Source organism: Cohnella panacarvi Gsoil 349 (assembly GCF_000515335.1).
GTDB lineage: Bacteria > Bacillota > Bacilli > Paenibacillales > Paenibacillaceae > Cohnella > Cohnella panacarvi.
Genome location: NZ_KI911563.1, coordinates 1,974,085 through 2,089,427, shown reverse-complemented (window position 1 = coordinate 2,089,427; position 115,343 = coordinate 1,974,085). Strand labels below are relative to the sequence as shown.

99 protein-coding genes and 1 pseudogene (2 of these 100 only partly in view) are annotated in these 115,343 nt (G+C 56.6%); 60 read left to right on the top strand and 40 right to left on the bottom strand.

Annotated elements, in window-relative coordinates; translation table 11 throughout:
• On the top strand, nt 1-537 hold the 3' portion of the coding sequence (locus tag COHPA_RS24360; protein WP_027086039.1) for a hypothetical protein. 129 nt of this gene lie to the left of the window's left edge; 537 of the gene's 666 nt are visible here — the last part of the coding sequence; its start codon lies off the left edge, out of view; it ends in the stop codon at nt 535-537.
• Between the two features lie 46 nt (nt 538-583).
• Here the strand turns inward: COHPA_RS24360 and COHPA_RS0109990 are convergent, their stop codons facing one another.
• From COHPA_RS0109990 to ilvA, 6 genes are all read right to left on the bottom strand, one after another.
• Nucleotides 584-1,798, bottom strand: coding sequence for a WD40/YVTN/BNR-like repeat-containing protein (locus COHPA_RS0109990; RefSeq protein WP_027086038.1), 1,215 nt, complete (start codon nt 1,796-1,798; stop codon nt 584-586).
• Nucleotides 1,799-1,951: 153 nt separating this feature from the next.
• Nucleotides 1,952-2,230 (bottom strand): hypothetical protein, encoded by a 279-nt coding sequence (locus COHPA_RS0109985; protein ID WP_027086037.1) that lies wholly within the window; start codon nt 2,228-2,230, stop codon nt 1,952-1,954.
• 14 nt (nt 2,231-2,244) lie between these two features.
• Entirely contained in the window at nt 2,245-2,388 is a 144-nt protein-coding gene (locus COHPA_RS25820; RefSeq protein ID WP_169733259.1) for a hypothetical protein, read from the bottom strand.
• 71 nt (nt 2,389-2,459) lie between these two features.
• On the bottom strand, nt 2,460-3,083 hold the full coding sequence (locus tag COHPA_RS0109975; RefSeq protein WP_027086036.1) for a TVP38/TMEM64 family protein: 624 nt from the start codon (nt 3,081-3,083) through the stop codon (nt 2,460-2,462).
• A gap of 30 nt (nt 3,084-3,113) precedes the next feature.
• Entirely contained in the window at nt 3,114-4,310 is a 1,197-nt protein-coding gene (locus COHPA_RS0109970; protein WP_027086035.1) for an MFS transporter, read from the bottom strand.
• 162 nt (nt 4,311-4,472) lie between these two features.
• Complete coding sequence (gene ilvA / locus COHPA_RS0109965) at nt 4,473-5,741, bottom strand: threonine ammonia-lyase IlvA (RefSeq protein WP_027086034.1); 1,269 nt, start codon at nt 5,739-5,741, stop codon at nt 4,473-4,475.
• 813 nt (nt 5,742-6,554) lie between these two features.
• Here ilvA and COHPA_RS23310 point away from each other — a divergent pair.
• From COHPA_RS23310 to COHPA_RS0109940, 5 genes are all read left to right on the top strand, one after another.
• Complete coding sequence (locus COHPA_RS23310; RefSeq protein ID WP_027086033.1) at nt 6,555-7,115, top strand: hypothetical protein; 561 nt, start codon at nt 6,555-6,557, stop codon at nt 7,113-7,115.
• Between the two features lie 192 nt (nt 7,116-7,307).
• Nucleotides 7,308-8,312, top strand: coding sequence for a LacI family DNA-binding transcriptional regulator (locus tag COHPA_RS0109955; RefSeq protein WP_027086032.1), 1,005 nt, complete (start codon nt 7,308-7,310; stop codon nt 8,310-8,312).
• Nucleotides 8,313-8,492: 180 nt separating this feature from the next.
• Complete coding sequence (locus COHPA_RS0109950) at nt 8,493-9,893, top strand: ABC transporter substrate-binding protein (RefSeq protein ID WP_027086031.1); 1,401 nt, start codon at nt 8,493-8,495, stop codon at nt 9,891-9,893.
• Between the two features lie 98 nt (nt 9,894-9,991).
• Nucleotides 9,992-11,077, top strand: a complete 1,086-nt coding sequence (locus COHPA_RS0109945) for a carbohydrate ABC transporter permease (RefSeq protein ID WP_027086030.1) — start codon at nt 9,992-9,994, stop codon at nt 11,075-11,077.
• A gap of 1 nt (nt 11,078) precedes the next feature.
• A complete protein-coding gene (locus tag COHPA_RS0109940; RefSeq protein WP_027086029.1) occupies nt 11,079-12,176 on the top strand; it encodes a carbohydrate ABC transporter permease in 1,098 nt (365 codons plus the stop codon).
• A gap of 61 nt (nt 12,177-12,237) precedes the next feature.
• On the opposite strand, the gene COHPA_RS0109935 is transcribed toward COHPA_RS0109940, so the two are convergent.
• Nucleotides 12,238-13,233, bottom strand: coding sequence for an electron transfer flavoprotein subunit alpha/FixB family protein (locus tag COHPA_RS0109935; RefSeq protein ID WP_027086028.1), 996 nt, complete (start codon nt 13,231-13,233; stop codon nt 12,238-12,240).
• Between the two features lie 726 nt (nt 13,234-13,959).
• A complete protein-coding gene (locus COHPA_RS0109930) occupies nt 13,960-14,736 on the bottom strand; it encodes an electron transfer flavoprotein subunit beta (protein ID WP_027086027.1) in 777 nt (258 codons plus the stop codon).
• Between the two features lie 188 nt (nt 14,737-14,924).
• Between COHPA_RS0109930 and COHPA_RS0109925 the strand changes: the two genes are divergently transcribed.
• The 9 genes from COHPA_RS0109925 (at nt 14,925) to map (ending at nt 27,901) form a co-directional block, all read left to right on the top strand.
• Entirely contained in the window at nt 14,925-16,985 is a 2,061-nt protein-coding gene (locus tag COHPA_RS0109925) for a heterodisulfide reductase-related iron-sulfur binding cluster (RefSeq protein ID WP_027086026.1), read from the top strand.
• Between the two features lie 7 nt (nt 16,986-16,992).
• Nucleotides 16,993-19,338, top strand: coding sequence for a 3-hydroxyacyl-CoA dehydrogenase/enoyl-CoA hydratase family protein (locus COHPA_RS0109920; protein ID WP_027086025.1), 2,346 nt, complete (start codon nt 16,993-16,995; stop codon nt 19,336-19,338).
• Nucleotides 19,339-20,796: 1,458 nt separating this feature from the next.
• Nucleotides 20,797-21,924, top strand: coding sequence for a thiolase family protein (locus COHPA_RS0109905; RefSeq protein ID WP_027086022.1), 1,128 nt, complete (start codon nt 20,797-20,799; stop codon nt 21,922-21,924).
• A gap of 35 nt (nt 21,925-21,959) precedes the next feature.
• Nucleotides 21,960-23,738, top strand: coding sequence for an acyl-CoA dehydrogenase family protein (locus COHPA_RS0109900; RefSeq protein ID WP_027086021.1), 1,779 nt, complete (start codon nt 21,960-21,962; stop codon nt 23,736-23,738).
• A 12-nt stretch (nt 23,739-23,750) separates the two neighbouring features.
• The gene (locus tag COHPA_RS0109895) at nt 23,751-25,418 is read left to right on the top strand and encodes a long-chain-fatty-acid--CoA ligase (RefSeq protein ID WP_027086020.1); all 1,668 of its coding nucleotides are present in this window, start codon (nt 23,751-23,753) and stop codon (nt 25,416-25,418) included.
• Complete coding sequence (locus COHPA_RS0109890; protein ID WP_027086019.1) at nt 25,411-25,647, top strand: hypothetical protein; 237 nt, start codon at nt 25,411-25,413, stop codon at nt 25,645-25,647. The genes COHPA_RS0109895 and COHPA_RS0109890 overlap by 8 nt, the downstream gene beginning before the upstream one ends.
• Nucleotides 25,648-25,787: 140 nt before the next feature.
• Nucleotides 25,788-26,576, top strand: a complete 789-nt coding sequence (locus COHPA_RS0109885) for an FHA domain-containing protein (protein WP_169733258.1) — start codon at nt 25,788-25,790, stop codon at nt 26,574-26,576.
• Between the two features lie 226 nt (nt 26,577-26,802).
• On the top strand, nt 26,803-26,991 hold the full coding sequence (locus COHPA_RS0109880; protein ID WP_027086017.1) for a hypothetical protein: 189 nt from the start codon (nt 26,803-26,805) through the stop codon (nt 26,989-26,991).
• A gap of 148 nt (nt 26,992-27,139) precedes the next feature.
• Nucleotides 27,140-27,901, top strand: a complete 762-nt coding sequence (gene map, locus COHPA_RS0109875; protein ID WP_027086016.1) for a type I methionyl aminopeptidase — start codon at nt 27,140-27,142, stop codon at nt 27,899-27,901.
• A gap of 9 nt (nt 27,902-27,910) precedes the next feature.
• Here the strand turns inward: map and COHPA_RS0109870 are convergent, their stop codons facing one another.
• Complete coding sequence (locus tag COHPA_RS0109870) at nt 27,911-28,636, bottom strand: YhcN/YlaJ family sporulation lipoprotein (protein WP_027086015.1); 726 nt, start codon at nt 28,634-28,636, stop codon at nt 27,911-27,913.
• Nucleotides 28,637-29,067: 431 nt separating this feature from the next.
• Between COHPA_RS0109870 and coxB the strand changes: the two genes are divergently transcribed.
• From coxB to COHPA_RS0109830, 7 genes are all read left to right on the top strand, one after another.
• Nucleotides 29,068-30,114: a cytochrome c oxidase subunit II gene (gene coxB / locus COHPA_RS0109860; protein WP_035119413.1), complete on the top strand. Its 1,047-nt coding sequence runs from the start codon at nt 29,068-29,070 to the stop codon at nt 30,112-30,114.
• Between the two features lie 85 nt (nt 30,115-30,199).
• Nucleotides 30,200-32,005 carry a cytochrome c oxidase subunit I gene (ctaD, locus tag COHPA_RS0109855; protein ID WP_051421828.1) on the top strand — a complete coding sequence of 602 codons (1,806 nt, stop codon included), beginning with the start codon at nt 30,200-30,202 and terminating at the stop codon, nt 32,003-32,005.
• Nucleotides 32,002-32,616, top strand: a complete 615-nt coding sequence (locus COHPA_RS0109850) for a cytochrome (ubi)quinol oxidase subunit III (protein WP_027086011.1) — start codon at nt 32,002-32,004, stop codon at nt 32,614-32,616. The genes ctaD and COHPA_RS0109850 overlap by 4 nt, the downstream gene beginning before the upstream one ends.
• 4 nt (nt 32,617-32,620) lie before the next feature.
• Complete coding sequence (locus tag COHPA_RS0109845; RefSeq protein ID WP_027086010.1) at nt 32,621-32,938, top strand: cytochrome C oxidase subunit IV family protein; 318 nt, start codon at nt 32,621-32,623, stop codon at nt 32,936-32,938.
• Nucleotides 32,939-33,024: 86 nt separating this feature from the next.
• Nucleotides 33,025-33,918 (top strand): cytochrome c oxidase assembly factor CtaG, encoded by an 894-nt coding sequence (gene ctaG / locus COHPA_RS0109840; protein ID WP_027086009.1) that lies wholly within the window; start codon nt 33,025-33,027, stop codon nt 33,916-33,918.
• 147 nt (nt 33,919-34,065) lie between these two features.
• A complete protein-coding gene (locus COHPA_RS0109835; protein WP_027086008.1) occupies nt 34,066-34,527 on the top strand; it encodes a DUF420 domain-containing protein in 462 nt (153 codons plus the stop codon).
• A gap of 247 nt (nt 34,528-34,774) precedes the next feature.
• Nucleotides 34,775-40,507 carry an RCC1 domain-containing protein gene (locus COHPA_RS0109830; protein WP_027086007.1) on the top strand — a complete coding sequence of 1,911 codons (5,733 nt, stop codon included), beginning with the start codon at nt 34,775-34,777 and terminating at the stop codon, nt 40,505-40,507.
• 147 nt (nt 40,508-40,654) lie between these two features.
• Here the strand turns inward: COHPA_RS0109830 and COHPA_RS0109825 are convergent, their stop codons facing one another.
• Together COHPA_RS0109825 and COHPA_RS0109820 are read right to left on the bottom strand one after the other, a co-directional pair.
• The gene (locus COHPA_RS0109825) at nt 40,655-41,344 is read right to left on the bottom strand and encodes a class I SAM-dependent methyltransferase (RefSeq protein WP_027086006.1); all 690 of its coding nucleotides are present in this window, start codon (nt 41,342-41,344) and stop codon (nt 40,655-40,657) included.
• A gap of 1 nt (nt 41,345) precedes the next feature.
• Entirely contained in the window at nt 41,346-42,170 is an 825-nt protein-coding gene (locus COHPA_RS0109820) for a methyltransferase domain-containing protein (RefSeq protein WP_027086005.1), read from the bottom strand.
• A 218-nt stretch (nt 42,171-42,388) separates the two neighbouring features.
• Between COHPA_RS0109820 and COHPA_RS0109815 the strand changes: the two genes are divergently transcribed.
• Genes COHPA_RS0109815 through COHPA_RS25815 form a run of 5 tightly spaced genes read left to right on the top strand, consistent with a single transcriptional unit; the run spans nt 42,389 to nt 46,031 of the window.
• Nucleotides 42,389-43,234, top strand: a complete 846-nt coding sequence (locus tag COHPA_RS0109815; RefSeq protein ID WP_027086004.1) for an electron transfer flavoprotein subunit beta/FixA family protein — start codon at nt 42,389-42,391, stop codon at nt 43,232-43,234.
• On the top strand, nt 43,235-44,272 hold the full coding sequence (locus COHPA_RS0109810) for an electron transfer flavoprotein subunit alpha/FixB family protein (RefSeq protein ID WP_027086003.1): 1,038 nt from the start codon (nt 43,235-43,237) through the stop codon (nt 44,270-44,272).
• Nucleotides 44,256-45,551, top strand: coding sequence for an FAD-dependent oxidoreductase (locus tag COHPA_RS0109805; protein ID WP_027086002.1), 1,296 nt, complete (start codon nt 44,256-44,258; stop codon nt 45,549-45,551). Before COHPA_RS0109810 ends, COHPA_RS0109805 begins: the two co-directional genes overlap by 17 nt.
• Nucleotides 45,551-45,856, top strand: a complete 306-nt coding sequence (locus tag COHPA_RS0109800; protein WP_027086001.1) for a ferredoxin family protein — start codon at nt 45,551-45,553, stop codon at nt 45,854-45,856. Before COHPA_RS0109805 ends, COHPA_RS0109800 begins: the two co-directional genes overlap by 1 nt.
• 13 nt (nt 45,857-45,869) lie before the next feature.
• Nucleotides 45,870-46,031, top strand: a complete 162-nt coding sequence (locus COHPA_RS25815) for a hypothetical protein (RefSeq protein ID WP_169733257.1) — start codon at nt 45,870-45,872, stop codon at nt 46,029-46,031.
• A 94-nt stretch (nt 46,032-46,125) separates the two neighbouring features.
• Here the strand turns inward: COHPA_RS25815 and COHPA_RS0109790 are convergent, their stop codons facing one another.
• From COHPA_RS0109790 to COHPA_RS0109770, 5 genes are all read right to left on the bottom strand, one after another.
• Entirely contained in the window at nt 46,126-47,349 is a 1,224-nt protein-coding gene (locus COHPA_RS0109790) for an IS256 family transposase (RefSeq protein WP_027086000.1), read from the bottom strand.
• Nucleotides 47,350-47,711: 362 nt separating this feature from the next.
• Entirely contained in the window at nt 47,712-48,350 is a 639-nt protein-coding gene (locus tag COHPA_RS0109785; protein ID WP_027085999.1) for an HAD family hydrolase, read from the bottom strand.
• A 1-nt stretch (nt 48,351) separates the two neighbouring features.
• The gene (locus COHPA_RS0109780) at nt 48,352-49,323 is read right to left on the bottom strand and encodes an ATP-grasp domain-containing protein (protein WP_027085998.1); all 972 of its coding nucleotides are present in this window, start codon (nt 49,321-49,323) and stop codon (nt 48,352-48,354) included.
• Entirely contained in the window at nt 49,313-50,287 is a 975-nt protein-coding gene (locus tag COHPA_RS0109775) for a CgeB family protein (RefSeq protein ID WP_027085997.1), read from the bottom strand. Before COHPA_RS0109775 ends, COHPA_RS0109780 begins: the two co-directional genes overlap by 11 nt.
• Entirely contained in the window at nt 50,284-51,261 is a 978-nt protein-coding gene (locus tag COHPA_RS0109770) for an NAD-dependent epimerase/dehydratase family protein (protein WP_027085996.1), read from the bottom strand. Before COHPA_RS0109770 ends, COHPA_RS0109775 begins: the two co-directional genes overlap by 4 nt.
• Before the next feature lie 160 nt (nt 51,262-51,421).
• On the opposite strand from COHPA_RS0109770, the gene COHPA_RS0109765 reads away from it, so the two are divergent.
• A complete protein-coding gene (locus COHPA_RS0109765) occupies nt 51,422-52,768 on the top strand; it encodes a glycosyltransferase family protein (protein WP_245590336.1) in 1,347 nt (448 codons plus the stop codon).
• Nucleotides 52,769-52,785: 17 nt separating this feature from the next.
• Here the strand turns inward: COHPA_RS0109765 and COHPA_RS0109760 are convergent, their stop codons facing one another.
• The 3 genes from COHPA_RS0109760 to COHPA_RS0109750 are packed head-to-tail and all read right to left on the bottom strand — an operon-like array spanning nt 52,786 to nt 56,246.
• Entirely contained in the window at nt 52,786-53,856 is a 1,071-nt protein-coding gene (locus tag COHPA_RS0109760) for a Gfo/Idh/MocA family protein (RefSeq protein WP_027085994.1), read from the bottom strand.
• Nucleotides 53,857-54,963 carry a DegT/DnrJ/EryC1/StrS family aminotransferase gene (locus tag COHPA_RS0109755; RefSeq protein ID WP_027085993.1) on the bottom strand — a complete coding sequence of 369 codons (1,107 nt, stop codon included), beginning with the start codon at nt 54,961-54,963 and terminating at the stop codon, nt 53,857-53,859.
• Nucleotides 54,964-54,980: 17 nt separating this feature from the next.
• Nucleotides 54,981-56,246, bottom strand: a complete 1,266-nt coding sequence (locus COHPA_RS0109750; RefSeq protein ID WP_027085992.1) for a nucleotide sugar dehydrogenase — start codon at nt 56,244-56,246, stop codon at nt 54,981-54,983.
• Nucleotides 56,247-56,348: 102 nt separating this feature from the next.
• On the opposite strand from COHPA_RS0109750, the gene COHPA_RS0109745 reads away from it, so the two are divergent.
• The 3 genes from COHPA_RS0109745 to rbsK all read left to right on the top strand — a co-directional run bounded on the left by COHPA_RS0109745 (nt 56,349) and on the right by rbsK (nt 59,563).
• Nucleotides 56,349-57,611, top strand: coding sequence for a PQQ-dependent sugar dehydrogenase (locus COHPA_RS0109745; RefSeq protein WP_027085991.1), 1,263 nt, complete (start codon nt 56,349-56,351; stop codon nt 57,609-57,611).
• Between the two features lie 138 nt (nt 57,612-57,749).
• On the top strand, nt 57,750-58,541 hold the full coding sequence (locus tag COHPA_RS0109740) for a zinc ribbon domain-containing protein (RefSeq protein WP_027085990.1): 792 nt from the start codon (nt 57,750-57,752) through the stop codon (nt 58,539-58,541).
• Nucleotides 58,542-58,639: 98 nt separating this feature from the next.
• A complete protein-coding gene (gene rbsK / locus COHPA_RS0109735) occupies nt 58,640-59,563 on the top strand; it encodes a ribokinase (RefSeq protein WP_027085989.1) in 924 nt (307 codons plus the stop codon).
• Between the two features lie 28 nt (nt 59,564-59,591).
• Here the strand turns inward: rbsK and hisC are convergent, their stop codons facing one another.
• Nucleotides 59,592-60,701, bottom strand: a complete 1,110-nt coding sequence (hisC, locus tag COHPA_RS0109730; RefSeq protein ID WP_027085988.1) for a histidinol-phosphate transaminase — start codon at nt 60,699-60,701, stop codon at nt 59,592-59,594.
• A 190-nt stretch (nt 60,702-60,891) separates the two neighbouring features.
• On the opposite strand from hisC, the gene COHPA_RS0109725 reads away from it, so the two are divergent.
• Nucleotides 60,892-61,590 carry a Crp/Fnr family transcriptional regulator gene (locus tag COHPA_RS0109725; RefSeq protein ID WP_027085987.1) on the top strand — a complete coding sequence of 233 codons (699 nt, stop codon included), beginning with the start codon at nt 60,892-60,894 and terminating at the stop codon, nt 61,588-61,590.
• Nucleotides 61,591-61,607: 17 nt separating this feature from the next.
• The gene (locus tag COHPA_RS0109720) at nt 61,608-62,039 is read left to right on the top strand and encodes a DMT family transporter (RefSeq protein ID WP_027085986.1); all 432 of its coding nucleotides are present in this window, start codon (nt 61,608-61,610) and stop codon (nt 62,037-62,039) included.
• Between the two features lie 3 nt (nt 62,040-62,042).
• Here the strand turns inward: COHPA_RS0109720 and COHPA_RS0109715 are convergent, their stop codons facing one another.
• Together COHPA_RS0109715 and COHPA_RS24355 are read right to left on the bottom strand one after the other, a co-directional pair.
• The gene (locus COHPA_RS0109715) at nt 62,043-62,975 is read right to left on the bottom strand and encodes an RluA family pseudouridine synthase (RefSeq protein ID WP_027085985.1); all 933 of its coding nucleotides are present in this window, start codon (nt 62,973-62,975) and stop codon (nt 62,043-62,045) included.
• 9 nt (nt 62,976-62,984) lie between these two features.
• Nucleotides 62,985-64,562, bottom strand: a complete 1,578-nt coding sequence (locus COHPA_RS24355) for a CAP and S-layer homology domain-containing protein (protein WP_027085984.1) — start codon at nt 64,560-64,562, stop codon at nt 62,985-62,987.
• Between the two features lie 181 nt (nt 64,563-64,743).
• On the opposite strand from COHPA_RS24355, the gene COHPA_RS0109705 reads away from it, so the two are divergent.
• The 5 genes from COHPA_RS0109705 to COHPA_RS0109685 are packed head-to-tail and all read left to right on the top strand — an operon-like array spanning nt 64,744 to nt 69,013.
• Nucleotides 64,744-65,478 (top strand): hypothetical protein, encoded by a 735-nt coding sequence (locus tag COHPA_RS0109705; RefSeq protein WP_027085983.1) that lies wholly within the window; start codon nt 64,744-64,746, stop codon nt 65,476-65,478.
• A 30-nt stretch (nt 65,479-65,508) separates the two neighbouring features.
• Entirely contained in the window at nt 65,509-65,919 is a 411-nt protein-coding gene (locus tag COHPA_RS0109700) for a GntR family transcriptional regulator (protein WP_027085982.1), read from the top strand.
• Complete coding sequence (locus COHPA_RS0109695; protein WP_027085981.1) at nt 65,906-66,859, top strand: ATP-binding cassette domain-containing protein; 954 nt, start codon at nt 65,906-65,908, stop codon at nt 66,857-66,859. The genes COHPA_RS0109700 and COHPA_RS0109695 overlap by 14 nt, the downstream gene beginning before the upstream one ends.
• Nucleotides 66,856-67,761: an ABC transporter ATP-binding protein gene (locus COHPA_RS0109690; RefSeq protein ID WP_027085980.1), complete on the top strand. Its 906-nt coding sequence runs from the start codon at nt 66,856-66,858 to the stop codon at nt 67,759-67,761. The genes COHPA_RS0109695 and COHPA_RS0109690 overlap by 4 nt, the downstream gene beginning before the upstream one ends.
• The gene (locus COHPA_RS0109685) at nt 67,754-69,013 is read left to right on the top strand and encodes an ABC transporter permease (protein ID WP_027085979.1); all 1,260 of its coding nucleotides are present in this window, start codon (nt 67,754-67,756) and stop codon (nt 69,011-69,013) included. Before COHPA_RS0109690 ends, COHPA_RS0109685 begins: the two co-directional genes overlap by 8 nt.
• Nucleotides 69,014-69,438: 425 nt before the next feature.
• Here the strand turns inward: COHPA_RS0109685 and COHPA_RS0109680 are convergent, their stop codons facing one another.
• Nucleotides 69,439-70,335 (bottom strand): AraC family transcriptional regulator, encoded by an 897-nt coding sequence (locus COHPA_RS0109680; RefSeq protein ID WP_027085978.1) that lies wholly within the window; start codon nt 70,333-70,335, stop codon nt 69,439-69,441.
• A 94-nt stretch (nt 70,336-70,429) separates the two neighbouring features.
• On the opposite strand from COHPA_RS0109680, the gene COHPA_RS0109675 reads away from it, so the two are divergent.
• From COHPA_RS0109675 to COHPA_RS0109645, 7 genes are all read left to right on the top strand, one after another.
• Entirely contained in the window at nt 70,430-71,602 is a 1,173-nt protein-coding gene (locus COHPA_RS0109675; protein WP_027085977.1) for a Gfo/Idh/MocA family protein, read from the top strand.
• Nucleotides 71,603-71,615: 13 nt separating this feature from the next.
• A complete protein-coding gene (locus COHPA_RS0109670) occupies nt 71,616-72,695 on the top strand; it encodes a Gfo/Idh/MocA family protein (protein ID WP_027085976.1) in 1,080 nt (359 codons plus the stop codon).
• A gap of 62 nt (nt 72,696-72,757) precedes the next feature.
• On the top strand, nt 72,758-73,666 hold the full coding sequence (locus COHPA_RS0109665) for an ABC transporter permease (RefSeq protein ID WP_027085975.1): 909 nt from the start codon (nt 72,758-72,760) through the stop codon (nt 73,664-73,666).
• Nucleotides 73,667-73,679: 13 nt separating this feature from the next.
• Complete coding sequence (locus COHPA_RS0109660) at nt 73,680-74,540, top strand: carbohydrate ABC transporter permease (RefSeq protein ID WP_027085974.1); 861 nt, start codon at nt 73,680-73,682, stop codon at nt 74,538-74,540.
• 107 nt (nt 74,541-74,647) lie between these two features.
• The gene (locus COHPA_RS0109655; protein WP_027085973.1) at nt 74,648-76,252 is read left to right on the top strand and encodes an extracellular solute-binding protein; all 1,605 of its coding nucleotides are present in this window, start codon (nt 74,648-74,650) and stop codon (nt 76,250-76,252) included.
• Nucleotides 76,253-76,497: 245 nt separating this feature from the next.
• Nucleotides 76,498-78,024, top strand: coding sequence for a carboxylesterase/lipase family protein (locus tag COHPA_RS0109650; RefSeq protein ID WP_027085972.1), 1,527 nt, complete (start codon nt 76,498-76,500; stop codon nt 78,022-78,024).
• A gap of 7 nt (nt 78,025-78,031) precedes the next feature.
• Complete coding sequence (locus COHPA_RS0109645; protein ID WP_027085971.1) at nt 78,032-79,261, top strand: MFS transporter; 1,230 nt, start codon at nt 78,032-78,034, stop codon at nt 79,259-79,261.
• Between the two features lie 11 nt (nt 79,262-79,272).
• Here the strand turns inward: COHPA_RS0109645 and COHPA_RS0109640 are convergent, their stop codons facing one another.
• The 8 genes from COHPA_RS0109640 to COHPA_RS0109605 all read right to left on the bottom strand — a co-directional run bounded on the left by COHPA_RS0109640 (nt 79,273) and on the right by COHPA_RS0109605 (nt 87,934).
• Nucleotides 79,273-80,145, bottom strand: coding sequence for a metal ABC transporter permease (locus COHPA_RS0109640; RefSeq protein WP_027085970.1), 873 nt, complete (start codon nt 80,143-80,145; stop codon nt 79,273-79,275).
• A complete protein-coding gene (locus COHPA_RS0109635) occupies nt 80,142-81,083 on the bottom strand; it encodes a metal ABC transporter permease (protein WP_027085969.1) in 942 nt (313 codons plus the stop codon). Before COHPA_RS0109635 ends, COHPA_RS0109640 begins: the two co-directional genes overlap by 4 nt.
• A gap of 5 nt (nt 81,084-81,088) precedes the next feature.
• Nucleotides 81,089-81,853 carry a metal ABC transporter ATP-binding protein gene (locus COHPA_RS0109630; RefSeq protein ID WP_027085968.1) on the bottom strand — a complete coding sequence of 255 codons (765 nt, stop codon included), beginning with the start codon at nt 81,851-81,853 and terminating at the stop codon, nt 81,089-81,091.
• 20 nt (nt 81,854-81,873) lie between these two features.
• Nucleotides 81,874-82,812: a metal ABC transporter solute-binding protein, Zn/Mn family gene (locus COHPA_RS0109625; protein ID WP_027085967.1), complete on the bottom strand. Its 939-nt coding sequence runs from the start codon at nt 82,810-82,812 to the stop codon at nt 81,874-81,876.
• 241 nt (nt 82,813-83,053) lie between these two features.
• On the bottom strand, nt 83,054-83,734 hold the full coding sequence (locus tag COHPA_RS24350; protein ID WP_027085966.1) for a C40 family peptidase: 681 nt from the start codon (nt 83,732-83,734) through the stop codon (nt 83,054-83,056).
• A gap of 122 nt (nt 83,735-83,856) precedes the next feature.
• Complete coding sequence (locus COHPA_RS0109615; RefSeq protein WP_027085965.1) at nt 83,857-85,074, bottom strand: response regulator transcription factor; 1,218 nt, start codon at nt 85,072-85,074, stop codon at nt 83,857-83,859.
• A gap of 3 nt (nt 85,075-85,077) precedes the next feature.
• Nucleotides 85,078-86,892, bottom strand: a complete 1,815-nt coding sequence (locus tag COHPA_RS0109610) for a cache domain-containing sensor histidine kinase (protein ID WP_027085964.1) — start codon at nt 86,890-86,892, stop codon at nt 85,078-85,080.
• 22 nt (nt 86,893-86,914) lie between these two features.
• Nucleotides 86,915-87,934 carry a substrate-binding domain-containing protein gene (locus tag COHPA_RS0109605; protein ID WP_027085963.1) on the bottom strand — a complete coding sequence of 340 codons (1,020 nt, stop codon included), beginning with the start codon at nt 87,932-87,934 and terminating at the stop codon, nt 86,915-86,917.
• A gap of 232 nt (nt 87,935-88,166) precedes the next feature.
• Here COHPA_RS0109605 and chvE point away from each other — a divergent pair, with 232 nt between their 5' ends.
• The 3 genes from chvE (at nt 88,167) to mmsB (ending at nt 92,067) form a co-directional block, all read left to right on the top strand.
• The gene (gene chvE, locus COHPA_RS0109600) at nt 88,167-89,264 is read left to right on the top strand and encodes a multiple monosaccharide ABC transporter substrate-binding protein (protein ID WP_027085962.1); all 1,098 of its coding nucleotides are present in this window, start codon (nt 88,167-88,169) and stop codon (nt 89,262-89,264) included.
• Between the two features lie 100 nt (nt 89,265-89,364).
• Entirely contained in the window at nt 89,365-90,897 is a 1,533-nt protein-coding gene (gene mmsA / locus COHPA_RS0109595; protein ID WP_027085961.1) for a multiple monosaccharide ABC transporter ATP-binding protein, read from the top strand.
• Between the two features lie 3 nt (nt 90,898-90,900).
• The gene (gene mmsB / locus COHPA_RS0109590) at nt 90,901-92,067 is read left to right on the top strand and encodes a multiple monosaccharide ABC transporter permease (protein ID WP_027085960.1); all 1,167 of its coding nucleotides are present in this window, start codon (nt 90,901-90,903) and stop codon (nt 92,065-92,067) included.
• A gap of 50 nt (nt 92,068-92,117) precedes the next feature.
• On the opposite strand, the gene COHPA_RS0109585 is transcribed toward mmsB, so the two are convergent.
• Nucleotides 92,118-92,576 (bottom strand): hypothetical protein, encoded by a 459-nt coding sequence (locus COHPA_RS0109585; protein WP_027085959.1) that lies wholly within the window; start codon nt 92,574-92,576, stop codon nt 92,118-92,120.
• A gap of 1 nt (nt 92,577) precedes the next feature.
• On the bottom strand, nt 92,578-93,360 hold the full coding sequence (locus tag COHPA_RS0109580; protein ID WP_027085958.1) for a hypothetical protein: 783 nt from the start codon (nt 93,358-93,360) through the stop codon (nt 92,578-92,580).
• A gap of 123 nt (nt 93,361-93,483) precedes the next feature.
• Here COHPA_RS0109580 and COHPA_RS0109575 point away from each other — a divergent pair, with 123 nt between their 5' ends.
• Nucleotides 93,484-93,768: a YczF family membrane protein gene (locus COHPA_RS0109575; RefSeq protein WP_027085957.1), complete on the top strand. Its 285-nt coding sequence runs from the start codon at nt 93,484-93,486 to the stop codon at nt 93,766-93,768.
• Here COHPA_RS0109575 and COHPA_RS0109570 read toward each other — a convergent pair.
• The 6 genes from COHPA_RS0109570 to COHPA_RS0109545 all read right to left on the bottom strand — a co-directional run bounded on the left by COHPA_RS0109570 (nt 93,718) and on the right by COHPA_RS0109545 (nt 102,209).
• Nucleotides 93,718-94,830: a GerAB/ArcD/ProY family transporter gene (locus tag COHPA_RS0109570; protein ID WP_027085956.1), complete on the bottom strand. Its 1,113-nt coding sequence runs from the start codon at nt 94,828-94,830 to the stop codon at nt 93,718-93,720. The two genes, COHPA_RS0109575 and COHPA_RS0109570, sit on opposite strands and share 51 nt — an antisense overlap.
• Entirely contained in the window at nt 94,827-96,074 is a 1,248-nt protein-coding gene (locus COHPA_RS0109565) for a Ger(x)C family spore germination protein (RefSeq protein ID WP_027085955.1), read from the bottom strand. The genes COHPA_RS0109570 and COHPA_RS0109565 overlap by 4 nt, the downstream gene beginning before the upstream one ends.
• A complete protein-coding gene (locus tag COHPA_RS0109560; RefSeq protein ID WP_027085954.1) occupies nt 96,071-97,687 on the bottom strand; it encodes a spore germination protein in 1,617 nt (538 codons plus the stop codon). Before COHPA_RS0109560 ends, COHPA_RS0109565 begins: the two co-directional genes overlap by 4 nt.
• Nucleotides 97,688-97,815: 128 nt before the next feature.
• Entirely contained in the window at nt 97,816-98,778 is a 963-nt protein-coding gene (locus COHPA_RS0109555) for a sugar ABC transporter substrate-binding protein (RefSeq protein WP_027085953.1), read from the bottom strand.
• The gene (locus COHPA_RS0109550) at nt 98,768-100,405 is read right to left on the bottom strand and encodes a response regulator transcription factor (protein WP_027085952.1); all 1,638 of its coding nucleotides are present in this window, start codon (nt 100,403-100,405) and stop codon (nt 98,768-98,770) included. Before COHPA_RS0109550 ends, COHPA_RS0109555 begins: the two co-directional genes overlap by 11 nt.
• A 4-nt stretch (nt 100,406-100,409) precedes the next feature.
• Complete coding sequence (locus COHPA_RS0109545; protein WP_027085951.1) at nt 100,410-102,209, bottom strand: cache domain-containing sensor histidine kinase; 1,800 nt, start codon at nt 102,207-102,209, stop codon at nt 100,410-100,412.
• 379 nt (nt 102,210-102,588) lie between these two features.
• On the opposite strand from COHPA_RS0109545, the gene COHPA_RS0109540 reads away from it, so the two are divergent.
• The 10 genes and pseudogenes from COHPA_RS0109540 (at nt 102,589) to COHPA_RS0109495 (ending at nt 113,849) form a co-directional block, all read left to right on the top strand.
• Nucleotides 102,589-103,638: an ABC transporter substrate-binding protein gene (locus COHPA_RS0109540; RefSeq protein ID WP_027085950.1), complete on the top strand. Its 1,050-nt coding sequence runs from the start codon at nt 102,589-102,591 to the stop codon at nt 103,636-103,638.
• A 125-nt stretch (nt 103,639-103,763) separates the two neighbouring features.
• Nucleotides 103,764-105,287, top strand: a complete 1,524-nt coding sequence (locus COHPA_RS0109535; RefSeq protein ID WP_027085949.1) for a sugar ABC transporter ATP-binding protein — start codon at nt 103,764-103,766, stop codon at nt 105,285-105,287.
• Nucleotides 105,288-105,292: 5 nt separating this feature from the next.
• Complete coding sequence (locus tag COHPA_RS0109530) at nt 105,293-106,330, top strand: ABC transporter permease (RefSeq protein WP_027085948.1); 1,038 nt, start codon at nt 105,293-105,295, stop codon at nt 106,328-106,330.
• The gene (gene yjfF / locus COHPA_RS0109525) at nt 106,323-107,288 is read left to right on the top strand and encodes a galactofuranose ABC transporter, permease protein YjfF (RefSeq protein ID WP_027085947.1); all 966 of its coding nucleotides are present in this window, start codon (nt 106,323-106,325) and stop codon (nt 107,286-107,288) included. Before COHPA_RS0109530 ends, yjfF begins: the two co-directional genes overlap by 8 nt.
• 48 nt (nt 107,289-107,336) lie before the next feature.
• Nucleotides 107,337-109,400, top strand: a complete 2,064-nt coding sequence (locus tag COHPA_RS0109520; protein ID WP_027085946.1) for a methyl-accepting chemotaxis protein — start codon at nt 107,337-107,339, stop codon at nt 109,398-109,400.
• Nucleotides 109,401-109,454: 54 nt separating this feature from the next.
• Nucleotides 109,455-110,516 carry an ABC transporter substrate-binding protein gene (locus COHPA_RS0109515; RefSeq protein WP_027085945.1) on the top strand — a complete coding sequence of 354 codons (1,062 nt, stop codon included), beginning with the start codon at nt 109,455-109,457 and terminating at the stop codon, nt 110,514-110,516.
• 661 nt (nt 110,517-111,177) lie between these two features.
• A pseudogene (locus COHPA_RS25085) lies at nt 111,178-111,335 on the top strand (5-dehydro-4-deoxy-D-glucuronate isomerase); the annotation flags it as partial.
• Between the two features lie 36 nt (nt 111,336-111,371).
• Nucleotides 111,372-112,142 (top strand): DeoR/GlpR family DNA-binding transcription regulator, encoded by a 771-nt coding sequence (locus COHPA_RS0109505; RefSeq protein WP_027085944.1) that lies wholly within the window; start codon nt 111,372-111,374, stop codon nt 112,140-112,142.
• Complete coding sequence (gene kduD / locus COHPA_RS0109500) at nt 112,139-112,888, top strand: 2-dehydro-3-deoxy-D-gluconate 5-dehydrogenase KduD (RefSeq protein ID WP_027085943.1); 750 nt, start codon at nt 112,139-112,141, stop codon at nt 112,886-112,888. Before COHPA_RS0109505 ends, kduD begins: the two co-directional genes overlap by 4 nt.
• 157 nt (nt 112,889-113,045) lie before the next feature.
• Nucleotides 113,046-113,849, top strand: a complete 804-nt coding sequence (locus COHPA_RS0109495; protein ID WP_027085942.1) for an alpha/beta hydrolase — start codon at nt 113,046-113,048, stop codon at nt 113,847-113,849.
• Between the two features lie 338 nt (nt 113,850-114,187).
• Here COHPA_RS0109495 and COHPA_RS0109490 read toward each other — a convergent pair whose 3' ends face one another.
• On the bottom strand, nt 114,188-114,937 hold the full coding sequence (locus tag COHPA_RS0109490; RefSeq protein ID WP_027085941.1) for a Crp/Fnr family transcriptional regulator: 750 nt from the start codon (nt 114,935-114,937) through the stop codon (nt 114,188-114,190).
• Nucleotides 114,938-115,180: 243 nt separating this feature from the next.
• On the opposite strand from COHPA_RS0109490, the gene COHPA_RS23295 reads away from it, so the two are divergent.
• Nucleotides 115,181-115,343 carry the beginning of a GAF domain-containing protein gene (locus tag COHPA_RS23295; RefSeq protein ID WP_027085940.1) on the top strand. It continues 293 nt past the right edge of the window, so 163 of the gene's 456 nt are visible here — the first part of the coding sequence; it begins with the start codon at nt 115,181-115,183; its stop codon lies beyond the right edge, outside the window.

Here is a 115,343-nt window from a genome sequence, read left to right as displayed (position 1 = left end):
TGGCCGGTATTGGGCACTCTTGAGCATTTACACCCGGAGTACGAAATCATCGGCAGCGACGGAAATCGTTACTTCATTGACACGGCTTTGATCCGATTACCAAGACCGACCGGAATCGAGTCGGATAGTTTTAGTTCTCATGCTAGAGATATCGACAGGGATCAATTTGCCCGGGGGCTGGACCGTCAGAACGAAATTGTTCTGTCGGACTGGAACATTCTCCGATTTTCCGTCGATAAACTTAAAGATAATCCGATCGGGTGTCAAAATACGATCCGCAGAATGCTTGTTTGTTGGTATGGTGACGAAGAGCCATATATGCGCGGCTTGAACATCTATCAACGGGAAATTGTGCGTGCCTCGATTCGGTCCGCTACACCGATCTCAATTGATGGCGCTTGTCAGTTGCTCGGCAAAAAAGACAGATTTACGCGTACGATATTGCAATCGTTGATCAACATGAATCTACTCGAAGCGGCTTCGGGAACGGAGCGAATTCACCAATACCAATTAGTTTCAAGCAGACGATGGGGATGAAGAAAAAGCGCCGCTAATCGGATTCGAATAGCGGCGCTCTCCACCATCACTCAAACGTAAATGTCTTGCTCCAAGTAACGCCTCCGTCGGAGGACGTGTAGAGGACGGAGGACTGGGAGCCGTCGGTGTTGATCCACCAGATGCGGTCGGCGTCTTCGGCGCCGATGAGCTGAGGACCGTTGCCGGGAAACTCGGCAGGCAGGTTTACCCAAGTTTTCCCGCCGTTCGTCGTCTTACCCATCGTGTTGCCGTTGTCGCAAGCGTTGCATCGGCCGCCCATGAACGCCACCTTCGTGCTGACGACGTTCAGCGTGCCGGGGCTGGTGCCGTTATTACGCGGCACCTTCGTATCTTCATCCATCTTGTAGCCGGGAGCGGGACCGGAGCCGGCTTGGTTGTTGGCGAGTACGGGAGTCCACGTTTTCCCTGCGCTCATCGTAAGGAAGAGCGAATACGAAGTCTGGCTCATGCCGGAATCGCCGATCAACTCGATCCATGCGTCATTGCGTCCGACCGAGCGGATGACCGTCCCCGTAACGGGAGCGACGGTCGAACGGGAATATACGGCGTTCCAGGACTTCCCGCCGTCGATCGTGCGCATGAATTTGAACTTTCCGCCATTGAACGCGACAACCCATCCGTTCTTGGCATCATGGAAATAAGCGTCCCCTACGGTATTCGCCGGAAGCTTATATTTCGCCCACGACAAGCCGCCGTCGATCGTATGCGCGTCTCCGCTGAACGCTTCGTTCGCGGAGACGAAATGAAGAAAGCTATCGTTCGGCACGGTACCGGATTTCGTCCATTGGCGTCCGCCGTCCGTCGTTCGGAGCAGAACGCCGGTGTCGAGCTTCGCCCATGCCTCGTTCTTATTCAGAGCGAATAACTGCTTGACCGTGGAGCCGTCTTCCCATTGCTTCGTCCAGCTCTTGCCGCCGTCGTCGGTACGCGCGATCCAACCTTCGCCGCCGGTCCAGCCGGACATGAAATCGGCGAGCCGCATCGCGGTTGCGTTGCCGAACTTGCCTCCAGGACTCGAATCCGGCGATGATGGGGGCGGACTCTCGGAGGCAACCGGAGAGCTGCTTGGCTGTTCGTAGCTTGGCGGAGCGGATGCGGCCCCGTCGGGAACGGCGCTCGGCGTAACCGCCGGAGTCGTTGACGTGGTTAACGTTTCGTTGCCGCCGCCGAAGCAACCGGATAGCGCGGTTACGATCAAGAGAGAGGCTAGCGTCAAGAGCAGTCTGTTATGGAGTTTCATGTTGTTCCACTTCCTTTCGAATAACGATTAGACGGCGCAGGCTTCGCGAAGGTTACCGGCCGTCTCACCCCATTTTTGCCCATTATCCGAAAAATAAAAGCTGCCCCGAAGCAAAGGAATCGTTGCTTCGCAAGCAGCATTCTGTTCTCGCTCTTATTTCTTGCCGCGGTCCATCTGGCGCCTCGGACTGTCGATCTTGCCTAGCTGGTCCGTATCGTTCGCTTTGGGCACGAGTCTCGGGTCGGTTCGGCCGTCGTGGTGGTTCTCGATATTCAGCTCCGTAAGCGTCCATTCCGTCTGTCCCACCATGAGGTCGGAGGGAAAGGTATCTCCTCGGTTGAGATGGACTTCGGCGCCCCATTCGTTCTCGTAAACGCCGTCGACTTCGACTTTTTCGCCCGTGAAGGGCGGCAATCGCTTATCTTGACCCAATGTATACGCCCCCCTTACAATCCGTGTTTAGGATAGGCGGCGCGATCCGCCTCCGATTGAAGCTTGCGCGCTTGCTCTTGGCCTTGACCGGACCGGTCGGCTTTCGATTGGGCAATGCTAGCCTCCAGTTGCTTGCGGGATGGGTGTTCGCCCGACATGGCTGTGTCCTCCTTCGCGATGAATACTCGCATAGGTTGCCACGGAAGCGGGGGCGTTATGCCGGCACGGATTAAGTGAACCGCGCCTCCAGCTTACGGCCGGCGATCCACATGAGAAGCAGAATCGCGACGGCCATGACGATCCGCCAAGGGTTATCGACCATCGCCCTGAGATCGTGGCCGAGGAACGATAGCGTGAATATCATGACCGCTTTCCCGAGCAGGACGGCGGTGAGGAACGTGTGCAGAGGTATTTTGGACAAGCCTGCGGCAATGTTGACGATGACGGAAGGCGAGAACGGGAAGCAAGCGAGCAGGAAGATCGGCGTGAACCCTTTGCGTTCCACGAAATCGAAGAACTTCCCGGCCTTCGGAAACCGACGCCGGATTCGCTCCCCGTACCGTACGCTAAGCTTGCGAGCGATCATGAACACGAGTAACGAACCGAGGGAAACCCCGACCCAAGAATAGAGGAAGCCCAGCCACATGCCGTACGCGGAGGCGTTGGCCACGACGAACACGACAAGCGGCAAGATCGGCAGGAAAGCTTCAAGCAGCGGCAGCAGAATGCCGGGAAGCGGTCCAAGCTCGGAATAACGATGGAGCAAGCTCTCGATATCATCTAACGTAGTGCCTTTCAGTACGGTAATCCATTCGTTCCAACGTTCGGACAAAAGGGACAACAAAGTAGACATGAGGTCAGGCTCCAATCCTCGGTTCAAAAATTAGCGGACTGCATGAGGCGGCTCTTCGCCCCGAAACAGCCGGAATGGGAAAAAGACGTAGAACGTGCTGATGAAAATGAATAGAATGCCGGTTAACCCGACGACCGACGACTGGCTGAAGCCGGTCGCAATCACCCCGCCGATATACGGACCGATCATGCCGCCGATGCCTTCTACGGTAGATAGCACGCCCCAGCCAAGGCCTTGTTGGCCCGGGGGGATATAGGCGGCAAGCAGGGCGTTCCAAGCAGGCAATACGGCCGCGTATGAAAAGCCGAGCACGAGCGCGCATAACATCGCGAGTCCGACCGGAGGCTTGACGGTTAAGGCGAACATCACCGCTCCGAAGAGCAGAAAGCCGATGATGAGAAACCATTTTTTGCCGAGTGCGTCCGACAGCTTGCCCATCGGGATAAGACCGATTGCCGTGCAGCCGCCGCCGATTAAGAGCAGTAAAGAATATTGATTGGCCGACATGCCGAGATCGTTCACCGCGAAGCTGGGCAAGATCGGCATTAACATCCCCGCCGCGAGCGTCTGGAGCACCATGCCGGGCAGCAGAAGCTTCATCTCCCGCAACCTGCTGCCCAGGATGGACAACTGCCGCCGGAACGGCACGACTTCCACGCGAACGCTGCGGTCTCCGGCAATGCACAATGATAGCAGCGCGGCGACTAGCGTTACGCCAACGAGAACCCAATAGGTCAATTCCCTGTCGTAATCGAGCAACAGGTTCGTCACGACCGGGCCGGTACCGAGACCTACTAGCCAGACCGTGTATAAGAATCCCATCTGCGTAGCCCGGCGATCCTCGCGGACTTTCGTCAGGCAGACGATCCATAACGGCGAAATCCCGACCCCATAGACTGCGGCTGCCGAGATGAACATCCATGGAGCGTCCGCGAATTGAAGCACGGCTATGCCGATCAGAGAGAATAGCGATCCGATGCTGACGATCGCGCGAACCGACAGCTTGTCGAGCAAATAACCGATGGCAAGCTTAACGACGGTATCGGTTACGAATGAAGCGGTAATGGCCGCGCCGATCACGTCGAGATCAAGGCCGAGCTCTTGCTCACCGTAGATCGGCAGAAAGCTGATGAGCGCGGCTCCGCGTACGAATTCGACTAAGAACAGAATGGCGATATGTAGCGGCATGTCCGATAGCAGCAACGATTGCTTTGAGGCAGTTTTCACTCGTGGAGCTCGCTCCTTTGGGAAGATCGGCTTCGTATGAGCGGTACGGAAGCTCCTTCCATTATATGCAATTGGCGAACGATATCCAAGACGATCCGGTCTTACGCCTAGTTTGCGCATATGAGCAACGTTACTATAAGCTCCACCGTCATTCGGTTACAATCAGATCAGCAGGTTGAACAGCAACGGGTCCTTGTTCAGCTCGACGAACTGGAAGCCTTTGCTTACCATTCGTTGGAGCAGAGGGTCATAGTCTTCGGGGCTCTTCAGCTCGATGCCGACAAGCGCCGGACCGTTCTCCTTGTTATGCTTTTTCGTATATTCGAATTGTACGATATCGTCGTTAGGACCGAGCACGTCGTCGAGAAATTCGCGAAGGGCGCCTGCCCGTTGCGGAAAGTTGATCATAAAATAATGCTTCAGCCCTTCGTAGATCAGCGAGCGTTCCTTGATCTCTTGCATCCGGTCGATGTCGTTGTTGCCGCCGCTAATGACGCAGACGACGTTCTTGCCGCGAATTTCCTCCGGATCGAGCGCGGACAGCGCGGCGACGGTGAGCGCGCCGGCCGGCTCGGCGACGATGGCGTGTTCGTTGTACAGTTCGAGAATCGTCGTGCAGACGCGGCCTTCCGGGACGACTACGATGTCGCCCAGCAACTCTCGACAGATGGCGTACGTGAGATCGCCGGCGCGTTTGACCGCCGCGCCGTCCACGAACTTGTCGATCTCGTCCAGCGTGACGACGCCGCCTTGATCGAACGCTTTACGCATAGATGGCGCGCCTTCCGGCTCTACTCCGATGATGTGCGTCGCCGGGCTTGTCGCTTTGACGTAAGAGGCGACGCCGGCAGCCAGTCCGCCGCCGCCGACCGTAAGCAGCAGCACGTCGATATTCTGGATACCGCCTTCGACGATTTCCTTGCCAACGGTTGCGTTGCCTGCGACGATACGAGGATCGTCGAAAGGATGGACGAACGGCATATCGTGTTCGCGGCTCGCGCGGCTCGCTTCCGCGTAAGCATCGTCGAACGTGTCGCCGATGAGACGGATGTCGATCTGGTCTCCTCCGAACAGCTTCACTTGATTAATCTTCTGCCTGGGCGTCGTCGCAGGCATATAGATAATGCCTTTAATGCCGAGCTTGTAGCAGGAGAAGGCCACCCCTTGCGCATGGTTGCCAGCGCTGGCGCAGACGACGCCGCGGGACCTCTCCTCGTCCGTCAGCGAGGAGATGAGGTTGTACGCGCCGCGAATTTTGAACGAACGCACGATCTGCAAATCCTCGCGCTTCAAGTAGACGTTGCAGCCGAATTTATGCGACAGCGCGCGGTTGAGCTGGAGCGGCGTCGGCGCGATCACCTCCTGCAGCACGCGGTGCGCGCTCAGCATGTCGGCCAAAGGTACGGTAACTCCGGAATCGCGTTGCGTCATGAGAACATCATCCTTTCGTTTGCCGGCAAGGGCGTGTAGGGTTAGTATGCTGCAGCAATCGGTCGTGCGGGCGAAATAGAGTCGCATGGTGATCTTATTTAGCCGAGAAACGGTTATGCGGGCGAAATAGAGTCACGTGGTGATCTTATTTATCCGAGAAGCGGTCATGCGAGCGAAATAGAGTCACGTGGTGATCTTAATTAGCCGAGAAACGGTCATGCGGGCGAAATAGAGTCACGTGGTGATCTTAATTAGCCGAGAAACGGTCGTGTGAGCGAAATAGAGTCACGTGGTGATCTTATTTAGCCGAGAAGCGGTCGTGTGAGCGAAATAGAGTCACGAGGTGATCTTATTTAGCCGAGAAGCGGTCGTGTGAGCGAAATAGAGTCACGAGGTGATCTTATTTAGCCGAGAAACGGTCGTGCGGGCGAAATAGAGTCGCATGGTGATCTTAATTGCGGAAAACAAAAAAACCGCCCCCTGAATAGGGACGGAATTCGCTCCGTGGTACCACCCTCGTTCCGAAAGTTTCGCGATCGGCGAAACAAACGGCACTCGTTCGTCGTATCGATATACGACGCTTTCCCGTAACGGGGGATTGCGTCCGCGCTTACGGCGAAGTTTCGGCGCGGCTTCTCGGGGAGGATACCTGTTCCTGGCTTCAACCGCCGGCTCTCAGCCAATCGCCGGCTCTCTGTCGGATGAAACGGAAGGACGGCGCGTTCCCGTCAATGAATTTAATTTCTGTTATACGCTTCCAGTACGAGGTTGTCAATCGGAATATTCAGAGTTACCGAAGGAGTTGCATTATCGTTGAGAAAATGGCTCGTTAGACTCGTCGTCCTCCTCATTGTCGCCGTGATCGCCGCCTTGGCGGGGTTGTTTTATATTAGGCCGACCGAACCGCTGGATTTGAACGCGCGCACGGTGCCGATCAAGGAGCGGGCGCTCGATATGGTGAAGCGCACGTCGCTCGAGTTGATCGTAACCGAAGCCGACGTGAACAATCTGCTGAAGGCCAAGCTGGCGGAAGATCCGATCGTACGGCAAGACATCGAGGTGACGGGGGCGAAATTCACGGTTCTCGGCGATTTGCTTGTCGCGGATTTGAACGTGCTGTGGAAAGACCTTGTTCCATCGACCTTGCGGATCGTCTATCGACTGAGCTGGGACAATCCGAACATCGTCGCCACAGTCGAAGAGGCGCGCATCAAGGGAATCTCCCTGCCGAATTCGGCCGTCGCGGGCTTCGTCGTTCCGCTGGGCGACGAGCTGCCGAAGCCATTAAAGGTCGAGAGAGTCGAGTGGGGCGTCGGCGATCTTAAGGTAAAGCTGAAGAAGCCGTCGTTAATGGATTTGAAAGCGTTGCTGTAAAGAGAAAGCATTCGATGGGGAGCTTAACAGCGGAAAATCGCTCTAGAAGCAGTGTCGGGCATTCCGGCGCTGCTTCTCATCATAAGGCGGACAAGACATCGAAAACAAAGATTGACAGAAAGATAATGTAAGCGGTATCATGATGGCAATAAGATCTTGAAAAGCTTTTCAGAAACTCGAGCGGGGTTCAGAATGAAACCAACCATTAAAGATGTCGCAAAGCTTGCGAGCGTGTCCATCAGCACCGTATCCAGGGTAATGAACGCCCCCGAAACCGTGGTGGACATCAAGAAAGAGCGCGTTCTAGCCGCCATCGAAGAGCTCAAATATAAACCGAACGCGCTGGCAAGAGGTTTGATCTATAAGAAAACCAATACGTTAGGCGTGGTCATTCCGGACATTCGCAACGCCTACTACGCCGATATTATCCGAGGCATGGAGGATGCTTCCAAGAAAGCCGGATACAGCCTCGTCATCTGCAACACGGACACGGACCGCAACCGGCTTTTTTCTTACCTCAACACGTTCTACGAGAAGCAAATCGACGGTCTTCTGTATACGAGCAACCCGATTTTTCCCGATTATTATAAAGAACTGAAAAGGCACCGCATGCCTGTCGTCCTCGTCGCTACCCATTCGATGGAATACGAGCTTCCGTCGGTCAAGATCGACGATGAGCAGGCGGCTTACGACGCGACGCGCTATTTGATCGAATCCGGTCACCGCCGGATCGGAATGATCAGCTTCGACCTCGGAGACAGCATAGCCGGCCAGACTCGGTATCAGGGGTATGTTCGCGCGCTCAGGGAATATAACTTAGAGTTGAAAAGGGACAATATTTTTTTCGTGAGCGAGTATTCACACGATCCCTATGACGCCGCGGAATCCCTTTTCCGGCAAGCCTCCGATTTAACTGCCGTGTTCGCCGTTTCGGATGTGCTGGCGATGGGGGTGCTCAGCTACTTGAACGATAAGGGAGTATCCGTTCCGAACCAAGTTTCGGTCGTCGGCTTCGATAACATTCGTCTGTCCGCTTATACCGTTCCCAAGTTGACGACGGTCGCGCAGCCGATGTACCAAATCGGATATCGGGCGGTGGAGAAGCTGCATGCGAGAATTAACGGACAGACGGATGCGGTGCTCCGGGAAATCGTCCCCCATGAAATCATTGAGCGAGCGTCGACGGCGCGGCTGTAGAGAGTCGGAAGCAAGCGGTCGAATGTTGTTGAATTCTGAAAAGCTTTTCAGACTCTGCGGACGACGCGCAATTCGCGAAGGTAAACTACGCTGGGAGGTGGGGAATCCTACAGATAACGGATACGATGCAGACGATTCTTTGAAGCAAGCAACACCTAAATTCAGAGAGGGGTAACAAGAATGATAAAGACGAAAGCCTGGACGACTTCGCTCGTAGCGGTACTCTCGCTTTCCATGCTGCTATCGGCATGCGGAGGCAATAACAATAATAATACGGAGCCTTCCCCGGCGGGTACGACCCCGGCCGGCACCGAAAGCCCGTCGGCTTCTCCGAGCGAGGCGACCGGCGGAGCGCTGGCCGATGCGCTGGCGGGCAAGTTCAAGGGCACTAAAGTGACGATGTTCGGACCGTTCGTCGACGCAGACCAGGTGCAATTCGAGGAAGCGATCAAAGATTTCGAACAGAAATCGGGCATCGACATCGCCTATGAAGGTTCCAAGGAATTCGAAGCGACGATCAACGTTCGCGTCAACGGCGGCAACGCGCCGGACATCGCGGACTTCCCGCAGCCCGGATTGCTGGCGAATATCGCCAAGTCCGGCAAGGTCATCGACATCTCCACGATTCTCGACCAAGCGACTTTGAAGAAGAAATACAACCAAAGCTGGCTCGACATGGCGACCATGGACGGCAGCAACGGCAAGATCATGGCCGGCATCTGGGCCCGCAGCAGCGTGAAGAGCCTGGTCTGGTACAACAAGAAGGAATTCGAGGCGGCAGGTTACACGGTTCCGAAAACTTGGGATGAGCTGCTCGCGCTTACCGATCAGATCGTCAAGGACGGCGATCCGGCGTGGGCGATCGGCATCGAGTCCGGCGCCGCCACCGGTTGGCCGGCTACCGACTGGGTCGAGGACATTATGCTTCGCACGACCAGCCCGGAAAATTACGATAAATGGGTCAAAGGCGAGCTGCCGTTCACGGACCCGATCGTGAAGAACGCGGTTCAGAAAATGTCCGAGATTTGGCTTAAAGAAGGCGCCGTCTACGGCGGTCAGAAATCGATCGTATCGACGGCGTTCGGCGACTCCCCGAAAGTGTTGTTCGACAATCCGCCGAAAGCATGGCTGCATCGCCAGGCAAGCTTCATTACGAGCTTCTTCCCGGAAGGCTTGAAGACGGGCGAGGACTACGACTGGTTCCCATTGCCTTCGATCGATCCGCAATACGGCACGCCGGCGCTCGTGGCGGGCGACATCTACGCCATGTTCAACGATCGTCCGGAAGTGCGCGCGGTCATGGAATTTTTCACGACCGGCGAATCGATCAAAACTTGGATTCAATCCGGAGGCGTCATCGCTCCGATGAACGACGCCGATCCTTCTTGGTATTCGACGGACGTCGAGCGCCGCATGGCCGAATTCGTGCAGAACGCAACGGCAATCCGCTTCGACGGCTCCGACCTGATGCCTGGCGCGGTTGGCGCAGGCACCTTCTGGAAGGGCATGACCGACTACGTCAGCGGCACGGTTAACCTCGATAAAGCGATGGAAGAGATTCAAGCCGGCTGGCAGAAGTAACGCACCGAAGCAAGCAATAGGGAACGGGGGACACGCGAATAAAGACATGGCGCCGATGTCCTCCGTTTCTTGTTGAATATACGGAAAGGAAGATTACGATGCCGACGGATTCCGCTGTCAAGCGCAGCGTGCCCAAAATCGCCTTGTGGTCGGTACTTGTACCGCTGCTGAATGTAATCGTGCATTCCGCGATCTTCATATTCCTGAGAGACAGCGAACTGAATCCGGTCGTCTATGCGATTCTGGCCATCCTATGGGGAGTCGCGGGCGTATATACGATCTACTGGTCCCTCAACTGGGTGATCGAGCAATACTCGGACACGTGGAAAAGGAGAATTCAGCCGTTCCTCTTCATCGGACCCGCGATCGGGCTGCTCGGCTGGCTGTTGCTTATCCCGACGATCCGGACGCTGATCATGAGCTTTCAGGACGAATCGTCCAGTAAATTCGTCGGCTTCGCCAACTACGCGGCGGTATTCACGAACCGCCTGCTGCTGACGGCGCTTCGCAACAACCTGCTTTGGGTCGTCTTCGGGGCGACGGCATGCATCCTTCTCGGCTTGCTGATCGCGGTGCTCGCCGACCGAAGCAGCTTCGAGAAGCTGGCGAAGGCGATCATCTTCATGCCGATGGCGATTTCCTTTGTCGCCGCGGGCGTGATCTGGAAGTTTATTTATTACTATCAGCCGGGCGACGAGCAGATCGGTCTGCTGAACGCGATCGTCGTCTATTTCGGCGGAGAGCCCCAAGCTTGGACGAGCGCGTACCTACCTTGGAACAACCTTTTCCTGATCTTGATCCTGATCTGGATGCAGACCGGGTTCGCGATGGTCATCTTGTCCGCTGCGCTCAAGAGCGTCCCCGAAGACATTCTCGAGGCCGCTCGGATGGACGGAGCGGGAGAAATCCGCATTTTCTTCCGGATCATCATCCCGTACATCTCGACGACGCTATTGTCCGTGACGACGACGGTCATCGTGTTTACATTGAAAATATTCGACGTGGTCATGGTCATGACGGGTGGACAGTACGATACCGAGGTCGTGGCGACCCAATTCTACCGTCAGTTCTTCATGTACCAAAACTTCGGATACGGCTCGACGCTTGCCATCGTGCTTCTGATCGCCGTCATCCCCGTGATCGTGTTCAACCTGCGGCAGATCCGGAAGCAGGGGGAGATCTAATATGAGAAGGAAACATTCGCGCCGTAACGGTTCCAAGGCGCTCGTTAATACGATATTGGCCGTAATTTGCCTAATCTGGCTTATCCCGACGCTAGGATTGTTCGTGTCTTCGTTCAGGCCGGCCAGCGAAATTCTGGGCTCCGGCTGGTGGACGGTCGCGCCTCATCGCGAGAACGTCACGAAAGACCAAATCCAACTGCCGAAGGATACCGATCTTAGTCAGCCGATCCAAGTCGAGGACCAAACCTTCAGCGACGAACAGTTGCGAAGCGGCGTCAAGGCGTCCGACGGCTCGACGCTGGTCTGGGAGAACCGCCGCGCGCGTTTGATCAATGTTCAAGAACCCGGCTGGGTCGCGAATACGACCTTCACGCTCGACAACTATGAGGGCGTGCTGACAGGGAAAACGTATAAGCTCAAGCAACCCGACGGCAGCGAGCGGACGGAGAAGGGCAGCAACATGTCGAGGGCTTTCCTGAACACGGTCGTCGTCTCGATTCCGGCGACGGTCATCCCGATCCTGATCGCCAGCTTCGCCGCCTACGCGTTTGCGTGGCTGAAGTTTCCGCTCCGCAAGACGCTGTTCGTCGTCGTGATCATGCTGCTCGTCGTGCCGCTGCAAGTCGCGCTTATTCCGGTGTCCAATGATTTCGCCTCGCTAGGCTTGAACGGCAATTTCCTCGGGACCTGGATCGCGCACGCCGGGTTCGGGCTTCCGCTGGCGACTTACTTTATGTATTCGTATATTAGCCAGCTTCCGAAGGATTTGTTCGAATCGGCCTATATGGACGGCGCGACGAACTTCACGATATTCACGAGGCTGATCCTTCCGTTGGCGGTGCCTTCGATCGCTTCGATCAGTATTTTCCAGTTCCTGTGGGTGTGGAACGATTACCTGGTGTCTCTGATTTTCCTTGGCGGGCAGGAGGATGTTCAAGTGCTGTCCATGCGAATCGCCAATATGGTCGGTTCGCGCGGAGACGCCTGGCATCTGTTGACCGCCGCGGCGTTCGTGTCGATGCTCATGCCGCTGGCCGTCTTCTTCGGCTTGCAGCGTTACTTCGTGCGAGGCTTGCTGGGCGGGTCGGTCAAAGGGTAGCAGGGTGTAAGAAAAAGCGGCTTCCGCTCGGTGTTAGTGCCGGGGCGGGAGCCGCTTTTTGTTAGGCGTTGTTGTTGCCGAGTTCGCCGATAATGGCCGGAACGACCTCGAACAGATCCCCGACGATCCCGTAATCGGCGACGCCGAAGATGGGCGCGTCAGGGTCTTTGTTGATGGCGACGATAACTCGCGAACGGCTCATGCCCGCAAGATGCTGTACCGCGCCGCTGATGCCGCAGGCGATGTACAGGTCGGGCGTGACCGTTTTGCCGGTCTGGCCGATCTGCAGCGCGTAGTCGCAGTAGCCGGCATCGCAGGCCCCGCGCGACGCGCCGACGGCTCCGCCGAGCAAGCTCGCCAGCGCGGCAAGCGGTGCGAAGCCTTCCGCGCTTCGGACGCCGCGGCCGCCGGCGACGATGACGCGCGCCTCGGTCAAGTCGACGGCGGCGGAGACGCGCCGCACGACGTCGCGCACGACGATGCGCGTCTGCGGGGGGGTGAAGGCCGCGCTGCGGATCGGCGCGGCAGGGGTAAGCGCGCCCATCTCGGGGGCGGGCGGAAAGTTGTTCGGGCGCACCGTCACGATCCACGGGGCGCCCGGCAGCAAAGCGCGCTGCTCCAGCGCTTTGCCCGCGTGCAGCGCGCGCGTGAACCGGACGCTTCCGCCTTGGCCTGCGGCGGCGGATATCGCGTCCGAGATTTGCCCCGCCTCGAGGCGGGCGGCCAGCCGCGGGGCAAGATCGCGCCCGATCGCGGTGTGGCCGAGCCACCAAGCGTCGGGCGGTTGGTTTAGCGCCGCCGCCCCCGCGACGAGGGCGGCGGCGTACGTCTCCGGCGTGTAGCGGGAGAGGATGGGGTGATCGATGACGATCACCTCATCCGGCCCGCGGCACGCCAGTCGGGTTGCCTCGGCGGCGTCGGTGGCGCCGCCGGCGAGCAGCAGGACGGCGAGCTTGTCGCCGGCCGCCATGCACTGCCGTGCTGCGGCGATCGCCTCGAGCGAGACTCGCCGCAGCTTTCCGTCGCGGCATTCCGCGACGACCACGTGTTGCTTCATCGTCCGCTCACCTCCGGATATATAGGAGATTTACTCTTCCGTGGGTGTTGGTGCTGCTTTTGCGCCGAAGCAACGTTGTGCGGCAACGCTAATCCGGCTCGGTCCCGTAAGTGCGCCGAAGTAATGTTGCGCGGCAATGCTAATCCGGCTCGGTCCCGTGGGTGCGCCGAAGTAACGTTGTGCGGCAACGCTAATCCGGCTCGGTCCCGTGGGTGCGCCGAAGTAACGTTGTGCGGCAACGCTAATCCGGCTCGGTCCCGTAGGTGCGCCGAAGTAACGTTGCGCGGCAACGCTAATCCGGCTCGGTCCCGTGGGTGCGCCGAAGTAACGTTGTGCGGTAACGCAAAACCGGCTTGGTCCCGTGGGTGCGCCGAAGTAACAATGTGCGGCAACGCTAATCCGGCTCGGTCCCGTGGGTGGGCCGAAGTAACGTTGCGCGGCAACGCTAATCCGGCTCGGTCTCGTGGGTGCGCCGAAGTAACGTTGCGCGGCAACGCTAATCCGGCTCGGTCCCGTGGGTGCGCCGAAGTAACGTTGTGCGACAACGCTAATCCGGCTCGGTCCCGTGGGTGCTCCGATGTAACGTTGTGCGGTAACGCAAAACCGGCTTGGTCCCGTGGGTGCGCCGAAGTAACGTTGTGCGGCAATGCTAAATAGGCTCGGTCTCGTAGGTGCGCCGAAGTAACGTTACGCGGCAACGCTAATCCGGCTCGGTCCACTGTCCGCTCATTTTCGCCCCAGCACCTTCGCCTCGCCGCGCAGCAACGCAAGCAGCTCCGCCGCTTGCTCCGCCGGCGTGCCGCTCAGCTTCCGCCCGGGCGGCCGCGCGGGCTGCTCCTCGCACGCCAGCCGCTCGGTGCGCGGAGCGGTGGCGCCGCCTAGGGCCGCGACGGACAGTTCAGCCAACGGCTTGCGCTTCGCCTTCATAATTCCGGCGAGCGCCGGGTAACGCGGCTCGTTCAGCCCTTGCTGCGCGGTGAGCAGCGCGGGAATCGGCAGCTCCCAGCTTTCGCTGTCGCCCTCCGCGTCCCTCGTCACGCGCACGACGCGCCCTTCTACCGAGCACGCGATCACCGCTCCCGCGTGCGGCCATCCGAGCAGCTCCGCGACGCGAATCGCCACTTGGCCGGTTCCGTTATCGATCGAAAGATGCCCCGCGAACACGAGATCGTACGCTTTCGACTCGATCGCGCCGGCGATAAGACGCGATACCGCGTGCTCATCCAGCCCCTCCGCTTCCGAACGAATCCAGACGGCTTCGTCGGCCCCCATCGCAAGCCCCGTGCGAAGCGCCTCCACGGTTTCGTCTCCCCCGAGCGACAGCACCGTGACGGTGCCGCCATGCGTTTCTTTGATCCTCAGCGCTTCCTCCAAAGCAAACTCGTCGTAAGGATTGATCGTGCGTTTGATCGAATGGCCGTCGACTTTTCCTTGAACGACCCGAATCGGTTCGTCCGTCGCGATGACGGATTTGATCAGCACCGCGATGTCAATCGCAACCACCTCTCTTCGGGCGTGACGCCCGTGTTTTCGAAACGCGATGGAACGTGTCCTTTTTTGCCGATATGGGCATAACGGCGGGCGGCAGGCGAATAAATTTACGAGTAACAGACGGTAGCAGCTTCTTCTCAAGCTTATGAAGGGAGGGGCGGGTTCAGAAGGCGGGAGGCTTCGCGAGAGCGGGGAGAGATATGGCGAACGTATGGGTTTTCCTGGGGGTCATGCTGCTGGGCATCGGCGCTTTCGCGTGGATCGTGGCCGGCCGCATTCGGCTTATTATGGCGGGCAAGCAAGACGGCCGCATGGCGCTGTCGCGGGAACAAGCGAAGGCCGCAAGCGTTCAAGTGTTCGGGCATCGGCGTCTTCTGCAGGATCGGCGAAGCGGTGCGATGCATCTCGTATTGTTCTACGGATTCCTCGTGCTTCAGATCGGCGCGTTAGAAATCATCGTCAAAGGGGTGAGCGGCCGTTCGCTTCCTCTTGCGGACCGGCCGTGGTTCGGATTGGTGCAAGAGTTGACGGTGGCGCTTGTGCTGCTGGCCGTCGCTTACGCGGGTTACCGGCGGTACGTGCGGAGATTGAGCCGTCTGCCGAAAGGCCGGAAGCCGGCGCTCGTGTTGATCTGGATTTCGGCGCTCATGATCTCGATAGCGCTTACGCTGGCATTCGACCGGCTCAGGGAAGGGAGAGAAGCGTCGGCGATGGCGCCTTTGTCCTCGCCGCTTGCTTCGGGCCTCGACGCGATCCCGGCGGCAGTCGGTTACGAATCCGCTTGGTGGGCTCATCTCGTCCTGTTGCTCGGGTTTCTCGTCTATGTACCTTTATCGAAACATTTTCATCTCATGACCGCACCCGTCAATTGGTTATTCCGGCCGAAAGGGCCGCCGACGATGACGCCGCTGGATTTAGAAGACGAGTCCGCCGAGAAGTTCGGCATGAACGAGATCGCCGATCTGACGCGAGCGACGCGGCTCGATCTGTTCGCCTGCGTGGAATGCGGACGATGCACCGACGTCTGTCCGGCCGCGAACACGGACAAAGGGCTGTCCCCGATGCACTTGATGACGAAGCTCCGCGACACGATTCTGAACAAGGGCATGACGTTCACCCCGGCATTCGCCACGCCTGCGCAATCAAACACCGATCGCATGGACATTCACGCGACGATGGCCTGGCAATCCGCAGGATGGATACAGAGCCCCGAGGGCGCCGAGCCGTCGCTCATCGGAGAAGTCGTGACGGAGCAGGAGATTTGGTCGTGCACGACTTGCCGCGCTTGCGAGGAGCGCTGCCCGGTCGGCAACCGGCAGCTTACGCCTCTAATCGAGATGCGCAGGTACCTCGTTCTTACCGAAGGACGCATGCCGGCCGAGGCCAAAAGAACGCTGCAGAACATCGACAGGCAGAGTAATCCATGGGGGTTTCCCCGTCAAGAGAGAGCCGCATGGATAGAAGCGTTCGCCGCGCGGGAGGGCTGGCGCATCCCGACGATCCGGGACAATCCGAAGCCGCAATGGCTCTGGTGGGTCGGCAGCATGGGGGCTTACGACTTAAGAGCGAGGGGAGTGACGTTCGCGTTCGCGCGGCTGCTTCGCGAAGCCGGGGTATCGTTCGCCGTGCTCGGCGCGGAGGAGCGCAATTCGGGCGACACGCCGAGGCGGCTGGGCGACGAATATTTGTTTCAGGAGCTGTGCCGCGGCAACGTGGAGACGTTCAAGCGATACGGGATCAAGCGCATCGTCACGACTTGCCCGCATACGTACCATCTTTTCCGCAACGAATACCGGGATTTCGGATTCGAGGGGGAGGTGAGGCACCATACGGAGCTGCTCTCGGAGCTGGTCCAGGCAGGCCGACTAAAGCCGCGTCATGCCGTCGATAAGACGCTGACGTTCCACGACTCTTGTTACCTGGCGCGATATAACGGAATAACCGAGGCACCAAGGGCGATCATGTCCGCGATACCGGGACTGTCGCTGAACGAGATGGAGAAGTCGGGCAAGAACGGGCTGTGCTGCGGCGCCGGCGGCGGACGGATGTGGCTCGAAGAACCGGGGCGCAGAGTGAATGAAGTCAGGACGGCTCAAGCGCTTCATACGGGGGCGGACATCGTCGGTTCGTCTTGTCCCTATTGCCTGACGATGATGGAGGAGGGGCTGCGGAAGCACGGAGCGGAAGAAAGGACGTCGGCGCTGGACGTGGCGGAGCTGCTGGCAATGTCCGTGTTCCCGAGCCGGAATCGGGAGAGGTGAGGTCGGGATGTGGAACGTACGAAAAGCCGCGGTGATCGGAGCCGGCGTTATGGGTTCGGCGATCGCCGCGCATTTGGCGAACGCGGGCGTCCCTTGCTTGCTGCTCGATCTGGAGGGGCTGGCGGCCAAGGGGCTTGCGAAGCTGAAGGATACGAAGCCGGCGGCGCTCTATGATCCGGCATTCGTATCGCGAATAACGCCTGGCGACTTGGATCGGGATTTGGCCGCGCTCGCAAGCTGCGATTGGGTGATCGAAGCCGTGTCGGAGAGGCTCGAGGTTAAACATTCGGTATGGACGAAAATCGCGTCGGTTTGGAAGCCGGGCATCGTCGTCAGCAGCAATACGTCGGGATTATCGATCGAAGCGATCGTGTCGGTATGCGGGACGGAGATGCGCAGACATGCGGTCGTGACGCATTTTTTCAATCCGCCTCGTTATATGAAGCTGGTAGAGGTCGTACCTTGCCGGGAGACGGATCAGACTCTGGTCAAGGAGGTGGCCGCGTTCTGCCGGGACCGGCTCGGCAAAGGGGTCGTCATCGCCAAGGATACGCCCAACTTTATCGCGAACCGGATCGGCACGTTTTCGATTCTGGCTACGTTGAACGCCATGGAGAAACACGGGCTTACGATCGAGGAGGTGGATGCGGTTACCGGTCCGCTCATGGGGCGGCCGAAAAGCGCGACTTTCCGCACGCTCGACATCGTCGGGCTGGATACGTTCCTGCACGTGTGCCGCAACGTGCGCGAGAATACGGACGACGCGATCGAGGCGGAAGCTTTCGCTCCTCCCCGGATCGTCGAAGAGCTTGTCGAGCGAGGTTGGATCGGGGAGAAGAGCGGCAGCGGGTTTTACCGTAAAAACAAAAACGCGAAGGAGGCGGGTGACCGGATTGAGGCGCTAGACCCTGCGACGATGGCTTATGTGCCGAGAGCAGGGGTGAACTCGCCGTTGTTGGACGCGGTAAGAATGGCTAAGGGCACCGCCGGCAAGCTGCAGGCGATTGTGCAAGCGGCGGAAGGCGACCGGCTGGCCGCGTTCGCCCGCGACGTGCTGGAAGCGTCTCTGATCTATGCAGCCGACAAGCTGGGAGAAATCGCGGACACGGTCAGCGAGATCGACCAAGCGATGAAGTGGGGCTTCAATTGGGAGCATGGCCCGTTCGAGACATGGGACGCCCTCGGTTCGGAGACGCTCGCGAACTCGCTGGAGGAACGGGGAAAAGCAGTGCCTGCGCCTGTTGCGGCGTTGCTCGAACGAGGAGCGAAGTCTTTCTACGCAAGGATGGACGGCAAATCTGTTTATTTCGCGAAAGGAGAATATAAGCCGGCGGAAGAACCGCCGGATGAAATATCGCTGCGGCTCTTGAAGGATAGCGGCAAGGTCGTATTCGCGGGCGACGGGGCCAGCTTGTTCGATCTCGGAGACGAAGTGGCTTGCCTGGCGTTCCACTCTCCGAACAATGCGATCGGACCCGGCGTTCTGGCGGCGATTCGCCGATCCGTAGACGAGACGGATCGCAATTGGCGAGGGCTCGTGCTCGCTAACGAAGGGCGCAATTTCTGCGTCGGAGCGAACTTGATGCTGCTGCTGATGGAAGCGGAGAACGAAGAATGGGACGAAATCGATCTCATCATCGGCGATTTTCAGAATAGCATGCGCGCGCTGCGGACTTTGGCCCGGCCGGTCGTCGCCGCGCCGCATCGGATGACGCTGGGGGGAGGCGTGGAAGCATGCATGCCCGCGGACCGGATCGTGTTCTCTGCGGAGACGTATTTCGGTCTCGTGGAGACGGGCGTCGGGCTTATTCCCGCGGGAGGCGGATGCTTGGCCGCGGCCGCGCTCGCGCAGGATCGGGCGGAGGCGGCGAATTTGGACGACGTTCGCCAGCCGCTGACCGCCTTGTTCGAGACGATCGCCATGGCCAAAGTGTCGGACAGCGCTTATGGGGCAAATCGGCTTGGGTACTGGCGTCCCGGCGATAAAGTCGTCGTGCGGGAAGAGTCGCGAATCTCCGAAGCTAAGCGGACGGTGCTTGAGCTGGATCGGCTCGGCTACGCGCCGCAAGGCGGGAATCGGAAGATCGCCGTAGGCGGGCGGGATGCCGCGGCGGTGCTGAAGCTGGGCGTCCAGTCGATGCGAAGAGGAGGTTATATTACCGATTACGACGTGACGATCGCGAATAAGTTGGCGGGCGTGCTGACCGGCGGTGACGTCTCTGCCGGCACGATCGTCGACGAGCAGCGGCTGCTCGACTTGGAGCGCGAGGCGTTCCTCAGCCTGTGCGGCGAACGGCAGACGCGAGACCGCATGCGTCACATGCTGGCGACAGGCAAGCCGCTGCGGAATTAAGGGCCTGTGAAGCTGTTAAATGGGCGCGAGTGTTGGGTTTCCGCGAATTAGGGGCCTGTGAAGCCTCTAAATGGGAGTGATGGTGGGTTTCCTCGAATTAGAGGCCTGAGAAGCCTCTAAATGGCACGAGTGTTGGGTTTCCGCGAATTAGAGGTTTGTGAGGCCTTTAAATGGGAGTGATGGTGGGTTTCCTCGAATTAGAGGCCTGAGAGGCCTCTAAATGGGTACGAGTGTTGGGTTTCCGCGAATTAGAGGTTTGTGAGGCCTTTAAGTGGGAGTGATGGTGGGTTTCCTCGAATTAGGGGCCTGTGAGGCTTTTAAATGGGCCCGAGTGTTGGATTTCCGCAAATTAGAGGTTTGTGAGGCCTCTAAATGGGCACGAGTGTTGGGTTTCCGCGAATTAGAGGTTTGTGAGGCCTCTAAATGGGCACGAGTGTTGGGTTTCCGCGAATTCGAGGTCTGTGAGGCCTTTAAATGGGCACGAGTGTTGGGTTTCCGCGAATTAGAGGTTTGTGAGGCCTTTAAGTGGGAGTGATGGTGGGTTTCCTCGAATTAGGGGCCTGTGAGGCCTTTAAATGGGCCCGAGTGTTGGATTTCCGCAAATTAGAGGTTTGTGAGGCCTCTAAATGGGCACGAGTGTTGGGTTTCCGCGAATTAGAGGTCTGTGAGGCCTTTAAATGGGCACGAGTGTTGGGTTTCCGCAAATTAGAGGCCTGTGAAGCCTCTAAATGGCACGAGTGTTGGGTTTCCGCGAATTAGGAGTCTGTGAGGCCTTTAAATGGGCCCGAGTGTTGGGTTTCCGCAAATTAGAGGTCTGTGAGGCCTTTAAATGGGCACGAGTGTTGGGTTTCCGCGAATTAGAGGTTTGTGAGGCCTCTAAATGGGCCCGAGTGTTGGGTTTCCGCGAATTAGAGGTCTGTGAGGCCTTTAAGTGGGCCCGAGTGTTGGGTTTCCGCGAATTAGGGGCCTGTGAAGCCTCTAAATGGCACGAGTGTTGGGTTTCCGCGAATTAGAGGTCTGTGAGGCCTTTAAATGGGAGTGATGGTGGGTTTCCTCGAATTAGAGGCCTGAGAGGCTTCTAAATGGGTACGAGTGTTGGGTTTCCGCGAATTAGAGGCTTATGAGGCCTTTAATGGGCGCGAGTGTTGGGTTTCCGCAAATTAGAGGCCTGAGAGGCTTCTAAATGGGTACGAGTGTTGGGTTTCCGCGAATTAGAGGTTTGTGAGGCCTTTAAATGGGCACGAGTGTTGGGTTTCCGCAAATTAGAGGTCTGTGAGGCCTTTAAATGGGCACGAGTGTTGGGTTTCCGCAAATTAGAGGCTTATGAGGCCTTTAAATGGGCACGAGTGTTGGGTTTCCGCAAATTAGAGGTTTGTGAGGCCTCTAAATGGGTACGAGTGTTGAGTAACAGAGGCGAAGTCGCCGTCCTGGAAAATACCCCCGAAGGGAGGGAACGCGATGAGAGAAGCGGTGATCGTATCGGCTGTACGTACGGCGGTCGGACGGGGGAAGAAGGGCGGCTTTGCCGATACGCGCCCGGAGGATCTCGGAGCGGCCGTGCTTCGGGAAGCGGTGGCGCGAGTACCGGGGCTGACGCCGGGGGACGTCGACGACGTCGTTCTCGGCTGCGCGATGCCCGAAGGGGAGCAAGGGCTTAACGTCGCTCGGCATATCGTATTACACGCGGGGTTTCCCGTATCGGTTCCCGCGGTTACCGTGAATCGGTTCTGCGCTTCCGGCCTGCAAGCGATCGCCCAAGCGTCGGCGTACATTGCGACAGGTGGCGCGGAAGTTGTCGTAGCCGGCGGGGTGGAAAGCATGAGCCGGGTTCCGATGACCGGTTTCAAGCTGTCTCCTCATCCGGGTCTATTAGAGAATCTACCCGCAGCTTATATGGGGATGGGGCACACGGCGGAACTCGTGGCGCGCAGGTGCAGGGTGACGCGGGAGATGCAAGACCGGTTCGCGGCGGAGAGCCATCGGAAAGCGGCGATCGCCGCTGCCGCCGGAAGGTTCGCGGACGAAATCGTGCCCTTCCGGGGAGTTGCCCAAGACGAGTGCATCCGGGCGGACACTTCGCTGGAGAAACTGGCGGCGTTGAAGCCCTCCTTCGCCCTGAACGGCACCGTAACGGCTGGCAACTCTTCTCCTAATAGCGACGGCGCGGCGGCGCTTGTCCTTATGAGCCGGGAGATGGCGGAGCGGCTGGGCGTGCAGCCGCTCGCGGCTTTCCGCGCTTATGCGGTAGCGGGACTACAACCGGAGGTGATGGGACTCGGTCCGATCGAGGCGGTGCCCAAAGCGTTGCGGCAAGCGGGCATCGGCGCGGAGCAAGTATCGCTGTGGGAGATCAACGAGGCGTTCGCCGCGCAGTGCGTTCCCGTGATCGACCGGCTCGAGATCGATCCGGAGCTCGTCAACGTGAACGGCGGGGCGATCGCGCTCGGCCATCCGCTCGGCTGCACCGGAGCGAAGCTGACGGTCACGTTGCTGCACGAGCTGCATCGGTTAGGCGGCGGATACGGAGTCGTAACGATGTGCATCGGTGGAGGGATGGGCGCGGCCGGCGTATTCGAAACGTTATAGCAATAACACGCATCGGGATAAGGAGGTGGCTCGCGATGGGTGCGCCGATATGGGGAGGCGGAAGGTTTATCGTAGAGGATGCCGATCCGAAGTACGTCGTGACGCCCGAGGACTTCACGGAGGAACAGCGCATGCTGGCGGACGCCGTTCGCGCGTTCGTCGAACGGGATGTCGGGCCGCGAGACGAAGCGATCGAGAAGCTCGATTACGAACTAACCGTCCAGTTGATGCGCAAAGCGGGGGAGATCGGTTTGCTCGGCGCGGACGTGCCCGAAGCGTACGGGGGGCTCGGCCTCGACAAGGTGAGCACGACGCTTCTGTCGGAGACGTTGTCGCCGGCTTCGTCGTTTGCTCTGACGATAGGCGCGCATACCGGGATCGGTACGCTGCCGATCGTATTTTTCGGGACGGATGAGCAGAAGGAACGTTGGTTGCCGGACTTGGCGGCCGGGACGCGCATCGCGGCTTATTGCTTGACGGAGCCGGGTTCGGGCTCGGACGCGCTTGGCGCCCGCACGACGGCGACGCTGTCGGAGGACGGGGCGCACTATGTGCTTAACGGCTCCAAGCAATATATTACGAACGCAGGGTTCGCTGACGTGTTCATCGTCTATGCCAAGGTGGACGGCGCGCATTTCAGCGCTTTTATCGTCGAGCGGGATACGCCGGGCTTCTCCGTCGGACCGGAGGAACGCAAGATGGGCATTAAAGGTTCTTCCACCAGACCGCTGTTTTTCGAGGATGCGCCCGTCCCCGCGAGCCAACTGCTCGGCGAAGTCGGCAAAGGGCATCTCATCGCGTTCAATGTGCTCAACATCGGCCGGTTCAAGTTGGCTGCCGGCTGTCTCGGCGGCATGAAGGAAGCGATCAGGCTCTCTTCGGCCTATGCGAATACGCGCAAACAATTCGGCAAGCCGATATCGGCGTTTCCGCTTGTCGCTGCGAAGCTGGCGGACATGAACACGCTCGCGTTCGCGACGGAAAGCATGGTCTACCGAACGGCCGGGCTAATTGACGACGCGCTGGCGGTCGCCAATCCAAACCATTCTGACGGCGGGATCGAGGTGGCCAAAGCCGTCGCCGAATATACCCTGGAATGCTCCATCAACAAAGTGTTCGCTTCCGAGGCGATGGACCGCATCGTCGATGAAGGCGTTCAAATTCACGGCGGCTGCGGCTACATCCAGGAATATAAAATCGAACGCTTATACCGCGATTCGCGGATTAACCGGATATTCGAAGGGACGAACGAAATCAATCGGCTGCTCATCCCGGCTACGCTCATCAGAAGGGCGCTCAAAGGCGAGCTGCCGTTGATCGCCAAAGCGCAGGAAGTTCAGAAAGAATTGCTCAACCCGACGATCGCCGCCCTGCCGGCAACGGGACCGCTGGCCCAACAGACGGCGATCGTGACGGCGCTCAAGAAAGTATTCCTTATGGTAGGCGGCCTCGCCATTCAGACGCACGGGCTGCGGATGGATCGCGAGCAAGAGATCGTCGCTTCACTCGCGGACGCCATGATCGAGCTGTACGCGCTCGAAAGCGCCTTGCTTCGAGCCCGCAAGCTGCAGGGTAGACATCCTGACGACGCTAGCCTAGCCATCGATATGACGTCTCTGTTCGCCGAAGAGGCGCTGGAGAAGGCGGGACGACGGGCGCGGCAGCTCCTCGCGGGGCTGGTCTCCGGAGAAAACCTCCGCCTGCATTTATCCGTGTTGAAGCGGTTGTTGAAGTTCGATTCCGGAGACGTAACGGCGCTTCGCAGACGCATCGCTGCGCGCGTCATATCGGCCGAGCAATATGTCGGATTCTAAGGGGCGATCCTCATGAGCGAGACGAACGACAAGCCTTGGCTCCGCTATTATCCGTTGGACGTACCGCTGACGGCGACGTATCCGAAGACGAACGTCGCGCGACTGCTGCTGCAGGCGGCTGCCGACTATCCGCGCCATGAGGCGCTGGATTTCATGGGAAAGACGACGACCTACGCCGAGCTGCTGGCACAATGCCGAAGAATGGCCCATTCGCTTCAAACCATGGGGATCGCCAAGGGCGAACGGGTGGCGATCATGCTCCCGAATTGCCCGCAAGCGGTCGTTTCCTATTACGGTGCGTTAATGGCCGGAGCGACGGTCGTGCAGACGAACCCTCTGTACACGGGAAGGGAGCTGCACGCGCAGTTGATGGATTCGGGCGCGCGCGTTATAGTCGTCCTCGATTTGCTCATGCCTCGAGTACAGGAAGCGAGGAAGGGAACGCCATTGGAACGTATCGTCGTCGCTTCGCTGGCGGACGCGCTCCCTTTTCCCAAAAGCTGGCTGTACCCGATCAAGAGACGCCAAGAACATCCGAATCTGCAAGTCGATTACGGCGATTCCGCCGTCGTTCGATGGACCCGTTGGCTGCGTCAAGGCAAAGAAACGCCGGTATGCGCGGAAGTGGACGCGGAACGCGACATCGCGATGCTTCAATATACGGGGGGGACGACCGGAGCGCCGAAAGGCGTTATGCTGTCGCACGCGAACTTGCTGGCTAATACGATGCAAGCAGCGGCATGGTGCACGGGTTTACGGCGAGGCAAGGAGAGGTACTTGGCCGCGCTGCCGCTGTTCCACGTGTTCGGAATGACCGTATTGCTCAATCAAAGCGTCTACCAGGCAAGCTCGCTCGTGCTCGTGCCGAGATTCAATGTGACAATGGTACTGGATACGATTCGCCGGCGGCAGCCGACGGTGTTCCCGGGAGCGCCGACGATGTACATCGCGCTGTTGAACGCTCCGGGATTGGACATAACGGACTTAAGCTCCATCAATCTGTGCGTAAGCGGAGCCGCGCCGCTGCCGCGGGAAGTGCAGGAGCGATTCGAACAGTTGTCCGGCGGCAAGTTAATCGAAGGCTACGGCCTAACGGAAGCGTCTCCCGTGACCCATTGCAATCCGATCAGGGGACGACGCAAGAACGGAACGATCGGGGTGCCTCTCCCCGATACGGACGCGCGCATCGTCGGTCAAGACAGCCTTGATCCGTTGCCAATCGGAGAGTTGGGCGAGCTCGCGGTTAAAGGGCCTCAGGTCATGGCGGGTTATTGGGGCAAACCCGAGGATACCGCGGCGGTTCTGCAGGACGGATGGCTGCGTACCGGCGATCTGGGCACGATGGACGAGGACGGGTTTTTCACGATTATGGACCGAATGAAGGACGTGATCATAGCAGGCGGCTTTAACGTATACCCGAGAGAAGTCGAGGAAGTATTGTTCGAGCATCCCGCGATCAAGGAGGCGGCCGTGTTAGGCGTTCCCGACGAATACCGGGGCGAGACCGTCAAAGCTTATATCGTGCTTAAGGACGGCTGGCAAACGTCGGCCATGCAGCTCGACCGTTGGTGCCGCGACCGTCTGGCCGCCTATAAAGTGCCCAAGGAATACGAGTTTCGGAACAGCCTGCCGCTATCGATCATCGGCAAAGTACTGAGGCGGAAATTAAAAGGTGAGTAAAGTCGAGCCCGACGAAGATTCAATTTTTTCAAGGGTGAGTAAAGTCGAGCCCGACGAAGATTCAATTTTTTCAAGGGTGAGTAAAGTCGAACCCGACGAAGATTCAATTTTTTCAAGGGTGAGTAAAGTCGAGCCCGACGAAGATTCAATTTTTTCAAGGGTGAGTAAAGTCGAGCCCGACGAAGATTCAATTTTTTCAAGGAGGAGGAACAACCTTAAGGATTGCTAAAATTTGGTTGAACTTCGTTGATGGGCCGGCGTTCATTCGCTATACTAAACCCATGTGATGCAAATTTTCTCCGTACGCTGTATAATTAAGAAAGCGTTTACAATCCATTTAGTTGCCGGATCGGGATGGAGGTGTTCAAGGTGACGGTCAGCCGAAATAAACGAATAGAGAGGAGGGGGCGAATCGGTAAGCGAAGGGGGAAGCTTCTTCGCGATTGGAGGACGATCGGCGCGATGTCCTTCGCGTTCATCGGACTTAACGCGGCGCCGGTACATGCCTCGGCGGCAGGGGCGGCTTCCGCTGCCGCGACGCAAGTTACCGTCGGAACGCTGCCGCTGCTCGCGGCGCTTGGTCTCGGTATCGCGGCAGCCGTCGGCGCGGTCATCGCCTTTCTGCAAATGACCGCCAAAGGCAAAGCGATGAGCGGACAACAGCGGGTTTCCGCTAACGACGAAGACGACGATCAGGGCGAAGCCTATGCGGAGACGTTCGAGGAAGAGTCGGCGTCCGCGCCCGAGTACGAAGAGGATGATCCCTTGACGGACTATACGATTCCGATAACGAGGATACTGGATTCGCCCGGTGCGGCGTTGCCCGCTCGCGACAGCGAGCCTCGATTGTGCGGCATCGTGGGAGAGCATGCGGGCGTGAGTTATAAGCTGGATCGCCGGCTTCTGATCGGCAGGGACGCGGGACAATGCGGCGTCGTGTTTCCTTATGAAGCAGGGGAAGTAAGCCGTCGGCATTGCACGGTTAGATACGTTCCGGAGGAGAAGATATTTCTGCTGGAGGATCACGGTTCCTCTAACGGCACGTTCCTCGCGAGCGGCGTCCGACTGGAGCCGGGCAAACAGTACGAGCTTCGAGACGGCGACCGGTTCTCCTTGTCGGGCTCGTCCCATTCATTCGAAGTAAGGGCTGGCGGTTGATCCGAAACCTTGGCTGCATACGGGCAACCCAAATCCCAAGGTTTATCTTTAACACCTGTCCGTTAAATGGTATAATCAGAAAATGCAGGATATTTAAGTCGCAGGCATGCGGCAGCGAATCGACGAAGGTGAAAGTTGAACCCGAATGGGTTCTCCGGGTGGAGCAACACAAGATCCGCTCCGGGAGAATGCTTGCCCGGAATCCATTCCGCTGGGAGGGAATTGCATGGCCAAACGCAGCCACAACGAAGTTCAGGAAAGTTTGCGAGAACTGACTAGAATTTTCCGCCCCAAGGATCCGCGCAAATTCGTTAAGGATTACATCCGCAAGTACAGAATTACCGGAGGATATGAAGACGAGTTGACCGTCATCGTGGAACGCGAGCTGGTCAAGTTAAATACTCCCGCCTCTTAACCAAGAGCGGGCAGCTGAACTGGCAATCCGAGACCGCAAGGTCTTGCGATTGACGGTTCTTTTTTTCGCGCGGGTAGCTCGTCCGGCGCTAGCTCCCGCATACAATAGTGGCGAGAAGCGCATACGCGTGCATGGAGGAGGGGATGCGGTGGGAAAAGTCAAACGAGCGATTCCGATCCGGTCTCGGGACGAAATCGATCAGATGGCTGTCGTCGGCAGATTGGCCGCGGAGCTGCGACACGAGCTAGGGCGAAGGGTGAGGCCGGGAATAACGACGCTGGAGCTTGACGCTTTCGCCGATCGATTCATGAAGGAACGCGGCGCCTACCCGGGGCAAAAAGGGTTTCACGGTTATCCAAACGCGATCTGCGCCGCCGTTAACGATTGCGTATGCCACGGCTTGCCCGATGAGAGGGAGCTGCGCGACGGAGATCTCGTCACGCTCGACTTCGTCGTGGAATTGAACGGATGGATGGCGGATACGGCATGGACCTATGCGGTAGGGACCGTCGCTCCCGAGCATGAACGGCTGCGAGCTGCCGCGTACCGCGCGATGATGAACGGAATCGAGCAAGCAAGACCGAGAATGACGCTCGGGGATATCGCGGAACAGGTGCGATTAGTCGCGGAATCGGGCCGGTACGGCGTGATCAGCCAATTCGGAGGTCATGGAATAGGCAGATCGATGCACGAGCCTCCGGAAGTTCCGTTCGTCGGGGAGCCGGGCCGGGGCGTCCGCCTCAAAGAAGGGATGGTCATCACGATAGAGCCGATGCTGACGATCGGCCCTCCGGAAATTTATATAAAGGAAGACGGGTGGTCGATAATGACGGAAAAGGGCGGCTGGGCCGCCCAATTTGAGCATACGGTCGCGATTACGCCGGAAGGGCCGCTTGTTCTAACGAAATAGGATTCGTTCTTAGCGATTCGGTTGCTTCTGATCTACCGGGGTCAGGGGCAGCGGAATCGCGTTGCCATGTCCGAATACGTATTGAACCAGCGTATTGAATCGCGGAGTAAGCCGGGACAAGTCCTTATGTCCCCATGCCGCCTTGGCATATTCCGCCGACTGGTTTACCCACTCCCGGTTCGCCGAAATATGCACTTCCTGCACGCGCTGGTGCATGTCGCGCACCGTATCGCCGATCACTTGCCGCAGCTCCTTGGACAAATCGTCCTCGTCTTTGTGGGTAAAATACGAATTGTACGGCGTCGCGACCTGGCGACCGTCCCATTTGGAGCTGCCGTTCTGGATATTGTACACGCCCTCGGTCGTGCCGGTATTGTCTTGCTCCTCTCCGCTCTGGCCGCCGCGCGCGCGGGTTCCCGTTGCCGACCAGTCGGTCATGATGGCCACGTAGGCGTTCTTATCCGTCAGGAACACCATGGCCGAATTGATGCCCGGAAGAGAAGCGACCTTATTGGAGATCGCCGAGCTGTATTCGAAATATCGGTTGTCATGCTGTCGCGGATTTCCGGTTTCGTCCCCGTACGAGCGCACGTGAAGCATTTTCGGATCGCCCGAAGATCGGCTTGCGTAATCGTAATTGCTCTTCTGAAAATGGCCTTTGTAGTTGCAAGCGGTGACAGACGTAATCATGATAACGGCGCCTACTAAGGCGAATAAGCGGCGAGATGAAATCATTCGATAAATCCCTCCCAGTAATCGTCCGCGGCGGGTACGCGGTTAAACTCATGAATAGCGTTTACCGCCGGCGGAAAACTATGCGGCATGAGCCATACATAAAACCAGGTTGGAATGGCAAAAAGAGAAGGGACGAAACAATTGCGCGCGTTGTCGAAACGACTCGCATCGGTCAGCGAGGCCGGGATCGGGACGCGCTTTCCGAGACTTTCGCCAAAGTTCAAAAACCCTACAACGGCAACGTTTTTGACAGTTTTGAGAACAATTTGTGAACTGTCCTGTGAACATTGACAACAAGGCGGAACAATCTTTATATTTATTAGAGTGCTTGAAGAGCGTTTGTTGTTTGGTCCAGCATCCGAGTACATATAGATGGCGCGCAAGAGCTACATAATAACGCGATCTATGAAAACGTCAAATTGGGGTTGATAATGATGAATCGGTGGCACGTAATGAAACGACTGCTTCCGCTGACGGCGATATTTATGCTGATTTTGTCGGCGTGCGGAAGAGAAGACCTCTCTACGCTGAACCCGCAAGGGCCGGTGGCTGAGACGCAATACGATTTAATGAAGCTGTCCATTGGCATTATGACTTTGGTCGTCGTCGTTGTATTTGCCATCTGTATTTACGTCTTGATCAAGTTCCGCCGCCGCAAAGGCGACAAGACGATTCCGAAGCAAGTCGAAGGCAATCACACGCTCGAGATTATTTGGACGGTGATTCCGCTCGTATTGCTTCTCATTCTCGGCGTTCCGACCATCCAGCACGTGTTCGGACTCGCGAAGGACTATTCGGACGACAAGAGCGCCGTCCATGTCAAAGTTACGGCGCATCAATATTGGTGGGAATTCGAATATACGGATTACGGCATTACGACAGCTCAGGAATTGATCGTGCCGACAGACAAGAAAATTCAATTCGACCTGACCGCCGCGGACGTCAAACACTCGTTCTGGATTCCGGCAATCGGCGGCAAGATGGACACGAACCCTGGCATGACCAACAATATGTACTTGGAATTCCCGAACGAGGGCGTGTTCCGGGGTAAGTGCGCAGAGCTTTGCGGACCTTCCCACGCGCTGATGGATTTCAAAGCGAAGGCCGTTAGCTCGGATTCCTTCGATCGTTGGGTTTCCGCGATGAAGGCGCCTGCGGTTATGCCGGCGGATCCGGAAATCGCCGAAACGTTCAACGCGCAATGCTTGTCTTGCCACGCGGTTGGCGAGAAAGGCGGCAACTCCGCTCCGAACTTGACCGGCATCGGCGGTCGCCAGACGGTTGCGGGCATCTTGTTCAACTCGGACGTCGTGGCCGATCCTGAGAAGGAAGATAAAACGACGGCTGAAAACCTGCATGATTGGATTGCCGATCCGCAGAAAGTGAAACCGGGCAATACGATGCCTCAAGTCGACCTGACGCCAGAGCAGATCGATGGAATCGCCAAGTACTTGGCGGGATACAAACTCGATTACTAACACTAATCATGCGGGAACTTGAAGGGGGTACGCGGTCTTGTCTGCACATGCACATGAGCATAAGGTCAAGCGTTATACGGGCTTGATGGATTGGCTGACGACCGTCGACCATAAGAAGATCGGCATTCTGTACATGATTGCAGGTTTGTTCTTCTTCCTGATCGGCGGCTTGGAAGCGATTCTTATCCGGGTTCAATTGATGGAACCGAATAATGACTTCGTTTCCGCTGACACATTCAACGAATTGATTACGATGCACGGCACCACGATGATTTTCCTTGCGGCGATGCCGCTCTTGTTCGCCTTGATGAACGCGGTCATTCCGCTTCAGATCGGCGCGCGCGACGTCGCGTTCCCGTTCCTGAACTCCTTGGGCTTCTGGACGTTCTTCTTCGGGGGATTGCTGCTGAACCTAAGCTGGTTCGCCAGCGCGGTTCCGGATGCGGGATGGACATCCTACGTGCCTCTGGCCAGCAACACGTACAGCAGCGGTCACGGCGTAGACTACTACGTCATCGGTCTACAGATCGCGGGTATCGGTACGCTTCTCGGGGGCATTAACTTCATGGCGACGATCATTAACATGCGCGCGCCAGGCATGTCCTTCATGCGCATGCCGATGTTCACTTGGGCGATCTTCATTACGTCCGCGCTGATCGTATTCGCATTCCCTGTCCTTACGGTCGGCCTCGTTGCCTTGATGTTCGACCGGTTGTTCGAAGCCAACTTCTTCGAAGCGGGCAACGGCGGTAACGAAGTATTGTGGGAACACATCTTCTGGGTGTTCGGTCACCCCGAGGTATACATCCTGATCATGCCGGCGTTCGGAATTATCTCCGAAATCGTCAGCACGTTCTCCCGCAAGCGCCTGTTCGGTTATAGCTCGATGGTATTCGCGACCGTATTGATCGCTTTCCTCGGCTTTATGGTGTGGGCTCACCACATGTTCACCGTAGGTCTTGGTCCGGTAGCGAACGCGCTGTTCTCCATCGCGACGATGTTGATCGCCGTACCGACCGGGGTTAAGATCTTCAACTGGCTGTTCACGCTATGGGGCGGTTCGATCCGATTCACCACGGCAAGCTTGTTCGCGATCGGATTTATTCCGACGTTCGTAATGGGCGGCGTAACGGGCGTTATGCTCGCTTCCGCTCCGGCCGACTTCCAATATCACGACAGCTACTTCGTTGTCGCTCACTTCCACTACGTTATCGTAGGCGGCTTGATCTTCGGTATTTTCGCCGGCTTGCACTACTGGTGGCCGAAGATGTTCGGACGGATGCTTAACGAAGGACTCGGCAAAATCACGTTCTGGACGTTCTTTACGGGCTTCCACCTGACGTTCTTCGTACAGCACTTCCTCGGCTTGCTCGGCATGCCGCGCCGCGTGTTCACGTACCTGCCTAACCAAGGCTTCGATACGATGAACATGATCAGTACGATCGGCGCGTTCTTGATGGGCATCGGCACGATCGCGTTCCTGCTCAACGTCTTCATTACGTGGGCTAAACCTCGCAATGCGGCTGCGGACGCATGGGAAGACGGCCGTACGCTGGAGTGGACGATTCCGTCTCCGCCTCCGGAGTACAACTTCAAGCAAACTCCGCTCGTTCGCGGATACGATGCTTGGTGGAAAGAAAAAATGGATGGCAACAAGGAGATGACGCCTGCCGAGCCGGTAGGTCCGATCCATATGCCATCGCCTTCGATCATTCCGCTCGTGATGAGTATCGGGTTGTTCATCGCAGGTTACGGATTCATGTACGACAATCTCATCGTCGGTGGCGTCGGACTGCTGATCACGCTCGGCGGCATGTTCTTCCGTTCCGTATTCGATGATCACGGCTTCCATATCGAGCCGGAAGATCAGGATAAGGGGGTACACGCATGAGCGCGCACGATCACGCGGAAGGACTGCCGCATCAGCCGGAGACGGCAACGCTAGAAGGCCGCAACAAGATTCTGGGCTTCTGGATTTTCCTCGGCGCGGAGACGGTACTGTTCGGTACTTTGTTCTCGGCATACCTAGCTTTGCGCCATAACGTAATGGATGGTCCGCATCCTTCGGAGCTGTTCCAGCTTCCGATGGTATTCGCGGCCACGATGATCTTGCTTACGTCGAGCTTGACGAGCGTATTCGCCGTTCAGGCGCTGCATAGCCACAAGAAGAACGCGATGGTCGGTTGGTTGCTCGTCACGATTCTACTCGGGCTTGGCTTCTTGGGACTTGAAATTTACGAGTTCAGCGAATACGTACATGAGGGACACGGCTTTACGACAAGCGCGTTCAGCTCGGCCTTCTACACGCTCGTCGGCTTCCACGGCGCGCACGTTGCGTTCGGGATATTGTGGATCGGCCTGTTGATCCTGCAAATCTTCAAAAAAGATTTGACCGTCGTAACGGCGCCTAAGATTTACGTCTCGGCGATTTACTGGCACTTTATCGACGTCGTCTGGGTATTCATCTTCACCGTTGTGTACCTGATGGGAAAGGTGGGTTAATCGCATGTCGAGCAACCATTCCGCTACGGGCGAACAAGCGAAACGCCACAGAACGGAAGGGCCGAAAAAGCACGTTGTGGCCTTCGTTATGTCCCTTGCGCTTACGATTATCGCTTTCGCGGCCGTAGCCGCAGGCGAGATCAATACCACGTTCACGTACATCATTCTCGTAAGCATGGCAATCCTTCAAGTATTCGTGCAAATGGCATTCTGGATGCACATGAAGGATCGCGGACATCTATTCCCGATCATCGCGATATTCGCGGGCGTAATCATCGTCTTTACGATGGTTATCATGGCGCTATATTGGGTATGGTGGTAATACGATTCGAATCGAAGAGAGGCGGGCCACAGTCCGACCTCTCTTTTTTTAACGAGTGCATGTTGTTCCGAAAGGAGGCAATCTAAATGTGGGGTTTGGAATACTTCTCGTTCAGCGACTTGTGGAGTCCGGTGTTCATGGCGTTTATGATGGCGGTTATTGTCCTGTATGCGTTTATCGTCGGGCCTTGGAGGAACCGCTTTAAGGGCAATGCACCGGTATCGTTAGGTCGGAAGCTCAGTTTCATCGTCGCAACCGTGCTTTTCTATTTGACGATGGGCGGACCGCTTGATCTGATGGGGCATCTCATGTTTACTTTCCATATGACGAATATGGCGATCGCTTATATGCTCGTTCCGCCGCTGTTGTTATACGGAATTCCGGATTGGCTATGGAGGAGTATGTTCAGCGCGAAGTTCTGGCGGATCTTCGGTTTCGCCATGAACCCCATTGTCAGTCTCGGCCTGTTCGTTCTATTATTCTCGTACTACCATATGCCGGACAACCATGACTGGATCATGACGCACCTTACGGTGCATACCTTGTTCTATATCGCGTTGTTCATATCGTCGGTCACGATGTGGTGGCACGTGTTTCTGCCGGTGCCGGAATGGCGCCGAATGCCTCCTTTGCTGACGCTGCTGTACATCTTCCTCGGAGGATTGTTGCTTACGCCGGCATGCGCCATGATTATATTCGCCGAGGAACCGATGTTCGCGGTATATAACGATCCGGAAGTATGGGTTAAGGCGATGGAATACTGCATGGTCGGCGATCCTGCGGAAGTGCTGAGCCGGGTCGGCGGTCCTGCCTTCTTCAACATGATGAGCGGGCACGACGATCAGCAGCTGGGCGGCATCATTATGAAGCTGTTGCAGGAGTTCATCAATGCTTTCGCGCTTTATATCGTGTTCATGCAATGGTACCGCAAAGAACGCGCGAGCGAAGATGAGACCGGGCTTGAACCGAAGCTCGGGTAACGTGCGGCCTGCGGTATGAACAATGTGTGACGCCTGCACCGAAAAGTTGAATTGGAAGTGAACGGCAGGTACAATAAAATTTAACGATTCTAAATCGTTTATATTTCGCTAGTTCATTGACGATGCGATGGAGCAGGTGACAACCCTATGTCTTTGTATGATGTTTTTCCGATGATCAGCACGAGCTTTATCGCACTAAGCGCGATTCTTGTCGCGATCGGCTGGCGGTTTATTATCCAAGGCAAGCGGCAAGCGCATGAGCGGACGATGCTCGCGGCAGCGGTAGCCGCTACGCTGTTCTTCATCATTTACGTGTCGCGGACGATCTTCGTCGGCAATACGACGTTCAATGGCCCGGAGAGCTTGAAGACGGTCTACTTGATCTTCCTGCTGTTCCACATCGTTCTGGCGACGGTCGCGGCGGTGTTCGGAATTACGACGCTGACGCTCGCGTTCCGCCGAAGCTTCGCCAAGCACCGGCAATGGGGCCGCAAGACGGCGGTCATTTGGTTCGCAACCGCGACGACGGGCATTACGGTATACGTGCTGTTGTACCTGTGCTATCCGGGCGGCCATACGAAACCGGTTATCGATGCGATCTTCGGGTAGTCGTATGAGAAGTAAATAGTTTATAGAATAAAGCCGACTGGCGACGCAGGGACTTATCCTTGCGTCGCCAGTCGGCTTTTTTGGCGTATAGCAACGAAAGTAAAACATGTATTATATTATGTTAAACTTATCCACCTGATAAATTCTAACAAAAAATGTTGAAAAGATGAAAATTTTGTCTAATTTTGTCGATAAATAATGTGCATGAAATTATAAGGGCGATATGCCCGAACAGGAGTGGATAGGATTGAAGAAGGGTTGGAGAAGTAAGGCCGGCCTTGCTGTCAAAGCAGGGTTATGCGCGCTTCTCGGCGCAAGCGTGTGGAGCTGGAGCATCGCTCCGCGCGAGGCTGCGGCGGAAGTTCCGGCAAGCCGCGGGATCGTGGCGGCCGGCAATCATTCCATGTTGTTGATGGAGTCGGGAGGCGTCATCGTATGGGGCAATAACTATCACAAACTGCTTGGTTCGAACAGTGCGTCAATAGCCGTGCCGGCATTGAGCGACTTCGCGGACGTCAAGTCCATCGCTTCGAGCGCCGAGCATACTCTTGTAGTCACGAATGGCGGAGCGCTCTTGGGTTTCGGAAACAATAGCCACGGAGAGCTTGGCGGTACGCCAGGTAATAGCACGAGCGTTACGGCAGAAGTTTACGGCGTCGTCAATGCCGTAGCGGCCGGATCGGATTTTTCGCTGGCGTTGATGGATACCGGCGAAGTCATGGCATGGGGCAGCAACTCCAATGGCCAGCTTGGGCAAGGGAATACCAACAGTTCGGTTGGTGTCAAGAAAGTAGCGGGACTGCCTCCGATTCGATCGGTATTCGCAGGGCAGTCATCCGCCTATGCCGTCGATCTGAACGGCGATTTGTGGGCATGGGGCAGAAGTTATTCCAGTAGTCTTGGCGAAGGAACTTACGAAATGAGGAGTGCGCCGGTCAGAATCAACGGGATTAGCAACGTGAAAGCGGTCGCTTCCTCGAATAGCCATACGATCGCGCTTACGGAAGGCGGAGACGTGTATGCATGGGGCACCAATGCGTCGGGCCAGTTGGGCTACGGCTCGAATTCCCCAAGTACTACGCCGGTTCCGATAGGCTTATCCGGCATAAGGGAGATCGAAGTAGGCGATAACTTTAGTCTTGCGCTCGGCAATGACGGGTTGATTCGCGCTTGGGGCAACAGTTCGTACGGACAGCTTGGGAACTCTTCGTTGACCGGTTCCAACGTGCCGGTTGTTCTCCCGTTGGAGAATGTGGTTTCCATTGCGGCGGGCGCCACTCATGCGCTGGCCATGACGACCGACGGCGTCGTCTGGACATGGGGCTCGAACGCATCCGGACAGCTTGGACGCGGAACGGAAGTTTCGACGGGAGCGCATGATACACCTGTCGAGGTGATGCTTGATCCGGGAACGATTGAAGGTACGGTTACGGCATCCGGTATCGGCTTGGCTGGCGCAACCGTCACGCTCCTCTCTGGCGAAGGAGTACGCATAACGACGACCGACGCGACCGGCTATTACCATTTCGCGAGCGTGCCCGCAGACAAGTATGTCGTAATGGGGCAGGCCGCAGGCTTGAGAGCCGCCTCGTCCGACTTCGCGACGTCGACGGCTGATCCGGATCGAAACGTGGGTTTGATTTTGTCGGATTTGCCGGCTAGCGACGTTGTGCCGGATGTGCAGGAGGGGAACTATTTCACTCTCGCGCTGAAGGCGAACGGTACGCTGCTGGGTTGGGGTAGCAACGGCTTCGGACAGTTAGGGCAAGGAGATCAAAATACGCGCAAGGAGCCGGTGACCCTCATGACGGACATCGAGCGAATCGCAGCAGGCCATTCCACGGCTGCCGCCGTCAAGAAGGACGGCACGTTGTGGATGTGGGGCAATAACGGCGGGGGTCAACTCGGCAATAATTCCGAAAGCACTAGCTATTCGCCGATTCAGGTGTCAGGGATGGCGAACGTGATCTCGGTCGCAATAGGGTCGAGCCATACGATCGCGGCTCGCGCGGACGGTACCGTCTGGGCATGGGGACAGAATAGCCACGGACAACTGGGTGACGGAACGCAAGTCTCCCGCAAGCTTCCCAAGCAGATTACAGGGCTCGACCGCGTGAAACAGGTTGCGGCAGGCGAATACTACTCGCTCGCATTGGACGAAGACGGAGTCGTCTGGACATGGGGACAGAACAGTTCGTACCAGTTGGGCGACGGAACGAACAAGCAATCTCTCGTACCTATACGGTTAAACGGGCTTCCCGTCATTACGTCGATCGATGCCGAAGATAACCGTTCGTTTGCCGTCGATGTCGACGGGAAGCTATACGCCTGGGGCTCGAATACGAATCAATTGCTCGGTACGGGGACAAGCGGAACGGTTACGACGCCTAAGCTTGTCGCAGGCTTATCGGATATCGTCATCAGGGATGTTGCGGCAGGAGTTAGCCATACGCTCGCTGTATCCAACGAGAATCGCGTATATGCATGGGGATTGAACAACTACGGCCAGCTAGGGGACAATACGTCCTTGAACCGTACGACGCCCGTTCTGCTGCCGGAGACGGCTATCTCCGATGTTCTTGCGGTAGCGGCTGGATCGTATCACTCCGCAGCCGTCAGACTGGACGGTACGATATGGACTTGGGGGTATAACGATAACGGAGAGTTAGGCAGAGGGACGAGAGTGGACCGCATGACGCCGGTCCGCGTGAAGGAAGCGCCCGGTTCCGTCGGAGGCGTAGTCAAGCTTAACGGCGCGATCGTACAAGGGGCAACGGTACAGATTGTCTCATTGGACGGATTCTTGGAGACACCGACGGATGCGAATGGTGTATACGAGTTCTCCAATCTAGCACAGGACGACTACACGGTCATGGTTCGGCAAGACGGTCTGAAAGCGACGAGCCGCCAGATCGATGTCGGCACGGGAGCGGTGACGGCAGATTTCAACATGACAGTAGATACGTATGCCGGCTCGGCTCGTGCGGTCGCAGCAGGCGGCTCTTATACCTTATTCTTAAAATCGGACGGCACAGTCTGGTCTTACGGCAACAGCTCCAGCGGCATACTTGGCGGCGACGGCAAGAACGTGCCGAGCGCGACGCCCGTGCGGGTGAGCGATCTAACGAACATCGTGGCGATCGATACGGATAACTATAGTGCGGCTGCGATTCGCAGCGATGGAACGGTATGGACTTGGGGTAACAATTCGAACGGCGAACACGGCATCGGCAATAATGCAGCTAAACTGACTCCGTCGCTTGTGCCGGGTTTGACGGATGTCGTTGAGGTCGCCGTAGGCAACCATCACGTCGCTGCGCGCAAGGCGGACGGCACAGTCTGGGTTTGGGGCAGCAACAGCGGAGGCCAGCAGGGCGACGGAACGACGACGATCCGTTATTGGCCGCATCAAGTTCAAGGGATCGGGCCGGTAACTTCGCTCTCGGCCGCAGTTGATTACATGGCAGCGGTGAGCGGCGGGAAGCTGTATGTTTGGGGTAGAAGCCCCAATACGATGTTCGGGACGAGCGGCGACCTAACGACTCCCGTAGAAGTGAAGATCGCTGGCTTGCCTACGCAGATTAAGAAGGTATATGCGTCTGCGAACCGCATATTCGTTACCAACAACGAAGGCATTCTGTATGGTTGGGGAAACAATAGCTATGGCGGGCTGGGTATCGGCTCCAATTCCGAGGGACTGATCCTGACGCCGACCCCTGTATACTTCGATACGGACGGGAACGGTGTGGCTAACGTCGCCGATCCATACCCGACGCTTGTCGGCCTTGATTCGTTCGCGCATGTTGCAGCCGTCGACGACGTCGGCCGGATATGGATGTGGGGGTACAACTACAACGGTCAATTGGGCGACAATACTACGGTCAATAGAAATGTGCCGAAACAATTAACCAGTCTGACCGGCGTCGTATCCGCGGCGGTCGGCAACTCGCATACCGCGGCGGTTACTGGCGAAGATACGCCATGGGGATGGGGTTTTAACTATAATGGCGAACTGGGTCGCGGTAACACAATTCGAAGGATGACGCCCGTTCAAGCGCAATTCCAGCTCGGATCGGTGACCGTGAACGTGGGAGAAGACGGAGCCAAAGTCGATCTGCTATCGCCGGATGGTTCACCGTCCGCCGTGACTAGCGGAGGGTCGGCTGTCTTCACCGGTCTGAATGCGGACAAGTACAGGGTGTTCATACAGAAGGAAGGCAGGCAAGCGGTTGCGATCAATGTCCATGTGTCGCCGGGCGGCACGATGAACCCGGTCGTCTCCGTCGATCTACAACCCGTGACCGCGACGACTCCGGCCAAAGGAATGGTTGCGGCGTCCGATGCCAAAACCGTGTACTTGAGCAGCAACGGCAACGTATACGTATGGGGTCGAAATACGTACGGGGAGCTCGGCAACGGAACGACGGGCGGCGAGCTGAGAGCTCCTTCCGGTTTGCCGGTGCTGACCGACGCCATTGCGGTAGAGTCGGGCGACAGTCATGTGCTGGCGATCAGGAGGGACGGTACGGTCTGGGCATGGGGCAGCAACAGCAGCGGACAACTTGGCATAAGCTCCGAATCGCCGAGCACCGTGCCGGTGCAAGTGCCGGGATTGGCGGGAGCGATTGCGGTCGCCGCAGGCAACGGTTATTCGCTCGTTCTTACGGATGCCGGAGAAGTGTGGGCGTTCGGCAGGAATAATAGCGGAGAACTCGGAGAAGGAACGACGATGACCCGGAGAGAGCCGATTCGCGTCGCCATATCCGGCGCAACGGCCATCGCCGCGGGAGAATCGCACAGTTTGGCGATCGTCGGCGGCGAAGTATGGGCATGGGGGTTGAACGGCAACAGGCAGCTCGGAGACGACTCCAATACGAACCGGCTGCTGCCGGTCAAAGTGCCGAATCTGACGGATGTGACGAAAATCGCGGCAGGACGACACCATTCCGCTGCGGTGACTTCCTCGGGAGATCTCTATCAATGGGGTTACAACAATAACGGTGTGCTAGGTACGGGCGGCGCGACGCCGGCGTCCATCGGCATACCTACCCGAATAACAACGGTTGCGAACGCGACGGACGTATCGGCGGGGAACTCCTTTACGTTGGTCGAAGCGGGCGGCAAATTGTACGGCATCGGAAACAACGAAAGCGGACAACTTGCCGACGGAACGTACACTCTCCGCAAAGTGCCGACGCTCATTCCTTCCGTAGGCAATCCGGATAGCTTTGCGGCGGGCGGTCAGCATGCCGTCGCATTGAACGGCGATTCGCTATACGTATGGGGTATTAATCAATACGGCCAGCTCGGCGACGGATTGGACGGAACGCGGAACCTTCCGTTCGACATCTTCGACGGAGCGCCGCGAGCGCCGGAAGGGCTCGCGTTCGGCGGCGTCAATGTAGGATTATTCTATACGACGGTGATCTGGACGCCGTCGAGCGAGCTTGATATTAAATACTATAAACTGTATGTGAAAACGGCGGGTGCAGCCAATAGTCGTCTGGAAGCGATAGTCGCAGGCGATACGAATTCGTTCCGGGTAAGATGGCAGCTCAATACGACTTACGAGTATAGGGTAATAGCCGTCGATCAAGCGGGACACCAATCGGAGCTTTCCGAGCCGCTTGTTAAGACGTGGACGCTGTCGAAAACCCCGCTGCCGGATACGGGTACGACACCGTCGCCGATTCAGAATCCGCGTATCGACGCTCCGGAATCCGTCAGCGTTAAGGTGATGGGAAGTACGGCCAATGTAAGCTGGCCGGCGGTAGAGGGAGCCTTAGGCTACAAAGTATTCATGAACGGCGTCGTCGTGGCGGAGACGACTTCGACTTCCTGGCAGTACAACGGTCTTATCGACGGCGCGGTCTATGAGTTCGGCGTTACCGCCGTTAACAACAACGGACAATCGGCGCTGCTCCCTATTTTCGCCAACAAGGTCATTCCTGGATTGTTTAAGGAGATTCATCCTCTGTAACTGTCGTAACGAATGAATGAAGAGTTGCGTTAGCAAAGTGTATACGGACGGCGCGAGTATAACTACCGCGCCGTCCGTATGCATGTATATCAATCCGGCAAAGCAGGAATCATGCCCCCGAACCGCGAATAAAAGTTTCATAGCGCATTAGACGTGTTTCCACCAAATCCCCGCGCATTCAGGCACAATACGCCATTGCTTCTCTTCGATCAGTCTAGCAAGACCCTCACCGAAGAAAAACTCCGTTCTCGCTCTAGCATCCTCTACAGACGCAAATTCGTAGTCCGTCCTGATCCAGCGATGTGAGAAACCGTATCGTTGTTCAAGCAGCGAGTAATATCCATCAAGAAAAGGCGGTGCTTGCGGCGTTTCGCACCCCGTTCCCATCGTCTCCATGATGATGATCGTACCGCCAGGTTTGAGCACGCGCGTAAGCTCGCCCATGATCCGCTCCAGATTGTTCTCCCAATCGGGTTCGTCGCTATTCGTTAAGTAGCTGATCGTCCAACCCGCGATGACGAGATCAACAGAGGAATCGGCAAGAGGCAGCGATCGATGATCGGCACAAGCCGTACGCCAGTTACGCGTGGAATACAGACCGCTAAGCTTCCGATCCAACAACTCCAGCATAGCTTCGGACTTGTCGGTGCAGATTAACGAGTCGGCTTCCGCTGCAAGGAAGCTGGACAGCCTGCCCGAACCTGCACCCAAGTCCAATACGTCAAGACCAGCCCAAGGCCGAATCTCCCGAATACAAGTCGCTAGGTTGGGCTGTCTTGAGATCATATCGTCGTAACCGGATGCTTGCTCCCGATAGATTCGTTCATGCTCCGACACGTTACCGTCCCGCCTTTCGCGCCATCATCGTCGCCATCGCATGTTGATGCGGAATGCCCGAGGAGTCGCAATCGAACACGATCTCCGAGCTGTCCTCGATCAGCCAGTCGTGATAAAGACCGAGAAGTTCCCCGGAGTACCATCGGTGCGCGTTCGGTTCTTTTTCCGGCGGAGGGGCGATGAACGGCTTGTGGACGAAGACGTTAAAGACGTGCAAACCGTCCTCGTTCGTGAATCGCTTATAGTTAGCGAACAGCTCTTCGCGCAACTCAGGCTTCATATAATGCAGCACGCCGCTTGAGAAAATGATGTCGAAGGAGGTGGAGAGCCGGTAATCCTGAATGTCGGCTTTGAACACGTTGACGTGGACGCCGGTTTGGTCCGCCAGTCTTCTAGCCTTGTCTATCCCGGCATCCGACACGTCGAATGCGGTGACATCATAACCGTTCCTAGCGAAGAACACCGCATCTTTGCCTTCTCCGCAACCGATATCGAGCAACCGCAGTCGCTTCGTCGGCGGATATCGCCGCAACACCTTATAGCATGCGCTGTTCGGCACCGTACCCCAATAATAGCGGTCCGTCTTGTATTCTTCCTCGTAAATCGTAATCGGCTTATTTTGCGATACGTATCCTAGCAGCTTGTCGATGCTGACTTGAAGCGTCCTGGATAACTCCGGCAGCAACGAGATGTCCGGCATCGTCTGGGCGTTCTCCCATTTGGACACCGCCTGAAAAGAGAGGCCGAGAGTTTGCGCGAGTTCCTCCTGCGTGAACCCTCTTTCCTTGCGGTAAGTGCTAATGTTCCTTGCGAGCTGTTGCTTCATGGACGATCACGCTCCTTGGTTAACACTCATTCTAGGGGAACTCGCCGATCGGAACAATAACCTCGCAATTGAATTTTGGGAGCATTCAACCAACGGTTGAATAAGCGTTCGTTCTTGCCTTGTCATGTTCGCCTGCCACCGCCAATATATTAGAATTGTTCGCTGTAGTAGGAACAACGCATCGGAATTGCGTAAATGCGGCCGAAAGGGTGAAGAGAATGCTGCATATCGTCGCCTGCATTAAGCAGGTACCGGATACGAAAATCATCAAGATGAACCCGAAGACGAATACGATGGACCGTTCGAGCGCGCCGGCGATCTTGAACCCCTACGACTCGCATGCGGTGGAAGAAGCCGTGAGGTTGCGAGCCCGTTACGGAGGCGTCGTCTCCGTGCTGACGATGGGACCCCCTCCCGCGGTCAAGGCGATCAAGAAATGCATCGAGATCGGCGCGGACGAAGGCTATATGATTACCGATCGGGCGTTCGCCGGGGCGGATACGCTGGCCACGAGCTACGCGCTGACGAAAGCGCTGGAGAAAATCGCCGCGGAGGTGCGGCCGATCGATCTGATTATTTGCGGGAAAATGACGATCGACGGGGATACCGGACAAGTCGGGCCGGGCATCGCCAGAAGGCTCGACATGCCGCCGCTGACCTCCGTCAACAAGGTTGTGGAAGTCAACCGCGAAGAATGCTTTGCGATCGTTCATCGAAAGCTGGAAGACGGTTACGAGGTCGTGCGTTCAACGCTTCCCTGCTTGTTCTCCGTAGAGAAGGAAATCAACGAGGCTCCTTATTCCCCGCTGCCGAATATGCTCAAAGCCGCTCGTTATCAGCCGAAGATATGGTCGGTAGACGACTTGCCCGGCATCGACCGGACGCAGCTCGGACTCAAAGGGTCGCCGACGATCGTAAGCTCTGTCTGGGCGCCGCAGAAGCCGCAAGGCGGGAAGCTTCTCGATGGCGATCCGAACAAGCAAGCCGAGCAGTTGCTCGAAGTGCTGCTCGCCCGAAGAGAGCTGTTCGCGGCCGTTACCGAGACGGCGACGGGAGGTGCTTAAATGAGCGGGTTCGAAGACTATAAGGGCACTTGGGTGTTCATCGAAGCGAAAGACGGCGATATTGCGCCCGTATCGCTGGAGCTTCTCGGCGCCGGCCGCCAATTGGCGGACAAGCGTAACGCGCCGCTCGCGGGCTTGCTGATCGGCGACAACGTGACCAAGCTCGCGAAGAAGGCGTTCGAATACGGAGCGGACGTCGTGTACGTGTACGATGCGCCGATCTATCGCCATTATCGGACGGAGACGTACATGCGGGCCGTGCTGGCTTGCGTGGAGAAGCATAAGCCGGAAATTCTGCTCTACGGAGCGACCTCGACGGGCAAAGACTTGGCTAGCGCGGTCGCGACGGATTTGCCGACGGGATTGACGGCGGATACGACCCAGCTGGACGTCGAAGCGGACACGGGCTTGCTGCTGGCGAGCCGGCCGGCGTTCGGCGGCAACATCATGGCGACGATCCTATGCAAGAAGTATCGTCCGCAGATGGCGACCGTGCGGGCGAAAGTGATGAAGGCGCTTCCTAGGCAGCCGGGCCGAACGGGAGCGATCGTCGCGGAGTCGATCCCGCTGAGGGAAGAGGATATCCGCACGAAGGTGCTCGACATCGTACGCGCGACGACGCATCGGGCGCGGATCGACGAGGCGGATATTATCGTCGCCGGGGGCAAAGGGCTCGGCAGCGCCGCGGGCTTCCAGCTCGTGCACGAGCTGGCTGACGTGCTCGGCGCGGCGGTAGGAGCAAGCCGCGACGTCGTCGAGGCCGGATGGATCGGGCATCACCACCAGGTCGGGCAGACCGGCGTTACCGTCACGCCGAAAATCTACTTCGCCGTCGGAATATCGGGCGCCATCCAGCATATCGTCGGCATGCAGAACTCGGGTCTCATTATCGCGATCAACAAAGATCCGAACGCCGCTATTTTCAATAGCTGCCATTACGGCATCGTCGGCGACGCGTTCGTCATCCTGCCGCTGCTGACCGAAGCGTTCAGAGTCGCATTAGCGAAAGGGGAACTGTCCAATGCCGGAAAAATTTGACGTCATCGTCGTAGGCGCGGGACCTGCGGGCATTGCCTGCGCATACGAGCTGGCGAAACATGGCGTGAACGTGCTGCTGATCGAGCGGGGAGAGTACCCAGGCTCGAAGAACGTCATGGGCGGCGTCCTCTATCGCAAGATGATGGAGGAAATCGTGCCGGACTTCCACAAGGAGGCGCCGGTGGAGCGGCCGATCGTGGAGCAGCGGTTCATGATGATGGATAAGACGTCGGCGGTCACGTTCTCCTATAAAGGGATGGAGTGGGCGCAGGAGCCGTATAACAACTTTACGGTGCTGCGCGCGAAGTTCGACCAATGGTTCGCGCAGAAGGCGGTCGAGAGAGGCGCGCTGCTCGTATGCGAGACGGTCGTGCTCGAATGCGTCGTCGAAGACGGCCGAGTCGTCGGCGTGAAGACGGACCGCCCGGACGGGGAGCTGAGAGCGGACGTCGTCGTGCTGGCGGACGGCGTCAATTCGCTGCTGGCGAAGTCGCTCGGCTTCCATAAGGAGTTCAGGCCCGACGAGGTCGCGCTGGCGACGATGGAAATCTTGAAGCTCGACAAGAAGATCATCGAGGACCGGTTCAACCTGGAGGAAGGCCAAGGCTGCACGATCGAGCTGTTCGGCGACGCGACGAAAGGCATTCTCGGCACCGGCTTCCTGTACACGAATAAAGATACGCTCAGCATCGGCGTCGGCACGTTACTATCCGGACTTATCAAGCATAAGATAAAACCGTACGAATTAATGGAGTACGTGAAGAAGCATCCGATGATTCGTCCGTACATCCAAGGCGGCGAGCCTCAGGAATACCTTGCGCACCTCATTCCTGAAGGCGGTTACAAGTCGATTCCGAAGGTGGCGGGAGCAGGGGTCATCGTCGTCGGAGACGCCGCGCAGCTCGTGAACGCCATCCACCGCGAAGGCTCTAATATGGCGATGACGTCGGGACGGCTGGCAGCGGAGGCGATCATTGCGGCCAAGGAGCGGGACGATTACTCGGAGGCGTCGCTCGACGCGTACCGGCAATCTCTCATGGCAAGCTTCGTCGGGCAGGACATGAAGAAGTACAAGGACGCCACCCATCACTTCGATAAGTTCCCGCAGTACTTCGAGCAGTACATTCCGATGATGAACCGGGCGGCGAGCCAAATGCTGACGGTCGACGGCACGCCGAAGCGGGAGAAGCAGCGGAAAATATGGCGGGACATGGGGAGTTTCGGGCAGAAGGTCAAAATCGCGCGCGACTTTTATCGGGCTTGGAGGGTGATGAAGTGATGAGCGAACCGTCTGCGGCGGCGAAAGCCGCAACGATCGAGGAGAAGCAATATTTGCTGCGCTTCAACGCGGATACGCAGTCTCACCTGCACGTCATGGACGCCAACGTCTGCTTAACGAGCTGCCCGGACAAAATATGCACCGTTTTCTGCCCGGCGGAGGTGTACAAGTGGGAAGAGGTGCGGATGCACGTCGGATACGAAGGCTGTCACGAATGCGGAAGCTGCCGGATCGGGTGTCCGCATCAGAACATTAAGTGGGTGTACCCTAAGGGCGGGCATGGCATCGTCTTTCGACTCGGATGAGAGGGGGAGTGGCATGTTGAAGATCGGGGATAGCGTCGTTTACGTGAAGGACGGCTCCAAAGGGGTCGTGATGGAGGTGCAAGAGAACCTTTACCACGTCATCTGGGAGGACCACTTCAGCAGCTGGGAGTTCGGGGAATCGCTGCGCAAAATGGAAGCCTATCCGTCGATATGACGGTAGGCTTTTTTCAGGCTATACGTGGAAATTACACTGTGCTTATTAACACAGATCAAGTCCAAAATTGTGTGTAAAATCCTCTGCTTAAAAGTTAACCGATACGGATGACGTTACTAGCAGGGTTTGGTGCTGTTTTCTTCCATTCGTAATACTCATCCATGTTGAAATAGCGCCGGCCGCTTGTCCACTTTTCCTCGTACTCCATCAGGACTGCGCCTAGTAGGCGAATAACAGATTCCCGGTTAGGAAAGATCCGTATCACACTCTCCCTCCGCCGGATTTCGGCGTTTAAACGCTCCACGCCATTCGTGGTTCTTAGCCGAATTCGGTACGCTTCAGGATATACAATAATAGCTGTAGCATCGTCAAAACCGCTCTCCAGCGTCTCCATCGCTTTAGCTGCTTTGCTCGAATACGCCTCTAGGGTCTGCTTCAGATACTGTCGAGCAGTCTCTAGATCGGGCGCTTCAAATATCGATCGGACACGGCCTTTAATCTCGGTCTTCAGTGCTTTCGGCGCTGCGTCTAGAACGTTGCGGATGAAGTGCATTTGGCATCTCTGCCACGTTATACCTTGGAAATGTTGCCTTACAGCGCGTACAAGGCCGCCATGGTGATCACTAACCACTAACTCGACACCACGAAGCCCGCGAGCCTTAAGCGAGCTAAAGAACTCGCTCCAGCTTGCCTCGCTTTCGGTGTCACCGAGCATGAGGCCCAAAATCTCACGTTGCCCGTCCTTGTTTACGCCATAGCCAATCATGACGCCACGGGAACGAACCCGCCCATCTTCACGCACTTTAACGAACATGGCGTCGACCGAGATAAACGGGTAGGAAGTTTCATGAAGCGGCCGGTTATTCCAGCTGCTTACGATAGGATCCAGTTGTTTGCAGAGCTCGCTCACTGTCGATTTAGAAAACTCGGCTCCGCACAATTCTTCCGTAATCGTGGTTACTTTGCGTGTGGATACGCCGTTAATCACCATTTCCATAAGAGAGAGCATCAAAGCTTGTTCGCTTCTTTGATACCGGGCGAAAAGCTCCGTAGAGAAGCTGCCGTCCCTAAGCCGAGGTACATGCAGTGTAATGCTTCCTACACGAGTCGTTAGTTTACGAGGATAAGTCCCATTGCGGTATCCCGTCCTTTCGTCGGATCGCTCATACTTATCTGCTCCTGCCTGCTCAGCTACTTGTGCTTGGAGAACCTGGTTTAACACGGATTCCAACAAACCATTCACACCAGAATCTTGTCCTTTTCCTAAAAACAGTTGATGCAACAATGCCGTATCTACGGTAATCTGATACTGAGCCATAAATAAAAATCCTCCTCTAAAATGGGTCTCGACAACTTTCATTTTAAGAGAGGAATTTATTTATGGCTCTCCTTTTTTAGGACAACCATTTTACACAATTATATGGACTTAACTTTAACACAGAACCGTGCCAGGTCGATAACTGTATCGAATACAGTTCTTAACTTGTATAAGCTGTCTATTAGCATATTAGATGCACGAAGTACATTTCGTTCAATGCAAAATAGGTTTTAGAGAATTTATGAGTTATCTACATGTATTCCGTACTGTTAGATCGCTCTAAGCATGTTTTTAAGCTGACTAACTGTACTTCATACAGGCGATGGCTCAATCCATCCTCTCCGGTATTGCCCCATCCCGACTCACAAATAGCCCAGCACGTCGTCATACTGCCCGAGCTCGAGGGCGGGATGATCGCGGCTCGCGTACCCGAAGCTTCGTAAGCCCGTTCGGACGTGGAACGTGCGAAGTCCGAGCATCGATCCGCATGCCAGATCGATCTCGCTGTCGCCGATCATGATATCTTGAGAGCATGCCCTATCGCGAATCGCGTCCAGCTTCGGGTTGCCGGTCCCGGAGGGCGATACGAAGTCGATCCGCTCGAACGGAGCGATCAGGTTTAAACGCCGGAGCTGCCGCATGGCAAGCTCGGGATCCCTTCTTATCGAGACGAGATTCAGCCGATAAGAGGGGCTGACCCGGGCCGCGAACTCGTTCAGCCGGCCGATCGGCCGGTCCAGCCGCAGCATCGGCGCGCTCTCCAGCGATTCGCTTTTCCAGCTTCGATATAACGGGAGCAGTTCGCTTCCCCCGTCCGGGTAGCCGAAGGCCGCGTGCCGAACGATCGCCTCGTCCCGGACCCATTGCAGCTTCTGCCTTTTATATTCGCTCAAGCTTAAGGCGAACAGCCCGTGGCGTTCCAGAAACCGACCCATGACGGCATAGTACCTTGGCCATACGTCGAGCAGCGTTCCGTCGAGATCGATATAGATAACCGGCATATTATAGCTCCTCGGCATAAAACTCGTCGTAGTACCGGTACATCGTCAGCTTGGTCGGCATACGTTCGGGAACTTCGACGTCCAGGCCGAGCATCAGCCGGATCATCAGGTTGGGAATATCGCAGCCGGCGGCGATCGTGAGCGGCAGTCCGCCGGAAGCGAACCGCGTGTTAAAGTCCGTCAGGAAGAGGCGGTTGTCCCGGTCCGCGATGTATTGGAAGTTAACCGGTCCTTCGAGGGCAAGATGTTTCTCGAGCTGCCGAAGGACGAACCGCAACGCCTCCGAAGGTTCCGCCTGCGTCGTGACGACGACGGCGCCTCCGTTCGTCTTAAGTCTCTCGCGGACGTTGAACGCGACGAGCCCGCCCGAGCGGTCGAACAGGCAATCGACCGTGTATTCCGTTCCTTGCACGAAAGCCGTCGCCACGTGCTCCCCGAGCTTCCCCGACCAATAGCGGTAATCCGCGTCGTCATCCAATCTGTAGACGCCTCTGCTTCCGCTGCTTTCGGTCGATTTCAGAATCGCCGGATAAGCCGGAATCTCGCCTTCCTCGTAAACCCGCGGTACCGCAATGCCGATGCTCTTCATCAACGCATACATCTTCTTCTTGTTGTGCAATCGTTCGTGGGTATGGAGATCGCAGACGAGCAGCCTGCACCCGAGCTGTTCGAGCCGAGTTTTCCGCGCGGCGAAGAACGGAATGTCGTACGAGGCAAGCGGGAAAATGATATCGATCCGTTCGTTGGCGATAATCTCGACAATTTCGCTCTCGTATCGCGCGTCGCCGCACATCGGTACCGGGTAGAAAGCGTCGGCGAAATACTTCGCCGCGACCTGCGGATTGCTGTCCGCGGTTACGATCCGGTAGTCGTAACCGTCGACCTTGTTGCGAGACAAGTGGCGAATAAGGAATGTTCCCGAGACGCCTCCGGCGGAAGGAATCAGGATGTTCAGAACCCGGTTATCGCCCATAGTATCGGTTCACTTCGGCTTCGACGAGCGGCCATACCCGCGGAATATTCGTCTGGTAAGAGCCTTCGGAGCGGGCGAACTCAAGCCCTCTGCGGGCGATTTGGATTCTTTGGTCTTCATGCTGCAAATAATAGCGGATTTTCTCAATCGTCTCCTCGGGAGAACCCGAAGTTTCGCAGTTGATCCCCGGTTTAAGCCGTTCGCGGACTTGCGGCGTATCCGAAGTGAGCAGGAACCCGCCGCAGGCTAGAATGTCGTACGTCCGGCTGCTCAGTTGGTCCTCGACGGTCTGCACGCTGATGTTGATTCTGGCGGAGCTATGGACTTTAGGCGTCTCGTAATACGGCAGAATGCCGTACAGCATGCGAGGGTTGGCCGTGATGCCGACAAGCCTGGGCAGCTCGTCATGCCAATGATTTCCGCGAATGCGCGTATCGAACGGAGCATCGAACAGGGGATAGACGAGGTCGGCGAGACTTCGTCTGCGGTAAGCGACATGCTCGAATTGACCGTTCACGACGACGGAAACGTCGCACGCGTAAGCGGCAACGGGCTTTACCGGCCGCTGGAAGGACGGATTGCTTCCGACGTCGAGGAACGCGGCGGGAATGCCCATCTCTTCGTATTTGGGGACGCAAGATGCGCTGCGGGAAAAGACGAAGTGCGTGGGAATAGCTTTCACGTATTCGGACGACCACCAGGAATAATGCAGCCAATCCTCCTCGGCGAAATAGAGATGGAACCGATTGTGCTTCCGCAGCGCTCCCGGCAGAACGTCCCGATTCGTCTGCACCTCGTCCCACCCCATGCCGAACGTCAGATCCGGGTTGAAATGCCGCATGGCCTCGTCGATCCGCCTCTCGTCCGGCACGCTCAAATGGTATACGCGATGGCCGATTTCCTCGAGCGCCCAGGCGAAATTCATGCGGTGATGCTCGCCGCTCATGAGGGCAAGAATGTTCATGGCGTCCGTTCCTCTCCGGAAGATCGTTGTTTCAACCAGGAATGCGTTTCTGCCAAACCTTGGTGCAGCGTGCGCGTCGGAAACCAATTCAATTCTTGGCGGATGCGGTTGGAATCGACGGAGCGGCCCTGGATATGATCGATCGAGCGCTTCGGCGCGCAGACGATCGGATAATCGGGTCGGCCCGCGACGGAACCGATCGTTGCGGCAAGCCGCAGAATCGTCGTCTCGATTCCGGTGCCGATATTGTACAGCTTGCCGACGCTGTTCGGCGAGACGGCGGCCAAGAGTATGGCGTCGAGCGCATCGTCGACATAGGTGAAATCTCGAGTCTGCAGCCCGTCGCCGATGACGGGGAACGGGTCGCCTTTCTCGAGGCATTCGAAAAATTTGGCTACGACGCCGCAATACGGGTTGGACGCGACCTGTCCGGGACCGTATACGTTCGATAGCCTGACGATCGTAGTCGGCATGCCATGCATCCTGGCGTATACGTCGAAGTAGTGTTCGGCCGAAAACTTGCTTGCCGAATAGGGCGTGGTGATCTGGTAGAAAGCTTCCGGGGTCGGGCGCACGTCGGCGTTGCCGTAGACGGACGCGGTCGAGGTATACACGATTCTTTGAAGCAAGGGGCACCGCGCGCGGGCTTTCTCGAGCAGCGCGAAGGCGCCGTACAGGTTCGTTCTGAAATCTTCCAAGCTATCGGTGACGGACAAGCTTAAGCTTCTGCAAGCCAAATGAAAAATCCATTGCACGCGCGGCAATACGTCCTCAAGCACTTCTTCGCGATAATAGCTGTCTTTGATGAACGTTATTTTGTCGGACGAGATGACCGCATTCGGGCTTCCGGCCGAAAGATCGTCTACGACGTAGACATGGCTGGCCAGCGGCCCGATTCTTTTCGCCAATTGGGACCCTACGAAGCCGGCTCCCCCCGTTATCAGCACGTTGCCGAATTCCATATTCGCTATCATTCCCTTCGTTCTCAATGTATGAGAACCCGCGAACGCGGGGTTGTACGCTTGCCCGAACGACAAATAGGTACTAGCCGAATGTGCAAGGAACCAGATGCGACATATACTGGATAGTCGAATGGACGATTTTCACGCTGGGGAGTGGATAGGGTTGAAAATTATGCAAGTCTACGAATCCGGCCATTCGCAAGCGGACATCATCGCGCAAGGTTTACGAGATGCCGGCTGCGAGACGGACGTGTACCGGTGGAATGTACCGGTCGCGGACTACGGCCCATGCGACGTCGTTCATGTACATGGCGCGTCGGCGGTCGCTTCCCGGTTGAACGAATGGTCGTCTTACGTGCAACACTATAGAGCGTTGCCTCTTATTCAGTATGAGACGTTCGAAATTCGCTCGCGCCTTGACGCCGTACGCAACAATTTCTATGCTCACCTGGACGATCGTTACAGCGAACTTCCGGAAGAGCTGCTTAAACAGGTGTCTTCCGTATTCCCGGGCTGCATCGTCGAGAGCGCGGAAGCGGCGGAATACGCCGCGAAGTTCCATCGGAGAGTTTATATCGTGCCCCCCGCGATTCGCCTGCAGGAATGGGACGACCGCAAGAGTCGGGGAGAGAGGCTGTTCGGTAAGAGGACCGTCATCGCTCACATCGCCGCGGACGAGTCGAAAGGAGACGAATATATCGAGAAGGCGGTCGCCCGACTACGGGATGAAGGTTACGATTTCCACTACGAGAGGGTACGGAATGCAGGCGGCGACGAAGCCATCGAACGGATGGCCAAGGCGGATATCGTGATCGACCAACTGTTTCACGGTTCTTATAGCCTGACAGCCATAGAAGCGATGGCATTGGGCAAGCCGGTGCTCTCCCATCTGCGCGAGGATTTAAGGCATAGGCTAGACCCGGAGCTTCCCGTCGTCTCGGCGAATCCCGCGACTCTTTACCGGCAGATGGTTCCTTTGCTCGAGAATGAGGAATTAAGACGGTCGTTGGGAGAAAGAGGACGAACGCAGGTCCTGAAGCATCACGCGATAGAAGCGGTCATTCCGAAACTGCTAGCCGTCTATCGTCACGTAACGGATCCGAACCAAGCCGAGAACGTTACGTTCGTCTTCGATCTTATGACGGGAGAGGCTTATCCCATAGAGAGGGCGGTCTCGGTTAGAGGCGCCGAGCCTCCTCCCCCCGCTGTCGATCAGCCGATCGGGGGAGGGGAGAGCATCAATGGGCCTCCACAAGGCGCTGTCCAGAAAACGCCCGCAGCCCGATCTCGCAGAACGGCCAGACGCGCTTTCCGTAAACGCCGTCGCGCTAATAAGCGTTCAAGGAATTCGAGACGCAGGAAGGCTAGACGCGGACGCAGGATAACGACCCGCGTACGCGCAACCGGCCGTATGGTCAGGAAGGGAATCAAGAGGCGGGGAAGAAGGAAGCTGCGGAGGTTGGCCAGAGCCGGCGCCGTTCGGGGCAGGCGCGCAAGGAGACGACGGATGGCGGGATAACGCCGTTCCGTCGTCTTTTACGTTCGTTTCATTCGCAGCGTCGAGAACGCTGCGAGCGGGAGCATTAAAGCTTGCGCCTCGGCGGCCGACGAGTAGATGGCGAATACGCTCTCGAGCGCGCGCCGGCCTTCGGACAAGGGGATCAGGACGGTTCCTTGATCCCCCCGGCAAGCGGAGGCGAACGCTCTGTACAACTCGACGTGTTCGTCGCGGCATTCTAATAGCCGCGAGGCTTCTTCCTCGGCGTGCGGCTCACTTTCCACATACCAGCGTTCCAAGCGATCCAGCCTCTGCCCGCCGATGCTCACCGTTCCCCTCTCCCCGAGGATGAACAGCGATTGTTCGAGATTGTCCGGCAAAGTGACGGAGTTGGCCTCGATCATCGCTTTGGCGCCTTCGGGGAACGTCAGGATGCCGACGGCGACGTCTTCGGTTTCCTTCTCGGAATGACGCGAGGAGATTTCCCCGTACGCGCGGGTCGGCTGTCCGAGGTACCATAACAGCAAGTCGATCGCGTGAATGCCTTGATTCAGCAGCATTCCTCCGTCGTGCTCCCACGTACCTCTCCACGGGGAGGATTGATAGTAGCTTGGAGGACGATGCACGCGCAGCTTGGCGGAGGCCATCAGAATTCGTCCTAATGCGCCGCCGTCTACCAGTTCCTTCAACTTCAGCATCAACGGACGATAGCGAAGCTGGTGGCATACCTGCACGATTAATCCTCGCTCGTCCGCAAGCCGAATCATCAGGTCCGCCTCCCTTAGAGACAAGGCGATCGGCTTCTCCAGCACGACGTGTTTGTTCGACTGCAACGCTTCTGTCGCGATCCGCGCATGCCATCCGGAGTTCGTCGCGACGACGACCGCGTCGATGGCCGGATCGGCGAGCAATCGCCGGTAATCGGCGACCGGTATCGCTATGCCTTGCCCGGCGCTGGCCGTACGCCATAGCGCGGACATCGTCTCCATCCGTTCCGTGCTGACATCGCATAATGCGGCCAATGTTACGCCCGGACAAGCGGCGATCGAGGCGACGTGCTTGGCTGCGACGGCACCGCAGCCGATCAGCGCGAGCGCAAGGTCGCGCATCTATTTCGCCCTCCTATTGTCGCGGAATACCGAAATAATACGATCTTGTTCGGAGTCGGACAAGAACGGGTGCAACGGAATGGCGAATAACCGTTCCGAGAGCCGTTCGGCTACGGGGAGATCCCCGGGGCGATAATCCAGCTTCCGATAAGCCTGCTGCAGATGAAGCGGGCACGGATAATACACGCCGGTCTGTACCCCGGCTTGCCTCAGCGCGGACAGTAATGACGCTCTGTCGTCCGAGCCGACGCAATAGAGGTGGTAGACGCCGCGGACGCGATCCGGCTCGGACGGAAGGTCCAGACCGGACATCTGGCCAAGAGCCTTGCGGTACCGGTCCGCGAGCGCTCTTCTCCGTTCGTTCCACTCGTCGATATGGTTCATGGCCGCAAGGAGAATGAGAGCGTGAAGCTCGTCGAGCCTGGAGTTGTAGCCGATCGTATCGTGGTAATATTTCTTCGGGCTTCCATGGTGCCGCAACCGGCGGATCGTCGCCGCGAGCTTCGGATCGGAGGTCGTAACGATGCCGCCGTCGCCCATCGTCCCCAAGTTCTTGGTCGGGAAGAAGGAGAAGCAGGCGGCGTGTCCGAAACTCCCGACCGGTCTGCCCCCGAACCGGGCGCCGAACGCCTGGCAGGCGTCTTCTATCACCAGGAGTCCGTGCTTCCGGGCTAACGCGCCGATGCTGTCCATGTCAGCGGGCAGACCGAATAGATGCACGGGCATAATCGCTTTCGTGTTCGGGGTAATGGCGGCCTCTATGCTAGCAGGATCGATATTGTAGGTGACGGGGTCGACATCGACGAACACCGGTCTGGCGCCTCTTCGCGATATCGCTTCGGCCGTCGCGAAGAAAGTGAAAGGGGTCGTGATGACCTCGTCCCCCTCGCCGATCCCGAGAGCATCCAGCGTTAGGATTAACGCGTCCGTGCCGTTCGCGACTCCGATCGCTTCAAGCGATCCCGTTCTCTCGGCGAAAATCCGCTCTAGCGATGCGACCCTCTCGCCCATTACGTAAGCCCCGCTGCCTATGAAAACCTCGAATTCCCGCAGCAGCTCTTTACTCAGAAATCGAAACTGCCGGGACGGATCAGAAAGCCCTATCATGCGATTCCCATCCTCTGCTATAGATAGTTGACGTTGCCTCTGTCCGAACCGGCGGGCAGAACGTGCCTCGTATCCAATACGACGGTAGCGTGCTCCGCGATCAGATCGTACGGGACGTTGGAATGATCCGTCAGGATCACGACGCAGTCGGCGGCTTTCACGTTGTCGGCCGTTAACGGAGCGAACGGAATGTCGGAGCCGCCGACATTCACGTCTCGGATATAAGGATCGTAGAACGACACGTCGGCGCCTTCCTCGCGAAGGAGCGAGATGACTTTCAAGGCGGAGGACTCTCTTAGATCGTTGACGTCCTTCTTGTAAGTTACGCCTATGACCAGCACGCTCGCATGCTCCAAGCTCGCAGACCCTAGCGCTTCTCTTAGCCTCCCGACCGCGTATTGAGGCATCCCTTCGTTCGTCTGGCGGCTTAGCTCGATGAAGGGTAGATCCAGCTCGTGCTCCCGGGCTTTCCACAGTAAATATAAAGGGTCGACCGGGATGCAGTGGCCGCCGATGCCCGGTCCCGGATAATAGGGCGTAAAGCCGAACGGTTTCGTGCTGGCTGCGCGAATCGCTTCCCACAGGCTGACGTTCAGCTTGCGCGCGACTTTGAGCATGCTGTTCATGAGCGAGATGTTGACGAACCGTTGGGAGTTCTCGAGCAGCTTCGTGATTTCCGCCGTCTTGAGCGAAGAGACGACTACGGTCTGATCGAATGCCGTGTCGTATACGCTCCTCGCGAACTCCGTGCATGCCGGGGTATACCCGCCGACGACTTTAGGGATGCGATGCAGTTCCCACCCGGAGCCGGGGTCGATCCGTTCGGGAGAGTAAGCGAGATGAAGATCCCGGCCGACGACTTTGCCGGTCGACTCCAAGATCGGTTTGACGAGCTCTTCGCACGTGCCGGGATAAGTGGAGCTCTCCAGTACGATCAGCTGGCTTTGTTGCAGATGGGGGACGATGCTATGGACGGCGCCGAGAAGGAAGGTCAAATCCGGGGAGCCGTTTCGATCGAGCGGAGTCGGAACGCACAGGACGATGACGTCGACTTGGCTGGCGGCCTCGAAGGAGCTTTCGGCATGGAATCGCCCCGTATCGAACAATGCGCGGACGTCCGCGTCCGTCATATCGGATAAATAGGAGACATGGCTGCGCAGAAGGGATATTTTATTAACGTCGATATCGATTCCGTAAACCTGATGCCCGACCTTCGCGAACAAACTCGCGAGCGGCAAACCCACGTATCCTAGCCCGATCACGCCTAGCCTATATAAGGGCATCGCTAGTAGACCTCCGTTGTCTGAAATGATATATAGAAAGTGTACGCACGGTTCCGGAATTTGTCCTAGTTGCTTTCCTTATTTTCGTGAGGAGGAATAAGAATGAAGAAAATGCCGTTATGGCTCGTCTCCGCGCTGCTATTGGTCGGTCTGACCGCATGCTTCGATTCGGGCGATGCGAAAGACGAGGAGGTTGCTCCGTCCGTATCCGCGCCGGCCGAGATATCGCCCTCAGAATCTTCGGAGGCGTCCGGGTCCGAGGCTGCGTCCCCGCCCGAAGAGAGCGACGCTCCCGCTGCCGACATGAAGCCGGGCGCAATCACACTAGAACCCGTATTCGGAGACGCGACGTTCGATCGTCCGGTCGGCGTCATTACGCGCAAGGATCATCCGAGAGACATCTATATCATCGAGCAGACCGGCCGTATTTTCAGCTTGAATCTGGACGCCCCGTCGGACGAGCCGAAGAAGATTCTCGATCTATCCGGCCGCGTCTACGACCAAGGGAGCGAGCAGGGGTTGCTCGGACTCGCTTGGCACCCGGACGACCCGGGCATCGCTTTCGTGAACTATACGACGAGGACCGAAACCGTCATCGCGCGATTCGAAGCGGTGGACGGTGACGCGGAACGGCTGAATCCGGCGAGCGAGGAAATCCTGCTTACCTTCAAGCAGCCTTACGCGAACCATAACGGCGGTCAGTTGGCATTCGGTCCGGACGGCTATTTGTACATAGGAACGGGGGACGGAGGAAGCGGAGGCGATCCGCACAACCATAGCCAGAACCTAAGAAGCCTGCTGGGCAAAATCCTGCGAATCGACGTCGACCGTCCAGCCGACGGGCTAGCGTACGGAATTCCGGCGGACAATCCGTTCGCGGAGGAAGGAAGGCCCGAAATCTATGCATACGGTTTGCGAAACCCGTGGCGGTTCAGCTTTGACGCGGAAACCGGCAAGCTATGGGCGGCGGACGTCGGACAGAACCGTTACGAAGAAATCGATATCGTGGACAAAGGCGGCAACTACGGGTGGAGAATCCAGGAAGGCGCTTCTTGTTATAACCCGAAGGAAGATTGCGAGATGGCGGAGTTGAAGCAGCCGATCCATACGTACGGCCGGGACGAGGGAGTGTCGGTGACGGGCGGGTACGTCTATCGCGGATCTGCGCGGCGGGACTTGACGGGCTGGTACGTGTTCGGAGACTACGGCAACGGGACGATCTGGGGGTTGAAGCAACGCGGCGACGGTTCGCCGGAAGTCGTCACGCTGCTTGCGTCGGGAGAGAACGTGACTTCGTTCGGGGTCGACAGCGAGGGCGAGCTGTACGTATGCACGTACGAGGGACGGATTCTTCGGGTTCAATAACGCGAATAGGTCGAATAATGACAAAGTTTAGCGCTTCTTTAGAGATCATCCATAGACGTTAACCCGATTTGCCTCTATAATACTAGTGTTTTACTAGGATATATTCCTAAACACTTAGACGATGGAGGATGAACCGGCGTGCAATGTAATTCATGCGGACAGACCAATCCCGAAGGCAGCAAGTTTTGCGTGAAATGCGGCGCAAGCATAGAGACAGCAGCGGCCGCTGAAGCGGGTCAAGCCTTCCCTCACCTCGGCGCGGGTCAATCGGGGCGGCAGGATCAACCGAGCCAGCCTAACCCGCAGTTGGAGCAAATCAAACAAGTTTCGAGCCAATACTGGAAACATTTCGTACAGACGTTGAAGCAGCCTACGCGAATCGGCGAAACGACGAACGAGAGCAACATGGTTAACGGGATCATTACGATGGTGCTGTTCTCGTTGATGCTTCCTTTGATCGTGTATTTTACTTTAAAAAATACCGTGGGCGGGTTAGGGTTCGGATTCGTGCGCATCACGTTCGGCGACTACGTGCTCAAGCCTCTGATCTTCCTGCTCATCGTCGCCATGATGGTCAATTCGCTGATTTTCTTCGCGCTGAAGCTCGGGAATGTCGTTGTGAGCTATCGGGAAGTCATCGGCAGATTCGGCGCTTACCTGATCCCTTCGACGGCGATCATGACGTTCGGCGTCCTTCTCTCCTTGCTGGAATTGAACGGGGATCTCCTCGGGTGGGTCGTACTCGCGGGTATTTTCTCTTGGATGCTGGCCGTCAGCGCGACGATCTACAGCTACAGAAACCGGCATAAGGACGGCTTGGATCCTTTCTATGGCATCCTCGGCACTTTCGCGGGCTCCTTGCTGTTGCTGTATCTGTTCGGCGATAACCTGCTATCCGTGTTCTTCAACGGAATGGGCAATATTCTGTAGCTCCCGGGCAGATCGGGACAGCATGGCGAATAAGCAGTACAATAGGGTTGTCTCTCCATGCGAGAGGCAACCCGATTTGCTTTCAAAGGGGAATAAAGATGGATAAACAGCCTAAAATTGTCGTGATCGGCAGCCTTAATATGGATATCGTAGTCGAGGCGGACGCGCCGCCTCAAGCCGGGGAGACGATGTTCGGCAGGAGCGTTCGGTTCGTACCCGGCGGCAAAGGAGCCAACCAAGCGTATGCGCTTGCGAAGCTGGGAGCGGATACGACCATGATCGGCGCCGTCGGCGAGGATGCGTTCGGGGAGCAAATGTTCGGGGCATTGTCGCAGGTCGGCGTGCGCATGGACGGAGTGAAGCGGCTTGCCGGGGCGGCGACAGGCGTCGCTTCCATTCTGCTCGCGGACGGAGACAATAGGATTATCGTTATCCCGGGCGCTAACGCGTCGTGCTCGCCGGAGGACGTCGATGCGCATCGGGACGCGATCGCGGGAGCCGATGTCGTGCTGCTTCAGTTGGAAATACCGTTAGAGACGGTCGTTCACGCCGTGAAGACGGCCAAGCGCATGGGGAAAACCGTCGTCTTGAATCCTGCTCCCGCAAGGGCGTTGCCCGAGGAGTTGCTGCAAGACATCGACTATTTAACGCCGAACCAGATCGAGCTTGGGATTGTCGGCGGGAATAGCGGGACCGATGCGGAAGCGGCGATGAGCGGCTTGCTGGAGCGAGGCGTTCGGAACGTCGTGACGACGCTCGGAGCGAAAGGCTGCGCTTACGCAGGCGCCGACGGCGAACGCGGAACGGAGGGCGGCTATCGGATGGACGCCGTGGATACGACCGGCGCGGGCGACGCATTCAACGCGGGTTTGGCGTACGCGATCGCGAGCGGCCGTCCGCTTGCGGAGGCCGCCCGCTTCGCCGGCAAAGTCGCCGCGCTATCCGTTACGAAGTTCGGCGCCCAAGGCGGCATGCCGGATCTGCAGGCGGTGCTCGCGTTCGACGAAGGACGGTTCCGCTAAGTCGGCGGGTACGGGTCCATTCCTATCGTTATCCGTCAAGGATCGATCGGAGCGCTTGAAGCAGCAATCGGTTTTCCTCGGGAGTGCCGACGGAAATTCGTACGTGCTGCGGCAACCCCCAAGCGATTCCGCTTCGAACGATTATTCCTCTCCGCATCAGTTCGACGTAGCGCTGCTCCGCTTCTTCTCCAAGATGAACGAGAATGAAATTGCTCATGCTCGGCGTATAGGACAAGCCGAGCTCTTCGAATCCCCGATACAGCCGCAGACGTTCTTCCTCCACCAGACGGCGGGACTTAAGGACGTGATTCTCATCTTCAATCGCCGCCGCGGCCGCGGCCTGGGCAAGGGCGTTCACGTTAAACGGTTCCTTGACCTGAAGAACCGCCCTTATGATCGATGGCGAAGCGACTCCGAATCCTACCCGGATTCCCGCTAATCCGTAAATCTTGGAGAAGGTTTGCAGGACGATTACGGGATAACCCGCTTTTACGAATTCCATGCCGTCCGAATAATCGCCCTCGGTCACAAAGTGACTGTAAGCCGAGTCGTACACGACAAGCACGTTCCGAGGCAAAGCATGCAATAATTCCGATAAGGCCGATTTACGCAGGATCGTTCCGGTCGGGTTATTAGGCGAGCATAAATATACGATCTTCGTACGTTCGTTAACCGCTTCGAGAATGGCTGCAACATTGTATTGACCGTTCTCCGTCAAAGCAACATTCCGGATCGCGGCTCCCATCAAGCGACCTCCGAACTCGTACTCGCTGAAGGAAGGACTTGGGATAATAATCTCGTCCCCGGCGTCGATGAACGCCTCGGATACAAGCGTAATTAACTCGTCTCCGCCGTTCGTGACGATGATCTGCTCGGATGCCAGCCCGTATCGGCCGGCTATCGCCGCGCGTAAATCCACTGCCTGGGCGTCGGGATACCGATGGAGATCGGCCAGCAGCTTGCGGATCGCCTCCGCTGCTTTGGGCGAAGGGCCGAGCGGATTCTCGTTGGAGGCTAGCTTGACGACGCGATCCAGTCCCAACTCTCGCTGGACCTCCCATATCGGCTTGCCCGGCGAATAAGGCTTCATGCGATTCAGTACATCCCGTGCTAGAATGTCGGACTTCGTTAACGACATGCGGATTCACCCTCGCTCTGCTCATTTTTTACCTGCAAAATTCATTGCATTAATGCAATAGTACAACAACGCGTTAATATGGTAAAGCAAAAAACGAAAATTCACGCGAAGCCGTGGAATAGGACATATGTCCTTTCGGCCAAGATGACCCGCAAGATAGAATAGAGAACGGGAAAGGCGGTTAAGCGCGATGAGGAAAATACAGGACTCCGGGGCGTTGCGGGGCTACATGGACAAGCATCGGCTGAGCGGGCTGTTCGGCTTCAAGACGGAGCAGGCGATGGAGCTGTTCGCTTTCGATCGCGGCGAGATCGTCTGCGCATCCGGCGACCCGCTCGCGCATTTGTTCCTGCTCGTCGAAGGCAAGGTGAAGATTTACAAAGTGCTGCCTAACGGGAAATCGATCCTGATCCGGTTCTATAATCCGCTTAGCACGATCGGCGATCTGGAGATGCTAAGCGATCAAACGGCGAGAAGCACCGTCGAGTCGGTAGAAGAGACGCGCTTTATCGGCATAAGCCGGCAAGCGCTCGCGGAGACGGCAAGCGAAGACCCCGCGTTCCTGCGGTTCATCGTCAAGCAACTGGCGACTAAGCTCGATACGTTCTCGACCGCATCCAGCTTGAATTTGCTTTATCCGGTGGAGGCGAGATTCGCGAGCTATCTGCTGTCGATTACATCGGAGGAGAACGGCCGAGAACAGATCGAAGAGCTGAAGACGTCGAAGCTGACCGAACTCGCGGAGCTGCTCGGCACGAGCTATCGCCAGTTGAATCGGGTCATTGCGCAATTCGCCCGGGACGGTCTCGTGGAACGACGAAGAGGAGCGATCCTCGTTAACGACGTGGATCGTCTGAGGTCGCTCTCTAACGGAAATTTATACAGTTGAAAGGCGGTGGCGGCAGCATGATCGGCATTGTATACGCAGGCATTGCGGGTGTAGTCATTAGCATGCAGAGCCTATTCAACTTAAGGATGAGCGAGAAGACGAGCTTCTGGTTCACGAACACTTGGGTTCACGGCACGGGTTTCTTGCTTTCGATGATCCTCCTGTGGATGCTCAAGGACGGCAGCAGTATCGACAAGCTCACGTCCGTGAACAAGCTCTATTGGCTCGGCGGCTGCATGGGCGCCGTAATCGTGTTCACCGTGATGAAGTCGGTAGCCTCGCTCGGCCCGGCGTACGCCATCGCCATCCTGCTCGCGAGCCAACTTATCGCGACGCTGGCGATCGAAACCGTCGGGGCGTTCGGGGCGGAGCGAATCGCGCTCTCGGCGAACCGGTTGATCGGCATCGGAGTGATGATCGCGGGCATCGTTATTTTCAAGTTGAAGTAAGGATTACTCCTTCTCCCCGAATTGGCTCAAGAACGACTTGGGAATCGGCGATTCGAAGCGCATGATCTGCCCTGTCGTCGGATGCTCGAACGACAGCACGCGGGCGTGCAGGCCGAGTCGGTTGATCGCCTTCGATTTGGAGCCGTACTTCTTATCCCCGACGACCGGATGGCCGATGTCCTGCATATGGACGCGGATTTGATTCTTACGGCCGGTCTCCAGATTGACCTCCAGCAGCGAGAACCCTCGGCTCGCCTTGAGCACCTTGTAATGCGTGACGGCATGCTGGCCGTCGTTCGGATGCGGGCTGGAGTACATCTTCAGTGTGGAGCTTTCCTTCAGCCAGGAGGAGATCGTTCCTTGCGTCTTCTTCACTAACCCTTCGACTAACGCCACGTAAGAACGTTCCTTCACGACCTCGTTCCAGTTGTCTTGCATTCGTTGCTGCACGCGCTCGCTCTTGGCGAACATCATGACGCCGGACGTCTCCCGGTCCAACCGGTGCAGGACGAAAATCCGGTTTTTCTCGTTCGTGCGGCGTACGTGCGCGGTCAGTTGCCGGTAGGCGGTCAGTTCGGTTTCCTGCGGGGACGCGATCGACAACAGACCGGCTTCTTTGTAGACGACGATGACGTCGTCATCCTCATGCAGAATGCGCAAGCCGACGAGACCCGGCTCGGCCGATTTCTTCTCTTTGCTGACGGTAACGACCTGTCCGGGCTTCAGCGGGCAATTATATTTCGTCTCGACGCGGTCGTCTACCGATACTTGTCCATGCGCCAGCAGCGACTTCACGGAATTGCGCCCTTGCCCGGCAAGCTTGGCAAGCAGAAAGACGAGCAGCTCGGTCGGCTCGTCTACCGGAAATTGCCGTGCGGGCGCCGGTTTGCGCGGTAAAGCCCCGCTTGGGCGGCGGGGCGGCACACGTTTGTTCATATTAGGGATCTATCCTCTCGTTAGTAAGGTAAAGCCGGCTTCGATCAAATTTCGAATGAATTGCGCCGCCTCCGCGCGGGTGAGCGGGTCGCTTCCCGCATAACCGGCCACGGTAGCCGCCGTCTTGCCTTTGGAGTAGCCGTTGTCTACCAAATAGCGGATCGCCTCGTCCCCGGTGTAGGCTTGACCGGCAGCGGACGCGACAAGCTCGGCGACGGACAAGCGGGTGATCGGCTCCGGCCGGAGTTGCTCTCGTTCTATTCCAGGTAAATTATACCCTTTATTCTCCGCATAGTCATAATATTTCGCCGACCAACGCGCGCCTGCTTCGGCAGGAGCCACTGTAACGTCGGCCGATTCGAGGAACATCCGCAGGAACTCTTCTTCCTTTACGTTGTCATCCGGTCGAAACGGACCTTGAATATCGCTTACGATGCCTTGGCCCGCGGCCCATTCGATGGCCGGCTTCGCCCAATGCTTCGCGATGTCGGTAAACCGGGTCGTTCCAGGCGCATTCGATGATGCAACGTAACGAGCCGCGCTCATGAATTCGACGGCGTAATGGATCGTCTGGCTTGCGCCGAGAGTCGACTTCAACCCCGTGATTGTGACTTCGAACTTGTCTCCCGCCGTATACGCCGTTATCCCGTTCGGACGGAAAATAATCGCCGGACCGCTGCCGTAGCCGCTATTCTCCACGTTCATATAGGCGCCGCCCACGGTCGCTTGATTGTTCGCGGACGTCAGCGTCCAAGTCTTGTTATCCGCGACGCGCTTGAGGGAGATCTTGACGTTCTTAAGCGAAGGCTCCGCGTATTCGTCGGGGTTGATGCTGACCGACCAAGCGTAAGTCCCTTTGAACACCTCGATCGGGAACAAGCCTTCCGCGGGATAGGCAACGTAATGAAACGGGGTCGACGCCGAGCGACTCGAATCGAACACCTTAAGCGCCGAATAGGACGTGCCGTCGTTGCCCTCCGCCTGCCCGAGGCCGACGCGCTGAAGCGGCGGATTCAGAATCCATCGGCGGTGGCCGACGCGGTTCAAGTTGCCGACGTCGGAATCTTCCATGTACGCGTCGATCGAGCGAGCGACGATATGATCGTCGTATCCGTAGGACGAGTAAATGTTGGAGGAAGTCGTCGCGGCGTAGCCTTGTTCGTAGAAGTCTTGAGGCATGTCGCTAGACGGCTTCGGATAATGCGTGAATTGACCGGTTGCGGCTAACAGCACGGCGCCGTGTTGCGCTTGCTTATTCAATTCGGCCGCAGCCGTAACGTCGTAGGGGAGTCCGCTAATGAAGCGGTAAAAGTTGATCGCATTGACGCCGTCCTGTATATAGTCGTTGCGGAGAGCGCCTGCGGCATAAGGTTTGCTTGTCGCAGGCGCTGTGCTATACGGCTTGCGATAGTCGGCTTTAGGCTGCATGAGCTTGGCCCATTGGGCGGCGATTTGTTCCCCTGTGCGGGCGGGAAGTCCGCTGCTCCGCTCGCCGCTCGTCGCGGAAGCATGGGGCGCTTCGAAAACAGGCAGCAGGGAGAACGTCAGCGTGAAGACGATGAAGAATACCGTAAATCTGCGGAACATGATGGAACCTCGCTTTCCTATGCGAATTCTCTCTTTCTTTTTTTCGAGATCGGTCCGGGGGATTCCTGTTTAGACAATCTTTATGAACGTAATCTCATCAACCCGGTTGACAGTCCTGAATCTTCCAGTGTATAGTGTGTATATTGATATACACACATGAACAATGTGGGGTGGGAAGGCGATGTCTTACTGGAAGGCGCTTCGATTGCTCTCGGTTCAGCTTTGGCGATGGGATAAGAAAGGTTACATCGTGGCGTTCGCGTTCTCCGTCTACTTGGGGGCGACGATGAGCCTGAACGCGAATGAGCTGTTCGACGGCGAGGCCGACGAGATACCGACCGCGTTGATCGGAATCATCGATTGGATATTCTTGGCCGCCATGCCGATCATGGGGTCTTGCATGAACCGAACGATCTTCAGCATCTGGCGGGACGACTCGCACACGAGAAGAATGGCCGTCCTGCGGGCTTATCCGATTCCGCTCCCGGTCATCATCGGTTCGAGAATCGCGCAATCCGTCTTGTTGGCCGCGATCAATGTAACGGCCATGCTGGCGCTGATCTACGCGCTGTCGCCGGACTTGAGGGACAACGTGTCGATCTTGCGCTGGATCGCATTCGACGCCATGTGGATCTGCTACAGCTTAATCGCAGGCTCGGCGTTGATCTGGCTGGAGCTGGGCCATAGCGGCAAACGTTACGTGATGACATATTTGATCGGGTTCGGAGTCGTCACGGCAATCGTCGTGGCTATGTCATGGCTAAGCATTCATCCGTTCTTGGAGGTGCTCGCTTGGACGAAGCTTGGCGGTTCGCTCGCGATCATACTGGGCTTGCTCGCAGTCGCCATTGCGGCGCTATGGATCGTATATCGGGTTACGATTCGCAAAATCCGGACGAGATCGTTAGCGTTCTAGCGCGATTGACGCCATGAGAGGGGTGAGCTTGTGTGGTTGCCGATAAGAATCGACGAACAAAGGCCTGAACCGTTGTATCACCAAATCGAAGTGCAGCTTCGCGGGCTCATCCTCGGGGGCCAGCTCGCGGAAGGAACGCTTCTGCCGTCGATTCGGGAGTTGGCCGGGACGCTCAAGTGCAGCGCGATCACGGTTAGAAGAGTGTATCAGGATTTGGAGAACGAACGATTAATCCGCACGCGCCAAGGGATGGGAACTTTCGTCGCGGGAGTAGAGGCGAGCGCGAGGGATGAGCACCGGTTGGAACGCGCTTCGGAGGCGCTGGCGCAGGCTGTGGACACGGGGCTGCAGCTTCAATGCACGTTAGAGGAGCTCGAGCGGATTTTCGGGGATTTGATTCGCAGCAGGAGAGAGGAGGGGCGCCCGAATGGCAATGCCTAACGAAGCCTACAGGGCGGCAAGCGATCCGGCGATCGAAGCGGCCGTGTCGCTGCATGGCGTGAAGCTCGCAAGCGAGCGGTTCTCGCTCGGACCGATTGATTGCGACGTTCCGATCGGATACGTCACGGCGATCGTCGGCACGAACGGCTCCGGCAAGAGCTCGCTCATGCGCATGCTGCTCGGATTGGAGCCGATTCGAAGCGGGGAAGCCAGCGTGCTCGGTACCCGGATCGTTCCCGGCGGGGATGAAGGGTACAAGACGCGCGTCGGGTTTCTGGCGGAGCTGCCCCATGCACACGAGAACGCGATGACCGCGGACGAGAAGGCGAAGTTCGCCTCGCAATGGTACCCGTCGTGGGATTGGGAGCGATACCGCAGGCTCATGCGCCAATTCGAGTGCGATGGCGGCGCGAAGCTGAACAAGCTGTCTAAGGGGATGCGCCGGAAAGTCGAGCTTTCCGTTACGCTGGCCCACGATCCGGAGCTGCTGCTGCTCGACGAGCCTTCATCCGGCCTCGACCCCTTCGCTTGGCGTATGATGCTGGATGAATTGCAGCGGTATATGGATTCCGGCGAACGGACGCTTGTGATCGCCACCCATATTACCGAGGAAGTTAGGCGGTTAGCCGACTACATCCTGTTCTTGGATCGAGGGCGCTATCTCGGCTTGTACGAGAGAGACCGTCTGCTCGACGGCTGGCGGACGCTGCTGGTCCAGCACGTCGGCGGGGGAAGCGGCTCCGAGAGCGCGCTTCGGCGAACGCCCGGATTGCAAGGGCTGACGGAAGCCGGAGCAGGCGTCTACCGCTTGGAGGTCGACGAACCCGAGCAAGGGGAAGCTTACGTTCGCTCTGCCGGATTCCAGGTGCTGGCGAGCCAGCGCATGGAACTGGAAGATATATTAAGCTGTTTGATTCGGAAGGAGGAAGCCAAACGATGAGCGTGCTCACAGTAGACAACATCGTGAAAAACTACGGCGACAAGAGAGCCGTGAACCAACTCAGCTTCGAAGTGCAGGAAGGCGAAATTTACGGTTTGCTCGGAGCCAACGGCGCCGGCAAGACGACGACGATGCGCATGGTGCTCGGACTTATACTTCCCGACGAGGGCGACATTCGTTATCGTGGCAAGGCGTATAGCAAAGAGCAATTAAGCATGCTCGGTTATTTGCCGGAGGAAAGAGGCATGTATCCGAAGCTGAAGGTCAGCGACCAGATCATCTACTTGGCGGAGCTGCGCGGCATGTCCCGCAAAGACGCCGATAAGAATCTGAAATACTGGCTCGAGAGATTCCAAGTGCCGGAGTATTACAACAAGAAAGTCGAAGAACTGTCCAAGGGCAACCAGCAGAAAATACAGTTCATCGCGGCCGTCATCCATAAACCGAAAATCGTCATTATGGACGAAGCGTTCAGCGGCCTCGACCCGGTTAACGTAGAGCTGCTCAAGTCGACGGTCAAGGAGCTTCGCGACGAGGGTACGAGCATCGTGTTCTCCACGCACCGCATGGAGCACGTCGAAGAGCTTTGCCGCAACATCACGATCATGCATCGTTCGAATCCGGTGCTGCAAGGCTCGATCAAGGACATCAAGAAGAAGTTCCCGCAGGAGCGCATCGTCCTTGCATCGGACGGAGCGATCGAAGGACTGGACGGCATCTCCGGCGTCAAGCAAGTCGTCCGCCACGAGCACGGCGGCTACGAGCTGAAGGTCGACTCTCCGTACGCGGGGCAGAAGATTCTGCAGCACGCGCTCGCGCAAGGTCCGATTACCCGGTTCGAAATCATGGAGCCGACGCTGAACGAAATTTTCATTAAAACGGTAGGTGAGCACAATGAATAGTCTATGGACGGTCATGTCGTTCACGATGCGCACGAAGCTTAGAAACAAGGCATTCCTCATCACGACCGCAGTGTTAGCGATCCTGCTCGTCGTCGTCGGCAACTTGCCGACGCTGCTTAGCAAGCTCGATTCCGACAAGGCAACGAAGGTCGGTTACGTGCAAGGCGTTCATGACGAGTTGATCCAAGGGTTGACGGCGTTCTACGCCGGACAGGAGAAACCCCAAGTGCAACTGATCGGAGGCGCATCCGAGGACGCATTGAAGGATTCGTTGGAGGACGGGGATATTAAAGGCTTCGTCACCTTCGCGGACAATCCGACCGTCGGATTCCCGGATGCGACGTACCACGCGAAGAGTTCGCTTAATTCCGGTACGGCGCAATCGATCACGGTAGGGCTGCAAGTCGTGAAGAACCAAATCGTGTTGAAGGAATTGAATCCAAGCGAGGAGCAGCTGAAGCTGCTTACCGCTACCGTGACGGTTAGCCAAGAGCAAGTTCGGTTCACGAACGACGCGGGCAAGACGCCCGAAGAGGAAGGAACCGCGATCGGATTGACTTACGTTTTGATCATCCTGCTGTTCATGGCCGTCATGATTACCGGCCAATTGATCGCGACGGAGATCACCGCCGAGAAGAGCTCGCGCGTCATGGAGATCATCGTGACGAGCGTCTCCCCGCTTAAGCAGATGTTCGGCAAAATACTCGGAACGTTCATCGTCGGCATCGTGCAAATGGTCGTTCTCGTCGGCGCGCTCGTCCTCAATCTGGCGCAGCAGAACAACCTCGACGCGCTGAAAGACATGGGCGTCGATCTTGGGGCTATCGATCCGAAGCTGATCGCGTTCGCCGTATTCTTCTACTTGACCGGCTTCTTCCTGTACGCGACGCTGTTCGCAGCGGTCGGCTCGATCGTCAGCCGCACGGAAGACCTCGGCCAAGCGATTCTCCCGATTACGATGCTGACGCTCGCGGGTTTCTATATCGCGGTCTTCGGGATTTCGCAACCGGAGAGCTCGGTGGTCACGATTTGTTCTTACGTGCCGTTCTTCGCGCCGTTCCTCATGTTCCTGCGCATCGGCCTGACGGAGCCGTCGGTATGGGAAGTGCTGCTGTCCGTCGGCATTCTGCTCGCTTCCATCATCGTCATCGGTTGGATTTCGGCGAAAATCTATCGCACCGGCGTCCTGATGTACGGCAAGCGTCCATCGTTGAAAGAGCTGTTTAAAGCCATGAAGGCATATAAGGTTTAATTTAGGATCGATAATCGATCAGTTCATAGAAATGGCGGCTACAGAACCCTGTGCCGCCATTTTGCGTTGTCGCTTTACCTCGGGACAGAGTCGGAATAGCGTTGCCGCACAACGTTACAGCGGCGCACCACCGGGAGAGAGTCGGAATAGCGTTGCCGCACAACGTTACAGCGGCGCACCACCGGGAGAGAGTCGGAATAGCGTTGCCGCACAACGTTACAGCGGCGCACCACCGGGACAGTTCCGTTTTGTCGTGAGAACACGAACTTCTCACCGCAATATAGTTATATTCTGGCGCAATCCCCTGTCACTTCTAACTTAGGAGGCTGTGCTACGATTTGAGCAACGAATCGTGAACCCTAAGTCACGAGAAAACGAGGAGGGCTTGAATTGTAAGCGCATCCAACTAACTGCGGCTTCGATCGTCAAGGCCGCGATTTGTCGGCGGATTCAACTAAATACAACCATTTCTTGCGGTATTGATGCGGCGACAGGCCGAATTTCTTCTTAAAGATCTTGCAGAAATAAGAGCAGTTCTCAAGCCCGATCGTTTCGCCGATCTGAGCGACAGAGTGGTTGGTCGTAGTCAATAGTTTAACCGATTCCTGCATGCGCCTCTCGTTCACGTAATCCGACAAAGTCATTCCGACCCATTCCTTGAACCGATGCGAGATGTGGTAAGGGGAGAGATGCAGCTCACCGGCCATTCTATCCAGGCTTAGCGGTTCGGTATATCGATCTTCCACCCATGCGAGAATGCGCTCGACTTGGCTGGGCATACGGATGGCGCTAACTTCAACCTGATTCTGATAGCGCTCCCATACCGATTTGAACGCATAGAAGAATGTGATGAGAAACAAGGAAGACTCTTCGATATTCGTCAGCTTTCGATTCTCCCACGTCTGGAACAAGGAATGGAATTGATCTGCTTCATCCAGGTTGTAAAGGCACGGGGACGGGAGCTTGCTGGTCAGCAGTCTCTTATAGAATGCGAACAATCCGGGCCATTGCTCGAAGTAAGCATTATATACGACGGGCTCGAATTGAATGATCGAGCGGACGAAAGGGGTCTCCTCGGACATGTCCAATTGCAAATGATGCAATTGATAAGGCTGGAATACGCAAAGCATGCCGGATGTGATTTCGTAGCTTTTCTGGTCGACGATGAATTTGCCTTTGCCTTGATGGATGATAAGGATTTCCAATCCCTGATGCGCATGGAAGGTTCCCCGGAACCAGTCCGCGCCGGTGCTTCTGCGCTGATAAGCATAATCGAGAAAATATTCGTAGTAAGGGTACTTCTGAATAAAGCTGGAAGACATCGGATTCACGTCCTTTCTAATCCCTGTCTAACTACTAGAGATAATAACAAATTTATATTGATTTGTCCTTCATGTACCTAAGGAGTGAATGATGATGATTAAAGTAGCCGTGATCGGCACGGGTGGAATCGCGAATGCGCATCTGGAGGCATACGCAACGACGTTCAAGGGAAGATGCCAAGTCGTGGCGCTATGCGACATGTACGAAGACAAGGCAGCCCGGTATCAAGAGAAATATCAATTCGACGACTGCAGAGTCGTTCAAGACTACCGGGAACTGCTCGCAAGCGATATCGATCTGGTTTCGATCTGCACCCCGCCGTATACGCATGCTCCGATCGCTATCGATTTTCTTCGTGCCGGCAAGCACGTATTGGTAGAGAAACCGATGTCTTCTTCGTTGGAAGAATGCGACCACATGCTGGAGGCGGCTTCAGAGTCGAAGCGCATTCTGTCCGTCATCGGACAAAACCGGTTCAGGGATCCGATCATGAAGCTGAAGCGCACGCTCGAGACCGGCAAGATAGGCAAAATCGTACATGCCCAGGTCGATTCCCACTGGTGGAGAGGACACAGCTATTACGATCTGTGGTGGAGAGGTACGTGGGAGAAGGAAGGCGGCGGCTGTACGCTGAACCACGCCGTTCATCATATCGATATGCTGCAGTGGATGATGGGAATGCCTGACAAAGTCCTAGCGGTGATGAGCAATACGTCGCACGATAACGCGGAAGTCGAGGACATATCCATAGCGATACTTTCTTACGGCAACGGAAGCCTGGCTCAGATTACAAGCTCGGTCGTGCATCACGGCGAGGAACAGCAGCTCATATTCCAGGGGGAAGAAGCAAGGATTTCGGTGCCTTGGAAGGTTTATGCATCCACCTCCAAGGACAATGGATTTCCTATACAGAATACCGCGCTTGAGAAGGAGATCGAGAACGCGTACGACAGCATCCCCGATCTCCCGTATTCGGGGCACGCCGGACAAATCGACGATGTGTTGAAGGCGATCGAATCCGGTTCGCCAGGCGTGCTCATTGACGGCCGCGAAGGACGCCGAACGTTGGAGCTGATCACCGCCATTTATGAATCGGCGGTTACGGGCAAGAACGTAAGCTTGCCGTTGCCTGCGGACAGCCTGTTCTATTCGAGAAGCGGTCTGCTCGCGAACGCTCCGCATTTCTACGAGAAGAGCTCATCGGTGGTTTCGTTCTCGGAGAACGAGATCACGCTCGGCAGCGATTACTCGAAATCACACGGTTAAGGGGTTGCGCGAGATGAATACGCAAGAAGGCATGAATTACGCCCCGCAAGGCAAGCCGGCCCCAGTGTGCCGGGATGGAGATTTTCCGTTCGCGGCGATCGGACTGGATCACGGTCACATCTATGGCATGTGCAACGGGCTTATCGAAGCAGGCGGCCATCTGAAATGGGTGTACGATCCGGACCCGGCCAAGGTGGAGAAGTTCATACACACGTATCCCGGAGTCAAGGCGGCTAGATCCGAACAGGAGATCCTGCAGGATTCGGACGTGAAATTGGTTGCCGGCGCCGCGATCACCTCGGAACGTTGCGCGCTGGGATTGCGCGTGATGTCGCACGGCAAGGATTACTTCACGGACAAAGCGCCTTTTACGACGCTAGAGCAACTGGAACTGGCTCGGCTCAAGGCTGCGCAGACCGGCATGAAGTACGCGGTTTATTACAGCGAGCGCGTACACGTGGAAAGCGCGGTCTATGCCGGACAATTGATCGATTCCGGCGCGATCGGCCGCGTGCTGCAGGTGAGCGGGTACGGGCCGCACCGCATTAGCGCCCCGTCCAGACCGGATTGGTTTTTCAACAAAGAACAATTCGGGGGCATTCTTTGCGATATCGGCAGTCATCAGTGCGAGCAATTTCTGTACTACACGGGCTCCAAGAATGCGACGGTGGCGAACAGCCAGGTCGCCAATTATAACCATAAGCAATATAAGACGTTCGAGGATTTCGGCGATTGCAACTTGGTGGGCGACAACGGCTCCACGGGGTACTTCCGCGTCGATTGGTTTACGCCGAACGGCCTTAGAACATGGGGGGACGGTCGTACGATCATTCTTGGAACCGAGGGATATATCGAGCTCAGGAAATACGTGGATATTGCCAGAGAGAAGGGCGGCGGACACGTCTACCTCGTGAATCAAGAGAGCGAGTACCATTTCGACGTTACCGGGAAAGTCGGATATCCGTTCTTCGGAGAATTGATTCTGGACTGCTTGAACCGTACGGAGATTGCGATGACGCAAGAGCACGCCTTCAAGGCGGCCGAGCTCTGCTTGGTGGCGCAACGCGACGCCAAATTAATCGAAGGCGCATAACCACCTATCACCTGAGTAGATTCGGCAAGCCCGGAGGCTATCATCAATGGAGGTTGTAGTTTATGGGGAATAAAGGAGTCATGTACTACATTAAACACGATTATCTCCTTTACTTCATGCTGATTGTTCCTGTTGTCTACCTATTGGCGTTCAAATACGCCCCTCTATACGGCATACAGATCGCGTTTAAGGATTACAACATTTTTCAGGGCATTCACGCGAGTCCCTGGAATCACTTCGAAACCTTCAATGAAATTTTCTCGTCGAGACAGTTCTTTCAGGCGGTTAGAAACACGCTGGTGCTGAACGGTTTGGACTTGATCGTGGGGTTTCCGGCACCGATTATTCTGGCGATATTGCTCAATGAGCTGGTATGGACGAGGTATAAGAAGGTAAGCCAGACCATCTTATATTTGCCCCATTTCCTTTCTTGGGTCATTATCGGCGGGATCGTCGCCCAGTTGTTTTCTCCCACGGGAATGCTGAACTCCTTGATCGTCGACCTGGGAGGTCACGGCCTGCCGTTCCTCACGGATAAATACGCATGGGTCGGCACCTACATTCTAGTCGGAATTTGGCAAAACGCGGGGTGGGGCACCATTCTGTATTTGGCGGCGATGACGGGTATCGACAACCAATTATATGAGGCGGCTGAAGCGGACGGCGCGGGCAGGTTCAGGAAAATATGGCACATTACGTTGCCGGGCATAAGGCCGACGATCGTCATACTGATGATCCTCCAGCTCGGCAATATTATGGCGATTAACTTCGACCGCCCCTTCAACATCCAGAACAACCTGGTCATGGACTACGGCGACGTGATTAGCACCTATGTCTATCGAGTAGGCATTCAATCCGCAGATTTTTCGTTAGGTACGGCAATCGGCCTGTTCCAGTCCGTTATTTGCTTAATATTCTTGTTAAGCTCCAATTATATCAGTCGCAAACTAGGAGACGACGGAATTTGGTAAGGAGATGCTGATCATGCTGCTGAAACGAAAAAACAGTATTGGCGACTATATCATTGCGTTCGTGATATTCATTGCGGTCTTCTTGTGCTTGGTTCCTTTTCTCTACATTTTCTCGCAGTCGTTAAGCTCCAATCGAGCGATAATCTCTCAATCCGTGACCGTCTATCCCATAGATTTCAATATTGAAGCCTATAAAGTCGTCTTCGCGGATGACGGCATGCTGTATTCCTTGTTCTATTCGGTCATTCTGACGGGCGGATTCGTCCTTCTATCGTTGACGACCACCGTCTTGGCTGCTTACCCGCTAACGAAGAAAAGACTCAAAGGCAGAAGCTTTTTTCTCCTCATGATGCTGTTTACGATGTATTTTAGCGGCGGGTTGATTCCCGATTATCTGAATATTAAAAATCTTGAGCTATTGAATACCCCTTGGGCGCTCGTTCTTCCAGGTCTGATGAACGTGTACTACATGATCATTATGAAATCGTTCTTTCAGAGCTTGCCCGAAAGCCTGGAAGAAGCTGCTCACCTGGACGGCTGCAACGACCTGCAGATTCTGCTTAAGATCGTGCTGCCTCTGTCCAAGCCGGCTCTTGCCACGATGAGTTTGCTATACGCCGTATTCCGGTGGAATTACTTTCAGGATGCTCTCTTCTACATTACGGACGAGAAGTATTATCCGATCCAGCTGAAGCTGTATAACGTCATTAATATTTCGCAGGACTTCGTCGGCGAGAACGCCAATGTCCTGCTGCCGTCGGAAGCGTTGAAAGCGGCAGCCATCATATTCGGCACGGTTCCGATTCTTCTCGTGTATCCGTGGCTCCAAAGATACTTCGTATCCGGCATGATGATAGGAGCCGTCAAAGGTTGATATAGATGTCGTGGGACGGAGCGTCCATTCTGTCCCGACCATTTATATACAAAATCATTTTCTAAGGAGAGGTTTCTATGAAGGTGGGGGCATCACGATGGATTTCTATGGCACTCGCGACGCTGATGATCGTGTCGACATTGGCCGCCTGTTCGTCGAACGGCGCAAATAAGTCAAGCGACACGGAGCCGGCAAGCAGCACGCCCGGCAATACGGCAAGCGACAGCGCGCCTAAAGAGCATCGGACGTTAACGGTCGAAGTGTTCGACAGGGGCAAACCCGGACAGCCGGATTTGAACAATAACTACTGGACCAAGTATATTAACGATAATTTCGGCAAGCAGTATAATGCCACCGTGAAGTTCGTTACCGTTCCCAGGTCTCAGGAAGTGGAGAAGCTGAACGTTCTGATGGCATCCTCCGACGCGCCGGACATTGTATTTACTTACGATGCGGGAACCGTGTATAAATTCTCGCAGCAGGGCGGTCTGACGGATCTTGGTCCGGTTCTCGAACAGCACGGAACCGACCTCGTTAACTATCTCGGCGAAGAAATATTAAAGTACGGCAAAATCGATGGCAAGCAATATGCGATACCGGGTAAGAGGACGGTTCTCGCGGGTTTCAATACGTTCATCCGCAAAGATTGGCTCGACAAACTGAGTCTTCCCGTCCCTACGACCGCGGAACAGTTCTACGACACGATGGTGGCGTTCAAGGAGAAGAATCCCGGCAACGTAACCGGAGTTATACCGTTCGGATATAGCCTGAACTCCGCTACCCCGGGTCTGGGCGATCTCATAGAAGCCTTCAAGCCGTCTAATCTCACGGAGCAACAATTCGCTACGCTTCAGCCGAATAGCGTGAGAACGCCGCCGTGGACAATGCCGGGGTATGATAAGGCCGTCCAATTCATGAACAAGATGTTTAACGAGGGACTGATAAGCCCGAACTTCACGACCGACAAGGACGGCAAACAGCTGGATGCCGATATTTCCAACGGCAAGGTCGGCGCGTTCTCCACCAACTGGGACGGACCGTACAGAACCGCTCCCGGCAACTATACCAACCTGAAGACGAACGTCCCGGGCGCGGAGCTTATTCCGATCAATCCGTGGCAGAACGATGCGGGCAAACATCCGAAGCAAGGTTATAGCCCGAACGGCATGTTTATCTTAGTGCCTACGTTCAGTAAAAATGCCGATCTCGCCGTCCAGTACCTCAATTGGATGGTCGACCCTAAGAATACGCTCTTCCTTCAGAACGGCGAGGAAGGCGTGGACTTTAACATGGTGAACGGGGTTCCGGTTCAGACGGGAACGACGACATCGGGCGATAAGATGATGACGGTGGCTAACAATCTCGACTACGACATTCTCTCGAACGGCATTGAGCTAGGGGATCCGCAGAAGAACGCGGCCGCGATCTCCGCAGGATATCCGGGTTTTGAGAAAGAAGTTGAGGAAGCTCTAAAAGTCGCAATGACGGACTATTACGCCCCTTACTACTTCTCCATACCGAATTCGGCCGAAGCCAAATACCACGGGCAGCTCACGAGCCTGTCGGCCCAAATGCTCGCCAAGCTGATTTTTGCCAAGCCGGCCGAATTCGACGGCTTGTATAAAACGCTGGTTGAACAGTATATGGAGCAAGGCGGCAAGGCCGTGGAGGATGAATTCATCAAAAATTACGAAACTCAGAACGGTCAATGATAAGTCGTTGATCCGAACGTTCAATCATACGCGGAAGGAGCGACTCCGGATGAATTCCGGAGTCGCTTCTTCTTGTGGTGTTGCCATTCCGCTCAAACTAGGATATATCAATTATATATTCGTATATATCATTGTTTTAGCCGGCGGGGTATCTCTATAATTTCACTAACCGCTCGTTTCGAGCGAGGTTGGAAGCGCTTGCAACCACGAATGATCTCATCTTGCCAATCAAAGGAGATGTTATGATGTTAAGAGTCGTACAAGTAGAGAACGGAGTCGTCCAGGGGCTGCCTGCGGCGGACCCGCGGATTACGAGCTTCAAAGGAATTCCGTTCGCCGCTCCGCCCGTCGGAGAGAATCGCTGGCGCGCGCCTCAGCCCGCGAAGGACTGGGAAGGCGTGCTCAAAGCGCATGAATTCTCGCCGATCCCGATGCAAGTCAGGCAAGAGCTGGACGATAATAATATCTATACCCGAGAGTGGGCCGTGGAGCCGGACATCGCGATGAGCGAGGACTGCCTTTACCTGAACGTATGGACGCCCGCCAAGCGGACGGACGAGAAGCTGCCGGTATACGTTTGGTATTTCGGCGGAGCCCTGCAGGTCGGTCATCCGTCCGAGATGGAGTTCGACGGAGAACGCATCGCCAGGCGCGGCATCGTGGTCGTTACGATCAACTACCGGCTGAACGCGTTCGGATTCTTGTGCCATCCCGAGATTACGGCGGAATCGCCCGAAGCGCCGGCCAACTTCGGCAACCTTGATCAGCAGGCGGCGACAAGATGGGTGAAGCGCAATATCGCCGCGTTCGGCGGCGATCCCGACAATATGACCATCGGCGGACAATCCGCCGGCGGCGGGAGCGTCATGAGCCAGCTTACGTCGCCTCAGAACGAGGGACTCTTCAAGAGGGCGATCGTACAGAGCGGAATGTTCGCGAAGATCTATCCCGGATCGCCGATGCCCGGATATCGCAAACCTCTGGAGGCTGCCGAGCAGGACGGCGTCAAGTTCTTCGAATATCTCGGCGTTAGCACTCTTGCGGAAGCGAGGAGACTGGATGCGGCCTATCTCCGCGACAAGGCGATGGCATTCGGCCATTGGGGATTCTGGCATACGGTCGTCGATCATACGTTCAGCGTGGGCGACCCGTTCGAGCTGTTCCTGCAGAACAAGCGATGGATGGTGCCGGTCATGTTCGGCCATACTTCTTCCGAGTTTCTGAGCGTTCCGGCTTGCGATACGGCGGAAGACTTCAAGAGAATGGCAGCCGAGTTGTTCGGCGACGATGCCGAGACGTATCTTCAGCTTTGCGGAATGGAGTCGGGGAATATCGAAGAGATGAAGAAGAAAGCGGCGGCAAGCGGAATAGAGTTCGCGAATCGCATTATCGCGCGGGCGAATTCGGATACCGGCGCTAACGTTCCTCTTTACTATTATAACTTCGATGCGGAAATACCGGGCTGGGACAACCCCGGCACGTTCCATTCGGTGGATCTATGGTTTTTCTTCGAGACGCTGGCCAAGTGCTGGAGGCCGTTCGTCGGCAAGCATTACGACCTTGCGCGTCAGATGTGCAATTACTGGGCGAACTTCATCCGCACGGGAGATCCGAACGGAATCGATTCCACGGGGGAAGAGCTGCCTCGTTGGGACGTCATTACGTCCGAAGCCCCGTTCGGAATGCTGTTCAAGGATAAGTCGGAGTTCTCCAGAGAACAGCCGGGCGAGCTCATGAAGTTCCTCGTGCGGCAATATTTCAAGAATAGATGAGGATCCTATGAATGAAGCTTCAAGCGAGATGAGCGCAGTCCAGGTTGGCAAGGAGCCGATCTGGACGCCTTCGTTTCGCAATCTGTTTATCATTAGCGCCTTGCTGAACTTCGGACAATTCATGATGAGCGCGCTCGTTCCGAAATTCGCCGAGCATCTGGGGGCATCCGCCGCGATCATTGGGACGGTATCCGGCATGTTCGCCGTCACTGCGCTTGCGGCGAGGCCGTTCGTCGGTCCGTCTGCAGGATATTTTCGCAAGAACCGGCTGCTCGCGGCTGCTGCCGGCATCATTCTGCTCGCGTTCGTCTGCTACGGAGCGGCGGACAGCATCTCCATGGTCATGGCGGGAAGACTGCTTCACGGCATCGGGATGGGCTTGCTTGCTCCGGTAAGTCTGGCGATGGCCGGGGACGTATTGCCGAGCCGGAGGCTGGCTACCGGGATCGGCGTTTTTTCGTTGGGGCAGGCGGGAGCGACGGCAGTCGGTCCGTCGATCGGTTTGGAATTGGTCGAAGCGTTCGGCTATTCCGCGACGTTCTGGATCGGTTCCGTTCTTATGGGCATCGTTGTGGTGCTCGCATGGCGTCTGGCATCCGACAAGCCTGCTCGGGGAACGCGATTCCAACTGTCCCTGCATCGCATGGTTGCTTCCGAAGTGTTGATTCCGACCGTCATCCTATTCTTCCTTGCGGGTGCCCACGCTTGCATACAGGCCTTTATTCTAATCTACGGCGGCGTTAACGGAGTCGATGAAATCGGTTTGTTCTTTACGACGTACGCGGTATGCCTATTGATCGCCAGGCCGCTTGTCGGCAAGATCGCAGATACGTACGGGATGGATAAAGTCATCCTTCCCGGCATTCTGCTGTTCGCCGTCTCGATGATCGTAATCAGTTATTCCCGCACGCTCCCGATGTTTCTAGTCGCCGGAGGCATCTCGTCCTTCGGATACGGGATCTGCCTTCCCTCCATACAGACGCTGAGCATTCGGCTCGTTGCCTCGTCCAGAAGAGCCGTGGCGAGCAATACGAATTATATCGGAATAGACGCCGGTTATTTGATCGCCCCGGCGATTGCGGGGCTGATCATTTCTTATGTTCAACGGCATAGCGGCGATGAACCGTTGGCGTACGCGGTCATGTATAGGCTGATGTCGATTCCGATCGTCGTCGCGTTCATCATTTACTTTGTTTATAAGAAGAAACTAACCGGGAAGCTGAACGATCGATCTTAATGCCGATACGATTATGCGAGCAATCGTTTCTGTTGGATCTTGCGGAAGATCACGCCGTGCGTCGGGGAAAAGAGGAGGGCAAGCAGGAACAATCCCCCGGCGACGCAGATCATGCTGCCCGCGATCGAAGCATCGAGCATACGCGCCAAGTAATAGCCGATAACGGAGCTTGCGCAGCCGAGCACGATGCTGATCAAGATCATCCGGCTCAGCCTTTCCGTGAGCAGATAGGCCGTAGCGGGCGGAACGACGAGCATGCCGACGACCAGAATGGCTCCGACGCTTTCGAAGGATGCGACCGTGCTGACGGATACGAGTCCCATCAGCAAATAATGGAACAGCGCGACCGGAATGCCGACGGCGGCAGCCATGGCCGGATCGAAGGAGCAGATTTTGAACTGCTTGTAGAACGCCGTAATCAGAATCACGCATAGCAGCAGCGCCAATCCGATACCCCAAACCGCCTTCGGCCCGATGTCGACTCCGCCTATCTCGATCGTATTCCAAGGAACATAAGCGATTTCGCCGTAGAGCACGCAATCCAGGTCCAGATCGATATTGCGGGTATACATGCTGACGAGGATGACTCCGACGGCGAACAGCGCCGTGAAGACGACGCCGATAGAAGCGTCCGACTGGACGCCGCTCTGATGGAACAGTTGAATCAGGAATACGGTAATGAGACCGATAACCGCCGCGCCGAGCAGCATGAACAGAGAATCTCTCGAGCCGCTGATCAAGAAGGCGATTACGATTCCCGGCAATACGGAGTGACTGATGGCATCGCCGATCATCGCCATTTTCCGCAGGACGAGAAAACAGCCTACGATGCCGCAGGTGCTCGCGACGAGCGCGCCGGTTAATATAATCCAGAACGTACTCATACGGTCGTCTCCTTTCTTTCCGCCTGAAGCACGGACTTCTCCTGTTCGCCGCGCAATTTGTTCCGTACGTATGCGCGCAGCAGCAGCTTGGATAATACCCCGCGACGCGGAGCGGCTACGACGGAAACCACGAATAAGGAGGTTGCGACAAGCACGGTCAGGGGACCGGTCGGCAGATTGTTTCCGTTCGCGCTTATGAAGGTGCCGACCAATCCGCTGAGCGCGCCGAACGCCCCGGCGAGCACGACCATAAGCCCGAGCTTCTCGGTCCAGTATCTTGCGGATACGGCCGGCGTGATCAGGAGGGCCGCCATCAACACGACGCCGACCGCTTGTATGCCGACGACGACCGCGACGACGATCAGAAACATGATCAGCTGATCCATAAAGGCGACCGGATAACCGATGCCGCGCGCAAAGCCGGGATCGAAGCTGAGAAGCTTGAATTCCTTGAACAGGAGGGTGCAAACGCCGATCAGGAATAGGGAGATGACGGCCATGATTCTCACGTCGGACAGAAGCATGGAAGCGGCCTGACCGAACAGGAATTTATCCAATCCGCTTTGGTTCCCGTTCCCGGAATGCTGGATTTGGGTCAACAAGACGATGCCTAGCCCGAAGAACACGGTAAGGACGATGGCTAGAGCGGAATCCTGCTTGATTCGCGTATGTCGCGTAATATAGCCGATGCCGAACGTGGCCGCAAGTCCGGCGGCCGCCGCGCCGACAAGGAACAGCGCGATGGATTTGGAGCCGCTGAGCATGAAGGCGATGCACACGCCGGGAAGCGCCGCGTGCGACAAGGCGTCCCCCATTAAGGATTGCTTGCGCAAGTAGGCGAAGCTGCCGATTACCCCGCTGCTTAATCCGAGCAGCATGCAACCGAACAGGATCCACTGCACGTTAGGATCTTGGAGGATATTCAACCAATCCGACATCTTCGTCACCTTCCGTTCATGATCAAGGTCGATGAGGTGTCCCGATCCAGCATCGTTAATCTTCCGCCGTACGTTCTCTGCAGATTATCGGCCGTGAACGTCATCTCCGTCGGACCGAATTCGATTAGATTCACGTTCAGCAGCATGACCCAGTCGAAATATTCTTTGACCGTAGCAAGGTCGTGATGGACGACAAGCACGGTTTTTCCCTGCTTCTTCAGCTCGTTCAGCAGCGTAACGATCGCCTTCTCGGTGGCGGCGTCGACGCCGACGAACGGTTCATCCATAAAGTACAGCTTGGCGTCCTGAGCGAGCGCCCTCGCCAGGAATATGCGCTGCTGCTGACCGCCGGAAAGCTGGCTGATCTGCCTATCCGCATACGCCTCCATGCCGACCTTCGCCAAACATTCCATGGCGATCTTCCTCTCGGCGCTCCCGGGGCGCTTGAACCAGCCTAAATGTCCGTAGCGTCCCATCGTCACGACATCCAATGCGTTCGTAGGGAAGTCCCAATCGACGGATTCCCGCTGGGGGACGTAACCGACCAGCTTGCGCTGGGCCGCGTACGGTTTGCCATAAATCGAGACATCGCCGGACAAGCGGGGAATGAGTCCGAGAGCGGCTTTAATCAGCGTCGACTTTCCGGCGCCGTTCGGCCCGACGATTCCAATCAGCTTACCTTCCGGAACGGTGAATGTAACGCCTTGAAGCACGGGTTTCTTCTGATAGGCGACGGATAGATCGCGAATAGTCAGCGGACTTGCATGCATGGCGGATTTCTCCTCTCCCTCTATTTCAATGCTCCTACGATCGTATCTGCGTTATGCCGAACCATGCCGATATAAGTACCTTCCGGCGTGCCTTCTTCTCCCATGGCATCGGAGAACAGCTCGCCGCCGACTTTCAGTTCATGGCCTTTCTCCTTAGCTCCTTGAATGACGGCGTCAATCGCCTTGCGGGGAACGCTGGACTCGATGAATACCGCTTTGATCTTGTTGTCGATCAGGAAATCCCGCAAGTCGGTAACGTCTTTCGTGCCCGCTTCGGAAGCGGTGCTCATCCCCTGCAAGCCCATGACTTTCATCCCGTACGCGTCTCCGAAATATCCGAAAGCATCGTGCGCCGTCACCAGCACGCGGCTCTGTTCCGGGATCGTCTTGATCTTCTCGGCCACTTCGGCGTCAAGCTGCCGCAATTCATTCAGATAGGCTTCGGCATTCGTCGCGTATTGTTCCGCATGGGCGGGATCGAATTCCGCAAGCGCGTCCCGGATCGACTCGGCGGCTTTCATCCAAAGCTGAACGTTAAACCAGATGTGCGGATCGAACTCCGTATCCAATCCGATTTGCGCTCCGGTTCTCAGCAAGGAGCGGTCGATTTTCTCCGATACGGCGACGGTCGGTTTATCTTTGGCCATTTTCTCGAGTATTTCGACCATCTTGCCCTCCAGATGCAAGCCGTTATAGAAGATGATATCCGCTTTATCCAGTTTATTAATATCTCCCTCGGAAGCTTTGTACAAGTGAGGGTCTACTCCCGCTCGCATAAGCCCGGTCACTTCGGCGTATTCCCCGCCGATCCGTTCGACGACGTCCGTGATCATTCCAATCGTCGTCGTCACTTTAATGGTTTTCTCTTCGCCCGTCGCGGCTTTGTCGTTGCCGCATGCGGTCAAGACGGCCAATACGGCGAACGCGAGAATGATGAACAACGGCTTTGCAACTGGCATGAATCGATCTCTCCTTCTCCCATGAATAGGCTAGGTTCTGCGCCAAGCATGCACGGCGACAGAGGTTTGCGGGCAAGCTCTTTCCCGCGAGCAATTAAGTTTCCTGTATGCAACTTTAAGGGTAAAAAAATACGCAATGCCATCAGTTGCTCGCTGCCTACATTATTAACATACACCAACACACTTTCCTTCACAACAAAAATTTTACCTTAGGCAAGAAATATTGTTTTATTATCCAGTCCTACCAAGCCGATCCTCCTTGCAGGAAACGCGCTTCCAGATGGGTGCCGGCGATCTTCTGCAGCCTTACGCCGATCGGCGCGCTCCCGGTATGCAGGATATATCCGTTGCCGGCGTAGATGCCGCAGTGGGTAACGATCTGCTTGCTTTTATCGATGCCTTCGTACCTTCCCGGCTCCGGGCCGGTATAGTTCATGAAGAATAGTAAATCGCCTTTCCTGGCTTGTTCCAGCTTGTAGAATTTCCGGCTTCCGTAACGTTTGACGTATTCCCATTGCGACCGGCTGTCCCATGCATGGATCTCCATGCCTAATCCGCCGAGAAGGGCATAATGCACGAAGTCGCTGCAATCGAAGGTGGACGGCTCGTATCGTTCGCTGCCGTACACGTAAGGGGCGCCCATGAATAGCTTTCCGAACGCGATAAGCTTATCGGGAAGATTGTTCTTGACGGTCGGGTAGGCTTTCGTATTCGCGCCATGCGCTCTAATGCCGCTGCTTATTCCTACGTCGCCTAACTCCAGATCTTCGATATTGCTGCCGTCCGGCAGCATTCCCGGCTGCGTCGTCCGCCCGTCGGAAGAAGGCGCCGTTCCATTCTGCTGGCAAGCGGTCAGGATGCATAGTACCAATATCATCCCCGGCAATTTCCTCATCCGGTTTATGCTTAACAGGGTCCGCATATCGATTTCTCCTTTAATCTCCTAAGTTCGTTATCGTAGGATTCCCCACTTGCCCGGAAGAAAAAACACTTTCGCGCATTCGCGAAAGTGTCGGCAGGCGGATGAACAACATCATGCCGTGATCATTCCTCTTCGAACGTCTCTCCCTTGCGGTAACGGATCGGAGAGACGCCGACGTTCTTCTTGAACGCGGTGCTGAAGTAGTGCTGGGATTCGTAGCCGACGGCGTCGGCGATATCCGCGATGCTTCGGGTCGTCGAATTCAGGAGCTGGACCGCCTTGGCGATGCGGATTTGCGTAAGCAGCGCGACGAACGTCGTCTCGAGCTCCTGCTTGAACAAGCGGCTTAAGTAGACGGAAGATACCCCGATCGTTCTAGCCGTGCTCTCCAGCGATAGCAGCGGATCGTCGTAGTGATCGCGCAGATGCTGCCTCGCTCTGCGAACGAGAGGCGAGATCGCGGCTTCCTTGTAGACGCCGGAGCGCGCTTTGCGGAACGCCTGCGCGACGCCGTCCAGGCCGTTCTCGACCGGTTCCGCGTGAACGATGACTTGCAGCTTGAGATAAAGGTTGACCGCTTTCTCGATCGAAGCGAACCGGGCGGTTTCCTCCGTATCCCAGACGATGAGACAGATGAAGCCGAGCGGGTCCCTGAACACGACGAGCGGATACGGCGATAGAATCTCCTCGGAGATGTTCTCTATCGCGAACAGCATGAGCTGGCGTTCCCGTTCCGAGCGGACGGATTGTCCCAGATCCACCTCGGGCCAGCGGATGATGCCGATCATGGAAGGAGCTTCGTCCGGCAATTCTAGGAAACGAAGCTGCTCCAGCACTTCCTGCCGGCTCACCGACGCTTCGATCCATTCGTTGCAGAAGCGCTCGCGGAGGAGCGGGATGTTCTTGCGAATTTGGTTCGATGCAAGCTGGATATGCTTGGCTTGCGTCTTGGCTCGATCCAATTGCGACTTGATTCGGCGGACGACTTCCGTCAGATCGGTCGGATTCGCGGGCTTGAGGATGTATTCGTCAACTCCGAGCCGAACGGCCTTCTGCGCATAGTTGAATTCGTCATGGCCGGTAACGATTACGATTCGGCAAGCGGGAAGGCGCTGCTTGATTTCCTGAATCAACGAGATTCCGTTCATGATCGGCATGTTCAGATCGACGAGCATGAGGTGAGCCTCATGCTTCAGCGCCAGCTCGAGCGCTTCTTCCCCGTCTTCCGCCTCAGCGACGACATCCATTTCGTGAGCCGCCCAATCGACGGCTTCGCGCAATCCTTCGCGGATGATCGGCTCGTCGTCGGCAATGATGACTTTCCATAGGGATTCGGCCACCTTTTATCCCTCCTCTTCGTGTATCGGGAACATCAACGTCACGGTCGTTCCGACGCCAGGCTCGCTATCGATGCTTATCCCGCAAGCGGGAGTTCCGTAGGTTAATTTAAGTCTGGCCTGAACGTTGGATAGTCCGTAGCCGGAGCCGGCAGTCTCGACGGGCGCCTGCATCGGATGGTTCAGCTTCTCCCGCATCAGCGCAAGCGTTCGTTCATCCATGCCTACGCCGTCGTCTGTTACCGACAGCTCGATCATAAGGTCTCGGCGAATGCCCCGAACCGTAATCGTGCCCGGTCCGCGTCGTTCCTTAATACCGTGATAGATCGCGTTCTCGACGATCGGCTGCAGGATGACTTTCAGCGAAGACAGATGCGCGATGTCGGGATCGAGATCAAGAGAGTATTTCAGTTTGTCCCGGTAGCGCAGCTTCTGGATTTGCAGATAGCTGCGGACGTGGTCGAACTCCTCGGCCAGCGGAATAAATTCGTTGCCCTTGCTGAGCCCGATCCGGTATAGCTTCGACAGCGCGCTTACCATCTCCGAGACGTCCGTCGCCCCTTGCTTGCGGGCCATCCAGTCGATCGTATTGAGCGTATTGTACAGAAAATGAGGCTTAATCTGCGCCTGAAGGATGCGAAGCTCGGCTTCCCGCTTCTGCCTCTCCTGTTTCTCCGTTAATTGCAGCAGATCGCCGATCTTCGTCAGCATACTGTTATAGCTGCGGCCCAGCATCCCCACTTCGTCCATCGTATCGCCCCAATAGCGCGTCTTCAGATCGCCGGACTCCGCCCGGTGCATGAACGCCATCAAGCGATGAATCGGTCGCGATATGCCGTGCGAGAGCGCGAAGGACGCGGTTATGCCGAGCAAGCAGACGACGAACACGAACGTGCCGACGTAAAGGCGGATTTGCCTGACCTCCGGCGCGGCTTCTTCCGTGGAGAACACGCCGATCGTCGACCAATTCGTAAATGAAGATTTGCGGAAAATAAACTGCAGTTTCCGGTCGTTGATCGTCTCTACGAATTGACCGGAAGGCTGTCCTTTCAGCCACATGAGCGGAATCTTCTGGAATCCGAGCTGTTTAGGCACATAGATGGGTTCGCCTTTTTCGTCTATGACCATCAGCAGTCCGGTTTTGCCAAGCCGCACGTCCTGGGCGGTCTCCACGATCACTCTTAGCTTAAGGTCAATGAGCACGACGCCCATCACCTTCTGCGTGTCGGGATCGACAATCGCGCGGACCGCGGAGACGACCTCGGTATCCTTGTAATTCGCGTGAGTCGTCACGTTGCGTCCGTAAGGGTGTCCGATAACCTTGAAGATGCCTTTGCCGGCGACCGCTTCCTGGTACCAGGTTTCGAGCGTCAGGTCCTTGGAGGCGGAGCGGGAATACATGTCATTGCTTAAGTAATCGCCCCTCGCGTTGACGACCATGATGCCGGCGATTTCCGTCTGCAGCGTCGGGAAGCCCCGCATGAACTCCAGCGCTTCCTCGCGGGTTGCCCGATCGGGCTTGTCCCGATACAGAAACGCTCGGATTTCCGGATTGTACGAGATCAGATAGGTCGTGTTCTGCACGTTGCCGACGTAAAACTCGAGAGACCGGTTGACCTTCGAGATCAACTGCAGCGTGTTTTCGTTCATTTGCTTCTCGATAATCCGATTGACGACGAAGTCCGTTAACAGTCCCAGAATTAAAGAGGGAAGAATCGTAATCAACAGGAAATGGACGAGCAGCTTGTAACGGATGGGCAAGTTCCTCGGCAGCAGGCGTCGAAAGAAAGAGTGTCTATCCTTCATGTTTACCGATTGCATTCCCCCGAGCCCCCATTCCGGCTTATTTGGCGTAATAGTTGTCTACGTTATCCTTCGTCACGATCGTAATGCCGGTATCGATGAACGGAGGCAGCGGATGCGCGCCGTTCATATCCTCGCTGTTCGGCTGAACCAAGCCGTGATTCTGATGGAACAGCTCGATTAACGACCAGTAGCCCATGTTCCAAGTGCCCTGGGCCAACGTTGCGTTGATCGTTCCGTTCTTCACCATGTCGAGCGTTCCTTTGTCGATATCGAAGCCGATCACGACTTTCCGGCCAGTCAAGCCTCGCTCCTGTAACGTTAGTCCGATGCCGACGCCGCCGTTCGCTTGGGTAGCGAAGAAACCGTCGATTTCCGGATGCGCATCCAGCAGCGTCTCGGCCGCTTGCGCCGAGCCTTGAACGCTGCCTTTGCCGTCGGCGATCTCGATGACTCGAATGCCCGGGAACTCTTGCTGGATCGTCTCCACGAACCCTTCGGTCCGCTCTTGGTGGTTCAATTGCTTAGGCTGCGTCAATACCGCGGCTTCGCCTTGGCCCGACATTAGACGGCCCAGCTCGCGCGCCGCCTTCGTCCCGGCGCTGTAATTGTCCGTCCCGAGGAATGAATGCGCCTTGCTGCCCGCCGCGCCGGAATCGAACAGCACGATCGGGATACCGGCGTTCACCGCTTTGTCGATCGTCGCGTTAAGCGCCTCCGGATTGATCGCCGTAACGGCGATTCCGGCGGGTTTCCTGGCGATGACTTGCTCCAGCACCGTAATCTCCTCGTTGGCGTCGTATTGGCTCGCGCCGCGGAATTCGACGGAGACGTTAAGCACCTGTGCCGCATCCTCGAAGCCTTTCATAATGCTTCTCCAATAATCCAAATCCGATTGAAACGTGACGAGCACGTATTTCTCTTCTATATCTCCCATAAGCCCGATCGGATTCTCGTTCCAAGCGTCGTTCTTATCGTCGCGAATGCCGTAATACCAGAAGAAGAGCAGGAACAAACCCGTCACGAGTCCATATACGATCAGCAATAGCGGTTTTTTCACTGCGAGCCGGCCTCCTTGATCGGGCGGTGTCTAGCATTCAACTCCATCATAGAAGGGTTGCCATCCGCCGTCTTTTCAAAATTCGAACATTATTTTCATTATTTTAACTTGATCTTTCGGAAAATACGAAGAGGTTTGTTTTTTGAAAAAAGTTGTCAATTTCGTCTAAATACCGCTTCGGGGCCTCCGTGATAAATTGGGTTTTGTCAAAAGACGAAAGGGGAGCCCAAAAATGAAAAAGTTTTCGGTAATGGCACTCATTCTCGCATTGGTATTCGTCATCGCGGCTTGCGGCAAAAACAACGATAACGGCAGTTCCGGAGACGACGGCGGCGGAACGAGCAAAGGAACGATCGGCATCGCGATGCCGACCAAATCGTCCGAACGCTGGGTGAAAGACGGAGACAACATGGTGAAGGAATTCCAGAAGCTCGGCTATAAGTCCGATCTTCAGTACGGCGAAGACGTCATCGAGAACCAAGTATCCCAGATCGAGAACATGATTACGAAAGGCGTTAAATTGCTCGTCGTCGCGGCGATCGACGGCGAATCGTTGACCGACGTGCTGCAAAAAGCGGCCGACGCCAAAATTCCGGTCATCGCGTACGACCGCTTGATCAAGAAAACCGAGCACGTCAGCTACTACGCCACGTTCGATAACTTCAAGGTCGGCGTGCTGCAAGCCTCTTATATCGAAGATAAGCTCGGCTTAAAGGACGGCAAAGGCCCATTCAACGTCGAATTGTTCGCAGGGTCCCCGGACGACAACAACGCTTATTTCTTCTTCGACGGCGCGATGAGCGTGCTTAAACCTTACATCGACAGCGGGAAGCTCGTCGTGAAGAGCGGCCAGACGAAATTCGACCAAGTCGCGACTCTTCGTTGGGACGGCGGCGTCGCCCAATCCCGCATGGATAACCTGCTATCCGCTAACTATGCCGACGCGAACGTGGACGCGGTCCTGTCCCCGTACGACGGCATCACGATCGGTATCCTGTCCTCGCTCAAAGGCGTAGGCTACGGTTCAGCCGATAAACCGCTGCCTGTCACTTCCGGCCAAGACGCGGAGCTCGCTTCCGTGAAATCGATTCTTGCCGGCGAGCAGACTTCGACGATCTTCAAAGATACCCGCGAGCTGGCGAAAGTCGCCGTTAAGATGGCCGACGCCGTATTGACGGGCGGCAAGCCGGAGATTAACGACGAGAAGACGTACAATAACGGCGTGAAGATCGTTCCGTCCTACTTGCTCGTGCCGATTTCCGTAGACAAAGAGAACTACAAGCAAGTATTAGTCGACAGCGGTTACTACACGGAAGACCAACTGAAATAAGTTTAAGGGCAGGCACGGAAGAAATCGAATGATTTAGTGATGGCCGTCCCTCTGGCCATCGCTAAATCATTTCTACTTTAATCGAAGGCCGGGTGAACCTATGGCGGGCTATATCTTGGAGATGCGCGGGATTACCAAGACATTCCCCGGCGTCAAAGCGCTCGAGAATGTCCGACTGCAAGTAAAGGAAGGCGAAGTTCACGCTCTATGCGGCGAGAACGGAGCAGGCAAGTCGACGCTGATGAAAGTGCTGAGCGGAGTGTATCCTCACGGCTCGTACGATGGGGATATTCTGTTCAAAGGAGACTCTTGCGGGTTCAAGGATATTAAACAAAGCGAAGAGCTGGGAATCGTCATCATCCACCAAGAGCTGGCGCTTATCCCTTATCTCTCGATCGCCGAGAACCTATTTCTGGGTAACGAACAGACGAAGAGAGGCATTATCGATTGGAACGAGACGAGCGTCCGCACGAAGGAACTGCTGCGTACGGTCGGGTTAAGCGAGAGTCCGAGCACGCTTATCGCGAGCTTGGGCGTAGGCAAGCAGCAGCTCGTGGAAATCGCGAAGGCGTTGTCGAAGAGAGTAAAGCTGCTGATCCTGGACGAGCCGACGGCCGCCTTGAACGAAGAGGACAGCGAGAATCTGCTTAAGCTCATCCTGCAATTGAAGGAACAAGGCATTGCCTCCATTATCATCTCCCACAAGCTTAACGAGATCGCCAAAGTAGCGGATTCGATCACGATTCTGCGGGACGGACGAACGATAGAGACGCTCGATATGCGCAAGGACGATGTGACGGAAGACCGCATCATCAAAGGAATGGTCGGTCGCGATTTGACGCATCGGTATCCCGAGAGGACGCCGAGCATCGGCGAGACGATCTTCGAGGTGTCGGGTTGGAGCGCGTACCACCCGCAGCAACTGGAGCGCAAAGTGCTCGACGACGTGAACTTCCATATTCGCAAAGGCGAAATCGTCGGCATCGCCGGATTGATGGGATCCGGGCGCACGGAGCTGGCCATGAGTATTTTCGGTCGTTCCTATGGACGCCATATTAACGGGACAATCAAGAAGGAAGGCCGGGAGCTGCACATCAAGAATATCAGCGACGCGATCGAAGAAGGTATCGCCTACGTCACGGAAGACCGCAAGCAATACGGCCTGATCCTGATCGACGATATTAAGCGGAACATATCGCTCACGAACTTGGTTAAAATTTCGCGACGCACGGTCGTCAACGAGAACGAGGAGGTCGTTGTCGCCGAATCGTTCCGCAAGCAGATGAATATCAAGACGCCGAGCGTGCTGCAGAAGACGGGCAACTTGAGCGGCGGCAACCAGCAGAAGGTCGTGCTGAGCAAGTGGATTTTCTCCGAACCCGACATTCTCATTCTCGACGAGCCGACGCGAGGCATCGACGTAGGGGCCAAATACGAGATCTACACGATCATCAACCAGTTGGCTTCGTCAGGCAAGGGCGTACTAATGATTTCGTCCGAGCTGCCCGAAATCCTCGGGATGTGCGACCGGATTTACATCATGAGCGAGGGACGCATCACCGGCGAGGTTAATCGGGAAGACGCTTCGCAAGAGGTGCTTATGAAATACATGACGAAGAGCAGGGGAGAATAGCGGATGGAAGTCATGAAGAACGTATTCAAGAACAACGTGCGCCAGTACGGCATGATCTTGGCGCTGATCCTTATTACGGTGCTGTTCCAAGTGCTGTCCGACGGCATTCTGCTGAAGCCGCTGAACGTAACGAATATTATCCAGCAGTACAGCTTTATCTTGGTGCTCGCCATCGGGATGGTTCTCGTGATCATAACGGGTCATATCGATCTGTCGGTCGGTTCGGTCGCCGCGTTCGTCGGAGCCGTGTCGGCTATCATGATGGTCGATTACGATATGCCTTATTGGGCCGCTATTATACTGTCTCTATTGATCGGCGCGTTGGTCGGCGCATGGCAAGGGTTCTGGGTCGCGTATATGCGAATCCCGTCGTTCATCGTGACGCTTGCCGGGATGCTTCTCTTCCGGGGACTTACGATGATCGTGCTGGACGGACAGTCGATCGCCCCGTTCCCGAAGGCGTTCCAGAAGATGAGCACCGGCTTCCTGCCCGACGTGGACGGCAGTTCTTCTATCCACATGCTCACGATTATCGTCGGCGTATTCCTGTCTCTCGTAACGGTGCTGCAAGAGTTCAGAGACCGTCGGGCGCAGCGCAAATACGATTTCGAAGTGCTCCCTTATCCTTGGTTTATCGCCAAACTCGTCGGAATCGTCGCGGTCATTAACGTCTTTACGTACGTGCTGGCGCAGTACAGAGGCATCCCGTACATTCTGATCATTCTGTTCCTGCTCGTTATCGTGTACACGTTCGTCATGAAAAAGACGGTCATGGGCCGTCACACGTACGCGCTCGGCGGCAACGAGAAAGCGGCGAAGCTGTCCGGCGTCAAGACGAAAAGAGTGACGTTCTGGGTGTTCGTCAACATGGGCGCGCTAGCGGCGTTATCCGGACTGATTTACGCCGCGCGCCTGAACGCGGCGACGCCGAAGGCGGGCGTGAACTTCGAGCTCGACGCGATCGCGGCTTGCTTCATCGGCGGCGCGTCGGCTTCCGGAGGGATCGGGACCGTCATGGGGGCGATTATCGGAGGGCTCGTGATGGGCGTCATGAACAACGGGATGTCCCTTATCGGGCTTGGCATCGATTGGCAGCAGGGAATTAAAGGATTGGTGCTCCTCTTTGCCGTAGGCTTCGATATTTACAACAAGAACAAGACGGCTTCTTGATCTAGTCGGTTCGAGCTGGGCGTCGCGGGGCAACTTCTCCCGCGCCGCTCTTATCTCGCCATCGCCATGCCGAGAGCTTTATGATCCCACAGAATGTCCTCTACGACCGACGCCTGATTATCCTCGCACGCAACGATAAGGATGACCTCGCTCCTTTTCCCTTTTTTGATCTGAGTCTGATTTTTGTTCCGTTTGATCAGGTACAGGACCCCGCTTAGCGCAACTCCGATCACAAAGCCGAGAAACGCTCCCGCAATTCCCCAGATGACAGGTCCGCCAGGCCAGACGAACCCTTTGCTGGCGCCGACCGTAGACAAGAGAAAGGCGAAGATCATGCCTTTGTCGATGAACGACATCCCGTCCGCCCGGTGAATCGTATCGAGCAGCCGCGGCTCTTTTTTGCGCAAATCAAGAGGTACGGCGTAAATCGAAGTGATACCCTTCGCCTCAAGCTCCGTAATGGCGATTTCAAGGAAGGTCGAGTACTCGAACGTGGCCAGAATCTGCATGTTATTTCCCTCCAACGGTTACGGGGTGACCAACCGGCTGGTAGTTGTCGATGAGATGCCGTTTGAGAACATCGTTGAACAACTTGTTGTTCTCGACGGTGCTCGTGTAGGCATCGTAAATCGTAAAGTAATAAAAGGAGGGGAAATACAAGACCCATTGTTCGTCGACGACGGATGAAGCCGTGCTCCAATCCCCGATAATCATGCAATGCAGCGCCAGAATCAAATTCGATTGCCATACGATCACGATGGTGCTGATCAAGATAAACGCGGCCAAGACGATACGATGGAGGTACAATTGCCCTACGCTGGGAACTCCCATCGACCATAAGGCCGCCAGCCACGGTTTGCGTTTGTCGAGGTAGTTGACTTCCAAAGCTCCGATGCTGAACTCGTTGAAGCGTCCGTTTTCCCTCTGGGCAAGAAGATAAATTTTGTTCAAATCGACGGCCGTCCGATAGCTGTCGTAGATCGCGAAGATGTACACCGGTATGTACAACGACATGAATCTAGGGTCCAATGCGTCTCTGGCCGCTTGGAACTGACCGTTGAACGTATGGACGACGGCTAGATTCAGGTGAATTTTCTGGTTAATGAACATTTCCCACAAGATCAAAGCGTATCCGCGCAAATATTTATTCAGGAGCAAATGCCCGAAGCCGGGAAAAGCCATGGACCAGCAGGCGATCGTAATCGGATTCCGTTTATGCAACTGCGTCGTTCCCAAGAGGCTGACATGAGCGATGTAACGTTTGTTGCGGAACGCCGTTCTGAAATTTTCCATTGTGCCTCCAATCATGCCAATGATTGATATCTAGTGTCTTCCAGGATAGAGATATCATTCATCCCTTCCGCGCGGGGAACGCTAACCGGTAACGAATCGGCCCGAAGAAGGAGGAGAAGACGATTGTACTGGAAACGTTACGCGGTCTTCGTGCTCCTGTTGGCATGCAGCGTCGCGCTTGATACGGCGATCGACTCGGCGCTTGGCATCGGCGCTTATCACATGGCGCTTAACGTTCGCTTCGTATACGTCATGATGGAACCGAGCGAGCGACTGTTGTTGGTCGTCCTGATGCTCCTGTTCGTGCGCAAACCGCTGGCTAAAGGGATCTCGGCGCTGTTCGGCGGCGGGAAGCGATCAGGAGGAAACGTTTCCGCCCAGCCGTCGAATCCATCCGACGAGCAGTAGGGCAACCGGAATCGCGAATTGGAAAGGCAAGTGGAGATAATACGGGACGATTGTCAGCCCTTCTTCCAGGTGCTCCGTCAAGCTTCCCGCCATAAGAATCGAAGAGATGATGACGACTAACCCGACAGGAAAGATCAACGTCTTATAATTATCCGTGCGGAACAAATCCCGTGCTACCAGTACGGCTGCCAGCATGAAGGTGCCGATCTTGAAAAAGCTCGAAATGATCAGCAGCAGCAGCACGACCGCGTCCATCCGTTGCACGAATTCCGCCAGTCGCAGCCGGCTGAGCGACGTAAACAGCGGGAACGTGGTGCGACTGGCGATCTCGATGCCGAGGACGGAGATGTTGACGAACGCCGCGACGCACAGCAGCGCGGCGCTGAGCAACATCGCCCATATGCCGATCCGTATCGGTTTCCATCGTTGCTTCAGATGAGGGAAGAACATCGCCATGACGATCATTTCGCCGAACGGAAACGTGACGTTCGTCGGATACAACGCCTTCCTGACCGGTTGCCAGCCGTCCGGAAGAACCGGCAGCATGCGCCGGGCATCCGCCATATCCGAGAACATGACGAGCACCAGGATGAGCAAGAAGAGGCCCCCCGTGAACACGAAAAAGATGAAAGCCGTTCGCCCGAACACCTCGATGCCGAGATGAAGCACGTAGCCGACCGCGACCACGATGCAGACGTTGATCACGAATACCGGAGTGACGTCGTAAGACGACGCCGCGAGCAAGTCTCCGAAATCGCGCGTGTTTCGCCCGGCGATGTAGAGGAAGTATAGCAGGTAGCCGAAGCCGATCGTCCAGCCTACGCCTTTGCCCGCGATACGGCTCGCGTAACCGGTCAAAGACAGGTCGGGGAACATTCGGTACAACGAGCCGTAGACGGCAGCCATAAGGACGATGCCGATGCCGCAACCGAGCAAAATGACAATCCATGAGGCTTGCTTCGCGTCTATTCCGATCGGAATGACGACCGCGGAGCCGAGCTCGAACAGAACGATCCAAGAGAATAGATGCAGCGGTCCGAGATTTTCCGTAGACGTCTTCATAATGGCCCTCCTTTGCCTTGCCGGTCGCTCTGTTCCTTGATCAACGACTTGCCTCGCATGCCCGTTCTGCGGATGACGCCGTGGAACGTTACGTTAACTTCCGCGTCCGCGAATATCGAATCCCATCTCGATTCGACGGATTTCCATAGCTTCGGATGGTTCTGCTCTATGATCATCCCGAAGCCGAAGATGTCCGTGGGAGGTTGTTGCGCTTTGCGTACGGCGAGCCCGATATTGTTCCGGATGGCATTCTCCCATTCGCGTTCCAACGCGTGCAGGACGCCGAGATCGTTCAGAGGGATGCCGCATTTCACTTCGCCGATGTTGCCTTCCGCGTTGACGATCACGTTGACGCGAAGCCGACCGTCCTTCAAGGAGACTTCCTTCTTCGTCTTGCTCTTGATGATCTCCATAGCCACGCCCTCGGGGAGGTCTCCGCACGGCAAATTCATAATCGTGCTATGGATGCGGTCCGTGACGAACAGCAACCCGCGAGCGGCATCGCCTTCGAACCATCCCGTAAGCTTGCCGTCCTTGAACATCGCGATATCCGACACTTCCAAGTGAAAGGGCGGGCGGGATTGCTCAAGGCTTTTCTTATCGCCGGCGGATTTGTCGTTGCCGATCAGCTTGATGCCGCTGATCGTCGGTTCCACGCCCGGATTGATCAGCTTGCGGATGACGTCGTCGATCTCGACGACGGCCGTCTCGGACCACAATTGGGAAGACAGTATGCCTTCTCCTAACATCGCGTTCGCCTGCAGCCGTTCCAAAGGGACGAGCGTGCTGATGAGCTTGTCGGGCTCCTCGCCTCTGGCGACAAGCAACAGGGAGGTTAATCTCACCTCGTGCGACCGTTCGAAGAAATCGAACACCTCTTGTATGCCTTCCTTCGCCAGCTTCTCTCCGAGCACGACGACCTGTACGTGCGAGAAGAACAGCTGGCGCGGCACCTGTTTGGAAGCTTTGCGGATCCCTTCGAACAAAGTGCGGGATCGGATGCCGTATATAGTGAACGGGGTATCCGATTTCGAATTCCCGGCATGCGGCTGTCCTCCGGGCATAACGACTTGGAAGGCAAGCTCGAAGCCGCCGGAATCGGCGCGATCGATGGAAAGCGCCGTTACGATGGCTAGCTTATCGATCTCGCGGCTGTTCCAACAACCGATGGTCGCAACCAGCGGCAGGAACGCGAGAACGATTAGCGAGAGCTTCGCCAAAGCATGGCGGGTTTGCGCGCTCATGGCTTCACGCCTCCGCTTCCGGCGTTGCCGCTTCCGTCGGAATCGATATGCGGCCCTTGTCCGGAGGGCATTTTCTCCGTCCGCTCGGCGACGTTGTCGGGCCGGCTTCGGACGGTCCAATGGGGAAGGCGGATGAAGAAATCCTTCCATTGTTCGGGCCGGACCGGAACGAGCGGGGACAAGTAGGCGACGCCGAAAGAGCGAAGCGAGTTCATATGGGCAACGAGCATGATCAAGCCGAGCATGACGCCGTAGAAGCCTAGGAAGCCTGCCGCCAGCATGAATAGAAACCGCAGCAGCCGGGCCGTAATCGCGAGATTGTAGGAAGGGATCGAGAAGTTGGCGATGGCCGTAATCGATACGACGATTACCATGATGGGAGACACGATACCGGCTTGCACGGCCGCTTCGCCGAGCACGAGCGCGCCGACGATCGAGACGGCTTGCCCGACCGCGCGCGGCATTCGGATACCTGCCTCCCTCAGAATTTCGAAGCTGATCTCCATGAGGAACGCTTCGACGAGCGCGGGGAAGGGCACGCCTTCGCGAGATCCCGACAAGTTGATCAGGAGCGGAGTCGGCAGCATCTCCTGATGGAAAGTCGTAAGCGCGATATAAGCGGCCGGACCGAACAACGCGATGACGAAGGCGACGTACCGGAGAAACCGGATGAAGCTTCCGATGTCGTAGCGCTGATAGTAGTCCTCGGCCGCCGTGAAAAACTGCGACATAACGGTCGGAACGACGAGCGCGAACGGAGTGCCGTCGACGATGATCGCGATGCGTCCTTCGATCAAGTTCGCGGCTACGATGTCCGGGCGCTCCGTATTGTAGATGGTCGGGAACGGAGATAGCCAGTTATCTTCGATGAATTCCTCGATATAACCCGATTCCAGGATGGCATCCGTGTCTATTTTGCGCAGTCGGATACGTACTTCATCGATAATCGGCGGCTTGGCGATATTTTTGATGTACATCATGACGACGGTCGTCTGGGTAATGGACCCGATCTTGATGGATTCGAAGGCGAAGTCGGGCGTACGTATTCTTCGGCGGACAAGCCCGACGTTCGTGGCGACCGATTCGGAGAAGCTGTCCTTCGGACCGCGGATGACGATTTGGGTGCTCGCTTCGGACACCGCCCGTCTTTCGCCGCCCATCGTATTGCCGCATATGCATTCGTCCCAGCCGTCTACGAGCAGAACCGTCTTGCCCGTCAGAAGCTCCAGCGACATCGTAGGCCAGTCGGCGACCGCTTCGATCTGGCCGACCGCCAACGCGTTGTCGCAAACATAACGGAACGCGCCTTCCGGCGATTCGATGCCGTCAGGCGGTTCAGGCAAGGAGGGGGACATGAGCGAACGGATGATGAAGTCGTTGACGATATTTTTGTCCGTTAACGTGTCCATATAGACGGCGGCGACTTGAAGCTCTTTCTTAAGGCGCAGCTTGAATCGGCGAATGACCAGATCGGGGCTCGTGCCGAGCTCGTTCTTGATCCGCTCCAAGTTGGCGTTCAAATCGGCGTCCAGGCGGGAAGAACCTGACGCCGTCCGATCCGAGTCGGATGTCCGCTTCTTATTGCGTTCGTACCGTTCGGTGATCTTCCGCATGCGCGGCCTCCCTTCTCGCTAGTCCTTCGCGCCGCGGGGCATGTTCGACATCGGCGTTGAGTATCTTTAGTATCGCTCCTTTTTTTGCCTCCGATTCCAAGACCAAAAAAAGAAGTCCGAGCGACCGGCTAATGCCCGATCCCTTGGACTTCCTCTAACCCCATATCGTCGAACGGCGGTATCGCGATTCCTCGCGACGCATCCAGCAGCCTCCCGACGATCCGTTCTCCCCATAGCTGCTCGTGCTGCGAGACGACGGCCGTAATCTGTCCGTTGTCCAACGCTTGCTGGATTCCCGGCATTAAGCCGAACGCGAGCGCGTAGCGATCAAGTCCGCTGGCCTTCCAGACGAGGACGGACGCCGAGCCCGACATGACGTCGAGCGCGACGAAAGCATCGAAGTGGGGGTGCGACTCGATCATCTCTTCCAGATGGGATAAGGCCGCGGTTTCCTTGCCTTCGTTGTACCGCACCTCGAGCACTTGGATCTCGGTGTTGCCGTTCAAGTAGTCGAGCAACCCTTTCAACCGCTCGCTCATGCTGGTCATCCCCGCCATGCCCGTCTCCATCATGACCATGCCCTTGCCCTCGAGCAAGCCGTCGAGCATCTTGCCCATCCGCTGACCGGCCTGCTCGTTGTCGGCCCCGATATAGGAGAGCCGTTTGCTTCCCGGCGCATCGGACTCGAAGCAGATGACGGGAATGCCCGCCGACACGGCTTTGTCGATGACGGGAACGAGAGCGGACCTGTCGACCGGGTCGATGGCGATTCCGTCGACCTTCTGCGAGATCATCGTCTCCATCATGCGGATTTGCTGCTCCAGGTTCGCTTCGTCCGGCGCTTTGACGATAAGCTGCGCGCCTAAGTCCGCGGCGGCTTCCTTGGCGTATTGGGTGATCATTTCGTAGAATGGATGCGCCATCGGATAGATGATGCCGAAGGTCGGCCGCTCCGAGCTCGTCAAGGACGCGGGCGCTTCATTGCCTTCCGGCGCCGCCGCGGTCGAGACGCCGCCGCCGGACGAGTCGCAACCTCCAGCGAATAGAAGCGCGAGTACGAGCACGGCCAGCCATGCCGTTCTATGCTTCATTCGTAGCACCTTCCCATTCCGCGAGCGTCGTCGTCGTCCGGCTCTGCTTGCGGAAATCCTTGGTCGTCATGCCTGTCGCTTTCTTGAACAAGTTGGAGAAATAATGGGCGTCGTTATAGCCGACCTGATGGGCGATTTCGTACGATTTGTCGTTGGTCGTCTTCAGAAGCTCCATCGCCCGGCGAATGCGAACGCTGGTCAGGAATTCGATGAACGTCTGCCCCGTTTCTTGGCTGAACACCTTGCTTAGATGGCTGGGACTGACGCATACGTGATCGGCGACGTCCTGCAAAGACAGCCGGTCTTGCCCGTAGTTCCGCATAATATAGGTTTTCGCTTGCTCCAGCATGTCGGCATAGCGATCGGCGGCTACGCCCCGCCATTGCCAGAACAGCTCGGCGAGCTTGGCGAGGTACCTTGAAGCATCCTCCCAGGAACCGATATCGCCGATGTTATGCTGGAACCGCATCAGCGTCTCTTCCGCGTCGTCGAGGTTGCGATAAAGGTTCTTCGCCGTCTGGAACACCTCGAGCGTCAGATCGTTGAGCAGATAGAAGCCGTATAGATCGTTGCGCCAGTCCACCTTGCGCAAGCCTTCGGCGAGCGCGCGCGCCACCCGGCCGATGTCCGCGGGCGAGCCGATCTTCAGGAATTCGATGTAGCGCTGGCGGTCCAGCACGACGGACGGATCGAGCGCCCCCTCGACCGCCCGCAGCGACCAGCGGCTCTGGGCGCTGTGCGTAAGCCGCTTCCAATGCTTGTCTTCCTCGGCTTCCAGGAAGGAGGAATGGACGTGCTGAAGCCGCTCCTGCACGCTGCCGATACCTAGCGCCAGCCGGCAGCCCGTCACGGCCTCGATCTCCGACTTCATCTCGTTCTGCGCGAGCTCCAGCGCGCCTTCGAGCTTCTGAAGCGTATCGTGCTTCAGAATCCACACCCGTTCCGTGCGGCTGCGCTTGAACTCGAACGTTTCCGCATGAGAGGCGAATTTGTCCCGGATCAACGCTTCGGCTTGGCCGACGACCCCGTGGTCGATGGAGGCGGAATGGCTCTTGCCGCAGCGGACGTCGGTAATCACGACGACGTAATAACGGGCCATCAAATTGAGCGACAGGGCGGAAGCCGTATCGAGCGCTTCGGCGGTCGTAATCATGCCGGTGCAGATGTCGGCCAGCAGCTTCTCCTGGGACAGCGCGGCGTTCTCGTTCTTGTTCTCCCGCAGAGCCTCCAGCCGCGCCTTCTCGCTTCGTTCCAGGTCGATCTTCGCGCTTACGCTTCTGAGCAACGCGACCAGATCGGCGGAGCTTACCGGCTTCAGGCAATATTCCTCGATGCCGAGCCGTAAAGCGGATCGCGCGTATTCGAATTCGTCGTGGCCGCTAAGGATGATGATCTTCGTATCCGGCAGCCGTTTGCGAACGATGGCGCTCAGCTCCAAGCCGTTCAAGAACGGCATCTTGATATCGGTAATCAGAATGTCGGGTACGATCGATTCGATCATAGGCAGAGCGAGCTCGCCGTCGGACGCGTCTCCGCAATAGACGAACCCTTCGCGCTCCCAATCGACGCAATCCCGGATATTCTCGCGAATGACGATCTCGTCGTCGACCAGCATCACTTTTTTCATAGGCTCATCTCCTTTGCTTCGGAATCCGGAACGACACCTTCGTGCCTTCGCGATCTATACTGTCTACTTGAATTTGATAAGAGTCCCCGTAATAGAGCCGCAGCCGCTGCTGCACGTTGTGAAGCCCGAAGCCGCCGGACACTTCCGAGCCGGTCGTCTCTTCGGGAATAATATGGCGGCTCAATTGCTCGCGAAGCCGGCCGAGCCGTTCTTCGTTCATGCCGATGCCGTTGTCCTCGACGACGATCCGAAGCTCCTGCTCGGAGACGGATTGGCAGGAGATGCGGATCAGCCCTTTGCCCCGCTTGTTCTTAATGCCGTGATATAGCGCGTTCTCGACGATAGGCTGCAGCGTCATCTTGAGAATGCGATAATCTCCGAACGGCTCCGGCGCGTCGATCTCGTAGTCGAGTATGTCGCGGTAGCGCATCTGCTGGATGACGAGATAGCTTCGGACGTGCTCCAGCTCCTCTCTCAGAGGAATCCAGTCTAGCCCTTTGTTGAGACTGACCCGGAAAAACCGCGAGAGCGCTTGCACGAGCTGAATGACCTGGCTGTTCTTGCCGGCCTCGGCCATCCAGACGATAGAATCCAGCGTATTGTATAGAAAATGAGGATGGATTTGCGCCTGAAGCGTGCGAAGCTCCGCCTTCTGAATCTGCACCTGCTCCTTCGCGTGCTGCTCCATCAGGCCGGTTATTTTCTCCAGCATAATGTTGAAGCTCTTGCCGAGGTCGGCGATCTCGTCGTGCCCCGTCGGCTTCACCTTGGCGTCGAGGTAGCCGGAGGCGGCCTGGCGCATCTTGTTCTTAAGCAACTGTACGGGACGCGTCAGCCGCGCCGTGATGAAGAAGTTAAGCCCGATCGCGAAAATAATGCTGAGCACCACGCTGACGATAATGAGTTGGCGGATCGAGTTGGCTTCGGCCATGATTTCTTGAAGCGGCACGATGCCGATAATTTTCCACCCGGTCATCGAGGACGTCGAGAACACGACGAACTGCGGCTTGCCGGACGTCGATTCGACGTAGCTGCCTTGTTCCTGGTCCGTCTTACCGGTCAGGTCGATCTCGTTGATCAGCTTATAGGCGCTCCGGTTGTTCTCCGGGTAGAAGATCGGGCGTCCGGTATGGTCCGTTACGTAGAAAAAGCCGGTTCGGCCGATGACGACGTTGTCGCGGAACTGCTCCACCGCCGTATCGACGAGATCGATGACGATAAAGCCGATGACTTCGTGCGTGATGCTGTTCTTGACCGAGGTCATGATCGAGATAACGTTCTGCTGCGGATATTCGAAGCCGTCCAGCCGGTCGAGCGGAGAGGCGTCCGCGGGAGCGAGATTGAGAATGTCGTCGGGATGGTTCATCAGCGTCTGAAAATGCGGGTTGCGCATCGGGTTGCGATCCATCTGGAATACGCCTTTCCGCTCGCTGATTCCCCGGCCGTACAGATTGACCATCGTTATATTAAGCACGCTATCGTATTTGTACGTTTCCCGATAGAGTCCGAACGTGTTCAGAATCTCTTTGGCATCCTCGTAGGTGTCCGTCTGGGAGAATAAGTAGCGGATGGCTTGCGGGTTATTGCCGAGCTCCAGCAGCTTGCCGGCATCCTCGAACAAGACGTCGATGTTCCTCCCGAGCTGCGTCGCCGCTAACGTCGTGGAGGCTTTGCTATGGCCGGATACCGTGTTGTAAGACTTCTGGTAGGAGAGAAGGCCGACGACGATCAAGGGGACGGAAGTCAGGGTGACGAACATGATGAGCATTCTGGCGCGCATGCTGGTTAATCGGATAAGCTTCATCGGCTCACTGCGCCCTTTCCGTGTTATTCAGGTTGATTCGCTTCGCTCGCATCCGCTTCTGAATAACCTCCGACATAAACGTTATCGCGTTCAGAAAAGATTGCGATAGTCGTTTATGCTTGGTGTATGCGGTTACAAAAATCTATTTCTACTATAGCAAATGGATATCGAACGATCTATGCGCCCGAGGACCTTTGATGGAAAAATCCACTTTGCGAACAAGAAAACAAACCGACGCCGTAAGCCCCCTTCGAAAATGACCAAAAGATCAAATCGAATTCACGCGAGACTCCGTATCTTGGATTTTTGTAAGCGTTTTATACTTTGGATACGCACAGCGGTCGAACGTTGGCGAACTATACGGGAGGTTAGAAAAACAATGAAGAGAACAGGCAAATTGGGGGCATTGCTCGTCTTATCGGCGATCCTGCTGGTAACGTCGGCATGCGGTAAAAACAACAACAACGCCGAGCCAAGCAAGCAAGCTGCGGCCTCGTCCGCTGCTCCGAGCAGCGAAGCGCCGGCTTCAGAAGCGGCAGCGCCGGCCGATCAGCAAATCACGATGGGCTTCGCGCAAGTCGGCGCGGAGAGCGGCTGGAGAACGGCGAATACGGACTCGATTCAGAGCGCGGCCAAAGAAGCGGGCGTCGACCTGAAATTCTCCGACGCGCAGCAGAAGCAAGAGAACCAAATCAAAGCGATCCGCTCTTATATTCAACAGAAGGTCGACGTTATCGCATTTTCGCCGGTCGTAGAATCCGGATGGGACACGGTGCTTAAAGAAGCGAAAGACGCCGGCATCCCGGTTATCTTGACCGACCGCGCGGTCGATTCCAAAGACACCTCCCTGTACGTGACGTTCATGGGCTCCGACTTCGTCGAAGAGGGCCGCATGGCGGGCGCATGGCTCGCCGAGCAATACAAAGACGCGACGGAAGACGTTAACATCGTCGAGCTGCAAGGCACGACGGGTTCCGCTCCGGCGAACGACCGCAAAGCAGGCTTCGAAGAGAAAATCGCGGGCAATGCGCACCTCAAAGTGATCGCTTCCCAGACGGGCGACTTCACTCGCGCCAAAGGCAAAGAAGTTATGCAGGCGTTCTTGAAAGCTAACAAAGACATCGACGTGCTGTACGCCCACAATGACGACATGGCGCTCGGAGCCATCCAAGCGATCGAAGCCGCCGGTCTCAAGCCGGGCGTAGACATCAAGATCATCTCCGTCGACGGCGTTAAAGACGGCATGACCGCGGCCGCCGAAGGCAAAATCAACTACATCGTCGAGTGCAACCCGCTTCTCGGACCGTTGTTGATGCAGACCGCGAAAGATATGCTCGCCGGCAAGGAAGTTCCTAAGCGCATCGTGACGCCGGACGGCACGTTCACGTCGGAGCAAGCGAAAGAAGCGCTTCCGAACCGCAAATATTAATCTATTAATCGCACAAGAGATGAGCCGCTCCACTGCCGGGTATCCGTCCTGGAGTGGCTTTCTCTCTTCATAGGGCGAGTTCGTTCGGGCCCGACGAAGATTCGATACGATCAAGGAGGTTCGCGATGAGCACAGTCGACGGGCAAGAGCGGGAGCCGATCTTGCAGATGAGCGGCATTTATAAGCATTTTCCCGGGGTAAAAGCTTTGAATAACGTAAGCTTCCGCTTATTCCCCGGAGAGGTCCACGCGCTGATGGGGGAGAACGGGGCCGGCAAATCGACGCTGATCAAGGTGCTGACCGGCGTCTATTCGATCGATCAGGGCGCCGTAACGCTGAGCGGCCGCCACGTGGCGATCCATAGCCCGCTTGAGGCGCAGGCGGCCGGAATCAGCACGGTGTACCAGGAAGTGAATCTATGTCCGAACCTTACGGTCGCGGAAAATATATTCATCGGACGCGAACCGCGCCGGTTTGGGCGCATTCTGTGGAAGGAAATGAACCGCAAGGCGGAGCAGCTGCTTCGGGAGAGGCTGCAGCTCGGCATCGACGTCACGCAGCCGCTGTACATGTATTCCGTAGCCATCCAGCAATTGGTGGCGATCGCCAGGGCGCTGAATATTTCGGCGAAAGTGCTCATTCTGGACGAACCGACGTCCAGCTTAGACCGCAACGAGGTGGAGCAGCTATTCAAGATCATGCGCAAGCTGAAGGAAGACGGACTCGCGATTCTGTTCGTCACGCATTTCCTGGATCAGGTGTACGAAATTTCGGAGCGAATAACCATTCTCCGCAACGGAGAATTTGTCGGGGAGTATGAAGCGGCGCAACTGCCCCGGATAGAGCTGGTATCGAAGATGATCGGCAAGGAACTCGAGCTGCTCGGCGAGCTGCCGAAAGCGGGCGGCGAAGGACGCGCTGAGGCGAAGGAGTCGCTGATCGAGGCGATCGGGCTCGGACGCAAAGGCGCGATCGAGCCGTTCGATCTGCTGATCGGCAAAGGCGAGGTCGTAAGCTTGGCCGGCCTGCTCGGCTCCGGCCGCACGGAGATGGCGCGCTTGTTCTTCGGCGCGGATCGGCCGGACCAAGGCCAACTGCTGCTGAAGGATTCGCCGGGGGCCGTCCATTCGCCCCGCCAGGCGATCGACGCGGGCATCGCTTTCTGCCCGGAGAACCGCAAGACGGAAGGCATTATCGACGATCTGACCGTCCGCGAGAATATCGTGCTGGCGATGCAGGCGACCCGCGGCTGGATGAGAAGAATTCCGCGGAAGAAGCAGGATGAGCTCGCCGATCAGTATATTAAGGCGCTGAACATTAATCCTCCGAATCCGGAGCATTTGGTTAAAAACTTGAGCGGCGGCAACCAGCAGAAGGTGATCCTCGCCCGCTGGCTGCTGACCCAACCGAAGCTGCTCATTCTGGATGAGCCGACGCGCGGCATCGACGTCGGGGCGAAGGCCGAAATCCAGAAGCTGGTGCTGTCGCTAGCCCGGCAAGGCATGTCGGTGCTGTTCGTCTCGTCGGAGCTCGAGGAAGTCGTCCGCGTCAGCGACCGGATCGTCGTGCTCCGCGATCGCAAGAAAGTAAAAGAAATGCAAGAAGACATCGGCCAGCAGCAAGTGATGCAGGCAATCGCGGGAGGTTAAAGCATATGCGCATTCATAAGCATCATCTGTTCTGGCCGCTTGCCATGCTGGCCGCGCTGCTGCTATTCAATTTGTTCTATTCGCCCGAGGAGTTCTACACGGTTCAAGTTCGTAACGGTCATCTCTACGGCACGCTCATCGACATCCTGAATTTCGGGGCGCCGCTCATTCTGGTCGCGATCGGCATGACGGTCGTCATCGCGACGGGCGGAATCGACCTGTCGGTCGGCTCGATCGTTGCGATCTCGGGAGCGATGGCTTGCCTTACGATCAGCAAGGGCGCCGATCAAGACGCATTAGGCCTGCTGGCGGAGGCGATCGCGCTATCGATCGGAATCGCTTTGCTGCTAGGGCTGTGGAACGGCTTGCTCGTTTCGGTTATCGGCATACAGCCGATTATCGCCACGCTCATTCTAATGGTCGCGGGACGCGGCATCGCTCAGCTCATTACTTCGGGGCAGATCATTACGGTCACGAGCGACCGGTACGGCTATATCGGATCGGGCTCGCTGCTCGGGCTGCCTTTCTCGATTTTCATCGTCGTTGCCGTGTTCGCGGTAGCCGTGCTGCTGACTCGCCGCACCGCGCTTGGCTTGTTCATCGAATCGGTCGGCCGCAATCCGAGCGCGAGCCGCCTCGCGGGCATTCGCTCCCGGTACGTCTTGATCGCGGTGTACTTGTTCTGCGGGTTGTGCGCGGCGATCGCCGGACTTATTCTGAGCTCCAACGTATCGAGCGCCGACGGCAACAACGCCGGCCTGTGGTACGAGCTCGACGCGATTCTGGCCGTCGTTATCGGCGGAACGTCGCTTACCGGCGGACGGTTCTACTTGACCGGCACCTTGATCGGCGCGCTCATCATTCAAACGTTGACGACGACGATCTATATGATCGGCGTACCGCCGGAAATTACGCTGGTCGTCAAAGCGTTCGTCGTGCTGGTCGTCTGCCTCATTCAATCGGAGACGTTCCGGAAGACGCTCGTGCAGCGTTGGCAAACTCGCCGTTACCCGGCGGAACGGGAGGTGGCGAAGCATGTTTAAGCAGAAGTATCTGTCCATCGCGGTTACGGTGTTCCTATTCGCCGTCATGTTCCTGGCCGGTTCTTTCCGTTATACGGGATTCTTCTCGCTCCAGGTCATCTTGAACCTGCTGATCGATAACGCGTTCCTGCTGATCGTCGCGGTAGGCATGACGTTCGTCATCGTGACGGGCGGCATCGACTTGTCGGTCGGTTCCGTCATCGCGTTAACGACGATGATGTCCGCAAGCCTCGTGCAGGAGCACGGGTGGCCTCCGGCCGTCGTCATTCCGCTGATGCTGGTCATCGGCTCGCTGTTCGGATGGGTCATGGGCGCGATCATCCATTATTTCAAGATTCAGCCGTTCATCGTCACGCTTGCCGGCATGTTCCTCGCGCGCGGGCTCTGTTACGTCATCAGCATCAATACGATTACGATCGACGATGCGTTCTATACGAAGATGGCGCAGACGAAGATCCATCTTCCGGGCGGAAGCTTCATCTCGATCAGCGTCATTATCGCGCTTGTCGTCATCGCGGCGGGCATCTACATTGCGCACTACACCCGGCTCGGACGCAATATCTACGCGCTCGGCGGCAGCGAGCAGTCCGCGCTGCTCATGGGCTTGCCGGTCGCCCGCACGAAGATCGCCGTCTACACGCTTAGCGGCTTCTGTTCCGCGCTCGCCGGCGTCGTGTTCACGTTCTATATGCTGTCCGGCTACGGTCTGCACGCGATGGGACTCGAGCTCGACGCGATCGCCTCCGTCGTCATCGGCGGAACGCTGCTTACCGGCGGCGTCGGGTATATATTCGGAACGTTCTTCGGCGTATTGATCCAAGGGGTCATTCAGACGATCATCAGCTTCGAAGGCACGCTTAGCTCTTGGTGGACGAAGATCGTCATCGGGCTCTTGTTATTCTTGTTCATTTTGTTCCAGCGCGTACTCAGCGCGCGGCAAGCGACGCAGAAGCTGTAGCGCATCGAGGCGGTCTTCGCGGCCGCCCTTACGAGGAGGCCCGTTCGCATGACGGAGTTTCGCAAGCTCATTGGTTCGCTCTTCCGTTCTCCCGCCAGATCCATCGGGACGAAGCTGTTCTTGATTTTCGTATGCGCGGTGTGCCTGTCCGTCGGAGGGCTCGGCTGGTTCGCTTCCAGCGCGGCGCGTTCCGGCATTATCGACGAACTGGAGCAAGGCTCGGTGCAGACCGTCTCCCTTGCGGGGGAGAAGCTGGACATGCAGCAACTCTCGTATTTGAACCTGGCCTTGGAGCTGGTGAATAACAGCAGCTTCTTGGAGCCGTTGTTCCAGATTACGAACGCGTCGATCGACGAGGAGGAACGGAAGGTTCTTGCGGGAAGCATACAAGGCCTGCTGGATCAATTGGCGTTGTCCGATTCGCGAATCAGAGACATTACGCTATTCCCGCTGGAGGACGAGCTGCCGCCGATCAGTACGATCAGGGAGACGGGCGCCATCGCGGATGCGGCGGAAGAGCCATGGATGCGGGACGTCGTGCGGGCGGAGGGCAAGGAAGTGTGGCTGCCGACGCGAGAGAAAGGATATTACGGGAACGCTCCGAAGCCGCTTTTCGCTTATGGCAAGCTGCTGGGGAAGAAAAACATCGGTTCCCGGGATTTCGCTCTCGTCGTGCAGATCGAAGCGTCGGTGCTCGGCGACCTGATCAAGGAAGTCAGGCTTAGCGATAACGCGGAGACGCAAATTCTCGATGCGCATGGGCGGCTGCTCGCGACCAACTTCTCCGAAGGGACGGGCGCGGGCGAAGTGTTCGCTTACGATGCGGCGCAGCAGGCCGGCTCCGCGATCCGGGAAGGATCGGACGGCCGGCAGCTATGGACGGCTTACCGGCACTCGCCCATAAGCGGCTGGACGCTGGCGGGCGTCGCGCCGCTTACGGAGTTGACCGCCTCGGCGGATCGGATTCGCGCGGTGACGACGATGGCCGTCGCGGGTTGCGCGGTCGTCGCGCTGCTCGTCGGCTTATGGCTTGTACGGATGATCGGTTCCCCGCTCAGAAGAATGGAGTCGCTGATGAATCAAGCGGCGGACGGACTTTTGACGGGCAGAATGCGCGTTCGAAGCAAGAACGAGCTCGGCCAAGTGGCGGAAGCGTACAACCGGATGATGGAGAATCTTGGCCGAATGGTCGGGGAGACGCTCGCTTCCGCCAAGGAAGTCGCCTCCTCGAGTCAACGCTTAAGCGAAGCGGCCAGTCGCACGACGAGCGCGGCGCACGATATTCGCGCGGTAACGGAGCAAATCGCGCAAGGCGCGATTAACCTGGCGTCCGGAGCGGAGCGCGGCATCGTGAGCGTGGAAAGCATGGGCGAGCGGCTGAAGGAAGCGTATTCGCTGCAGGCGAGAATGGCCGGTTCGGCCATGGAGACGGGCGAAGCGTGCAGACGCGGCGGCGCGGCGATGGAAGGGCTGGTGACCCGGGCGGAAGCAACGGAGTCCAGGCTTCGCAAGGCCGGAGATCGGATCGTCGGCCTGAAGGAGGAGGCGGGTTCGGTTCGCGGCATCGTGGAACTGATGGACCGAATGTCCAAGCAGATTCGGATTCTGTCGCTGAACGCCTCGATCGAAGCGACGCGGGCGGGCGCGGCGGGCGCCGGGTTCAAAGTGATCGCGGAAGAAATCCGCAAGCTTGCGGAGCGCTCGGACGAATCCATTGCAAGCGTGGGTACCTTCACCGAGTCGATCGAAGGCGAAGTCGAAGGCACGTTCGCCGCGATGGAAGAGGCGTTGCCGTTCTTCCGCCAGATGCTGGAGGAGATCGGCGCGATCCACCTTGCGTTCGGCGAGATGAGCGAGCGGATGGAGCAGCTCGGAGTTCATTCGGCCGGGGTCGAACAGGCGATCGGGCAGCTTAACGACGAAGGCGCGTCGCTCGCGACCGTTATGGGCGAAGTGTCCGCCATCGCTCAGCAGTCGACGGCGGCGTCGGAGGAAGCGGCGCACCAATGCTCGTCACAGACGCAGATCAGCGAGCAGTTGCTTGAGCAATCCCGGAGCCTCGGCGAGGTTTCAGATAAGCTGGCCTTACAGATGCGTCAATTTCGATTATAATGGAGTCGGGATTCATTCGTTCGAACGATTCCATCCAGAGAGAAGGGTTGAGGCGTGAACCATCGGACAATCGGTGTCGGCAGCATGATCGGGGCGTTGTTCTGCGCGCTCTTGGTGATCCTATCGGGGTGCGACAACGGGCAGAAGTCTCCTGCCGTGAGCGCGCCGGCGGTTATCCCCGATAGATCGGGCGAGCTGCTTAGCGTTGCCGAAGACGCCGATCCGGTTCTAACCCCTCCGCTCGTACTGGGATTCTCCCAATTAGGCACGGAAAGCGATTGGCGGCTCGCGAATACCGAATCGATCAAGGAAGCCGCCAAGGAAGCGGGAGTCGAGCTAAGATTCGAGAACGCGGAGCAATCGCAGCAGAAGCAGATCGCCGCCATCCGGTCGTTCATCGAGCAGAAGGTGGACGTTATCGCAATCGCGCCGGTGATCCAGTCCGGGTGGGAACCTATACTTAAGGAAGCCAAGGCCGCGGGCATCCCGGTCATCATCTCCGACCGTTCGATCGACGTGGCGGATTCCTCGCTGTTCGTCACGTTCATCGGGGCCGACTTCTATGAGGAAGGGCGGAAAGCGGGCAAATATTTGCTGGATAAAACAAGAGACATGACGGGAACGATCGGCATCGCCGAGCTGAAAGGAACGGAAGGCTCTGCTCCTTCCATCGAACGAGGCAAAGGATTCAGAGACACGATCGAGGGCAATTCGAATTTCGTCTATCTGGAGAGCGATTACGCGGACTTCACGTTCGAGCAAGGCAAGGAGACGATGCGTCGTTTTCTGCGAGAGAAGGGCAAAGAGATCCGCGTGCTGTTCGCGCATAACGACGATATGGCGCTCGGTGCGATCGAAGCGATCGAGGAGTACGGGCTGAGACCGGGCAAAGATATCGTCATTATTTCCGTGGACGGAACGCGCAGGGCGCTCGAGAAGCTGGCGGAAGGCAAAATCAACCTCGTCGTCGAGTGCAACCCGCTGCTCGGGCCGAACCTCATCCAGGCGGCGACCGAAATCATGCAGGGGCGTATGCTGCCGAAGCGGATCGTGCCGCCGGAGAGCGTATTCACCGAGCAGATGGCCAAGCGCGAAGCGGCGAAACGCAAATATTGAGTTTGTCATGAGGGGCTGCTTAGGCAGCCTTTTTTAGATCGGGGGATGGTCTCGCGGGCTGTTGGAGCACCGAGCAAGCAGGTTTGTCCTTCGCTGTCTATGGAGCAAATAAATAACAACAAATCGATAGTTAATTGAGCGCGATCTCACGGTTTGGCGATTTTTCGTTCCGAATAACTGCGCATTGTTGTTGTTTTTTACCTCATAGTCGGATTTTAAGAGAAATAGCTGCGAATGGTTGTTATTCGGCATAACCCTTGCGCAGCCCCTTTTGGTTTAGGGTACGCTCCCACTATAACGGAACTAGGTTCCGCTATAGTGCCTCTTGTCCTCGTCATTCCTCGCACTAACGGAACTCACTCAAACTCACTTCCGCCAATGAGTCCCGAGCCCTGGGAATCACAGTAATAACAGGGGGGAGTGCCGATAAAGCGACCATGCCGGGGAAGCGCCTCAATTGCGCCATTGTCCCAGATTAGAGAATTGAAAAGAATTCGAATAAGTTATATAATGAACTAAAGTTGTAATAAACGAACCCAAATGAACCTATTTGGAAGGTTGGCCATGGAATCCGTTACGCTTCCCGCCCGCACGAAGTCAAAGCCTTCGACACCTCGCATCTACGCGAAGAGTTCCTGATCGAGCGAGCCTGCGGAGATTGCGCCACATCGTGCTTCGCAACGAGCAGGCGGTCATTTTCCCTAGCTGGTCGATCCACGGCGGCGTCGGCACGAACAACTATACGTTCATTTGGTGGTGGCGGGCGACAATCAAATGTTCGAAGACATGGACGCTGTCGCGATGAAAGACTTACAATAAGAGACAAAATCCGTCCAACGAAAGCGATGATAGCCAGTGAACCCGATCCGCAGATATGAAAAAATCATGGAATTATTGCTAGCCGCAAGAGAAGTGACGGTTGCGGAGCTGATCGACCAACTTAGCGTGACCGGCAAAACGATCCGGGAAGACTTGGCGAAGCTGGAGGAGAAGGGGCTGCTGCATCGGATCCACGGCGGAGCGGTACTGGCGCAAGCGAATCAACTCGGGATTCTTACGCCGCGAGAAGCGAATGACCCGAGCGCAGCCGAGCGCGGGGAGATCGCGGCGACTGCCGTATCGCTGCTCGAACCTAACGAGGTAATCGCGCTCGACGGCGGAAGGACGACGCTGGAGGTCGCAAGGCTGCTTCAAGATATGCCGCTTACCGTGGTGACGAACGATTTGCTCATTATCGCGGTGCTTGCGCATAAGGAGAAAGTTCGTCTAGTCGTACCCGGCGGCTATCAAATGCGCAACGTGCTGATCGGAACGGAAGCGGCAGCTTATATCCGCAGGTTGAATATATCCAAAGCGTTCCTGTCTACGACCGCGGTCCATCCGGAAGACGGCTTTACGATATACGCGGGCGAATCGGCGGAAATCAAACGCGCATGGCTGGAAACCGCGAAGACGGCCTACGTGCTCGCGGACCGCGAGAAGTTCGGACAAGGCGCGCTGTTCACGTTCGCCGCATTGAACGAGGCAACCGGCATTATAACGGATTCCGGGCTCCCAGCCGAGACGGCGGAGCTGTATCGCACCAAGGGAGCGCGGCAAATCATTCGGGGGAGTGAAGTGAAATGAGCTTTAGATTGTCGGGCAGAACAGCGCTCGTTACCGGAACGTCCGGGGGCATCGGGCAAGCGATCGCGATCGGTCTCGCGGAAGCGGGCGCTTCGATTGTTGCGGTATCTGCATCGAACAGCAACGAGACCGTCGAGATCATTCGCAAGCTTGGCGGTCAAGCTGAGCAGATTTCCGCCGATCTGAGCAAGGAAGACGGACTCGAAGCCGTGTTCCGGCAGGGGCTTGGGTTTTTCGGCAGCATAGACATCCTCGTGAACAATGCGGGCATGATTCGTCGCGCGCCGGCGGCCGAGCATTCGAGCAAAGACTGGCATGACGTTATCGACTTGAACCTCAACTCGTTATTTTTCCTGAGCCAGCTCGCAGGCAGAGAGATGATCCGCCAAGGCAGCGGCAAAGTAATCAACATCGCTTCCATGCTCAGCTATCAAGGAGGCGTTAACGTCCCGGGCTATACGGCCAGCAAGCATGCGGTCGCCGGCCTTACGAAAGCGCTGGCCAACGAGTGGGCGGGCAAAGGCATTCAAGTGAACGCGATCGCTCCGGGCTACATAGACACGAGAAACACGGCGCCGCTCATCGCGGACGAGAAACGGAATAAAGCGATTCTGGAGCGCATTCCCGCGGGCCGCTGGGGCACGCCGGAAGACTTGAAGGGTCCTGCTGTCTTCCTTGCATCTCCAGCTTCGGATTATATGAACGGCCACGTGCTTTGCGTTGACGGCGGATGGCTGGCACGTTAAAGCATAGCGCCTTTCGGCGGCTGCGGAATATCCGCAGTCGTCTTCTTTGTGCGCGTAGCGCACACTGACGTTTTAATTGAGTGGCGTTACCGAAGCGGAATATGTTACTTTGAAGGAAACATCGAAATCGTATACGAAAAGGGAGAGTCGAGATCCAATGAGGTTTGAAACGATCAAACTCGAGAATAGCGCAAGCGCCACTTTGACTTTGTACCTGCACAATATTCACGAATTGGGCGACAAGCCCCGGCCAACCGTTGTGATTACACCCGGCGGCGGTTACGAGTTCGTATCCGAACGCGAAGCCGAGCCGGTGGCGATCGCCTATTATAATGCGGGTTATCAAGTTGCTATTCTCCGTTATTCCGTGAAGGAAGAAGCTCGCAACCTGCAGCCGATGGTAGAAGCGATGACATCGATCCGCATGCTTCGCGACCATGCCGCTGACTGGCGCATCGATCCGGACCAAATCGCCGTATGCGGCTTTTCGGCCGGCGGACATCTGGCGGCTTCGACCGGAACGATGTGGAACGAGCCGGCGCTCAAGGACAAGCTTGACGGCGCACCTGACCGTTATCGGCCGAACGCCTTGATTCTGAGCTATCCGGTCATTTCCTCGGGCGAATTCGCGCATCGCGGCTCGTTCTATAACCTGACCGGTTCCCATGAGGACGACGACGCGACGGCGTTCTTCTCGCTCGAGAAACGCGTAACCGCAGAGACGCCTCAGACGTTCATCTGGTTCACGGAAGAAGACGGCGCCGTACCCGTCGAGAACGGGCTGCTCTTCATCTCCGCATTGCGCAAGCACAAGGTATCGTTCGAGTGCCATATTTTCAACAAAGGACAACACGGCTTATCGCTCTGCAACGAAGAGGTGAACACGCCGAACCCGCACGCGGCCCACTGGTTCATGCTTAGCGTGGAGTGGCTGCGTTCGATCGGATTTATCGCCAAGTAGAATTTCGCTTGCTCAAGCGTCTCGCTTCGGACAGCGCGGCGCTTTTTTGTGGGGAAGTTAGTAACTGCACCGAATACTGTACGAGGAAAGGATATGCGGCGAACTCATCCTTTTACATGCATGAAGTGCATTTAATCCAGCCCAAAAAAAGATTTAAGCGTAGTTATGGGGTTTTACGTGTATTTCGTGCAGGTATAATGATTAAATCCGATCGGATGGCTCGCTTAACTGTATTTCGTGCAGGTCTGTGGCTGGTTAGAGGCGGCGTACATACAAAAACCTTGATCGCCGATATCAAAGGCAGTCAAGGTTTTGTTATATCGTAAGCAGGTATTTATTTAGATACAGCATACGTTCCCCGGGCAGGCCGGACACTCCGGACAGCCGCCTATTTTCTTGAGGGCGCCCAAGTCGCGGATAATGATTCGGCCGCCTTGCATATCGATCGTGCCTTCTTCCTTGAGCCCGTTAAGCATCCGGTTGACGCTCTCGCGGGTCGTGCCGATGAATTCGGCCATCTCCGTATTCGTCAGCTTCAGGTTGATTCGAATGCCGTCTTCTTGGACGACGCCGAACGAGTTCGCCATGCGGATCAGCGTCGAGGCCAGCGCGCCGGGCTTGCCGAACAGCAGAAGGTCGCGAAGCTTCGATTCGGTCACGCGATGGTTAAGCGCCATCCAATTCATGAAGGGAAGGGCCAGATCGCTATGTTGGACGAACAGCATATCGATGTCCTTCCAGGCTATGATGCCCAGTTCGGCGTTATCCACTACTTCGGCGCTGTAGCCATGCGCGACGCCGTGGCCGCCGCCCAACTCTCCGATCAGATCCCCGGCTTGCAGAATCGACAGGATCAGGCTTTTGCCGTCTTCAGTCGTTTTGCGAAGCATCACTTTACCCGAACGAACATAGATCAGCTTGTTGCAAGGCTCTCCTTCCCAGAACAGGACGGTACCGGCTTTCGCGCGCTTAGGCGCCATGATCTCTTCCAATAATTCGAATTGTGCCGCCGTTAAGAAGCTCGTGATCCCCTTCTCGTTCCTCGTCGTCTCGCATGGAATCGGAGCAAATGCTAACATCGCCGCCATAGTCGCCATCCCCTTCGGTGTGCTTGTGACTTTATTGTACAATCGAATCGAAACAAGCGTTATCGGGGAGATTCCTGATTGTTAGGGGGCAACTCCCTTATTTTCCTGTGAGAAATCTCACACGGATTCCGCGATTCAGTACATTCCCCGATCCCAAAATCAGGGGATTCCCCGACTCCTTTCGTACGGGCGATTCGATACACTGAAATCAGAGGGTGCGCGGACTCGAAAGGTGCGGTTTCTATGACAATGAACAATGGGGCGCAAGAGGCGCTCGACGGACTTCGGACTGAGATCGGCTGCGATTTCTGCGCGCTTGCCGTATGGTCCGGCGAGTCGCGCGTGCTGAAGTGGAAGCTGGCGTCCGGCAACGGGAACGGTAAATTCGCCGGAATCGCCGAGAGGG

What these genes read in the sequence shown, in the direction of transcription:
- COHPA_RS0109655 (WP_027085973.1), top strand. Translation starts at nt 74,648, where the DNA reads ATGGCACTCGCGACGCTGATGATCGTGTCGACATTGGCCGCCTGTTCG.
- coxB (WP_035119413.1), top strand. Translation starts at nt 29,068, where the DNA reads ATGATGAATCGGTGGCACGTAATGAAACGACTGCTTCCGCTGACGGCG.
- COHPA_RS0109940 (WP_027086029.1), top strand. Translation starts at nt 11,079, where the DNA reads ATGAGAAGGAAACATTCGCGCCGTAACGGTTCCAAGGCGCTCGTTAAT.
- COHPA_RS0109800 (WP_027086001.1), top strand. Translation starts at nt 45,551, where the DNA reads ATGAGCGAACCGTCTGCGGCGGCGAAAGCCGCAACGATCGAGGAGAAG.
- COHPA_RS0109545 (WP_027085951.1), bottom strand. Translation starts at nt 102,209, where the DNA reads ATGAAGCTTATCCGATTAACCAGCATGCGCGCCAGAATGCTCATCATG.
- COHPA_RS0109780 (WP_027085998.1), bottom strand. Translation starts at nt 49,323, where the DNA reads ATGGGCGATAACCGGGTTCTGAACATCCTGATTCCTTCCGCCGGAGGC.
- COHPA_RS0109530 (WP_027085948.1), top strand. Translation starts at nt 105,293, where the DNA reads ATGCGCATTCATAAGCATCATCTGTTCTGGCCGCTTGCCATGCTGGCC.
- COHPA_RS25815 (WP_169733257.1), top strand. Translation starts at nt 45,870, where the DNA reads ATGTTGAAGATCGGGGATAGCGTCGTTTACGTGAAGGACGGCTCCAAA.
- COHPA_RS0109585 (WP_027085959.1), bottom strand. Translation starts at nt 92,576, where the DNA reads ATGCAGATTCTGGCCACGTTCGAGTACTCGACCTTCCTTGAAATCGCC.
- COHPA_RS0109555 (WP_027085953.1), bottom strand. Translation starts at nt 98,778, where the DNA reads ATGAAGCATAGAACGGCATGGCTGGCCGTGCTCGTACTCGCGCTTCTA.
- COHPA_RS0109725 (WP_027085987.1), top strand. Translation starts at nt 60,892, where the DNA reads ATGAGGAAAATACAGGACTCCGGGGCGTTGCGGGGCTACATGGACAAG.
- COHPA_RS0109955 (WP_027086032.1), top strand. Translation starts at nt 7,308, where the DNA reads ATGAAACCAACCATTAAAGATGTCGCAAAGCTTGCGAGCGTGTCCATC.
- COHPA_RS0109705 (WP_027085983.1), top strand. Translation starts at nt 64,744, where the DNA reads ATGTCTTACTGGAAGGCGCTTCGATTGCTCTCGGTTCAGCTTTGGCGA.
- COHPA_RS0109925 (WP_027086026.1), top strand. Translation starts at nt 14,925, where the DNA reads ATGGCGAACGTATGGGTTTTCCTGGGGGTCATGCTGCTGGGCATCGGC.
- COHPA_RS0109905 (WP_027086022.1), top strand. Translation starts at nt 20,797, where the DNA reads ATGAGAGAAGCGGTGATCGTATCGGCTGTACGTACGGCGGTCGGACGG.
- chvE (WP_027085962.1), top strand. Translation starts at nt 88,167, where the DNA reads ATGAAAAAGTTTTCGGTAATGGCACTCATTCTCGCATTGGTATTCGTC.
- COHPA_RS0109775 (WP_027085997.1), bottom strand. Translation starts at nt 50,287, where the DNA reads ATGAACATTCTTGCCCTCATGAGCGGCGAGCATCACCGCATGAATTTC.
- COHPA_RS0109750 (WP_027085992.1), bottom strand. Translation starts at nt 56,246, where the DNA reads ATGCCCTTATATAGGCTAGGCGTGATCGGGCTAGGATACGTGGGTTTG.
- COHPA_RS0109770 (WP_027085996.1), bottom strand. Translation starts at nt 51,261, where the DNA reads ATGATAGCGAATATGGAATTCGGCAACGTGCTGATAACGGGGGGAGCC.
- COHPA_RS0109845 (WP_027086010.1), top strand. Translation starts at nt 32,621, where the DNA reads ATGTCGAGCAACCATTCCGCTACGGGCGAACAAGCGAAACGCCACAGA.
- COHPA_RS25820 (WP_169733259.1), bottom strand. Translation starts at nt 2,388, where the DNA reads ATGTCGGGCGAACACCCATCCCGCAAGCAACTGGAGGCTAGCATTGCC.
- COHPA_RS0109685 (WP_027085979.1), top strand. Translation starts at nt 67,754, where the DNA reads ATGAATAGTCTATGGACGGTCATGTCGTTCACGATGCGCACGAAGCTT.
- mmsA (WP_027085961.1), top strand. Translation starts at nt 89,365, where the DNA reads ATGGCGGGCTATATCTTGGAGATGCGCGGGATTACCAAGACATTCCCC.
- COHPA_RS0109810 (WP_027086003.1), top strand. Translation starts at nt 43,235, where the DNA reads ATGAGCGGGTTCGAAGACTATAAGGGCACTTGGGTGTTCATCGAAGCG.
- COHPA_RS0109550 (WP_027085952.1), bottom strand. Translation starts at nt 100,405, where the DNA reads ATGAAAAAAGTGATGCTGGTCGACGACGAGATCGTCATTCGCGAGAAT.
- COHPA_RS0109565 (WP_027085955.1), bottom strand. Translation starts at nt 96,074, where the DNA reads ATGAGCGCGCAAACCCGCCATGCTTTGGCGAAGCTCTCGCTAATCGTT.
- COHPA_RS0109675 (WP_027085977.1), top strand. Translation starts at nt 70,430, where the DNA reads ATGATTAAAGTAGCCGTGATCGGCACGGGTGGAATCGCGAATGCGCAT.
- COHPA_RS0109835 (WP_027086008.1), top strand. Translation starts at nt 34,066, where the DNA reads ATGTCTTTGTATGATGTTTTTCCGATGATCAGCACGAGCTTTATCGCA.
- COHPA_RS0109935 (WP_027086028.1), bottom strand. Translation starts at nt 13,233, where the DNA reads ATGAAGCAACACGTGGTCGTCGCGGAATGCCGCGACGGAAAGCTGCGG.
- COHPA_RS0109535 (WP_027085949.1), top strand. Translation starts at nt 103,764, where the DNA reads ATGAGCACAGTCGACGGGCAAGAGCGGGAGCCGATCTTGCAGATGAGC.
- COHPA_RS0109665 (WP_027085975.1), top strand. Translation starts at nt 72,758, where the DNA reads ATGGGGAATAAAGGAGTCATGTACTACATTAAACACGATTATCTCCTT.
- COHPA_RS0109755 (WP_027085993.1), bottom strand. Translation starts at nt 54,963, where the DNA reads ATGATAGGGCTTTCTGATCCGTCCCGGCAGTTTCGATTTCTGAGTAAA.
- ctaG (WP_027086009.1), top strand. Translation starts at nt 33,025, where the DNA reads ATGTGGGGTTTGGAATACTTCTCGTTCAGCGACTTGTGGAGTCCGGTG.
- COHPA_RS0109625 (WP_027085967.1), bottom strand. Translation starts at nt 82,812, where the DNA reads ATGCCAGTTGCAAAGCCGTTGTTCATCATTCTCGCGTTCGCCGTATTG.
- COHPA_RS0109540 (WP_027085950.1), top strand. Translation starts at nt 102,589, where the DNA reads ATGAAGAGAACAGGCAAATTGGGGGCATTGCTCGTCTTATCGGCGATC.
- COHPA_RS0109880 (WP_027086017.1), top strand. Translation starts at nt 26,803, where the DNA reads ATGGCCAAACGCAGCCACAACGAAGTTCAGGAAAGTTTGCGAGAACTG.
- COHPA_RS0109560 (WP_027085954.1), bottom strand. Translation starts at nt 97,687, where the DNA reads ATGCGGAAGATCACCGAACGGTACGAACGCAATAAGAAGCGGACATCC.
- rbsK (WP_027085989.1), top strand. Translation starts at nt 58,640, where the DNA reads ATGGATAAACAGCCTAAAATTGTCGTGATCGGCAGCCTTAATATGGAT.
- COHPA_RS0109610 (WP_027085964.1), bottom strand. Translation starts at nt 86,892, where the DNA reads ATGCAATCGGTAAACATGAAGGATAGACACTCTTTCTTTCGACGCCTG.
- COHPA_RS0109680 (WP_027085978.1), bottom strand. Translation starts at nt 70,335, where the DNA reads ATGTCTTCCAGCTTTATTCAGAAGTACCCTTACTACGAATATTTTCTC.
- mmsB (WP_027085960.1), top strand. Translation starts at nt 90,901, where the DNA reads ATGGAAGTCATGAAGAACGTATTCAAGAACAACGTGCGCCAGTACGGC.
- COHPA_RS0109630 (WP_027085968.1), bottom strand. Translation starts at nt 81,853, where the DNA reads ATGCATGCAAGTCCGCTGACTATTCGCGATCTATCCGTCGCCTATCAG.
- COHPA_RS0109745 (WP_027085991.1), top strand. Translation starts at nt 56,349, where the DNA reads ATGAAGAAAATGCCGTTATGGCTCGTCTCCGCGCTGCTATTGGTCGGT.
- hisC (WP_027085988.1), bottom strand. Translation starts at nt 60,701, where the DNA reads ATGTCGTTAACGAAGTCCGACATTCTAGCACGGGATGTACTGAATCGC.
- COHPA_RS0109975 (WP_027086036.1), bottom strand. Translation starts at nt 3,083, where the DNA reads ATGTCTACTTTGTTGTCCCTTTTGTCCGAACGTTGGAACGAATGGATT.
- COHPA_RS0109820 (WP_027086005.1), bottom strand. Translation starts at nt 42,170, where the DNA reads ATGAAGCAACAGCTCGCAAGGAACATTAGCACTTACCGCAAGGAAAGA.
- COHPA_RS0109640 (WP_027085970.1), bottom strand. Translation starts at nt 80,145, where the DNA reads ATGAGTACGTTCTGGATTATATTAACCGGCGCGCTCGTCGCGAGCACC.
- COHPA_RS0109580 (WP_027085958.1), bottom strand. Translation starts at nt 93,360, where the DNA reads ATGGAAAATTTCAGAACGGCGTTCCGCAACAAACGTTACATCGCTCAT.
- ctaD (WP_051421828.1), top strand. Translation starts at nt 30,200, where the DNA reads ATGGATTGGCTGACGACCGTCGACCATAAGAAGATCGGCATTCTGTAC.
- yjfF (WP_027085947.1), top strand. Translation starts at nt 106,323, where the DNA reads ATGTTTAAGCAGAAGTATCTGTCCATCGCGGTTACGGTGTTCCTATTC.
- COHPA_RS0109660 (WP_027085974.1), top strand. Translation starts at nt 73,680, where the DNA reads ATGCTGCTGAAACGAAAAAACAGTATTGGCGACTATATCATTGCGTTC.
- COHPA_RS0109870 (WP_027086015.1), bottom strand. Translation starts at nt 28,636, where the DNA reads ATGATTTCATCTCGCCGCTTATTCGCCTTAGTAGGCGCCGTTATCATG.
- COHPA_RS24355 (WP_027085984.1), bottom strand. Translation starts at nt 64,562, where the DNA reads ATGTTCCGCAGATTTACGGTATTCTTCATCGTCTTCACGCTGACGTTC.
- COHPA_RS0109570 (WP_027085956.1), bottom strand. Translation starts at nt 94,830, where the DNA reads ATGAAGACGTCTACGGAAAATCTCGGACCGCTGCATCTATTCTCTTGG.
- COHPA_RS0109945 (WP_027086030.1), top strand. Translation starts at nt 9,992, where the DNA reads ATGCCGACGGATTCCGCTGTCAAGCGCAGCGTGCCCAAAATCGCCTTG.
- COHPA_RS0109760 (WP_027085994.1), bottom strand. Translation starts at nt 53,856, where the DNA reads ATGCGCGACCTTGCGCTCGCGCTGATCGGCTGCGGTGCCGTCGCAGCC.
- COHPA_RS0109715 (WP_027085985.1), bottom strand. Translation starts at nt 62,975, where the DNA reads ATGAACAAACGTGTGCCGCCCCGCCGCCCAAGCGGGGCTTTACCGCGC.
- COHPA_RS0109520 (WP_027085946.1), top strand. Translation starts at nt 107,337, where the DNA reads ATGACGGAGTTTCGCAAGCTCATTGGTTCGCTCTTCCGTTCTCCCGCC.
- COHPA_RS24350 (WP_027085966.1), bottom strand. Translation starts at nt 83,734, where the DNA reads ATGCGGACCCTGTTAAGCATAAACCGGATGAGGAAATTGCCGGGGATG.
- COHPA_RS0109920 (WP_027086025.1), top strand. Translation starts at nt 16,993, where the DNA reads ATGTGGAACGTACGAAAAGCCGCGGTGATCGGAGCCGGCGTTATGGGT.
- COHPA_RS0109990 (WP_027086038.1), bottom strand. Translation starts at nt 1,798, where the DNA reads ATGAAACTCCATAACAGACTGCTCTTGACGCTAGCCTCTCTCTTGATC.
- COHPA_RS0109900 (WP_027086021.1), top strand. Translation starts at nt 21,960, where the DNA reads ATGGGTGCGCCGATATGGGGAGGCGGAAGGTTTATCGTAGAGGATGCC.
- kduD (WP_027085943.1), top strand. Translation starts at nt 112,139, where the DNA reads ATGAGCTTTAGATTGTCGGGCAGAACAGCGCTCGTTACCGGAACGTCC.
- COHPA_RS0109895 (WP_027086020.1), top strand. Translation starts at nt 23,751, where the DNA reads ATGAGCGAGACGAACGACAAGCCTTGGCTCCGCTATTATCCGTTGGAC.
- ilvA (WP_027086034.1), bottom strand. Translation starts at nt 5,741, where the DNA reads ATGACGCAACGCGATTCCGGAGTTACCGTACCTTTGGCCGACATGCTG.
- COHPA_RS0109785 (WP_027085999.1), bottom strand. Translation starts at nt 48,350, where the DNA reads ATGCCGGTTATCTATATCGATCTCGACGGAACGCTGCTCGACGTATGG.
- COHPA_RS0109695 (WP_027085981.1), top strand. Translation starts at nt 65,906, where the DNA reads ATGGCAATGCCTAACGAAGCCTACAGGGCGGCAAGCGATCCGGCGATC.
- COHPA_RS0109850 (WP_027086011.1), top strand. Translation starts at nt 32,002, where the DNA reads ATGAGCGCGCACGATCACGCGGAAGGACTGCCGCATCAGCCGGAGACG.
- COHPA_RS0109495 (WP_027085942.1), top strand. Translation starts at nt 113,046, where the DNA reads ATGAGGTTTGAAACGATCAAACTCGAGAATAGCGCAAGCGCCACTTTG.
- COHPA_RS0109805 (WP_027086002.1), top strand. Translation starts at nt 44,256, where the DNA reads ATGCCGGAAAAATTTGACGTCATCGTCGTAGGCGCGGGACCTGCGGGC.
- COHPA_RS0109765 (WP_245590336.1), top strand. Translation starts at nt 51,422, where the DNA reads ATGCAAGTCTACGAATCCGGCCATTCGCAAGCGGACATCATCGCGCAA.
- COHPA_RS0109815 (WP_027086004.1), top strand. Translation starts at nt 42,389, where the DNA reads ATGCTGCATATCGTCGCCTGCATTAAGCAGGTACCGGATACGAAAATC.
- COHPA_RS0109650 (WP_027085972.1), top strand. Translation starts at nt 76,498, where the DNA reads ATGTTAAGAGTCGTACAAGTAGAGAACGGAGTCGTCCAGGGGCTGCCT.
- COHPA_RS0109670 (WP_027085976.1), top strand. Translation starts at nt 71,616, where the DNA reads ATGAATACGCAAGAAGGCATGAATTACGCCCCGCAAGGCAAGCCGGCC.
- COHPA_RS0109690 (WP_027085980.1), top strand. Translation starts at nt 66,856, where the DNA reads ATGAGCGTGCTCACAGTAGACAACATCGTGAAAAACTACGGCGACAAG.
- COHPA_RS0109790 (WP_027086000.1), bottom strand. Translation starts at nt 47,349, where the DNA reads ATGGCTCAGTATCAGATTACCGTAGATACGGCATTGTTGCATCAACTG.
- COHPA_RS0109635 (WP_027085969.1), bottom strand. Translation starts at nt 81,083, where the DNA reads ATGTCGGATTGGTTGAATATCCTCCAAGATCCTAACGTGCAGTGGATC.
- COHPA_RS0109490 (WP_027085941.1), bottom strand. Translation starts at nt 114,937, where the DNA reads ATGGCGGCGATGTTAGCATTTGCTCCGATTCCATGCGAGACGACGAGG.
- COHPA_RS0109720 (WP_027085986.1), top strand. Translation starts at nt 61,608, where the DNA reads ATGATCGGCATTGTATACGCAGGCATTGCGGGTGTAGTCATTAGCATG.
- COHPA_RS0109950 (WP_027086031.1), top strand. Translation starts at nt 8,493, where the DNA reads ATGATAAAGACGAAAGCCTGGACGACTTCGCTCGTAGCGGTACTCTCG.
- COHPA_RS0109645 (WP_027085971.1), top strand. Translation starts at nt 78,032, where the DNA reads ATGAATGAAGCTTCAAGCGAGATGAGCGCAGTCCAGGTTGGCAAGGAG.